The sequence below is a fragment of the Paenibacillus sp. 2TAB19 genome, from assembly GCF_052115185.1.
Lineage (GTDB): Bacteria > Bacillota > Bacilli > Paenibacillales > Paenibacillaceae > Pristimantibacillus.
The window spans coordinates 1-85271 of the sequence record NZ_JBFRGE010000025.1; the positions used below are offsets into that span (position 1 = coordinate 1).

The window sequence follows — 85271 nt, forward strand, 5'->3', positions numbered from 1 at the left end:
ACATTATTCTTATGCTTGCGAGAGAATGCTCTCGCAAGCATAAGAATAATGTCGCTGGAGCCTGTTCCGAATATAATCTGATTCGGGTTGACGCCTAAGTGTTTGGCAAGCGCTTCTGTTAGCTCTACACTGGCGCCGTCGGGATAAATACTCACTTGATCAAGCTCAGCGATAGCGGCTGCTTTCGCTTTCGGAGAAGCACCAAACGGATTTTCATTCGAAGCGAGCTTAATAACCTCTTGTAGACCAAGCTCTCTCTTCACGTCTTCGATCGGCTTGCCCGGTTGATAAACGGGAAGATGAAGAATATTGCTTTTTGGCTGCATGCGCCGTTCACCTCTTTAGATATGGACTATAGTCTATGTGCTGTCATCCATTGTCTCATAATTTGAGCAGCTTTTAAAGCATTTTTACTGACAAACATTTTAGCGTCGACGCTTTAAAGCGGCACAAGGTATAGCAGTGAAACGATATACTTTCCTATATTTCAAAGAAGAGGCTGCCCTTAAGTCGCCTTAAGTGACAGCCTCTCTTAATGAGGGATATTCAACAATCGCTTATTAAGCCTTGAGACTTGCTACGAAATCGCCGATGGAACGCAATCCTTCTGCTTTCTTGTCGGCATCCTTCAGAAGCGGTAACGCATTTTCGATCGTGCGAACAATGGCGCTGCCGACGATTACGCCGTCAACCTGCTTCTCGAAGCGCTCTACCTGATCGCGGCTGGAAATGCCGAAGCCTACGGCAATCGGTAAATCCGTTGCCTCGCGTACAGTAGAGAGGAAATCATCGATGCCGCTATGGAAGTCAGCTCTGACTCCAGTTACGCCAAGCGAGGAGACGCAATAAACGAAGCCTCTCGCTTTACGGGAGATGCGTACGACTCGATCTTTGGAAGTAGGCGCGACAAGCGGTATAAGATGAACGTTAGCCGCTTCCGCAAGCGCGCGCACCTCTTCGTCCTCTTCAATCGGCAGATCAGGAATAATAAGACCGCTGATGCCTTTGCTCTGAACAAGCTCGAAGAAACGATCGAGTCCATATTGCAGCACCGGATTGAAGTAGGTGAACAAGATGAAAGGCAGCTTCACTCCCGCTTCCCTCGCTTGCTCGGCAATGTTAATGCAATCCACCAGCGTAATTCGGTTCTGAAGCGCTCGCTCGGAGGCGCGTTGAATGACAGGTCCATCTGCGAGCGGATCGGAGTAAGGAACGCCGAGCTCCACCATATCCGCTCCCGCATCTTCTAATGTCTTCAATATCTCTACCGAGGTTTCCAAATTGGGATCGCCCATCGTAAGGAATGGAATCAGCGCGGTACGGCCTTCGCTTCTCAGCTTCGCAAATACGTTATCAATGAGATTCATTCGGCGTGCCTCCCAAGTAACCCATAATCGCTTCTACGTCCTTATCTCCACGGCCGGATAAGCTAACGACAATCACTTTATCTTTGCCTAGCGTCGGTGCAAGCTTCATTGTCTGTGCAATGGCATGCGATGATTCTAGAGCTGGAATAATACCTTCTGTTCTTGACAGCAATTGAAGCGCCTCTAACGCCTCAGCGTCAGTTATCGGTACATACTCCGCACGTCCGGAATCTTTTAAGTAAGCGTGCTCAGGACCGATACCCGGGTAATCAAGTCCTGCAGAGATGGAATGAGCCGGCTGTACTTGACCGTGCTCGTCCTGCAGCACATAGCTGAGCGAGCCTTGGAATACGCCATGACGGCCTTTCGTCATCGTAGCCGCATGTTCTTCTGTCTCAACGCCGCGTCCTGCCGCCTCAACGCCAAGCAGCTTCACGCCGTCATCGCCTACGAACGGATAGAAGATACCCATCGCATTACTGCCGCCGCCTACTGCCGCAACGACATAATCAGGTAAACGGCCTTCTTCTTTAAGAATTTGCTCACGTGCTTCGTCGCCGATAATCCGTTGGAAGTCGCGTACCATCATCGGGTAGGGATGAGGTCCGGTAACCGATCCGAGAATATAATACGTATCGTCTACATGGCTTACCCAATAGCGCAGCGTTTCGTTGCATGCGTCCTTAAGCGTACGAGTGCCGGAGAGAACAGGCACAACCTCGGAGCCTAGCAGCTGCATACGGAATACGTTAAGCTGTTGGCGCTTCATATCCTCTTCGCCCATGAATACTTTGCATTCCAGCCCGAGTAAGGCAGCTACGGTTGCAGAAGCGACACCATGCTGTCCCGCACCAGTCTCAGCAATAATCTTCGACTTGCCCATCCGCTTGGCTAGCAAGCCTTGTCCGATCGTGTTATTGATTTTATGAGCGCCCGTATGGTTAAGATCTTCGCGCTTCAAATAAATTTTCGCGCCGCCGAGATGCTCGCTTAGCCGCTCCGCATAATACAACGAAGTCGGTCTGCCTGAATACTTGTGCAGCAGGTAACGAACTTCTTCTTGGAATTGCGCATCCTTCGAATAGTGCAAGTAAGCTTCCTCTAGCTCCAACAGCGCGTTCATGAGCGTCTCTGGAACGTAGCGGCCGCCGAACTTGCCATATCGGCCGTTCTCGTCTGGTACTTGAATCATGACTCCATCACCCTTCTTACGAATAATCGAATTTTCTCAATATCCTTCTGTCCTTCTGTCTCGACACCGCTTGACACATCTATTCCATCAGGAGCGTACTCATTCAACAGCTCCTGTACATTATCCGCATGAAGCCCACCGGCAATATAAAGCGGCAACTCTATTAATCGTGCGGCCGCAAGGTATTCCTTGATCGTCACCCAATCGAAGGTATGTCCGGTTCCGCCCCCGGCGGAATCAATAAGTATAGCATCAACAGACCCATTGTAAGGCGTTATGCGCTCAATAGCCGTTTGCGATAACTCAGATATATTATCCGTTGACGAAGGCTTCATACCGAGCGCTTTCCATACTTGTACGCGAAAGCGCTCCTTAATCACGCGGCATAAATCAGCGGATTCGTCGCCGTGAAGCTGCACGATATCAAGCCGGGCAATCGAGAGTACGTTATCGAGCTCCTCAAGCGTTGGGTTAACGAACACGCCGGCTGATTTCGGCCGCTCGCCGCCTCTAGCCGTTAACCGGTTCGTCGATTCGATCAGCGCTGCCGCCGACTCCGGCGTCACCTGCCGCTTACTCTTCGCGAACACGAATCCGATCTCGTTAATAGGCAAGCCGTCCATCGCTTCAATCGTTGCGATATCCTTAAGTCCGCATATCTTGATATGCGGCAACTTTTTGCCGGTCATCGCACCGTCACCGCACCCATAAGATCGTGAACAGAGCCAGCGACATCATCGTGGCGCATGAAATGCTCGCCAATCAATACGCCATGCGCGCCGATGGACTGCAAGTAATCCATATCCGCCCTGCCGGCTATGCCGCTTTCGCTTATGACCGTAACATCCTTCGGCATCATGCCGATAAGCGCCTCCGTCGTACGAAGATCAGTAACGAATGATTTTAAATCACGATTATTAATGCCGATCAGCTTCGCTTTATCCAGCTCCAGCACAAGCTCCAGCTCTTCGCGGTTATGAACCTCTACCAATACATCTAGACCTATCGATTTTGCGATATCGTGCAGCTCGCCCAACGATTCCTTCGTTAGAATCGCTGCGATCAGCAAGATGGCATCCGCTCCAATAACGCGAGCTTCATATACTTGGCGATAATCGATAGTAAAGTCTTTGCGCAGCAAAGGCAGTCCGACAACCGAGCGGATCGCGCTCAAATATTCATTGGCGCCTTGAAAATAATCCCGATCGGTCAGTACCGATATGCAGTCAGCGCCTGTGGTTTCATAAGCCAAAGCCAGCTCAGTCGGATTAAAGTCTGAACGGATAAGTCCTTTCGAAGGCGATGCCTTCTTCACTTCGGCAATCAATCCCATTGAACGATTGCGCACGCCAGCGCTCAATGCGCGCTCGAATCCTTTGCAGCTTGGCAGCTCCTCAATCCGCTTCTCATATTCGGACAATGAGAACGCAGCGCCTAGCGCTTCAACCTCTACCTTTTTCGTAGCAACTATTTTATCAAGAAACATGAGCCAGCTCTCCTGTCGTTTGAATTAGCTGTTCGAGCTTACGCTCAGCTTTGCCTGAATCGATCACTTCGGCTGCGATGGACGCGCCTTCGCGCAACGACTCTGCAAGTCCGCCTACGTAGATGCACGCTCCTGCGTTCGCGAGTACGATATCGCGGTAGGCGCCGCGTTCATCACCATTGAATATGGAACGGATTATACCTGCATTGACAGCAGGCTCCCCGCCCAGCACATTCTCGATCGCCCACCGTTTAAGCCCGATTTCCTCCGGAGTTAGATCATAGGTGCGGACGCTGCCATCCTTCAATTCGGATATTTGCGTCGGTGAGGAAATACTGATTTCGTCCAGTCCATCATGACTGCTGACGACTAGCGCACGCTTAAGACCAAGATCCTTCATCACTTCAGCTACCGTCGATGTGCGCGAACGGTCGTATAGACCGAGCAGTTGACGATCTGCGCCTGCCGGATTCGTTAACGGACCCAACATATTGAAGATCGTCCGAATACCAAGCTCTCGGCGAGGGGCAGCGGCATGACGAAGCGATGGATGATAGTGCTGCGCGAACATGAAGCAGATTCCGATCTTCTCCAAGCAGGCTGCTGCCTGTTCTGGCGAAATCCCTATTTGAACGCCCAGCGCTTCCAACACATCAGCGCTTCCGGTCTTGCCGGACATCGCACGGTTGCCGTGTTTGGCAACGCGAATGCCGGACGCCGCCGCAATAATGGATGATGCCGTAGAAATATTGAATTTATGGATGCCTGAGCCGCCCGTACCGCATGTGTCGAGCAAGCCGTCCTGATCCGTCTGAACATGGCTCGAATGGGAACGCATAACCTCGGCGAATCCCGTAATTTCGTCCTTCGTTTCCCCCTTGATGCGCATTGCCGTTACGACGCCTGCGATCTGGGCAGCGGTGGCTTCCCCGTTCATAATGATGCTCATGACCGACCTTGCTTGCTCGCGAGTGAGGTCCGTCCCCTCAATCAATGATCGCAGCGCGTGCTGCATCGAGTACATTTCCGTTTGCTGCGTCATTACCGAGTCAACCCCTCTCTTGTTTCCACATCGTAATCCGTATTCACCGACTGATATAAACCCGCGTTGCCGCTTGGCTTCGCGAAGATCGCTTCCGCTGCGCGTATCGCCTTCAACATCGCTTTCGCTTTATTAACGGTCTCCATATATTCGCTCTCTGGAACCGAATCCCATACGATTCCCGCTCCGGCTTGAACGTACGCTTTGCCGTGCTTGAATATAATGGTCCGAATCGTAATACACGTATCCATCGTTCCACCGAAGCCCAAGTAACCGATCGCTCCCGCATATGCTCCCCGCGCTTCGTTCTCCAGCTCTGCAATAATTTCCATTGCTCTTAGCTTTGGCGCGCCCGACACCGTGCCTGCCGGCAAGCAAGAAAGAAAAGCGTCGAAGAAATCTTTATCCTTATGGAGCTTGCCGGATACGTTCGATACGATGTGCATGACATGCGAGTACCGCTCGATTTCCATAAACGAATCGCATTTGACCGTGCCGAACTCCGATACGCGTCCAATATCGTTCCGTCCAAGATCGACAAGCATAAGATGCTCGGCCCGTTCCTTCTCATCGGCTAGAAGCTCCCGCTCGTACGCCAAATCCTCTTCCGGCGTTTTGCCTCGCGGCCTTGTTCCGGCAATCGGCCTTGTCTCCAGCTTATCGCCGCTCACCTTCACCAACGCTTCTGGCGATGTGCCGACAATGACTTCCTCGCCCATCTTCAAGTAATACATGTAAGGCGATGGATTCATCGTCCGCAGGACGCGATACACGTGAAGCGGATCGATGTCCGTCTCAATGCTGAACCGCTGCGAAAGCACCACTTGGAATATGTCGCCCGCTCGAATATATTCTTTGGCCTTCTCGATATTGGCGATGAATTGCTCCTTCGTCACATTCGACTGAATATCGCCCAGCTCATGATCCGTGGAGATCGCCTGGCCCGTCGTAACCGGTGTAGCGGCAGGCTTCTTCAACCGCTCAATTGTCGCTTCAATCTTGGCAACAGCAGCCGCATAAGCTATCGCAATATCATCATCCGTAGCGCCTTCTCTGACGTGAACATTGCCTATCACTTGAAGCTGCTGCTTGAAGTGGTCGAAAGCAATAATTTGATCGCAGAACATGAATTGCATATCGTTCATTTGCAGATCATCTATCCGATGAGCTGGCAGCTTCTCGTAATACTGCAACAGATCATAGCCGAAAAATCCGATGGCTCCTCCCGTGAATGGAGGCAGATCCGCAATTGCCGGACTGCGGAAGGAGCGAAGCCGCGCTTTGAGCAGCTCGATCGGCTTGTCGCGGAGCGTTTGCTTCTCTCCGTTATGCTCGAGCACCATCTCCCCGTTTTTACCGTAAAGCATCATGAACGGATCGGTGCCGATAAACGAATGGCGCGCCCATTTCACGCCGCCTTCTACACTTTCCAGCAGAAACGAGTATTCTTCCTTCGCGAAATGCTGGAATAGTCTGATTGGCGTTTCCGTATCGGCCATCATATAGCGCACGATCGGAATCAGATTGAATTGGCTGGCGAGACGGGTCACTTGCTGCAGCTCGGTTGACATTGGAACGACCTCCATTGGGGATGAAATAGTTAATAAAAATAAAAAAGCTCCTGCCGCAGCAGGAGCGTTGAATGTAGATGATAGCGAAAGTGTGCAGTAATAAAGAAGCTACTCATTGTATAGGAAAATACAGCTCCGCCATGACGCTAAAGCCACTTGATCTGAACGAATCAGAACTGAGCTATGCGTATGCAAAACGATCGTAATTCCCTATGTCCCCTCGGGACGCTCTTCTCTAACCTGCTCTTAACTGGGCTCGACTCATCTAGGCTCAACTGTAAAACCTGCTCTGACTATTCTCACTTACGATCTTCAATATACAACAACTTACGACTTCCCGTCAACCGATGAATATGCCGTACATTAAAGTTTATTAGACGCTTCAGCAGCTCTTCTTTACGACTGCGATAGGTCAGGACGAAGCACGCTGGCTCCGCCTAAATAGACATGCTTAATGTCTGCTAGGCCTTTGTCCGTATTAATAAGGAGCATGAAGCGTATGCACTTCTCTAGACTTCCCTTTACCGGAACCTCAAGCGCGCACATCAGCGGCACAAGCTCCCACCCGCTCGTTTCGCGAATCGCTTTGGCAGGGAACGCTTCATCCAAATCATTCGTTACCGTTATGAAAATACTGCAAACATCGTCCGGAACGATACCATTCTCGGTTATCATAGTGTGAAGCAGCTCTAATGTTGCATCCAGCACCTGTTGTTTGTCGTTAATCTCGACCGTTATCGCACCTCGAATACCTCTTACGCTCATTGCAGCTCTGCCTCCTGTTTCAGTTGTTCAACGATCTCACGCACCCATGATACGGGAACGTCCTTCACGATATCGACTTTGCCAATGGCTGTCGGTACGACGAATACCATCGTACCTTCCTTGAACTTCTTGTCATGCATCATCGCATCCATAATCGCGTCAACGTCATAATGCTCCGGAAGTCGAACCGGCAGGCCGCAGGCGGACAACACACGCTTCGTCGTCGTGTACACTTCTTCGTCGGCACCATATTTCAGCCCAAGCTTGGCCGATCCGATCATGCCGATCGAGATCGCTTCGCCATGAAGCAGCTCTCCGTATCCTGCAACGGCTTCCAACGCGTGGCCGATCGTATGGCCAAGATTCAATATCGCCCGCAGATCGTTCTCGCGTTCATCCTGCGAGACGACCGCCGCTTTCACGCTGCTGCCTTTGTACAGCGCATAGCCAAGCGTATCGGGATCTAGGGCCAGCAGCTTCTCTGCATTCGCCTCGCACCATTCCACGAAACCGGCATCCCAGATGAATCCATGCTTAACGACTTCAGACAAGCCGGCGCTTACTTCTCTTGGAGGAAGCGTCTGCAGCGTTTGCAGATCGTAAAGGACAAGCTCCGGTTGATGGAAAGCTCCGATAATGTTTTTGGCAAGCGGATGATTAACCGCAACTTTGCCGCCTACGCTGCTGTCGTGTGCTAGAATCGTCGTTGGCACTTGTACAAACTTAACGCCTCGCATATATGATGCTGCTACGAAGCCAGCTAGATCGCCGACAACGCCGCCGCCGAGCGCTACGATCGCTGAATTGCGATCAAGACCCGCTTCAAGCGCTTTCCCGACCAGCATGCCGAGCATAGCCAGCGACTTAGAGCTCTCGCCTGCCTCAACGACCGCACTGACAACGCTGAAGCCCCCATCTTTCAAGGATTGCTCTAGAGCCGCAAGATGACGACTAGCGACATGCTCGTCGGTGATGATCATAAGCGGTGATTTCTTGCTGATGCCATGCTTGATGAAATAGGAGGAAGCTTCGCCAATCAGACCTTCTCCTATATAGATCGGATAAGAGCGTTCACCTAATTCAACCGTAAGTTCTCTCATATTAGTAACGCTCCAATTGCGCTTGATAGCTGTTAACGTTGGCGCGAATCTCTTCAATGGAATCGCCGCCGAATTTCTCTAGGAACGCCTTCGCGACTTCCCATGCGACGACATGCTCCATAACGACACTCGCCGCAGGCACGGCACAGCTGTCCGAACGCTCCACTTGCGCAGTGAACGGCTCTTTCGTATCAATGTCTACGCTGCGAAGCGGCTTGTATAAAGTAGGAATCGGCTTCATGACGCCGCGAACAACGATCTGTTCGCCATTGGTCATGCCGCCCTCGAATCCGCCCAGGCGGTTAGTTGCGCGATGATAGCCGCGCTCCTCGTTGTACATGATTTCATCATGTACCTGCGAGCCGCGAAGCTTAGCCGCTTCAAAGCCGATGCCGATCTCGCAGCCTTTGAATGCGTTGATCGATACGACTGCTTGCGCAATGCGACCGTCAAGCTTGCGGTCGTATTGCACATGGCTGCCAAGGCCGATAGGTACGCCTTCGATAATGCACTCGACGATACCGCCAATGGAATCGCCTTCCGCTTTTATCTGATCGATATAAGCAGTCATCTTCTCTTCCGTTTCCTTATCCACAACGCGTACGGACGATTCCTCCGTCAATCGGATCAGCTCGTCGACCGAGAGATCGTTAGCTGGCGCTTCAATCTCGCCGATGCGAATGACTTGTCCGGCAACCTTAATGCCGAATTCAGCCAACAGCTGACGAGCAACAGCGCCCACGGCAACCCGGGCCGCCGTCTCGCGAGCGCTTGAACGTTCCAGCACGTTGCGCAAATCCTTCAAGTTGTATTTCAATCCGCCGTTCAGGTCGGCATGACCTGGCCGCGGTCTATGTACACGGCGCTTCTCTTCATCGCTGCCTTCAATCGGCTCGATATTCATCACGCTCGTCCAGTGCTTCCAGTCGTTGTTCTCAACGACGAGCGCTACCGGCGCGCCAGTTGTCTTGCCGTGGCGTACGCCGCCCACAATGTTCGCAGTGTCCTTCTCGATCTGCATGCGGCGACCGCGCCCATGACCTTTCTGGCGGCGATGGAGTTGAAAGTTAAGTTCCTCAAAGTCGATTTTTAAATTGCTTGGAAGTCCTTCAATAATTGCGGTTAATTGCGGACCGTGGGTTTCTCCCGCTGTCAAATAACGTAAACTCAAGACCAAGCTCCTCCTTCAAAGCAAGCATTTTTGCACTTGCTCGTCTATAACTCTATCTCGCATGAGCCTCAACATCTTTGCTCATTATAGTACAGCCCATAAGGTTTGACAAGAAATCGACAGGCCTCAAAGGCAATATTTCAACAAAGATTTAAAGCGTCAACGCAGTATCGGACAAAAGCAACCGAAATAAAGAAAAATGGACACAAAAAAACTGGCAACATGCTTGTCTATCAAGCGTGTTGCCAGTTTTCTCTTCACTGCTGCTAAACGATCATGAGTTGATATTCATCTAATCATCTGCTTCGACCGCTGTAGCACAGCCTCAGGCATAAGCCGTGGGTCATCAACAAGCCGGACCATTTGGCCGCTGTCAACGCCGATGATTTGCGCGCACTCTTGAATCGATATCAAGCCTCGCCGATAAGCAGCGATTACTTTGCGCTTGTCCACTCTTCTCATCAACCTCCAAATCGCTCCGATTATGATTAGTATTGGAGAAGATGGAAAACGGTATACATGATCTCTAAAGTTAAACGCGCCGGTAGAAGAATGTATCCGCCGTTTCGAAGCCGTATTGCGCCGGGGAGAAGATTTGCTCCGTGCTGCCGACGAACAGCAGACCACCCGGTTTCAGTGCTTTTGCAAATTTATGATACAATAAGTGCTTGGCTTCCTCGGTAAAATAAATCATAACATTGCGGCATACAATGAGGTCGAACGAGCTGTCAAACGTATCATGCAGCAAATTTTGCTGCTTGAACTGAATGAATTGCTTAAGTTGATCCGAGATGAGATATGCTCCGTCCTGCTGCTTGAAGTATTTTTGCCTGCAAGCCGGCGGCACATCGCGCAGCGAACGCTCCAGGTAGCTGCCCTCCATCGCCTTCTTTAGAACATTGCTGTCCAGATCGGTAGCCAGCAGGCTTGTCTTGCCGATTGCCCCCAGCTCTGAGAGCATCATGGCTAGCGTGTAAGGCTCTTCACCCGTCGAGCATGCGGCACTCCATACCTTCAGCCTTGCATTGTTCTTAAGCATTTCAGGGAAAAATCGATTCTGGAGCACATCCCAGCGCGAAGGGTTGCGCCAAAACTCGGAGACGTTGATCGTCATCCGATCCAGAAACTCATTGAGCATGCTGCGATTCTGCTCGATTGCTTTCCAGTAGTCCTCGAAGGTCGCATATCCGTGCTTCATTCGCAGCGTCGTTAACCTGCGCTTCATTTGAGCTTCCTTGTATTGCGATAGATCAATATCGGTCTTTTGCTTAATCCGGGTAACAAACAACGTGAAATCTTGGTCGTCTGACATAAGTCCCTCCGGTGCAAGCGGCAACTAGGCTATTATCTACACCCACCGCTGAATGGTATGCTCGTAATCGACTAACTCATCTGGCTTAAAGAAGATTCCCATTTCACGTATGGCATTCTCGGCAGAGTCCGAGCCGTGAATGAGATTGAAGTTCGTATGTACGGCAAAATCGGAACGTATCGTTCCTGGCGCTGCGTCAAGCGCATCGGTCTTGCCAATAAGCGCGCGCGATAACGCGATGACATTATCACCTTGCCATACCATGGCGAATACAGGACCCGATGTTATGAATTCAAGCAGCGGCTCATAGAACACTTTGCCTTTGTGCTCGGCATAGTGAATCTCCGCCAGCTCGCGTGGGATAATCATAAATTTGGCTGCAGCTAGCTGTAGTCCTTTTCTCTCGAGTCTCGATACGATTTCACCGATCAAACCGCGTTGAACGCCATCTGGCTTAATCATCAGAAATGTTTTTTCCATGGCTAGTCAGTCCTTTCAGCACCGCTTTGGTTTAATAATTACGTTTGCCTACGAAATGAGCAATGTCGGCTAAGTTTTTCTTCGCCGCAATATTCGGCAATCCTTCTAAAGCAGCCAACGCTTTATTTATATATCGGCTCGCAAGCTGATCTGCTTGAGCGACACCGTCGCTATTGCGAATCATTTCAATTGCGCGGCTCGTATCCGATACGCTGCCGCTCTCTCGGATAAGTACAAGCTCGCGACTCAGCGCTTCTTGAATCCGCTTTTCATTCAAAGCTAGTATAACCGGCAGCGTAATATTTCCTTGCCTCATATCCGAGCCCGGCGGCTTGCCGATCTGCTTCTCCGTACCAAGAAGATCAAGAAGATCATCCCTAATTTGGTAAGCCATACCTACATTATACCCAAATCTGTACAATTTGTTCGCCGTTTCACGATCGGCCTTGGAGGCTACAGCGCCGAGTTGGCAGCTGATCGCGATCAACAGCGCTGTTTTTCTCCGTATACGCAGGAAATAGTCGCGAACCGACTGCTCCATGTTGAAGAAGTCGCGTATTTGCTCCATCTCGCCTACACACATCTGCACCATCGCTTTGGACAAGATTTGGTGGATGACCGGATTTGTCAGCTTAGTCGCAAGCGTCAGTGCTTTGCCATATATATAATCGCCGGTATACATCGCAATTCGGTTATCCCATTGGGATTTAACCGTTAGTCGACCTCGCCTGGTCTCCGCATCGTCGATAACATCGTCATGCACGAGGGAGGCCATATGAATGAGCTCCAACGGAACGGCGATATTCTTCATTACTTCCAAGCTGTAATTGCCGAACTTACCTGAAAGCAGTACGAAAATGGGGCGAATGCGCTTGCCGCCTGCCTTGAGCAGATGTACCGAAGCTTCGCTAAGCAGCGCATGGTCCGTCGTTACGGTGCGCTCCAGTTCTTGTTCGATTTGATTCAAATCGCCTTTCATCTTTGCATACAAGTCTAGTAGTTTCATTCTTTCACCTATTGGGCAGATTGGTCTTCAAAAAAAGTAAACTCGACGTCCCTCGCCAGCAGTCCAAGTTGCTTCGCATAGCGGAAATACAGGGCTAAACCTTCTTGCAGCTTGCTGCCAAAATCATATTGCAGAGAATGAAAATACATATCCCAATAAGCGGCGTCTCCGCCGAGCTGCTTGCAGGCTTGCCGAATTAACGGTTCTAGATGATTTTGGTTATGCTGCTTACACTTAAGAATAGCATCATATGCTGCTTGTACAGCTTCAGGGTTCGAGTGGATAACTTCCTTGCGCGCAGCGACGACCGCATACGTCATACCAAGTCCTGTCCACTCATTCCATAGACGGCCAAGATCAATCACATGCAGCCCTTGTTCGTTCCACGAAGCATGGATCGCAGGATCGCCGATCAATAACGCCGCATCAGCATCCCGAAGCATCTCCTCAAGTCTTGGCTCGGCCGTTACATACGAAGGCGAGCATTCGTAATACATTTCCATTAAAATTTTCAATAAATTAACGGACGTTGCCGATGTTGACGTGACGGCAATCGTAGACGGCCGCTTCAATTCGAGCGGCTCTTTAAGGAACAACAGGATCGAATGGACAGGTCCAGTCGATCCAACGGATAATTGCGGAAGCAGCATATAGCTCTCCGAATGCAAGCCATAGGAATAAGAGGATATGGCCGATATATCTAGCTCGCCCGCCTGCAGCAATCGATTCAGCTCTGCAGGATAGCGGGAAATGCTCTCATAATTCACATGGCCTGCGAACGACTCCAATTGATGAAAGAGCGGCCATGCATTCGCATAATCAATTGTGCCGATGGTAATTGGGCGATTATAGCCCATTGTACTCATCTCCCCATCTTCGATACAAATCATGATCAATATCTGCCTGATCGAGCACCTTTCCTACGAGGAAATCAATCATTTGCTCCATCGATTGCGGTTTATAGTAAAAAGCCGGCATAGCAGGTACGATACGCACCCCTAATTTGGCCAGTGTAAGCATATTTTCCAAATGAATCGCGTGGAGCGGCGTTTCTCTTGGCACAATCAGCAGTTTGCGGCCTTCCTTCAGCATAACATCAGCCGCTCTCGTCATCAAATCATCGGATATGCCGTGAGCGATCGAAGCAAGCGTCCCCATCGAGCAGGGCATGATCATCATGCCCTCTACTCGGAACGAGCCGCTTGCGATGCTGGCGCCAATGTCTGCATTCGGATGAAAAACAAGCCTTCCATCCGTCAGACTGGCTCCGAAGCAAGCTTCCAAAGCCGCTTGCCTGCGCGTCGTTTCCCAACCGAGCTCTTCCTTCAATACGCGCCAGCCCGCTTCCGTAATGACAAGATGCACGTCAAAGCCGCTGACGATCAGCTCTTGAATGAGCCGAATGCCATAAATCGAGCCGCTTGCACCCGTAATGCCGACAATCCATCTGCGCCTGCGGGGAGACGATTTATGACTTGAAGGCGTATCTAGCGCTACCATTGCTTAAGCACCAACAAATCGAAGATCGTGAAAGCAAATAATACGACGCTAAGCGTACCGTTCATACCGAAGAAAGCAGTCTGCACGCGTGACAGATCATTAGGCCGCACGAGCCAATGCTGGTAGAACAGCAGCGAGATAGACACAATCGTTCCAACCAAGTACGCCCAGCTTAATTCCGTCATCATGAATAGCATAATAAAGCCGATCGCGGTCACCATATGCAAAATACGGGCAAACCATAACGCGCCGGCAAGACCGAATCGCGCCGGTATGGAATGCAGGCCTGCTCCACGGTCATAATCGAAATCTTGTGTAGCGTACACAATATCGAACCCTGCAATCCACAGGGCGACAGTCGCATACAGCAGCCATGCCGCCGGATCGAAGTGCCCCGTTACGGCTACCCATGCGCCAAGCGGCGACAAACCGATTGTGAAACCAAGCACAAGGTGGCACAGCCAAGTAAATCGTTTCGTATACGAATACAAAACGAGCAGTGCAACCGCAATAGGCATAAGCTTCAGCGCAATCGGCTGCAAGTTAGCCGCAGCGATGAACATGAGTACGAGTGAAACAACAATAAAAATAATGACTTCTGCCGATTTCAATAATCCGGCTGGCAGCGCCCGTTTCTCGGTTCGCGGGTTGCGAAGATCGATCGCCTTGTCAATGACGCGGTTAAGCCCCATAGCGGCGCTTCGCGCGCCGAACATCGCAAGCGTAATCCAACCGATCTCTTCCCATGAAGGAAGACGCTGTTCCATTGCAACAGCGCCCAAGATTGCTCCCATAAAGGCGAACGGCAAAGCAAATATCGTATGCTCAAACTTAATCATTTCAAGAATAATGCCTATTTTGCGAATCATTGACGCTTCTTCTCCTTTGTCCCCATATGCAACGCTGCAACTCCGCCGGTCAGCGGATACGCGTTCACGCTTTGCAAGCCCGCCTTCTCGAACAGCTTAACGAGCTGCTTCGCATCTGGAAACACTTTAAGCGATTCCGGAAGCCACTTGTATTCATCGAATCGTTTCGCCACCAGCTTGCCCATTAACGGCAAAATTTGACCGAAGTACAAGTTGTACATCGCTTTGAACGGCTGCCAAGTCGGCTTGGAAACTTCCAAGCATACGACCATGCCTCCTGGCTTCACAACGCGTTCCATTTCCTTCAGCACTTGCAGGAAATCGGGACAATTGCGAAGTCCGAAGCCGATTGTTGCATAATCGAATTGATTGTCCTCGAACGGCAAGCTCATCGCATTGCCTTGTACCAGCTTAATCTGTTTGCTAAGTCCTTGCTTGTCCACTTTCGCAGCGCCTACATCGAGCATGTTTTGGCTGAAATCAAGACCAATAATTTCACCCGATACGCTTGCCTCAGCCAGCGCTATCGTCCAATCGCAGGTGCCGCAGCATAGATCGATTGCAGTCTGCCCCGGTTGCATGTTCATCTTCTTCATCGTAAACTTCCGCCAAGCCTTATGCCTGCGGAAGCTAATCAAGTCATTCATCATATCGTACTTCGGCGCAACACGCTCGAATACGCCATGAACATGACTCTTAGAGTTCGCATCCATTTTGTCTTTCACCTCGTCTCGTGAAGGGCCGGTGTTCTGCCCGCCGCTCTGTTCAGCATTTCTTCCAAGATCCGAATCGGCTCATTATTCATGAAATCCGGATCCAGCTTCGCAGTAATCGTACGTACCATCTCAGCAGCCAAGTTAAGCTTAGCCGTCAGCTTACCGTGAATATCGTATTTGTTAACGAGCTCGTATACCCGTTCCGAATCGATTAGCGATTCCGTCAACAGCGCGCGTTCTGACTCCGTGCCGTCTTGCAATACATGCCAGTAGGCCCAGCTATGCTCGAAATTCGAGGCGTCATTCAAACACTCAATCTCTTCTAGAATAACCTCACAACGCGTAAGTGCAACCAGCAGATCCTGCCATGCTCGCGACTGTTCGACATCCATCAACGCTGTGAACGACTGGAACAGCTCGCTGCGAATCTGAGTCATACCGCTCAAATAATCAGTTGCTGTAAGTTTCATTTGCTTCATTCTCATGTAAAGAATCGTCTTAAGACGATTCACTTCGCATACTGCTTCGCTTAGAATCGCAATCATTTCTATTTGCCCTGCTTGCGCGAGCAACTGGTAAAAAATACTGCTGAAGTAGTCGCCTGCAAGCACCTTAAGCTGCTTGGCACGCATGTCACTCTCTGCACGCTGCGTAGAATCAGCGTCGTTATTAATCCGATCATGGGTATCCATTCCGAGTTGAACAAGCGAAGCGACTAGCGTATACAGCTCGCTATGCTTCTCATACACTTGCCCGCGAATGAGGAAAGAATGAAGCAATTGCAGCCTTGGATGCGCAAGCGCAGGCAGATCCGTATGAATCTGGATCATGTCGTATTCGGTATATTTGCTTGCAATGGATGGTATTCGATACGATTTCATGGGGAAGCCTCCGAACAGAGAAGCGCAACAATCGCCGCTCAATAATCTAAACTATTATAGCACAACTTTTTTAAAGAGCATACGATTGCAACAAACGTAACCGACAATCGCTGTCGATTGGCGGTTACAACTTACCGTTTGACGGTCAATATGTACTTGAACAAAGCAGATTTAATAAGCCGTGTCTTTCGCACGCTCGACGGAATAACTCGAAACGCGGCCCAATCGTTCTTCCCACGCAGCTGTAAAGCTAACTCTCAGCCTCTTCCTCCATCGCTCATCATGAACAGGATCCGCGTAACGCAAGGCATCAAGCTCTGTATCCAGCCAGCTATCTGTCTTACGTACGTCTACGGCCGCTAACAGCCTAGGCTCCTGCGGGGTGTCTTCTACGATCCTGACTAGCACGCGCTTCACGTTCTCCAATTGCAGGAACGATACGCGCAGCAGCTTCTCCACATCGGAGAACCAAGAGGCCGGTCTCCCCTCTTCCGCGTTGACTTTAAGATCAATCGACAAGATCGCGTTATGCCAGTCGGCTTTTTTGATCCGTTCGTTCAATTGAGCGCTGATGAGCACATCAACCAAATTTTGATTGGACAGGCGTGCGACAGGTGCAGGGTGGAATACCGCGACTTCCCCTCGCTCCTTAGCGGTTTTCCATATATGATGCGGAAGCGCTGAGAATAACAGCGTAAGCGCAATAGTAGCTAAACATGCGGTTAACAGCGGTTTGCTGATTCGCATCGGACACCTCCCGTTATTGCTTGCATACATCATGTGTATGTATTCATTGTACGAGCAAGTCTGTCCGATTATTCAACCGCTATTGTTGTTCCGCATGAAAAAAAGCAGGCTATGCCTGCTCCGCGCATTGCTTATTGGTCTGTTTCTACCGTACCGTACTTCGTCATCACTATCGCTTTGCCGCGAATCTTGATTGCAGATGTATGATCGGTAAACTGACAAATCAATACTTCATTCCGATCCAGCTTTTCCGTATGATGAAATTTTGTATCTTGCCCTCGAGTCAGGCCGATGACATTCACGCCCTGCTCCTTAGCCTTGATTACAATATAATCTCCGCCTGTAGGTTCCATCGTCTTCCCTCCGCATCTATCAATTCCGTAATTCTTAATGCATACAAAGTTATGTAGACTTTCTTCAAGTGAATTATAGTTGATGAGACTCAAATGTGCAATGATACGGATTGTTTCAATTGTCTCTACGAACGAGAATACGCCTAGGCGAGACCGCCCAGGCGTATACGTAACGAATAAGTATCGGATAAGGAGGTAACAGGTACATCCTTAACTTATTTAATTGGATACAAGGTCTTTGAGAGATTTGCCCGGTTTGAAGGCAGGCATTTTGCTGGCAGCGATTTCGATCGGATCTCCCGTTTGCGGGTTGCGTCCTTTTCTCGCTTGGCGCTCGCGCACCTCAAAGTTTCCGAATCCTACCAGTTGCACTTTGTCTCCGCTTTGCAGCGCATCGGAAATCGCATCAAAAACGGCATCTACCGCTTTGGTTGCATCCTTCTTCGACAGGTCTGTCAATTCAGCGACTTTAGCAATCAAATCTGTTTTGTTCATGGTTTCACCTCCTTAAAGTTTTGCGAAGCAAAACTACTTCGAAAGCATACGCTTAGTTTTGCGAAGCAAAACTACTTCGAAAGCATACGCTTAGTTTTGCGAAGCAAAACTACTTCGAAAGCATACGCTTAGTTTGCGTAGCAAACTACTTCGTAAGCATCAAACATATCTTATCCCTCTTATTAACGGAAAACTTCAAAAATATACCTTTTGACCGAACAAACCTATAGTAATACAGCCGATTCGCAATTTCAAGTAGGTAAATGCATTTCTTCCATTCAAAATCGCAAGGCCGCTCCCCGACTTTCGGAAGCGGCCTCGCAAACGTATTTTGGATCGCCTTAGAGAATGATAGCAATTAATCCGCCAGAGCCCTCGTTGATGATACGGCCAAGCGTTTCTTGCAGCTTGTAGCGCGCGTTGTCAGGCATCATCGCGATTTTGCCCTGAATGCCTTCCCTTACGATCGAATGGAGTGACCGTCCGAAGATGTCGGACTCCCAAATCTTGATCGGGTCGTTCTCGAAATCTTGCATTAAGTAACGGACTAGCTCCTCGCTCTGCTTCTCAGTACCGATAATCGGAGCGAACTCAGACTCTACATCCACGCGAATCATATGAATCGACGGAGCAGTCGCTTTCAAGCGAACGCCGAAGCGAGAACCTTGCCTGATCAGCTCAGGCTCATCGAGCGCCATCTCAGCCAGCGTAGGAGCGGCGATGCCGTAACCCGTCGTCTTCACCATCTCCAGCGCTTCGGCGAAGCGGTCATACTCGCGCTTCGCATGCGAGAAGTCCTGCATGAGCTGGAGCAAGTGGTCCTTGCCGCGTATCTCGACGCCGACAACCTCCATTAAGATGCGGTCATACAGCTCGTCAGGAGCATACAGATCAATCTCCGCCACGCCTTGACCCATGTTCATGCCGCTTAAGCCCGCTCTGGCGATAAAATCATATTCCATGAACTGCGAAACGACACGATCGACATCGCGCAGACGGCGAATATCCTTCACCGTGTCACGAACCGAACTTTCGTAGTTGTTGCGCAGCCAGTGGTTATCATTCAGCACCATGACCCAGCTTGGAAGATTAACGTTAACCTCATGGACTGGGAATTCATAGAGCACTTCGCGCAGTACGGAGATAACCTCTTCCTCGCCCATTGTCGCAACGCTAAGCGTCATAACTGGAATATCGTATTTCGATTGCAGCTCATTGCGCAATTGAAGCGCCTCTTCGCCGCGAGGTCTAGTTGAGTTAATAATAAGCACGAAAGGCTTACCCACTTCTTTCAGCTCATTGATGACGCGCTCTTCGGCGACCACGTAGGAGCTGCGCGGTATTTCGGCGATTGAGCCGTCCGTCGTTACGACGACGCCAAGCGTCGAATGCTCCTGAATGACTTTGCGCGTGCCGATCTCCGCTGCTTCCTGGAACGGGATCGGTTCATCGAACCATGGAGTTGTAATCATCCGCGGACCGTTCTCGTCCTCGTAGCCCTTCGCACCTTCAACCGCGTAACCAACGCAATCGACCAATCTCACATTCACTTCGAGCCCGTCGGTTACTTTCAGTTGTACCGCTTGGTTCGGCACGAACTTCGGTTCCGTTGTCATAATCGTTTTACCCGCAGCGCTTTGAGGAAGTTCGTCCACGGCTCTGGCACGATCTGATTCGCTGGCGATGTTCGGCAGCACGACCGTCTCCATAAACCGTTTAATAAACGTTGATTTGCCCGTCCGGACTGCCCCAACCACACCGAGGTAAATATCCCCGCCAGTTCTCTCGGCTATGTCCTTGAAAATGTCCACTTTCTCCACTGAATATCCCCTCCCAATTGATTTTCCGGTTCGCCGCCATCCACCGGACAAGAGGGCAGGCCAGCGACGCAACTCGTACATACTTTTTGGACTAGTAACATCATATGTCCAACCTTACCTTTTATGACGATTCCTTCCCTGAAATCTTTTTTACCACCTCGTCGGTCAACATCCCTTCCAAGATTGAATTATATGAGCGGCCGAGTTTCACTAGTACATCGATATACAAAAAAAACCTCCGCAAGCCATTGATTGGCTGACAGAGGTCTTGCTCTGGATAGAACGATTAGGGCTTGGCCGCTTGCGGCTCGCCATTCACATAGTGGTAGATGGGCGACTTAACTGGAACATAGTCGGAATCGTCGACCAGCAAAGTGCGCAGGTCCAGCTTCTCATCGATGGACATGTCGCCGTTTTTCTGAATGAGCTGCATGATGTCAATGCCATAATCGGCGTACACAACACCGCCCTCGTCTACGAGTGCGTTAATGGATTGTCCTGAGAATACGCTTTGAATGACAGGCGCAGTCTTGTTCATCAATTTATAATCGATTTGATAGAAGCCTGGATACATTTGTTCGCCCTTAGGGAGCTCGCCGCCATTTTGCACATAAGCTTTAACCCACCCCTGAATATCGTTCACCTTCTGATAGGTGACCAGATCCATCAGCTTCACACGCGGGTTCGTCTCCTCGTCAATGACTAGAAAATAGAAGTTGCCGCCCTTCTCGAATGCCGCGCTAGGAAGATCGCTCAAGTAGCCCGTTCGCTGCAGCTTCGCAAAATCGATCAGAAACTTCTCGTAAACTGGGGTTTGTGCATCGCTGTTCTTGATTGGAAGCATGCCCGTCTCGTCCTTGTATTGGTCAATAGCCCCTTGTACGTTGCGGATGGCTTCCTTCGGCGCCGCTTGATTCTGCTTGCGCTGATCATCGGGGTACATACAGCCTGATAATGTTGCAGCAAATAAACTAACTGCTGTTACTATAGCTAATAAACGCATATATTGCGCAAATCTTCTGTTCGTAAATAAAGCCATTGTTAATCCTCCTGCAACAATTGTGTTACGCAACTTGTTAACTACCAGAGAGGCTCATCCTGCTCTGCCTGCCTAGCTAATTGGCGCGCAATAGCCGCCTTAAGCGGGTCAAGCGGCACCGTTACTTCTACTTTGCCGTCGACACGCGCTTGACAGCCGAGCCGGATGCCTTCGCCGTCAAGTCCCGCCAGCTTCCTGCGTTCATTGTCCGATATTGGCATCAGCTCACTGCCAGGAAGCACCGACAGCTTGCACATAAAGCATGCCGCCTTGCCTCCGCAACGCGTCTGAATGAGAACGTTGGCGCGTCTTGCCGCGTCAAGCAGCGTCGTTCCGCGCTTAACCGCAACTTTCTTGCCCGATGGCCAAAACGTAACTTCCGCGCTCAACGCCTTAACCCCGCTTTCGACTCGCTAATGAAGCTGTGCACATATTGCCTTGCTTGCTCCGAGAAGCGGTTAACCGCCTCAATGGCCCTCAGAGCGGGCCCGTCGGCCGAATGATTAAAGCTCTCTGCAATAAGCTGCACCCGATCCTCGCGGGCACGCAGCGCGTTGAACCATAATTCGTGCGCGAGAGGCACGACGTTCGCCTGCTTTGCTGTTCCATTCACTGTAAGCTTAGTACCGTAGGGGATCAGAAGCTTCTTCACATCCGTATGATAGAAGCTGTCAGCTGATGTCACTTCAAAACCGCCGACCAGCTCGACAGATACCCCTTCGATGTTAAAATGACACAAACGTGATCGATACATGTTCGTAATGCTCAAATCCGGTTCATCAACCGCATACCGACTTAACTTATTGTATATGCGCTCAACATCCTCGTCGTCGCAATAGAGATCAAGATCTCGAGGACTTGCTAGAAGCGGAAGCTTGCGCAGCAGCAATCCTGCGCTTCCGCCTACGATCCAATTCGGACAATCACTGCCGGTAACGTCAATTACGGAAGCCAGCGCTCTGTATATTTGCTTATTCTCATTCATCGCCGGCACTCCTTCTTCAGTCATTTAGAAATAAGGCTTATTGGCAGCAGCGATCGGGCCGGCATTCGGCTTCACTATCGCTTGGCAAGCAAGTCGATAGCCCTCCTCGAACTCCTCTGGCTCAAGCCGATCCCATTCATCATCGGTTACTTCCTCGAGTTGGTCGCCGCCCTCTGTTACGAGGCAGCGGCAACGCGCGCATGTACCTCTCGCACAAGAGAAGCTCCAATCCACATTGTGCTTGATTGCCAGATCAAGCAGCGACATGCCTTCTTCCGGTTCGACAACAGCTGTTTTCGTTTTTCCTTTTAGTTCAATCATTGCGTCTCCAGGTCTCCCTTTCGCAGCCCTTAATTATTATATATCGTATGTAAGCTTTCTCTATATGATGGAAAATAAGCCGTATACGAATCCGAGGACTAGCAGTATAAATGCGACTAGCGATAAAACAAATTTTACAACGCCCTTCGTTTTCAAACGGGCGAATGTGATTAAAGCCGCGGCGATAGCCATCAGGCCTATGCCGACAAAGGATACCCACATTTTTGTCATTGCATCCATTTCGAATCGATTCTCCTAATCTGTAACGGAATAAGTTCCCGACTATTATAACATTCGACAAGCCTGACTTGTACCTATCTCGGCACAAAAAAAAGGACAAAAGCCGGCAGGATGTGACGAACGAATGAAAACATTCGCTGTCCTGCCGAGCTCTTGCCGCTATGCGTTACTTCTTCATCATCATTTTCATGATCGTTTCCATGCCGCCGGCGGTCATGCCACTAGCCTTGACAGCTTTAACAATATCGTTAACCGTCGAGTCGGACACTTTCACCTTTGCCATATCCGATACTTGCTTGATGAGCTTGCGAAGCTCCGCTTCGTTTTGCATCGTTTCGGCTGTTACGCCTCCGGCAATTTTTTTCACCGCGCTCTCGGTAATGTTTTTGCCGGTTTTCTTATTAATCGCGCCTAATACGTCTTTGGACATATCCTTGGACAACGCTCTAACCTCCTCATAGGCTTGCGGGCGCAAACGTAAGGCTCGTCGGCATAACATAAAGTATGCCAACGCCTGCGCTCTGCAGCGCTCCTAGCATCATATGAGGAGGTGGACGTTTTGGTATAGGCGTACGTCCTTATCCGATTTCTTCGATTTCATGCGTCCGCAATCGACCCATCAAGTGCTCGACCGCGGTTCTCGGACTCTTGTTCGCGAACAATACCTCATACAGTTGGGCTGTAATCGGCATCTCCACATTGTATTGCTTCGCGAGTTCATAGGCAGCTCGCGTGGTCCTTACGCCTTCGACGACCATGCCCATCTTGTTAAGCACCTCTTCAAGCGGCGTCCCGTCTGCCAGCATGTAGCCCGCCCGCCAATTACGGCTGTGCTTGCTAGTGCAAGTGACCACTAGATCGCCTACACCGGCGAGTCCGGCGAACGTAAGCGCATTAGCCCCCATTGCCGTGCCTAATCTTCCGATCTCCGCTAAGCCGCGCGTTAGAAGCGCAGCCTTCGCATTATCTCCGAAGTTAAGGCCATCGGACAAACCCGCGCCAAGCGCAATAATGTTCTTAATCGCGCCGGCAACCTCAACGCCCGGCACGTCCGGATTCGTATAGACGCGGAAGTAGCCGTTCATTAGCGCATCCTGAGCCTGCTCTGCAGCCTTTAGCTTGGCAGATGCGACGACGACAGTGGTCGGCTGCTGGCGAATAACCTCTTCCGCATGGCTTGGACCTGAGAGAACAACTAATTGATCAGCAGATCGTCCGAGCTCCTCGGCTAGAACGGAAGTCATCCGCTTCAGCGTATCACTCTCGAATCCTTTGGTCGCATGGATGACAAGCGTCTCTGGCGACAAGTAAGCAGCAGCTTGTCTCGCCACGTCACGCATCGCTCCTGATGGAGCAACGAAGAGCGCAAGCTCGGCATGCTCCACCGCTTCCTTCATATCTGTCGTAGCTTCGATCAAGCTATCCAGCTTCACGCCAGGAAGGAATTTGCTATTCTCACGATTCGTATTAATATCGCTCGCTTGCTCGGCATTTCTCGTCCAGAGCTTGACCTTGTAGCCGTTAGTCGCTAGCACGGAAGCGAGCGCCGTTCCCCAACTGCCTGCCACGAGTACAGCCGCGATGCGGGCAGTTGATGTATGTTCGTTGGTCATAGCTGCATTCACGTCCCTTTCTTTGCACCAAGCTTGTTCTCAGTGCCTTGGAACAGCTTTACGATATTCGTGCGATGACGAACAAACGCAAATAGACATAACACGATGCTTGCTGTAAGCAAAGGCAAAGAATAATAAAAGGATGCAATTAATAATGGCGTTATGCTGGCGAACAATAACGATCCTAACGATACGTACCTTGTAACGACGATAGACAAGATGGCAATAACGCCGGCGCATATTGCAGGTACGAAGGCCAAGGTGGCAATGACGCCTACGGTCGTAGCAATGCCCTTACCACCCTTGAACTTGAACCATATCGGCCAGTTATGGCCGATAATAGCCGCTAACCCGGATAATACCGGTATCCATTCATTATCTCCGCCAAGTCCATGACCGATCCATACAGCTGCGATCCCTTTGGCGATGTCCAGCAGGAATACAAGTATGCCTGGGCCTTTGCCAAGCACCCGCAGCGTATTTGTCGCTCCGGCATTGCCGCTGCCATGCTGTCTGATGTCAATCCCCTTGACCCATTTGGCAATGACGATGCTGAATGAAACCGAGCCTAACAAATAGCTCAAAACAACCGCAATGACTCCGTATGCCAACCTTCTTCTCCCCTAATCCTCTTCGTTCTTCCGACGCGTGTAGATACGAACCGGCGTTCCTTCAAAATTGAAGGCAGCTCGAATTTTATTTTCCAAATAGCGTTCATACGAGAAATGCATAATCTCCGGTTCGTTAACGAACACGACGATCGTCGGCGGCTTCGTAGCGACTTGCGTCACATAATTAATGCGAAGTCGCTTGCCCTTGTCAGCCGGAGGCGGGTTAATCGCTACGGCATCGGAGACAACATCGTTAAGCAAATGCGTCTGAATACGCAGCGCATGCTGCTCCGACACATGATTGACAACTGGCAGAAGCTTCTGTAAGCGCTGTTTCGTCAATGCCGATAAATAAACGATCGGAGCATACGACATGAACAAGAAATGATCACGAATATTCGTCGTGAACTGCTGCATCGTCTTCTCGTCTTTCTCGACAACATCCCACTTATTCACGACAAAGATCGACGCCTTGCCTGCTTCATGGGCATAACCAGCAATATGCTTGTCCTGCTCGATGATGCCTTCTTCGCCATTGATCAGTACGAGCACGACATCCGCGCGCTCAATCGCTTTCATCGCACGCATTACGCTGTATTTCTCTGTCGACTCGTAGACTTTGCCTCTTTTGCGCATGCCCGCTGTGTCAATAAGTACATAACGTTGACCGTCACGCTCGAACGGCGTATCGATCGCATCGCGCGTCGTACCCGCGACATTGCTCACGATGACGCGTTCTTCGCCCAGCAAGGCGTTCACGAGCGATGACTTGCCCACATTCGGTCTGCCGATTAAAGCAACTCGAATGACATCTTCATCATAGCCATCTTCCTCAATCTCAGGAAGCAGCTCAACGGCAGCTTCAAGCAAGTCGCCAATGCCTATGCCATGCGATCCAGAGATCGCAATCGGCGTACCGAAGCCAAGTCCATAGAACTCGTACACTTCGTCCATGCGATTCATATTATCTACTTTATTCACAGCCACGACTACCGGCTTGCGCGAACGGAACAGCATTTGCGCCACTTCATCGTCGGCATGCGTAAGTCCAGTCTTCGCATCGACCATGAAAATAATGACGTCTGCTTCCTCGATCGCCAGCTCGGCCTGCATGCGTACCGACTTCATAATCTCATCTTCGCCATCAATTTCGATACCTCCGGTATCGATAATGCTAAAAGGCTTTCCAGCCCACTCGCCAATACCATACAGACGGTCACGCGTGACGCCTGGCTTATCTTCTACAATTGCTAGCCTGTCGCCGATGACACGGTTAAAAATAGTGGACTTGCCCACATTGGGTCGCCCGACGATGGCAATAACAGGTCTTGCCATAATTAGCTTTTCACTCCTTCAAAAATACTCACGCTAATCATCATAGCAAAAAACTACGGTCTTGGCTAACTTTTCATATTAATGATGATTGACTAGTATGTAGGTTCCATTCTTCAAATCATGCGCGCTTGCATCCAAAATTTTCTCCAGCAGGAAAGATGTATGCTCTAATGCCTTCTCATCATCGACAATAAAAATAGGCGCCCCGCCGTCTACTTGTTTACCATGCATCGTTACGATTGCGACAATCTTAGCCAAGCTCGCCCGCTCCCTTCTTATTGACGGCCGCCTCTGTCGGCATGCGAACCGCCGACTCCAGGATCGGCACGCGAAGAATGACTTCCTTCCCTTTGTCTTGATCCCGCTCTTGAGGCAATAAGAAGACCGCAAGTCTGCCGTCCTTCAAATCTAGCTTGGCCATCGGAATGAGGGCCGGCTCACCGTCATCGCGATATACGCCCATAATCGTCGCCAAATCGTATAGGATCGCTTGTCTTTGCCCGAGATTGCTCAATGTCACTTTGCTATTAGCATTGATCGGCTTCAAAATATAACCAATACCGCGTTCGGCAATAATTTGCTGATTGCTCTTAAGTCCGACATTCATAATATAAATATCATCTACGAGCAGATCAGGCCCGTCAATGATAACCGGTGCAGATACGACCTCTGCAATATGAGAGATCGATTTTCCCGATTTCAGCCATTCGACCAGCAATAAGGATACTCCTCCTGCTAGAATGCCGATCCATACATTGAACAATACCGCAAACAGGCTCGTAAGCAGAGCCGACATAATAACGAGATAGTTGCGTCCTTCGAACACCATCGCAATGCCTTCTATATAAGTCGAGCCGCGGCTTACTAGCTCCATGCTATCGATCTTTGTCAGCGTTTCGCGCTCCATCTTGCGAACGTCCCGGAATTGCTGTGCCGCCAAGCTTAAAAATGTAATCGCCGTATAGTCCTTATTGTACAGTGCGGGAACTGCAACCGCTCCAAGCGCAGCGGCAATTACGCCTAACGAGATATGAATAATCCGTCCATGGGGATATGTCGGATATTGCCGATAATCGGTTCGAAGCATCAGGAGACGAGCGATTATACCGAAAACAATCCCAAGCAAGACGCCGATAAGATGTTTGTTCTGATCCAAATATTGCAACATTAGGACGAGCGGCCTCCTCTGTAGTTCAGTAATAAATCGCTAATTTTCGACCCGGTCATACGAACGGCCCGGTGCGCAAGACTAGCTAGACTGGCTGCAACAAGTGAAACAAGAAAGCTATCCCACCAAGCCACAGAGCCGATGCTCGTCATTACAATTCCTTTGTATAACATCGCATATACGAATTCTCCGATTACGGCTCCCCAGATCATAATGCCGAACTGCTGCCTGCCGTTGGAAGTACATACGCCGCATAACGCGCCGCTTAAGATCGGAGTATCCCAGCTTGGTCCAAGCCAATAAAACACGGGATCGTAGCTGTACAGCTTCCTCACAATTCCCCACACCAGTCCGACAATCAAGCCGCATAACACCAAATATAGTTTGTTGTTCCACCCCTCATCGCCCCTGCCTGTAACCATTCCTGCAAGAAGCAGCAATATAATAGCAGCATGGATATGAATAACAGCCGTGACAGCCGCTTCTGATCTTAAGTGGATATCGACCCATAAAGGCATCATGAGCATAATGGCGCTAACCGATCCTACTACGATTAATGTTATTCTGCTAACCCCGGGAGCCAGATATTCTCGCCAGCCCGTTGCGAATAAGATCAATGCTGCAATAACGATCCAAACCGAAATAAATCCGGGATTCATCCCATCACCTCTTATCCGCATATTATGCTCCCAAGCATTAACGACTATGCCAATGAAGTGTATTCCTGCATCGCTCCGCACCAAAAAAAGGCTATCCCCGTGCGTTAGCACAGGAATAGCCTCTTCCATTCACTCATTATTTCAAATTTTTGAGTTTGTCGCCAAAACGCTCCGCAAGGGAGTAGCTCATGCTTTCATTGCTCAAGCTTACGTTCGGGTTGTCGATTTTTTCAACTTTAGGAGCACGAGGCGCTCTCTCGGCACGCGGGCTTTGAGCTGGCTTCTCAGGAGCTTCTTCCGTTTCTTTGATGCTTAGGCTAACGCGTTTCTCAGCAGGGTTGAAGTCCAAAACTTTCGCTTGTACTTCTTGACCTTCTTTAAGAACTTCGTTAGGCGTAGCGATATGCTGGTGCGAAATTTGGGAAATGTGTACAAGTCCTTCAACGCCCGGAGCGATCTCTACGAAAGCGCCGAATGCTACGATACGGCGAACCGTACCTGTAACAATGCTGCCGATAGCGAATTGACCTGCAGCCGTATCCCAAGGACCTGGTTGTGCAGCTTTAATGCTAAGGCTGATTTTGCCTGCAGCAGGATCAACTTTAAGTACTTTAACGCGTACCGATTGTCCTTCAGCTACAACATCCTTTGGATGTGCAACATGCTGCCAGGAAAGCTCGGATACGTGTACAAGTCCGTCAATGCCGCCGATATCAACGAAAGCACCGAATGGTGTCAGGCGTTGAACCGTACCGTCAAGCTCTTGACCTACTTGCAACGAAGCCATAACCTGTTGCTTGCTTTGCTCGAACTCAGCGTCCAATACTTCCTTCTGGGAAAGGATCACTTTGTTGTTCTCGCGATCGATTTCTTTCACTTTAACGCGAAGCGTACGGCCTTTGTAGCCGCTGAAATCTTCTACGAAGTGACGTTCAACCATCGATGCAGGAATGAAGCCGCGAACGCCTACGTCTACAACAAGGCCGCCTTTGACTACGTCTGCTACCGCTACTTCGAATACTTCGCCGCTCTCGAAATTAGCTTGAAGCACATCCCATGCTTTCTCCCCGTCAACTTGACGTTTCGAAAGGACAAGTTTTTCTTTTTCGTCGTCGATGCTGACAACTTTAAGCTCAACCTCTTGGCCAATTTGAACCGCTTCTGTTGCGTTCTCGATTTGAACAGCGGAAAGCTCACGAATTGGAATGACACCGTCATATTTATATCCAAGGCTTACGTAAGCTTGGTTATCTTCGATTTTGACGATCGTACCTTTGACGGAATCGCCTTTTTTCAAAGACACGAAATTGTCCATAGCATCTTGGCTTACTTCTTCTGCTACAGTTTCTTGAACATTAGTTTCTTCTGACATTGAAATAACCTCCTCAATTCATACCCCAACTTTATTTAAATCCGCTGACGATTGCCCTTTTCTCTCGAAATAGCTCCGCCAGCAGCATTTAAAACGCGCGCTTGCCTTAAGATTGTTGTGCTGCGATCTCGCGAATGCGAGCCATAATGGCATCTGTAACTTTTTCCAGCATATCCGGCGCACCTTCTTCAATAAAAGGCTTTAGATCGATCGGTTCCCCATAGCATACAATCATTTTGCGGAATGGCGAATATTTGCCAATGATCGCTACCGGAACAACGGTTGCCCCGCTTCTGATCGCTATCATTGATGCACCTTTCTTCGCTGCCGTGCCTTCTTGACTGTTACGCGTGCCTTCCGGGAAAATCCCGAGCATATTGCCTTCCTTAAGTAAGGATATCGCTGATTTGATCGCATCTTTGCTGACACCGCCGCGTTTGACGGGGAAAGCGCCGAAGGAACGAATCAACGGACCGAATACCGGAATTTTGAACAGCTCTTCTTTGGCCATAAAATGCACCTTACGGCGAATTTTTATGCCTACAGTCGGCGGATCAAGCAAGCTCAAATGATTCGAAGCGAGCACGACTGGACCGTCTGCAGGAATATTGTCCGTACCTCTTGCTTCCAAGCGGAATAGCAAGGTGTAAATGACCCGGAGCAAAAACCTAAAAATGCGATATAACATAGTTTACTTCGCCTCCGCCAATTTGGTTCGGCTTAAATTAACAATTGCCGCAATAACTTCGTCAATTGTCATTCCCGTGCTGTCCAGAACGACAGCATCGGAAGCACAAACCAGCGGCGAAATGGCGCGCTGCTCGTCCAAGCGATCGCGCTCGGCGATTTCGGATTCCAGCTGTCTCAGTGTAATGGACTGGCTGTCCGAAATTTCGCGATACCGCCTCGCTGCGCGTTCCTGTACAGAAGCTGTTAAGAATACCTTCAGCTCCGCATTCGGAAGCACATGAGACCCGATGTCTCGTCCATCCATAACGACGCCTTTGCGGGCTGCGAGCTGCCGTTGCAGCGCTCCCAACACATCACGAACCGATTCGATCGCTGCGTAATGGGATACTTGCAAGGTGACTTCCCGCGAACGTATGGATGAGGTAACGTCTTCCCCGTTCACATAAACCGATTGTCCATGTTCTCCGGGCCTTAGATCGATCTGAAGCGATCTTGTCAGCTCGGCCAGTCTTGCAGTCTGCTCAGGCAGAACGCCTGCACGCTGCGCAGTATACGTGACCGCTCGATACATCGCTCCCGTATCAATGTAGACATACCCAAGCTGTTCGGCGACCTTACGTGCTACCGTACTCTTGCCCGCGCCTGCCGGCCCGTCAATGGCAATATTCATACGGTCGCTGTCACCTCCGTGTTGCGTCACGCACAGTCAACCCCCTTTAGATCGAGAGACGGTTGGCCGAATTGATTAACGTATGCGACGCAAACCTCTCTAGCGTAAACGGTCGTTATGCATGCCGAAGCTGCAGGCGCGATCGTTTCGCGGGCGAAATATAAGAACGCAGCAATGCTACTATTCTACCTCTTATATTTCAAGAAAAAAGCAGGCTTTGCCTGCGACGTGAAAATTATACCACACTATACCCGCAGATGCAAAAGAACGGGAAGCTATTTGAGTCTTGTGCCTTCCCACCGATCCACACCCGTCAACCAATGTCTGATCGTGTCGTTTTGGAGCGCAGCCTGTGAACAGACAACCAGGATGAGCAGCGTTATGATCATTTTTTTGAGAAAAGCGCTAACTTCGTCAGACAGCTTAATCATCTGTTTTTTACTTTTTCTCTTCATAAACAGCTCGCGAAAAATAGGAATCGCTCCTCTTTAAATTCAGGTTCTTTCCCTATTTTTCGCCAACCTATTCCACTCTATTCATCGATTGCGATATTCAAGCTGCTTCTCGAAGCAGTATCTAATTATTTTCTGACGCTCGGAATCGCTGATGCTCGCGAACTTAATCATGATCTGATGACGACCGGACTCCATCTCTACGACGCGCACGATCTCCGCCTTGAATGATGCATGTTCGATCGTACCGTTCTTGAATGGGACGAGCAGCCAGCATTCCAGCATCTGCTCTGACTTGAGAGCCCACTTTCCATCGCATATAAAGGAAATGCCGCCGCCGCCTACATCATCCGTCTTGCAGACGAAGCGAACATGATCGGACAGCTTGACCGCGATCTCAAGCTCGGCCGGCACACGCAGGAAATTACGGCGTTGCACCTTCGTAATCCGATCGGGATCGGGCTTGCGAATCTTAATAAGTCGAATGACATCCTCGGCAAAGCCGATAACATGCGAATCGAAATAGTTCTTGATGCCCGCTTCCGTTATGAAGTTGACGGACAGCTCGTCCCCTAGAAACAGCCGTTTGAAACGACCTGTCTTCTCGCTGAGCGGATTTTCGATCAACAAACAGTCTTCTTGCTCATCGGCAATTCGAGACTTGTATTCGATCGCCGCTTCTTCTTCATCGGCAGAAGCGATATGGTAATACAGCATTTGATTTACTTTAGGCAACATTTGGCTCCCCCCATTTCATTGACATTATAGCACGTCGATTAGAGGGGAGCTATATCGTTATTTGTCAGCGGCTTTCGTATCGTTTCGCGTCATTTCCTCAATGGATTCCTCAATACCCGTCTCTGAATTAATGTAGACACGGTAGAGGCTGCCATTGATTTGTCCCGTATATTCATAGCAGAGTACTTCTTCGCCTAATTCATTGTCGATGAGAGCGAGCTGTTCGCTTCGGACCTTCATCTCCGGATTAAGCGCTTTGCTTGCCTGCGCTTTCGTGAGCACCGGCTTAGGCAGCTTCCGTTCATGCTGCTCGTATACATAATCGGCAGCTTGCAAGCCAACAATCTCGCCATTATCAAGCGCCACCTTCACGGTCAGCTTCTCCGGATAAATGAGTACGCCACCTTGATTATGTACGAAGGTCAACGTACCCGCCCGATCGAACATATCGTAGCTGATTGCATTCATTCCTTTGAAGCCATGCTTCTCCAAGAATGACTCCGCGTTGCTCTTTACTTTGTTCAAGCCAATCTGCTTTTCTCCTATTTCGCGCGGATTCATGAACGAGATGAGTTGGCCGCCCTTCTGCGTGTAATCCAGCTGCAGCTTCCTGTCCTTGCCCGATTCGACCGTAGCCGTATAAGAAGCAAATTCCGTGCCCTTGCCGTTCTCGGTTACTCGGATCGCACCGGCATTCTCGCCGGTGAACTTCGCAGCTTCCTTCTTCACATCTTCCGCATTAACAAACTTGCCGCCCAGCATCTTAATGGAGCGCTTCTGATACATGCTGCTAACGGATGGTCCCCAGTTGATTTCCGGGTACTCGCTAACCTTCTTGTCGACCGTCTTGAAGCCATCGATGATCGCATTGTCGTTATTGGATTTCTCAGACGCAATGGCAACCTCAACATCCATCCACCTCAAGCTGTTCGCTAATACATTGTTCTGAACGCCTAACAAATCTTTCGAAATTTCCTCGGATTTCTTATAGAGCGTCTTCATCGTTGCGAATTCGTCCGGTGTCAGCGGCTGCTTGCTTAAATCTCTTACAGCTGTCTTATAAGCAAAGTTAGCGATATGCGACAGGAAGTCCTCCGCTTCATTGAATGGGAGCAGCGTTAAAGGCAGTTGACTGATTTCATTTTGCGCTTCGCTTGTCAGCCGCCACACATTGACGAGCCCTTTGCGATGGTACGCTTGCGAGGTGGAATTAACCGCCAGCGTGTTGCCTAGCTGCTGATGCAGCTGCTCGACATGGTAAGTCAAGTTATGGAAGGCGCGCTGGTATTGGTTTTCCGCTTTTATGAGAATCGAGTTTTTCTCTTGATGCTCTTGATAGCCCCAGTAGATCGAGCCGAGAAACAAGATTGTCATTATGGGGAACAGGATCGAACTAAGTCGGCGGTACATATGCAAAAAACTCCTTTCTTGTGCAAACCTGGTGTTAGTTTGGTTTGCCAAAAGGAGCTTTATGCATCCATGCTATTCAGTTGACTAACAATCCATCGGTAAACCGCCCTAATAGGCGGTATGCTCTTCAATATCGAGGTCGTTGGTATTGTTGCAGATGCATTGTTTAAAGCCGGTGTCGATACCGCCTTTATCCCGTCGCCCCCGCAGCACGAACTTCTCCCCGCATACATTGCACCGAATGGTCACCTTCACTCGCGCTTCCATCGTTACCCCCTAAGCTTCTAGATGGTTCCTATAGTAGCATTATGGACGGATGAGCTATAATTTAACCTCATCCTCGCGCGACATGAATCGGAACGGCGATCTGGAGTTGGCGGAATTGATCTTACGCAAGCTCCATACCCACAGCACCGCCATGAACGGCACCATGAACCAAAGGTAATTAGAACCGATTGAAATAATAATCCAATCATAGATGGCATGCAGCGCGAATGGCAGCAGCATGGAGATGGCAAGAAGTCTCCTCGTCTTAATCGCGGGAGCAAACTTCGCCTTTCCGAAGTAATACCCCATCATAATGCCGAATAAAGCGTGACCGGATACAGGCAGCAGCGCACGTCCAAGCAAGGTTGCAAAGCTGGCTGGCGAGTAAATTGCATACAGCACATTTTCCATCGTCGCGAAACCAAGCGAAATCGATGCGGCGTATACAATACCGTCATATGGCTCGTCGAATTCAGTATGGTTGTAGATGACGTGAAGAAGAACGAACCACTTCACGAACTCTTCTACTCCAGCCGACTCGAGGAATATGAACACCCCCGTGTAATCGCCTAGCCATATCTCTAGACCGCGCTGAATAACCATAATCGGTATAACGATAAGCAGACCTAGCACGAACATGCGCGCAACCATGTGGATCGGCTCTGCATCGTATTTATCTCTTAAATATAAGTAAGTAAGCAGCGATATGCCTGGTGCAACCGCTGCTGTCAATATAGAAAAAATAAGCATCTAACACCTGCCTTCTTACACCCACCCCCGGAAGCGAACCGCTTCCGCTACTTTGCGAATGCCGGCCATATAAGCAGCGAGCCGCATATCGACTTTGCGGGTGCGGTGAATGTCATACACTTGTTCGAAGCCTCGTATCATCATCAAGCGAAGCTTGTCATCAACCTCTTGTTCATCCCAGTAATAGCCTTGATTGTTCTGTACCCACTCGAAATAAGATACGATAACGCCGCCCGAGCTTGCAAGCACGTCAGGCACAAGCAATATCCCTCGATCGGATAAAATCCGAGTCGCCTCGAGTGTCGTAGGACCGTTAGCCGCCTCAACGACGACCTTAGCCTTAATGTTCGGCGCATTGTGTTCGGTAATCTGATTCTCGATGGCTGCCGGGACAAGCACGTCGCAGTCAAGCTCAAGCAGTTGATCATTGGTGATCGTCTGCTGAAACAGATTTGTCACATTGCCGAAAGAATCGCGTCGATCCAGCAAATAAGGAATATCGAGTCCTTCTTCATTATACAACGCTCCGGACACATCGGAAATACCAATTACTCTCGCGCCTGCTTCATGCATGAATTTGGCAAGATAACTTCCAGCATTGCCGAAGCCTTGAATGACGATTCGCGCATTCGCCAGCTTGATGTCTTTCAGTCTTAGAGCTTCATGGATCATGATAACGACACCCCGCGCCGTAGCGGTCTCACGCCCCTTAGAGCCTCCGAGGACAAGAGGCTTGCCGGTGATGAAGCCCGGCGAATCAAATTCCCGAATGCGGCTGTATTCATCCAGCATCCAAGCCATGATCTGTGAATTTGTCATCACATCAGGGGCTGGGATGTCTTTCGTCGGACCAACGATTTGACTGACTGCTCGTACATATCCGCGGCTTAAACGCTCCAACTCGCGGATGGACATGCTGCGCGGGTCGCAGATAACGCCGCCTTTGCCTCCCCCGTAAGGGAGATCGGCAATGCCGCATTTAAGCGTCATCCATATCGATAATGCTTTTACTTCATTCTCATTCACTGCGGGGTGGAAGCGAACGCCTCCCTTAGTTGGCCCAACTGCGTCATTATGCTGTGAACGATACCCTGTGAACACTTTCGTCTTGCCGTCATCCATACGTACCGGAATTCGAACGGTCAGCACCCTCATTGGTTCTTTCATCAGCTCGATCATATCTTGCTCATAGCCTAGCCGCTGCAGCGCTTGTTCGATTACGATTTGAGTCGCTTGCAGCACATCGGTCTCATTTTTGTCATTCATATCCCAATCACCGCCCTTGTCTCTTTATAATATGAGCGCCATGCTCACAGCGTATTCCATAAGAGACGGAGTCATGCGTTAGGATAGCCTAGAATGCAAGAAGAGCATCTTGCAAACCGGTAAGGTCGCAGATGCTCTCAACGAGGGATGGTGCTTAAAAGTTAAAATGAAGACATATTTGACGAATGGCCGAATCTGGCATAATAACCTTACCGTATTCCTCAAGCATCGCATAAGTGACGGATGTCGCTTCCCCGTATTCTGCAAGCAGGGCAATTACGGCATTATGCTTCGACGAGTCGATCAGCGCAGGCTCTAGTGCAAGAATCCACTTCCCGTTGTACGAGTATAGCTTCCCGTCTTCGGTTAGGCCGGAAGATTGAAGCTGCTTGCACACGGCAATGACATCCTCAAAGTCGCGGAATGAGTACATGACAATATCGCTTTGTTCGAGCGTAACTTCCATCTCGTATATTTCATCGTCCGCATCATCTTCTTCCAACGTGTGGCCGCCATCATGAGCGTGTGCATTCATCTTGCCGCGTGTAACGATGACCACCATACCTTGAGCGGGAAGGGCGAACACTTCAACTGCCAATGGGCCGCTGGCATCGAAACCTAGTTCCGTATATGCCTGGTCCATCATTTCACTGAACAGCTCGTGCACTTTAGGAATTTCGCGCCACATGTCGTCCTTATGGATCCCCCGTTCCGACAAGTCGTCGAACGTCAGGAAAATCCGTATCTTGTCCTGACTCAGCCGTTCGATTTTCATGACAGGATCCTCCTCTGCAGCATCTGTTGTAACAGCGTATGAAATTTTTAGTAAGATGTGATCAATTTGATCAAATCATGCTATGTAACTACTTTATCATGTATAACCGTCGAATGCACTAATATTGGGCAAAAAAAGGAATCGCATAACGCTGGCTAATGCCAATCGTTGACTGCGATTCCGTGGATGCCGGGCTATGCTGTGGCAGCTAGTGGGCAAGGGCTGACGTTTCCGCTTTTATTTTGTCCGCTTCCTTCTTGATAGCCGGATCGCTGCTCACGATCGCCTCAATTTGTTCCCAAGCGGCTTCTGACCTTCCTGCGGAAGCGTCTGTATGCTTTGGGGCGACATTCGCCGCCTCGTGCATGAATCCGTTATTCATTATTTTGGATACCGACTTGCCCATCATATTCGAGGCAGCATTCGAGATCGCGCTCGAAGCCCATGCGAACGTCCCTGGGCGCTTCCGCGATACATACACCGTCGCTGCCGCACCGAGCAAACCGCCTACGATAAATCCGCTTAACTTCATCTGTAAGAACACCTCTTTCTTCGTCGTCTTTCGTATTCAGTTGTTAGTGTGACCGCCGCAGAGAGCCGTCATTCCCGATAAAATAAGGAAATAAGCCCGATTAGCGCACAGCTTGACTGTGGTATACTAATGCCAAATTACAGCAAAACTCGACATAACATTGACGGAGGTAATCTTTAACGATGATGAAACGACGCCTGCCGATTTTAAACGCTCTTCTGACCGCTTCACTATTCGTGACGTTATCCGCTTGCAGCTCCAGTACGAAGACGACAGAGACGGATCAAGCCTCTACAACTATACAGCAGCCCGCTTCCGCTACCACGAAACCGTCCGAAACTCCATCTGCACAGGCAAATGCTGTTCCTCACACCGAGACAATTGCTGCGCCAACCGAAGCCGCAAACTCAAAGCCGCTCTACCGGATGACTGACGCTTACCGCTTCGTACCGATCGATGAAGCTACGAGCGACAAAGCCGTACTTCTTACATTCGACGACGGACCAAATAATGAGACGATTATCGATAGTCTGCTCACTACGCTGGACAAACATAAAGCGAAGGCGATCTTCTTCGTTAACGGCTACAGGGTCAAGCAAAACCCTGAGCTGCTGAAGCTCATCCAAGGCCGTGGACAAACGATCGGCAATCACGCTTGGGATCATAACAATTTGAAAGAAGCCAACGATGATGCGGTGAAGCAGCAGATTGGAGATGTACAAGATGAGGTAAAGCGATTAACGGGAACCGCCCCCCTCTTCTTCCGACCGCCTTACGGCGCTGGCAACGACATCGTTAAGCAAACAGCAAAAGACCACGGCATGTTATACATGACGTGGTCTAACGGTTCGCTTGATTGGGAGAAACCGGCACGGGATAATCCCGCGGAGGTGATCCGCAATGTGATGGAGCAGCTTCATCCGGGCGCTAATATATTAATGCATGAATTGCAATGGACAGCCGATGCTTTGGATGAGCTGCTGACGAAGCTGGAGAAGGAAGGTTATACCTTCATTGATCCAGCGACTATTTCTCCTATTGGGTATACTTAATACCATAGTAGAACAAACCCGCCACCAGACCAAGAAACAAGACTACAATAAGATTATAATACCATTTCGTTACTTTCTGCGCGCTTGATGGATGTTTCTTGCGTCTTGGCGGCAATGCCGAGACGTCGGTGGATTCGAGACTGCTTGCGGACGGCTCAGCCGTCCCTTCTAGTTGATAATGTTCCTGTCTGCTCGAGCTTCCAGACCTGCTTCTCCTGCTCATGACTCCCTCCTGAATCGAATAATTAAACCCATAATCAAATCAATTACAAAATGCGCAATGATAGCGGACCAAATCGATCCGGTCTCCATATAAATCCAACCTAAGCCGTAGCTGATGGAGAAGACTAAGCCTGTCGGTATCCAATGTTTCAAATAACGCACATGGATGGTCGCGAATACGATACTTGTCCAATATGGACCGATCGCATGCTGAATGGCGCCGCGAAACAACAATTCCTCGCATATTGCTACAATAAACGAAATGAGAACAATATGCCACACCGGCCGCTTGCGAAAAATACGATCGTTAACGCCGCCGTCATCCGCGGCTTCCTCCGGCACGAACCTGGAAATGAGCAGGTCAACCACGATCACCGCCGCCGCTAGTCCAACTCCCCACCACAGGAAAGTAAGCTCTTTCGGAAATTTGAATAATGCAATTATGTTTTGACGCTGAAATAATACCCATATCAAGCCGATAATAAAAGTAAGCCCTTGCGTCGCATACAAGTTAATGAGCAGCATTCTGTCGTCCAGATCGTCAACGGAAACTTTACGTACACGAATATTGCGAATATCGAACTTTTTCATCGTTTCCCGCCCGCCAATCTGTTTCGTTCATATTTTCTTTTTCGGCCTTTTAACCTATACTGATTAGAACTTAGAGACCCACCACATTACATATACATAGAAGGAGTTTGTCATGGAAAAGAAACTATCAGCTAACGCAATGCTATACAGCATCGGATTCGTCTTCATGCTCGCATGCTCGGTTGGCGCATTTTTTTACGGTATTGAAGTTGGCGCAGACCGGACCGAATCGAGATACGAAGCGGAGAAGGCCAGCGCAGAAGCTAAAGAATCGGTCAGTCCCTATCAGCAGCAGGATTTAGTTTCTTTCTATCATACCGTATTTTTGCCTTATCGTGAATTTCAGAACGAGTGGTTCAACGCCGTTAACAAGCTTTCGCAGGGTGAGTCCATTGATGCTTCATCAGCTTTTAAAGAGTTATCTAATCTAGCAAAAAACAAAGCGGGCGAAGCAAGCTCCTTCAATATGCAGAACTCCCCCCTGCTCGGTGAGGCGCAAGTCGGTTACATACGCAGCTTGAAACTATTCGCAGACGCGGCAACCCATGCTGCATCAAGTTCCAAATCTGCAAAGGGCGATGAACTGCTGCAAGTAATCGCCAAGGAGAAAAACTATATTACCGCTACCGCCCAATCATTAACCGCACAGCAAGCCTATTATGATGCTATGCTGAAGTGGTCATCGAGCGTTAACGTCGATATTCCTAACGAATACAAGCTCTCAGCCAAGCTCGATCTCGCCAAGTGGGAGACGCTGCCGATTACGGTCAAGAATAAGCTCATGGCCGATTCCTTGCTCAGCCGCAAGCAGATCACGACTTTTTATCCTCATGATCTGACTAGCCGGGTCGATGAATTTATTATTTCCGGTCAAGCCGCGAAGATGAAACTCGGTACCGTGTCCCAAATCGTTGCGCTTCTGCTTGACACGGACGCTGTCCGTAGCGGAGACTTTGCTGACAGTCACGCGAAGCTTTACAAGAAAACGTTGCTTCCGCAGTTGCCTTTCTTCTCCGCGAATGCCGACTAACTAATATTAATCATACTGAAAGTTTCTTAACGAGGCTATAGCCGCCATTCCGCCTGTAACATTGCGGAGGTCGCTATAGCCTTGTTCTTCTAAATAACGGCATACGGCCTCGCTTCGAACGCCATGCGCGCATACGATATACAGCGTCTTGTTGGTTGGCAGTTCATCCAGTCTGCCGGGGATGGTGTTCATTGGAATTAAGGTTGTATGCTCTAAGTGGTAATAGTCCCATTCGTACGACTCGCGTACGTCAATGATTTGCGAAGCATCTGCTTCACCGCTTTCCAAAATTGCTATTAATTGCTCAGGAGCTACATCCTGCCATTTTGTCATTATCCTATACCTCCTGTGTCGTCATTTGTTGCTCACAATGGTTGAATCATATCGAAATTTTCACAAATCAGCAAGTTTGAGCATTGCAATTGTCCACTCGCTTGCTATAAAATAGAAAAGTCCGAGTCTACTTTTAGAATTCACTTTCGTTCCAGCGCGGCAACAGCCGTTATGGCTTGGAATACGCTCCACTTCGGTCACGACTTGATGATCCAACTCTCGTCCCGATGCTGCAAGTCGAAGCCGGGACGGGGGTTTTTCTGTTCATATTAGAAAGCAAGGCGCAATCGCCTTGCACCAATTTAGGAGGCATACTTCTCATGTTTAAAGTGTTAGTTTCCGATCCGATCAGCGATTTGGGCATCCAGCAGCTAGTTGATGCAAATGATGTCACAGTAGACAAAAAACCTGGCCTTAGCGAGGACGAGCTTGTTGCCATTATCGGCGAATACGACGCTCTTCTCGTTCGCAGCCAAACAAGAGTAACCGCTAAAATCATGGAAGCAGGCAAACAGCTTAAAGTCGTTGGCCGTGCTGGTGTCGGCGTCGACAACATCGACCTCGAAGCGGCTACGCAAAAAGGTATTATTGTCATTAACGCTCCAGACGGCAATACGATTACGACATGCGAGCATACTTTCGCTATGATGATGGCTGTTGCACGCCATATCCCGCAAGCCTATCTGAAGACCGTTGGCGGCGAATGGGATCGCAAATCGTTCCTTGGCGTAGAGCTTCGCAACAAAACGCTTGGCGTTCTCGGCATGGGCCGTATCGGCAGCGAAGTAGCAAAACGCGCTAAAGCTTTCGGAATGGACATTCTCGGCTATGACCCGTTCATGACGGAGGAGCGTGCAGAGAAAATCGGCGTCAAGCTCGCTTCGGTTGACGAGATTGTTCGCAACGCAGACTTTATGACGGTTCATACTCCGCTGACTCCCGAGACTCGCCACATGATCGGCAAAGCGCAATTCGAAGTCATGAAGCCAGGCATGCGCATCGTGAACTGCGCACGCGGCGGCATTATTGATGAGATTGCTCTCGTTGATGCAGTTAATAAAGGCGTTGTAGCGGGTGCTGCTTTCGACGTATTCGAGGTTGAGCCTCCTGCTGAAGATCATCCATTCCTGACGCATCCGAAAATCATCGTAACGCCGCATCTTGGCGCTTCTACTGTTGAAGCTCAAGAAAACGTTGCTATCGACGTTTCGGAGCAAGTGCTTCACATATTGCGTGACGAGCCGTTCATGAACGCGGTTAACATGCCTCCTATCCCGGCTAATCTGCAAAACATTTTGCAGCCGTACTACACGCTTGGCGAGAAGCTCGGAAGCTTTATCGCTCAATCGACGGAAGGCGCTGTTCAAGAAATCATCGTTAACTATGCTGGCGAGCTAGCTGAAGTTGACACGCAACCATTGACGCGCTACATCGTTCGCGGCGTTCTTGCGCATCACCTCGGTCTTGAGAACGTAAATGTGGTCAACTCGATGCATCTTGCAAAAACAAGAGACGTTAATATCGTGATCCGTAAATCGACAGCTTCCAAAGACTTCACGAACCTCGTGTCCGTGTCGCTTCGCACGAAGAAGGAAGAACATGTCGTATCGGGTACTTTGCTAACTGGCTACGGCCCTCGCATCGTACAGATCGATAAGTTCCCAGTTGACGTTACGCCTGAAGGCAACCTGATTCTGATCTCGCACAACGACAGACCGGGTATCATCGGCCGCGTCGGCACATTGCTTGGCAACAACGATGTGAACATTGCGACGATGCAAGTAGGACGCCAGCTTGAAGGCGGATCGGCTATCATGGTCCTACGTGTTGACAAAGCCGCTCCGAAAGAAGTGCTTCAACAGTTGACAAGCCTTCCTGAGCTGAACACAGCTAAGGAAATCAAGCTTTACTAATAGAAGCGCTGCTTTGAACAAGAACCTCATCTCCCATATGCGGATGATGAGGTTCTTTTATTTTACTTATTGTATAGATACTTACCCCATTGTTTCACGAACAACAAGATTAAACGATGGTTCTCAACAAAAAAAGCGCTCCGCAAGGGAACGCTTTGACAACTATTGATGATAATCGACAGGAAGCAACAGGGTGAACGATGTGCCAACGCCAACAGCGCTTTCGACCACAATACGGCCTTTATGAAGATCGATCAGGTTTTTCACGATCGCAAGACCAAGGCCGGTACCGCTGGAAGAACCGCGTTTGCGGGCTTTATCCGCCTTATAGAACCGTTCGAATACGTACGGAACATCCTCCATCGGAATTCCTTGCCCTTCGTCACGAACCATAATTTGAATGAAGGCTTCTCCATTCACATCCGCCTGATGCCCTGCTATAGTGATAGACTTCCCAGCCGGCGTATGCCTAAGCGCGTTATCAAGCAGATTCGTTAATACCTGCTCTAGACGATCCTCATCGGCCTCCAGCATCGTAAGCGGCTCATTCGGAATATCGATCTGAAGCCGCACTTCTCTCTCCTTCGCATACACTTGGAACTTACGGTGGACGCGCTTCAGAACATGGCACAGATCGATCTCGTGGAAGTTCATCTCCACATGCCCTGCTTCCATCCGAGCGATGTCAAGGAAGTCATTGACGAGCCTGCCCATACGAAGCGACTCGTCATGGATAACCTGCACAAGCTCCTTGCCTTCTTCAGGCGATGCGACAATATCGTCAAGCAATGCTTCGCTATAGCCTTGCAGCATCGATAACGGCGTGCGAATCTCATGCGATATGTTCGCTACGAAGTCTCTGCGCAGCTTCTCAAGCTTATGCTCCTCGGTTACATTCCGTATTACGGCTACTGCACCCCGTACAACGCCGTTCGATTGAAGCGGCGCCATAACGACCGACCATACGTTAGTATGAACATGTACCTTCTCGCTTAAGTCATGCCCCTTCTCCATTACGGATTGGTACAATTCTCGCAGCGGCATCGGTACGCTCTCGTAGTGAATGTCGTTATTCGCCAAGTCGTCATCATGCCATTCATGCTTGAGCCCAGACCACTGATTGATGAGCAGATGGCCGCTAGGATTTGTCAATATCACTTGTCCTGCCGCATCGAACGTAATAACCGAATCGCCCATGCTCCGCAGGATGCTGGTCAAATGATTTTTCTCATGATTCAAGTCGTGAATCAGCTTATCAAGCTGCTCGGTCATATGATTGAACGTCTTCGCGAGCTCGCCGATTTCATCCGTCGAACGAATATCGACCCTTGTACTGTAATTGCCTTGCGACACGGAATCTGCCGCGTTTTTAAGCTGCAATAACGGCTGTTGGATCTTTGCCGACAGGAAGAAAGCGAAGAACGTAGACAGCAGGAAACCAATAATGGCAACGACGATGAACAGGATCTTAATATCATGGGCATCCTCATTAAACCAAATATCAATATATTGCAGCAAAAATACGCCTAATATGATGAGTACAACCGCTACAAGCAGCATGATGGTAGCCCAAAGCTTGCCGACCACACTGTTCCACAGCATACGTGTCAATCGTTGAATCAACTTCATTTACTTCGGTACCTCAAGCTTATAGCCGACGCCCCATACGGTCGTTATCATTGCGGCCGCGTCAGGGGACACTTTGTTCAGTTTCTCGCGAAGCCGCTTCACATGCGTATCCACTGTCCGCAAGTCACCGAAAAACTCGTAGTTCCAAACATCCTTAAGCAGCTCCTCGCGCGAGAATACTTTATCCGGCGAGACGGCCAAGTAGTGCAGCAGCTCATATTCCTTAGGCGTTAAGCTTACTTCTTGACCTCCGGCTGTTACGCGGTGCGCGTCATGCTCAATGATCAAGTTAGGAAACACGATGTTGTTGCTGGAGTTAATCTCCTTGGTCAAGAACGCAGTAGCAGACGAACGACGAAGTATCGCTTTCACGCGGTAGATCACTTCACGCGGGCTGAATGGCTTAACAACATAGTCGTCAGCACCGACCTCGAATCCCTGTACGCGGTTCATCTCCTCGCCTTTTGCGGTCAGCATAATGACCGGCGTCGCCTTAATCTGACGAAGTCGCGAGCATACCTCGACGCCATCAATTCCCGGCAGCATTACATCGAGCAATATCAATGCGTAATCCGTATTTGATGCAAGCCGAAGCGCTGTTTCTCCGTCCTCAGCTTCATCAATCGTATAGCCTTCCTTCTCTAAATACATTTTGAGCAGGCGGCGAATTCGTTCCTCATCGTCAACGACTAAAATACGGTTTGAGTAATCGGTCATACGGCATTACTCCTCTCCATTCTTGTGTTAAGTCCCTGAGTAAGAATGCAAACCGGCGATAATCAAGTTGACGCCGATCAATGTAAACAATACAATAACAAATCCGATAACCGCTAGCCAAGCCGAACGCAGTCCTTGCCAGCCTCGCGATAGACGGAAATGCAAGTAGGCGCTGTAGTAGAGCCAAGTAATAAGTGCCCATACTTCCTTCGGATCCCAGCCCCAGAAGCGGCCCCAAGCTTTCTCCGCCCATATCATGGCGAAGATGAGTGCGCCCAGTGTAAAGACCGGGAAACCGATCGCAATCGCACGATAGCTGATTTCATCCAGATCTTCAGGATCGATGCCTTCCATCGCCGGGTGAATCACTGCACCCAGACGCTTGCGGAAGGCAAGGCGGAGCAATCCGTATAAAATGCTGCCCGCAATAACCGACCATACAACGGTGTTAAGCTTACGGCCTGCGTTAACGCCGTTCATCCAATAAGGTGCTTCGAACAGCGGCTTCTCCAAGCCAAGGAAGCTGTCCATCTCGACGACCTGGCTATTGTACGGCTTCACGATCGGCGGAAGCGCATAAGCAACCTTCTCCGTTGTCGTTTGCTCAATGCCCTTGCTGTCGATTTCCGATATCTCTTGAGTAAAGTGCGCTTCATAACCAGCGCCGCGGAAGCCGAATACGGCAATAATAAATCCAACGATTAAGATAAGCGAGTATAGGCTGAATTCAACCCAAAATTGATCTCTGCGAGCTTCCTTCGTCGTCTGTTTGAAATCGACAACGCGCAACAGATACATCAGACCTGCGGCAAAACCGACTGCGAAGAATGCCTCGCCAAGCGCAGCCGTCGTCACGTGAATCTTAAGCCAGTTCGACGTAAGGGCCGGTATCAACGGCTGTACGTCGCTCGGGAATACAGCCGCATATGCAACGATAATAACCGTTAACGGCAAGGCGAACATGCCGAGCAAAGGTTTGCGATAAATCGCATGAATGATCGTGTACGCAATCATAATGGCCATACCGAGGAAGGTCATGAACTCATACATGTTGCTCGTAGGAATTTGTCCGCTGCCTGCCCAGCGCGTGAAGAAGAACGCTAAGTGAGCCGCAAGTCCAAGACTGGATGTAATAAATGCGATCTTGCCCCAGCGTCGTTCATGATCGGCTGGCTTGCGATTGCTCCATTTCTTGCCGGCAACCGCAATGACATAGAACATAAAGGCAAAGCAGTAAAGAAAGAATGCGACTAAAAAAACGTCGCTGCTAAATTCGACTAAACTCACGCGTTGTTCCCTCCGTTATCGAGCGCCTTCGGATCGACGGTAATCCCGATTTTTTTGAGCGCACCGGCTACATCCGAGCGCATGCCGTACCAGTTCTTATTCGTATGAGCGCCGAGCGACAGCTCGCCGTCATCTATGCGCAGCCATATTCTGCGGTGCTGCCAATAAGAGCCCATAAGCAGGCCGAGCATCGAGAATACTGCGCCGATCCATACGTAAGGAAGCGCTCTGTCCATCCTTACGTTCAAATAAGTGGATGCTTCCGAGAACTCGACGTTCTCCATTCCATCAACCTTGATTTCAATCTTCTCAGCCAATGCGCCATTAATGACATCCTGGGCAAACTTTACTTTGTCCTTCTGCATCGGGAAGTACATATAAGGCTCTCCCTCGGCTGCAAGTCCAGGACCTTTGACTGTAAAGATGAATGCAGGCGCAATCGGATCTCGCGAAAGCGTTGTCGGTTTGCCGTTGCTATCGAGCGCGAATTCCATGAAATTCGCATATAGTTCAAGCGTATAAGGACCAAGCTCATGTTTAAGTGCCGAGTCTTTCATCGGCAAGTCGAACGGTCCGTACGATTCACCTGTCTGCTTGTTGATAAGCACCGGGTGAACAGCATTAAGGCGCGGCGTCATATCGAAGTCGAACTGATACAGCTTAAGACCTTTGTACTTAAGCGGATCATTGACGATAATATCATGGCGCTTCACTTCCGTAAGCTCCGGCTGCTTCAGCGGATCGTCGCAATTGCTTGAACATGTGTACAATACCGCTTGCGTCTTGAACAGCTTCGCACGCGCTGTCCCTTTCAGCGTCTCAGGCAGCTCATCATCATTATAAAATTCAATGATGAACTTCTCGTTCTTAACGTAATAGTTCGTTCCGCTAATTTGAACCGTATCACCATCTGGTATCGTAATATACGAATCCATTTGGAAGCCTGGAAGGCTGCGAGCTAATATTGCAAGCAAGAACAGGATCAAGCCGATGTGATTGATATAAGGACCCCAGCGGCTGAAACGGTTTTTCTCCGCAAGCAATGAGCTCCCGTCGCGATGGATGCGATACCCTTTGCGCTTCAGCTGCGCGCCGAATTGCTCCGCCCATTGCTCTGGATCGCCTTCAATGGTCTGCTTGTACACCGTCTTCTGACGGTTAATGAATAGCAGATGCTTGCGAATCTGTTGCTTGTTAAGCGCCCGATAAAGCGGCAGCACGCGGTCAAGACTGCAAATGACGAGCGACGTTCCAATCATGACAAGCAAGCCGATAAACCACCACGATTCGTATGTATGGGACAAGCCGAGCAAATAATAAATTTTGCCGGTTAGGCCATACGTCTCCTCATAATAATCGGCAGGCTCGAAGTTATTAATGAATGTATTCTCCTGCGGGTAGATCGTTCCCAACATTGCCGTTACGAATGTAATAATAATTAAGTAAATCGCGATTTTGACAGAAGAGAAGAAGTTCCACACCCGGTCAATGACATTCGGATTGCTCTTCTGCGAACGGCGCGCGACGCCGTCATAACGCATCTCAAGCGGCGTTTCGGTATCTTCGGCTTCGGATGGCAAAAGCGGCTTGCCGCAGCTTTCGCATAATACCGTGCCTACCGAGTTTTGATGGCCGCATTCGCATTTTGTGTTCTCTACGACTAACACAGCTTATCCTCCTAGAGCTGAAGCAAACGTTCAATCCGATCGTCAATCTCTTGCTCCGTCATGCCGCCTACTTTAATCTCCATTATTTTACCGTCCGGTCCGATGAAGAAGGTCGTCGGGTAGGAGCGCAGCCCGTAGCTGCGTTCCGTCTTGCGGCTAACGTCGCGCAGAATTGGATAGTTCAAATCGAATTGGCGAACAAAGTTGTTCACGGTCAAAGTGTCTTCGCTTAAATTAATGGCCAGAATAACGAGGCCTTGGTCTTTCCACTTGGCGTATTGCCGCTCGAACTCTGGCATTTCTTTCACGCATGGCGGACAGAAAGTGCCCCAAAAGTTAACGACAACCGCTTTTCCCTTATAATCCGACAATGCTGTCGTACCGCCGTCCAGATTGGCCAACGTGAATGAAGGCGGCTCGCTGCCTGCCTTTAGCGGACCTTCCGAATCTGACGCGAACAACGTCGATCCGATCGCATAACCGCCTATAATAAGTACGGCAGCCAATATGATGATTTGGACCGTTTTGCGAGATTTTCCCATTAGCTTGCCTCACCACCTGCTTCTATCTCTGCTGAATGAATGACTACTTTAGTACCATTATAACGAAAAGTCGACGGCAATAACTGCCGCCGTCGTTTACTTTTTATGAACTTTATGTGTCTTGCGAGCCTCAGCGAGCAGGCTGTCAATCTCTTTGGGAGTTAGATGTCTGTATTTGCCTCGGCCAAGATCCTGCAGATAAAGATCGCCGAATTTAATACGTTTCAGACGGACGACTTTATGGCCGATTGCCTCGAACATTCTGCGAACCTGACGGTTGCGGCCCTCGTATATCGTAATCGATATTTTGGCTTCATTATTTTCCGTATCGACGTCATGATATTCAACCTCAGCGGGCGCCGTCATCCCGTCCTCTAGCATAATGCCCTTCTGAAGCTTCTCAAGTGCGCTGCCATGCGGTACGCCTTTGACCGTCGCGTGATACGTCTTCGGGACGTGATGGCTCGGATGCGTCAGCATATTGGCGAACTCACCGTCGTTCGTAAGCAGAAGCAGTCCTTCTGTATCGTAGTCCAAACGTCCGACAGGGTATACCCTCTCTTTAATACCGGGCAGGAAGTCACCGACGACCTTGCGGCCTTGCGGATCCTTGGCGCTCGATATGACGCCCTTCGACTTATTAAGCATGACGTAAATTTTCTTCTCGCCTTTGATCGGCTTGCCGTTCACCGTGATGGCATCAACGGCTGGATCGGCTTTGACGCCAAGCGTCGTTACTTTCTCGCCGTTCACCTCAACCATGCCGGCCATTATCATTTCCTCGCATTTGCGACGGGATGCGACACCCGCTTGCGCTAATATTTTCTGTAAACGTTCCAATGCTTTCACCTCATCCTCCATCATACCGATTAGAAGAACAAAGTACAAGCTGTGTTAGCCGAATATGTATAAGCAAATGAATATCGCCGCCAAAAAGCCGACCAAATCGGAGAAAAGACCTACTTTTAACGCATATTTCGTTCTGCGGATGCCGATAGCTCCGAAGTAGACGGTCAGCACATAAAGAGTCGTATCGGTGCTGCCTTGAATCGTTGAAGCAATTCTTCCGATCATCGAATCAGGTCCATAGGTCTGAATAAGGTCAGCGGTGAACGCAAGCGATCCTGCGCCCGTAAGTGGACGCAAGATGCCTAGCGGAAGCACCTCGCTTGGGATACCGAGCCAGTCGAATAGCGGCCTTACGGCAGACAACATCAGCTCCATCGCGCCCGATGCGCGGAACATGCTGATCGCAACCATCATTCCGACGAGATGCGGAATAATATTAATCGCTGTGCCGAACCCGTCCTTTGCCCCTTCGACGAACGTTTCATAGACGGGCACCTTGCGTCTTAACGCCGCATAGAGAGGGATGAATACGATGATGGCAGGAATCATCCATGCGGATAGATTGGTGAATAATTCATACAAGCGTCTCACCCCCGCCAGCAGAAGGTTTTGACAATGATTGCTGTTGATTTTGCGGCTGCTTGTTCAAGTTTAACTGTGGCGGGGTCATAGGAGGGGACTTTCTTCTATACCATCGGTCGGCAACAATTGCCGCTGACGTGGCAACGAATGTTGCAGCTAACGTCGTGCCGATAATTTCAGCAGGATTAGCCGAACCATAATTCATTCGAATCGCAATAAGTGTCGTAGGCACGATTGTAATGCTGGACGTATTAAGCGCAAGCAACGTACACATCGCAGGCGTTGCCGTTGACGGATCGGGATTCAGCTTCTGAAGCTCCTGCATAGCCTTTATCCCCATTGGCGTTGCCGCATTGCCAAGACCGAATAAATTCGCGCTTAGATTGCTCATTATGTATCCAATTGCCGGATGGTTATGAGGAATGTCCGGAAATAGCTTGCGAACGAGAGGTCCAAGCATTCGAGCCATTGTCTTAAGCAAGCCCGCATCCTCTGCTATACGCATCATCCCAAGCCAGAATACCATAATGCTTATGAGGCCGAAGCTTACGGTCACGCCCGACTTCGCCCCTTCGAAAGCTGCTTGCGTTACTGCGTCCATGTTGCCGTTTATCGCGGCTACCGCTACGCTAGCCGCGATAAAAAACAACCATATCCAATTCACCATATAAACCGTCTCCCCTCGGTTTTATGCTTTATATGAAACAATTACTTATTAACGCTATCCCTTAATCGATTGCTTCCCGCATCATAAACAGGGGTCGAACCGATCTTCTCTCCTTTCAGAAACCATTGAAGCGACCCGCGTTCGCCAAGTGCATAACTCGTTGAGTTTGGCGGAATTAGAACCAGACTTGTATGAATGGAATCCTGCTCGTCCAGCTCAAGCGGATAACTGAATCCTTGGCCAAGCGCATAGGGATAACCGGCGATCGTTTGCCCCTTGCTGGCAAGCTTCTGAAGCGGATAGTTAGCGAAGCCCCAGTCAAGCATTTGTTTGTGGTCATTCCAGTCATCGCTGTCATTAATGGTTACTGCGGCAAGCTGCTGGCCATTCCTAGTAGCTGAGCTAACGAGGCAGCGAAGCGACTTTTTGGTATAGCCTGTTTTAACGCCGTCCGCACCTTCGTACATGGCTAGCATTTTATTTTTGTTCGGCCAGGTGTAGTCCCATTTCTCGTGCGGATTGGGTACTTTTTTTTCTCTCGTGCCAACGATTCGGGCAAATGTTTTATTTTTGAGCGCATAAGCAGTCAATACGGCAAGATCATTAGCTGAAGAAAAATGCCCCTCTTCATCAAGACCGTGCGGATTTTTGAATTGCGAATGTTTCAGATTAAGAAAACGCGCCTTCTCGTTCATCAGGTGGACAAAGCCCTCCTCTGAACCTCCTACATGCTCGGCGATCGCGGTTGCCGCATCATTGCCGGAGCGAAGCATAAGACCATACAGCATGTTTTCAAGCGTCATTTCTTCGCCTAATTGGAGGTAGATCGATGATCCCTCCTTGCCAACCGCCCTCTTTGGTGTCTTCACCTTATCGTCGAGCTTACCATGGTCGATGGCCACGATTGCAGTCATGATCTTCGTCAAGCTTGCAATTCTCATCGATTGATCGCCATTGGTGCTATATAGGACTCTGCCAGAGCTGACATCAATTAACGCGGCCGCTTTTGCATTCGTACCGATCGGCTTTGGTTTCGCATCTGCTGTCTGTTGAATCGCCAGCGTCATTACTCCTAATAAGAGCATGGAAGCTATAGCGATTCTATACCGCTTAAACCCATTCATTCCAATGATGCTCCTCTCGCTGCAATAGTCTGTCGTTCATTATATGCCTGTACATATTCGTGTAGACGAGCTTGTCGCAACTAAAATGAAAAAATGAAAAACTGCCCTTGCGGGCAGCTTTACATGTTGGATTGCCACTCTCGAGCGATTAACTTACAAGAGGTGATCATTTGCGTCCAGACTGCCCGTAATAACGGTAGACACTGGATCGACATAATTGGATTGCTGCATAGGCTGCTTAATCATCGACTGCACTTTATCGAATACATGAGGCGCAGCGTCAATGACACGCTCCAATAGATGCGTTTGATTATCCAGCGGCACGATCTTCACGCCATGGGTACCTACAACAAGGAAGGCAATAGGCGTAATCGACACGCCACCGCCGCTGCCGCCGCCGAACGGAAGCGACACGGATGCATGATGCGCATCGTTTTGCGATCCGCTCGCATGGTCGGATCCATCGAGCCGGATGTCGCTGCCGCCTGCAACGAAACCGAAGCCAACTTTGGAGATCGGCATAATAATGCTGCCGTCCGGGGTTTGTACAGGATCGCCGACGATCGTGTTGACGTCGACCATTTCCTTGATGTTTTCCATTGCGGTTTGCATTAATCCTTGAATAGGATGCTCAGCCATTGTAACTCCTCCTCAAAAGTTTTGTGAAAAGACGCTTCATTGCAGAGTCATCACAGCAAAACTTGCTCCGAAAGCATACTTTCATTGCGATATGAATAAGAACTTGCCTACGCTTCTTGTATTGTGCGCAGTACAGGTCTGGACTATGTATGAGCTGAGCCTCCGGCAAAGATGTTCTAAACTACACTTTGAACAGCTGTTTTTGCCACGTCCAAGAACTCCCGCCGCTGCCATCTTTTCGTCTTCTCTTCCGCATTCGGAATAACAACTTCATCCCAGCCAGTAACGCGTTGCCAAAGCTCATCTTGGCGCTGCACGACCAATCCGTCGAAAAGTAAGGTCGCTGATATATCGGCGTCACGGTCATCTGCGGGTCGGCTTGGAGCTTGACCATCTGAGAGAGAACACCGATCAGACTCGTTTTAACCGACCATACGAAACCCGTCGTCATCGCTGTCCACATCGCATCGCCGGTTCCAACGGAAGTGTTCCATGTCCATTCAGTCATCTTTACCTTCGTCAGCGTCTGCCTCGCCCAGCCGGTCAAGTTTCGTGTCATCTCCAGGATGTCCTTGAAACGATCCATCGAACGAGCAACATCGTCGGCATTGATCTCTTCATTGAATTGCTTCCAAGTGTTAATCCCCGTATTTGTTGATGACACCTGCTCCTTTAATTGGACAGAAGCGCCCAAATACTTAATAACCGGCACCTTCAAGCGGTAACGATATAAGCCGAACAACGCTTTGATTGCAATTTCGGCGTCGTCATTATTTCCCGATTTCGCAAAATGTCCGCTAACTTTAACGGGAGATGCGATAACAATCGAAAAAATGAACAAAAAAAAGAGACCGGCCGCCGTCATCCAACCAAAAGGATAAAGGGGCATTATGCTTCCTCCATTTCCCTACTTATGGTTGAATATAGTATGACCCGGCGGTCAAATCTCATTCTTTTATTTCATCAAACGTCATTTGTCTGCCGTCTAGGCGCTCGAACAGCAACTGCGTCGTTTCCTCAAGCGCATCGTCGACACTGACATGGCCTGGTTCAGGCAATTCCTTGATTGACGGCAAGCCGAAGTATTCTAAAAATAATTTCGTCGTTCCGTATAATATAGGTCTTCCAATCGCTTCGGCTCTTCCTACCTCTTCGATCAAATCCTTTGATACAAGGGAGCTGATCGCCCGATCGGTCTTCACACCGCGAATCTCCTCGATATCGATTCTTGTAATCGGCTGGCGGTAAGCGACGATCGATAACGTCTCCAAAGCAGCTTGCGATAATTGCGAACGTGATGGCGAATAAGCCATTCGCTCAAAGTAAGGCGCATGCTCAGGATGCGTAGTCAGTCGGTAAGAACTGGCTACTTCAGCTATCTGAACGCCTCGCATCTCGCGTTCCAAATCCCGCTGCAAGTCGTAGACCAGATCGGAAGACAAATCCGAGTCGATCTCCAAAATGTCGGCGAGTTGCTTCTTCGTTAAGCCTTCATCTCCGGCCATGAACAGAAGGCCCTCAATAATCGACTTCAATTTCGGATAATCCATCTTGCGAAGATTCTCCTCTCCAATGTATGACGATGTCGTCGAACAGCTGATGCTGGAAACAGCGAATATGCTTCATCTTCATTAGCTCCAGTATCGCTAGAAAGGTGACAACTACTTCGTGCTTGTCCATATTCTCGCGTATAAGCTTCGAGAATCGGACCGTTTCGTATTGCTTCAGCACCTCGACAATATCTCGAATCCGATCCTTAACCGATATTTCATCGCGCTGGATCGTTGAGATGACGTTCCTTCTTGCTGCCCTGCGCAGCGCTTTCTGGAAGGCGGCAACAAGATCGGACACATGCAAGCCTTCGACGGGATTGACCTTCTCTTCTTTCATATAAGGGGTCAAGTCATCCGGCTCACGAGAATAGACGAGGCTGCGTTCGAATTCCTTCTCCCGCAGCTGCTCGGCTATTTGCTTAAACTTACGATATTCAACGAGCTTCTGAATGAGCTCATCACGAGGATCAAGGCCGTCATCCTGCCACTCGTCATATTCCTCCTCGAACACCGGAGGCTTAGGCAGCAGTTGCTTGCTTTTTATCGCCAGAAGGGTTGCAGCCATGACCAGAAACTCGCTCGTAACCTCAAGCTCCAGTTCCTTCATCGCATGCAGATACTCCATATATTGATCCGTAATCTCGCTGATCGACACTTCATGGATATCAATCTCTGCTTTGTCGATCAAATGGAGCAACAGGTCAAGAGGCCCTTCAAAAGAATCCAGCTTGTAAAGCACCGACACTCGTATTTCCTCCCGCGTTCAGCTCTCGGGGTATTATCCCTGCAGCTGTTTCGTCAAATTAGCCATTTCGATCGCGCTGGCAGCCGCTTCATAACCTTTGTTGCCGGCTTTCGTGCCTGCACGCTCAATCGCTTGCTCGATCGAATCGACCGTCAGCACGCCGAAGATCGTTGGCACGCCTGTTTTGAGCGCGATTGCCGCAACGCCTTTGGCTGCTTCATTGCATACAAAGTCAAAGTGAGGCGTTGATCCGCGGATAACGGCGCCAAGCGTAATTACCGCATCATACTTGCCGCTTTCAGCCATCTTCTGAGCGATCAGCGGAATTTCGAATGCGCCAGGCACCCATGCGATTTCAACATCGTCTTCCGCTGCGCCGTGGCGTTTGAATGCATCAAGCGCGCCGCCAAGCAGTTTGCTGGAAATAAATTCGTTGAACCGTCCGACAACAACCCCATATTTTAAACCTTCCGATACTAAATGTCCTTCATATATACGTGCCATTTTACCATCTTCCTCTCATCCTGAGTAGTTATTATATTTTTTTGGCTGCTAACTGCTATTACGACTGCTGCGGCTCCTGCTCTTCGAACTTGAGCATATGGCCTAGCTTCGTTTTCTTCGTTCGCAAATATTTGCTGTTGCTTTGATTAGCTTCCATCTGAATGGGAACGCGTTCGACGACCTCGATGTCGTAGCCTTCGAGCCCTTTGATCTTACGCGGATTGTTCGTCAGCAGCTTCAGCTTGGAGATGCCAAGATCCTTCAATATTTGCGCGCCTATACCATAATCTCGCAAATCGGCAGGAAAGCCAAGCTTTATATTCGCATCGACCGTATCGAGCCCTTCTTCTTGAAGCGCATAAGCCTTCAGTTTATTAATGAGGCCGATGCCTCTGCCCTCTTGGCGCATATAGAGCAGCACGCCGCTTCCGGCCTCGTCGATCTGACGAAGCGCCGCATCAAGCTGAGGTCCGCAATCGCAGCGGTGGGAGTGGAACACGTCGCCGGTCAAGCACTCGGAATGCACCCGCACCAGAATGGGCTGAGTTGTATCGAGCTCGCCTTTCACAAGCGCAACATGCTCCTTGCTATCCATGATGTTCGTATAGGCGATAGCGCGGAAGATACCGAAGTCGGTTGGCATTTGCACGTCAACGATTCGCTCAACAAGCTTCTCCTTCTCATTCCGATATCGAATAAGCTCTTGAATCGTAATGAGCTTAAGCCCATGTTTCTCTTTGAAGATCTTCAAGTCCGGCAACCGCGCCATCGTACCGTCTTCATTGATGACCTCGCAGATGACGCCGGCAGGCTTCGAACCGCACAGAACCGCCAAATCAATGGCTGCCTCGGTATGACCGGCTCTGCGCAGCACGCCGCCTGGCTTCGCGATGAGCGGGAAAATATGTCCGGGACGGCGGAAGTCCGCCGCCTTCGCCGTCGGATCGATAAGCGCTCTGACAGAGAGCGAACGTTCATATGCCGAGATGCCCGTCGTCGTCGAAGCGTGGTCGACAGACACCGTGAAAGCCGTTCCGTGGTAATCGGTGTTATGCGTTACCATCGGCGGCAGCTCCAACTCCTCAGCCCGCTCCGGCGTAATCGGAACGCACACCAAGCCGCGAGCTTCCGTAATCATGAAGTTAATGACTTCCGGCGTCGCCATATCGGCCAAGGCGATTAAGTCGCCTTCATTCTCACGATCCTCGTCATCAACAACGATGATTGCTTTGCCCAGCTTCAAATCTTCCAGTGCTGCTTCTATTGTATCGAACGTATTCGAATTTGCATTACTGTTTGTCATCCTGCTTCCCTCCCCGGTGGTATCCAATCTATAAGAACAATCTTATTTTGTATAATTCATCTTTTACAGAAAACCGTTCTCCATAAGAAAAGCCGTCGATAGCTTTGACTTCGGCGCCTCGCTCTCCGGCTGCTTAAAGTGCAACAGGTGATCGACGTATTTGCCAATGACATCACATTCGATATTAACCGATTCACCCGGCTTCTTGTTCAGCAGTGCCGTTTCGCCAAGCGTATGCGGAATGATCGATACCGCGAATGTCTGGGCCGATGTGTCTACGACCGTTAAGCTAATGCCGTCAATCGTAATCGAGCCTTTCGGAATCACGTATCGCAGCGATGACGGATCATCCAGTTTAATTCGAAATACGACCGCATTCGCATCTGTTTCACGCCCTATGATTTGGCCAGTGCCATCAATATGACCTTGCACAATATGACCGCCGAAGCGCGCGCCGGCTTGCATCGCCCGCTCTAGGTTTACAGCCTCTCCGGAACGCAGCGCATGCAGCGTAGAGCGTCTGAATGTCTCGGGCATAACATCGGCAGCGAAAGAGCCGCCGTCGTAATCGGTAACGGTCAAGCAAACGCCGTTAACCGAAATGCTGTCTCCAATCCGTACACCTTCTAGAACGCGTGCAGCACCAATGGATAACCGCATCGCTTCGCCTTGCTTCTTAACACCTTTCAGCTTGCCTACCTCTTCTATGAGTCCAGTGAACATCGTAGCCCTCCCCTCTATTCCACCTGAGCTGAGCGTTCGTTAACCCAATGAACTTGGATATACAGGATAGCCGGATACACAGATGTCCTCTCCCGCCATCTCTACGGATACGCGTTCCAGTTCAATCGCATCCGACATTTTCTCGAAGCCGTCGAACGTGAACGTTCCAGGCGAAGCATCTCCGCCAATAATCTTAGCCGCATAATACAAAATAATTTTATCGATGAGACCCGCTTCCAGCATTGCGCCGTTCAGTGCACCGCCGCCCTCCAGCAGGATCGAACCAATCTCCAGCTCGCCGAGCTTCTTCAACGCCTCGCGAAGGTCGACTTTACTGCCTTCGCCGCAAGCAACGACCTCGACGCCTGCAGCCGCTAGCGCTTGTCGCTTGTCAGCATCCGCTTGCTCCGTAGTCAGGACGATCGTTCGCACCGATCGATCCGTAACAACTTTCGCTTCAAGCGGAAGACGCAAGGAAGAATCGACGATAATGCGGGTTGGGTGAATCGCAGGTACGGAAGCACGTGTCGTCAATGAAGGATCGTCGGCCAATACCGTTCCGATACCGACCATGATCGCTTCATGCTGATGGCGGAGCGTATGTACCTGCTCGCGTGCAACAGCTCCCGTTACCCAACGGCTATCGCCCGTCTTCGAGGCGATCTTGCCATCCAGCGTGCTCGCCGTCTTAAGAGTGACGAACGGCAGCTTCGATGTAATGTATTTATTAAACTTCTCATTCATAAGCTTTGATTCAGCCTCAAGCAAACCCACCGTTACTTCAATTCCCGCTTCGCGAAGCCGAGAGATGCCTCTGCCTGCAACCTGCGGGTTCGGATCTCCGCTTGCAACAACGACTCTTGCCGCCTTCGCATCGATAATACGTTCGCAGCATGGCGGCGTCTTGCCGAAGTGGCTGCATGGCTCCAGCGTTACGTAAACCGTAGCGCCTTCCGCTTCTTCGCCAGCCATTTGGAGAGCGTGTACTTCCGCATGGCCCGTACCCCGCTTCAGATGCGTGCCGATACCGATAATACGTCCTTCCTTGACGACGACACAGCCGACAACCGGATTAATACCCGTCTGACCTGATGCTTTGGCCGCCAATGTAAGCGCGAGCTGCATATAATATTCATCATTCAATACGTCCATGAACGCAAAAACACCCCCATCGGCATACTTAACGCCCCGGGGGTGATGATAGATGAATGAAGATAGCCATTGCGACAAATACCGTCTCACGAGCCAGAAGATACAAACATGCGAATTACAATCACCGTCGATTAACGATGGAATGTAATAAGCTTGCAGAAATCCCGTTCGAAATAAACCGCTTTTTCAGCGGTTCACGGTCATTACTAACGCTAATAAAACAAACCTACTTAGCTTGTGAAAGATAGCACAAACTAATAAGCATGAATGACGTAGCTGTCGCAAGCATCTCCTTCTCCCATCCAGACTATACTGTCGGTCCCGGATTCACACCAGGTCCACCGCTTCGTATCGAATGCTAATGCGTTATCGCGTTAACCATTCGATCCGAACCGGGTCACGGACTAACGAGCTGCGACAGGCCTGCGGTTGTCCGCTCCTGCCTTCGCCGCTCGATCACCGCCGGTTGGGAATTTCACCCTGCCCCGAAGGAAAGCTGCATAAAATAATTTATGATTAGTGAATAGTGAAGTCCTTTATACACTGAAGAAATATTACCACTAGCTTAATAAAAAAGCAAGATATCCGTCTAATTTGCTTGGAAATAAAACCGCCGTACCTCTCATTCAATGAGAAATACGGCGGAACTTCTAACAAGCGATTATTAAGAAGCCGTTACTTCGACCTTCTCCATTTTGTCTCCGCCTTTAAGCGCGTCAACAAACTCCATGCCTTTCGTTACTTTGCCGAATACCGTGTGACCGCCGTCAAGATGCGGCTGCGGCTGGTAGCAGATATAGAACTGGCTGCCGCCTGTGTTACGGCCGGCATGGGCCATAGCGAGCGTACCGCGCTCATGCTTGTTCGGGTTGATTTCACAGTTGATAGTGTAGCCTGGGCCGCCTGCGCCAGTACCGTTAGGGCATCCGCCTTGTGCGACGAAGCCAGGTATTACGCGGTGGAATGTAAGACCGTTATAGAACCCGTCGTTTGCAAGCTTCTCGAAGTTTGCTACTGTATTGGGAGCATCTTGGTCGAACAAATCCAAGTGGACTTCTCCGCCGCTTGCTAGTGTGATTTTTGCTTGTTTAGCCATTGCTGCATCTACCTCTCTTTTTCAACAGAATACTATAACGTTACCAATTTCAAGCTTATTTCGCAAGCGCTGATTTTTGCAGTCTTGCCGGAATCACGTCATTGCATACAATATTTTCGAGAGATTCGCGCTTAACGGCAAGGTCAGCCTCGCCGTCTTTCACGAATACGACTGCCGGACGACGGATACGGTTGTAGTTGCTTGCCATTGCATAGTTATATGCGCCTGTGCAGAATACAGCAAGCAGATCGCCGCTCTCTGCCTTTGGAAGCTCTAGATCCCAAATCAGCATGTCGCCGCTCTCGCAGCATTTGCCTGCAATCGAAACCGTCTCTTCTTTCGCATCGTTAGCGCGGTTCGCCAAGATCGCTTCGTATTGCGATTGGTACAGCGCCGGGCGAGGGTTGTCCGTCATACCGCCGTCTACAGCGATATATTTGCGAACGCCAGGAATATGCTTGCTCGTGCCTACCGTATAAAGCGTAGTGCCTGCATCGCCAACCATACTGCGACCCGGCTCAACCCAGATCTCAGGCAGCGGGAATTCCGCTTCGGTGAACTTAGCTTTGATAGCGCCTGTAATCGCGCCTACGTATTCGCTGATCGGAAGCGGTGTATCGCCTTCCACGTAGCGGATGCCGAAGCCGCCGCCAAGGTTGATAACTTTGAACGTAAGGCCAAGCTCGGAACGAATCGCTACAGCAAAGTCTGCTACTTTGTCTACCGCCATGCGGAAGCCTTCAACTTCGAAGATCTGCGAACCGATGTGGGAATGAACGCCCAGCACCTCAAGGTTCGGCAATGCGATCGCTTGCTCAATCGCTTGCTTCGCAGCGCCGTTGCCAAGGTCGAAACCGAACTTCGAATCTTGTTGACCTGTCGAGATGTAGTCATGCGTATGTGCTTCAACGCCCGGCGTAATGCGAAGCAAAATGTTTACGGTTTTGCCTTTGTCCGCAGCCAGTGCGTTCAGAGTGTGCAATTCGATAAAGTTGTCGACAACGAAGCAACCGATGCCAGCGTCAAGCGCCATGTTGATCTCTTCATGCGTCTTGTTGTTGCCGTGGAAGTGAATGCGCTCCACCGGGAAGCCTGCTTGCAGAGCCGTATACAGCTCGCCGTCAGATACAACGTCAAGCGACAATCCTTCTTGTTCAGCGATAGCGCACATCGCCATTACACTGAACGCTTTGCTCGCATAAGCGACTTGAAACTTCAAGCCGGAAGCTTTGAACGCTTCAACATATTCCTTAGCGCGTTGACGAACGAGTGCTTCGTCCACGATATAAAGCGGTGTGCCGAATTTATTAGCAAGATCGGTTACGTCGCAACCGCCAATTTCTAGATGACCATTCGTGTTAATATTGCTAGTTCCATGCAAGTACATAGTTTCCCCTCGACTTTCTCTATCTGCACGCAGATAGACGGTTAATTTGCATCTATAGCAACAGTATATCGCAAACTAACCGCCGCCGAAATGGATAATTTCACATTTCATTTGCATTCTTTGTGAACCTACTTCGTCTTTGGCATTCTGTCTATTTGTTGCGGGTGCAATAGATTCGGGCGCGTCCGGTTATAGAGTACAGGCTGGCGAACGATGATGCTCCATAGCGCCTTCAGATCAAATGGTATAAACGGCCACATGTATGGGCGATTGAACGAACGCTCCAGCGTCAGCATAACAATAATCGCCGTAGTCGCAATGACGAAGCCCGGTACGCTGAATGCGGCAACCGCTATGATCAACACCAGCCTTACAATCCGATTGGCAAGTCCAAGCTCATAGCTCGGCGTCGCGAACATGCCGATGGCAGCAACCGCCATATAGAGGATAACCTCGTTGACGAATAAGCCGGTCTGTACCGCAATGTCGCCGATGAGAATAGCCGCGACTAATGACATAGCTGTTGCAAGCGAGGTCGGCGTATGGACAGATGCCATTCGCATGAGATCGACGCCGATCTCTGCCAACAAGAACTGGACGATGAGCGGAAGCTGGCCTGTTTTGTTCGGACCGATAAATTCTAGCGCAGCTGGCTTCATTTCAGGGTGCATAACGAACAGCAGCCACATCGGCAACAGGAACAACGAGGCGATGATTCCGATGAAACGAACCCACCGCAAGTAGGTACCGATAAACGGTGTCTGACGATTTTCCTCCGCATGCTGCATAAGGTCGAAGTAAGTCGTAGGCAGCGTCATCACGCTTGGCGATGTGTCGACGAAGACGGCGACAGCACCTTCCAATAAGTGAACCGATACCGTATCAGGCCGCTCCGAGTAACGAACGAGCGGGAACGGATTCCAGCCGCGCTTCACGGTTGCCTCCTCCAACTGCTTGTCCGCCAGCGGCAGACCGTCCAGCTTCACCATCGAAAACTTATCTTTGATCGACTTCACGAGCTTCGGATCGGCCAAATCGGCAATATAGGCAATACACACATCCGTTTTCGTCCGCTCGCCAAGCTGTAAAATCTCATATCGCAATTGAGGGTCTCGCAATCTTCTGCGAACGAGCGATACATTCGTCATGAGTGTTTCGACAAAACCGTCTCTCGATCCACGAACTACCTTCTCCAGCGACGGCTCCTCCGGGCCGCGTGACGGGAAGCTCTTCGCATCGATAATTAACGCCGCAGGCTCATCATCGATGAACAGCGCAGTTGCGCCCGACATCACACAGGTTAACATCTCGTTCCAATCCTTCTGCTTGACGACCTGCGCGGCAGGCACATACAAATTCAGAAAGGCGTAGAGTGCATCGCCGGACAAGTCATCGGGATGCAAATAGGTCAGTCTCTTCAGCACTTCAGTCAACAGCGTGTCCTTAACGAGTCCATTCATGAACAGAATCGCCGTTTTGCGTTCACCGAACGTCATCTCGCGCACGACGACGTCGAAGCTTGTTTTGTAACCAATCTCATTCTCAAGACGCGACAGAATATCATTCAGCTTATGCGGTATGGGATTTTCCTTCTTCTTATCATCCGAACCCGCTGAAACCTCATGGATTCGATTGCCCATTTGCGAATTAACGGATTGCTCTTCAGATTCGCCTGCCTGATGTGACTCCTCTTGCTTCTGCTCATCGGGCATTGACGCAATATGCTGCTCCACGCCTACTCCCTCTTGCTCGCTTCCTGGATGTTCGGAACGCGTATCCGACATGCTTCCTCACCTCTTCAAGATTATGTTAGAATTACCACTGAAATATAAGCCAATCGAACAATGAGCCTAAGGTCTTGCCAAGCACCATAGCCATGACGAGAGCGACCATATAGTCCGATAAGTTCATTCTTTTGGCTAGAATGGGCAGAACATTCATCACCTCTGTCAATGCCGCGGCGAGCATGCCGACGAACAGCCCGTCGAATAAGCCGGCGCCGCTTTGCAAGAGCAGCGGATGCCAGCCAAGCTCCCAATCCATGAAGTCTGCGAACGTCCAGTACATCGAACCGCTAATAACCGCAGTCTCGAACAGAATAGACAGTCGATATGCGTTCGCAAGCTGCGCAAGACGAGGAATGAGATCAATGACGATCAACAAAGCGACGAGTCCGCTGCCGACCGCCAGCCCGCCAGCCAGCCCCAGCAGCGCGATAAACACATTCGCCAGGACATCAGCCATCGCTTCCGCCCCGCGTCTGATCATAATCTGACTTCTTGCGCATCTCATCGGCAATGACGTAGGCGTTCACATTTTCCTGATACATATAGAGCTCGACTTCCAGCGGATTCGGTTCCTCATTGAACCTCTTGCGGAATAAATGGTTGAAGAAGAGAACCATCCCCAGCCCAATACCGAGCGAGTACGGAATTTGGAACCAAAGCGGATGCTCGATTTGCTTGCCGCTGATCAGCTCGACAATGCGAGTATGTACCTCCTTCATGCTGACATCCGTGTGGAAATTCATAATGGCAAGTCCTGCACCGAAGAAGAGCAGCAGCCAAGAGAGGATGAGCACGAAGATTCGCGGCTTCACCGGTTTCTCGGCGATCATCACGAGCACCTGAGGATCGCCATAGGCTTCCACCGACAACCCGGGGGCTGCTTCTCGGATTGCCTTGACGATCTGGAGAAGGTCGATGACGACCCGATTGCCGTCCGCCTTCTTATGCTCATACAGGATGAGCTGCTTAAGCGACTGTTCCGTCTCTGCGTCCGCCGCCAGCAGCCGAGCCGCTTGACCTAGCGTGACATGCTGCTCCGGGCGCATATAAATTCGTTTCTTGAGACGCAGATAGAGGAGCGAAGGCTTATTAGCTTCCATCTGTCATCTTCCCTTCTGTTAATTCCATGGTTTATGTTTCAAATATAGTATGAGAAAAGGCTGTTTCGGATACTCATGCTTAAACAGGTAATAAACGGAAAAAGACCAGTCCGCCCTATTGGGCGATCTGGTCTCGAATGGACTGCAATATTTTTTTCTCCAGGCGCGATACTTGCACTTGCGATATGCCTAGCCGGCTCGCTACCTCGGATTGCGTCTTGTCACGGTAATAGCGCAAGTATACGATGAGCCGCTCACGCTCGCTAAGTCCTTCAATCGCCTCGACGAGCGCCAGCTTATCGAACCATCGCTCCTGCGATTCGTCAGCGATCTGATCCATAAGCGTAATCGGGTCGCCGTCATTCTCGAACACCGTTTCATGTATCGAGGTGGGAGGCTTATTCGCCTCTTGGGCGAACACAACCTCCTCTGGCGTGATGCCGAGCCGTTCCGCCACTTCACTGATCGTTGGCAGACGGCCAAGCGTCTTAGACAGCTCATCCTTCATCTTCCGTACTTTGTTCGCTGTTTCCTTAAGCGATCTGCTCACCTTGAGCGTTCCGTCATCCCGCAGAAACCGCTGAATCTCGCCGATAATCATCGGCACGGCATAAGTAGAGAACTTAACATCATAGGACAAATCGAACTTATCTACCGACTTCAGCAAGCCGATGCAGCCGATCTGGAACAGATCCTCAGGTTCATATCCCCGATTAATAAACCGCTGCACAACCGACCACACAAGCCTTATATTGCAGTTAACCAGCGTATCTCTTGCAACTGTATCGCCCGACTGGCTTAATGCGATGAGCCGTTTAACCTCTGCATCATCCAAGTATGGCTGGGCCGTATGTTTCAAATCAGCTTCCATGAGGTTCAACCCCTATGCCCTAGTTGTAGAGCGCTTTTTTCGATTCGATTCGCTTCAGCATCGCAACGCGGGTTCCGCCGCCTGCCGTACTTGCAACCTCGAAGCGATCCATAAAGTTTTCCATAATAGTGAATCCCATACCTGAGCGCTCAAGCTCCGGCTTGGATGTATACAACGGCTGTCTTGCCAGCTCCAAATCTTCTATTCCACGGCCGTTATCCGTTACGGTAATCGATACGGAGTCGCCTTCGATCGTTGCCTCGATCGTTACCTGACAGGACGGATCGCTCTCATATCCGTGAATAATCGCATTGGTTACCGCTTCAGAGACAGCTGTCTTCAAATCGTTCAGTTCATCGAGTGTCGGGTCGAGCTGTGATACGAATGCTGCAACCGCGATCCGCGCGAAAGCTTCATTCTCCGACTTCGCACTAAAGGAAAGCGTCATTTCATTTGTTCCGGTCATGACACCACCTCCAAACTCGTAATGGCGGTACGTTCATTGTCGTGCATCGTTATTATTTTGAATATGCCCGACAACTCGAACAGCCGCTGCACATTCGGGTTGACGTCGCATACGACCATCTTGCCGCCTCGGCTCTTCACTTGCTTGTACCTGCCTAAGATGACGCCAAGACCAGAGCTGTCCATGAATTGCAGCTCCTTCAAGCTCAGAATAACGTGATCCGTCGTCCCGCGGGCAATCGCTTCCTCCATCTTAAATCTCACGACGTCAGCCGTATGATGGTCAAGCTCGCCTCGAAGACGTACGATCAGCATATTTCGGTAATGCTCCAACTCTGCTTGCAGACTCATTAAGCTGCTCATCTCCTTCATTTCGAGATAGAACAAGCAATTCTCCAAGAAGGCGGCCTTCTCCTGCATGCCGACAAAACTAGAAGCATACCGCTATGAGCTGACAAAAACCGCATAACTATTAAGTGTGAAACTTATACTTTCCTATATTTGAACGCTAGTCCGTTCGCTAACCGAACAACCCGTTGAACGAACGTCTGAACATTTTCCAGAAGCCTGCCTTGCCAACATCCTCCGGCGACTGGATCGGGAACTCCTTAAGCACCTGATCGCCCTGATACACAACAAGCTTGCCAATCGACTGGCCTTTCTGAATCGGGGCTTTAAGCGGTCCGTTCACGATCAGCTCGGAGCGAATATCGTTCGTGGCTGCGCCTTTCTTCAGCAAAACGCTGTAAGGGTGGGTTGCGACAAGCGGCAGCTCCTTCTGAGCGCCTTTCTCGATACGTACATTCCCGATGCTGTCGCCCTCTTTGACGAGATTGTGATTCATATATTGCGCGAAGCCGTAATCGAACATTTGCGATACTTCGGCATTTCTTGTTTTCGTAGTTGGTTCACCCATTACAACTGCAATGATTCGCAAATTATCGCGCTTAGCCGTTGCCGACAGGCAATATTTCGCTTCGCTCGTAAAGCCGGTCTTTAGCCCGTCAGCTCCGCTATAGAAGCGGACAAGCTTATTCGTGTTGACTAGCCAGAAAGGCTTCTCTGACGACTTGCGCAAGTAATCTTGATAGAGTCCTGTATACTTCGTAACCTCGGAATGCTTAAGGAGCTCCATCGACATGATCGCTATATCATGCGCAGACGAATAGTGATTCGCCACCGGAAGACCATTCGGATTAGCGAACATCGTATCCTTGAGTCCGAGCTGCTGCGCTCTCTCATTCATCATGGCGACGAATTGCTGCTCGGTTCCTGCCAGCTTCTCAGCCATCGCTACCGATGCATCGTTGCCTGAGGCAAGAGCGATGCCTTTAATCATCTCTTCAACCGACATTTCTTCGCCAGGCTCGAGGAAAATTTGCGATCCGCCCATAGAAGCCGCATATTCGCTCGTTTGCACTTTGTCGGTTAACTTAATTTTCCCGCTATCAAGCGCCTCCATAATGAGCAGCATCGTCATAATCTTCGTAATACTGGCCGGCGGAAGCTTGTCGTGACTATTTTTCTCGAAAATAACAGTGCCGCTCTCCGCATCCATCATAATCGCCGAGCGTGCTGATGGCGCTAGATCTACCTGCGGAGCTTGCCCAGCGGATTCCGATGCGGCAACCTGCTCAGGCGCAGGAGCCGGCTCCTCGGCAAATACAGCCCCCGGCAACGCGAGCGAAATGACAAGAACGAATATGAGCAATTTACTAGCTTTGTTTTTCAACGCTTATTCCTCCTAAATAGTTGACAGCGATTGCGGCCATTTTCGGCTATATTTTCCTCTACATTGTTGACCTAATCTTTGCAAATTATTCCAATCTATCCGTCGTTTGCCCCATAAAAAATAGAGCTGCACCTGAAAGTCTTCTCGACCTTCCGATACAGCTCCAGCTTAATTGATTAATTATACATAACGCTCGACTCCTGTAGACGTTACGACCGATAACAATAATTTACGTTGTTCAGGCTGCTTATCCGTAATCGAATAAGCATCTCGGACTCTAGCCGCAACTTCGTTCGCAGCATCATTATTCTCGCGAACATGAAGAACCGCAAGCGTATCTCCAGCTTGCACAGGATCGCCGACCTTCAGACGAAGCGTCAATCCAACCGCATAATCGATCTCCGCTTCCTTCGTCGCTCTGCCGGCGCCAAGCAGCATTGCCGCAAGACCCAGCTGTTCGGCTTCAATCGCGCTGATATAACCGGCAGCTCCGGCTTTCACTTCGACACGATGCGGAGCACTAGGCAGGCGCGAGAGATCGTCAGCTATGGTTTCGTCCCCGCCCTGCGCAGCTACGAACTGCTTAAACTTGGCTAACGCAGCTCCATTATGCAACTGAGCGCGAAGCATCTCCTTGGCCGATTCGACATCGCCCGCCTTACCGCCAAGAACGACCATATGAGCGCCTAATGTCAGACATAGCTCAGTCAAGTCGGCTGGTCCACGGCCTTTCAACGTTTCGATCGACTCCGCTACTTCTAGCGCATTGCCAATCGCGTATCCGAGAGGCTGGTCCATATCGCTTATAATAGCTGCCGTATGACGGCCAACCTCCGTCCCGATCTCCACCATCGCTTGCGCGAGCTGCTCCGAATGCTCTAAAGTTTTCATGAATGCCCCGCTGCCTGTCTTCACGTCCAGCACGATCGCATCGGCGCCCGCCGCAATCTTCTTGCTCATAACCGAGCTGGCAATGAGCGGAATGGATTCGACAGTGCCTGTAACGTCTCTCAGCGCATACAGCTTCTTATCGGCAGGAGCCAAGTTGCCGCTCTGCCCAATGACCGACAGTCCGATATCATTGACTTGTGTCATGAACCTCTCGCGCGAAAGCTCCGTACGGAATCCATCGATTGACTCCAGCTTATCGATCGTACCGCCAGTATGCCCAAGACCTTTGCCGGACATCTTCGCGACCGGAATGCCAACTGAAGCGACAAGCGGCGCAATTATTAAGGTCGTCTTATCGCCGACGCCTCCTGTACTATGCTTGTCAACCTTCACGCCGCTAATAGGGCCGAGATCAACCTGATCGCCCGAATTCGCCATCGCCAGCGTAAGAGAAGCCGTCTCGCGCGGCGTCATTCCTCTAAAGAAAACAGCCATCGCCCAAGCGGACATTTGATAATCTGGAACATCCCCTCGGCAATAGCCGTCAATCAAATAAGTTAGTTCAGAAGCGGTAAGCTCTCCGCCGTCCCGCTTCTTATGGATAATATCTACTGCGCGCATAATTGCCTCCTCGTTCTCTGCGCATTAATTCGCTCTCGAAAGCGCGGCTTGCTCCCTCTGCACACGAATGATCATTTCGTCCAACCGCTGACTGAGCGTTATGACTTCACGGTGCAGGAAGGATTGCCTTAATAGCGCAGTTTCCACCATTTTGCTCCGCAATTGCTCCATTTGTAAGAGTAATTGCCTATTCTTATCCATCTCGTTCTCACTCCATCATTCAATGTTCATGGACATTATACGACGATTAAGCGAGCGAACACTGTCATATTAAGTCGATGTAAATGTGACAGTTGTGTTACATTTTTATTTCGTATTTATTACATTTTCCCGATAAGCGCTGTTACAAGTCCCAAAAACTGGTTCTTCACACGTTCCGTCGTTTCCATAACTTCCTCGTGCGACAACGGCTGGTCCAATATTCCGGCAGCCATGTTACTGATACAGGAAATACCGACTGTTTCGATGCCAGAATGGCGGGCAGCTATCACCTCGGCAACTGTCGACATTCCGACAGCATCTGCACCAATGATGCGCAGCATACGAATTTCGGCAGGCGTTTCGTACGTAGGACCAAGCAAGCCGGCATATACGCCTTCACGCAACGTCATCCCTTGCTCTGCCGCAATGTCTCTCGCGATTGCGCGCAGCCGTTTGCTGTACGCTTCAGACATATCTGGAAAACGAACGCCTAGCTCATTGTCGTTTGGACCGATGAGCGGGTTTTTGCCCGTTAAATTAATATGATCGGAGATCAGCATGAGATTGCCTGGATCGTAAGCCAAGTTCACGCCGCCGGCAGCATTCGTTACGAGCAATGATTTGACACCAAGCGCCTTCATGACTCGAACCGGGAATGCCGTTAACTCCGGACCGTAACCCTCATACATATGGAAGCGGCCGCGCATAAGGAGAACCGTTCTGCCTGACAGCGTTCCAATCAACAGCTCGCCTGCATGTCCTTCAACCGTCGAGATCGGAAAATGGGGAATATCGTGATAATCAATCGTCACCGGGTTTTCCAAATGATCGCCAAGCACACCTAATCCTGATCCCATGATAAGACCGATTTCCGGCTTAAGTGTCGTTCTGCTTTCAATAAATTCCGCTGCTTCTTTAATGTGCGCCGACGTCAATGCGTTCATCGTCTGTTCTCCCCATTCTATTGGTTTGTATATGCTTTTATTTCGTATAGATAGAATTAGCCGCTTATTTTCTTTACAGCAGATGCAAGAAACTCTCTCCGTTAGGCGGTGCTTCAACACCGAAATTATCGGCGATCGTCGCGCCAAGATCGGAGAAGGTTGTTCTAGTCTCTAACCTTGCCGTCTTAGCGAATGACGGACTATACAGCATAATCGGTACGTATTCGCGCGTGTGATCGGTTCCCGCATGAACAGGATCATTGCCATGATCGGCAGTTACAATTAGTAAATCGCGCTCGCCTAGCTGCTTTACGAGCTCAGGAACGGCAAGATCGAATTCCTCAAGCGCCTTCCCATAACCAAGCGGATCACGACGGTGTCCGTATAACGAATCGAAATCAACCAAATTCGTGAATAACAAGCCTTTGAACGGCTTGCCGAGCTGTTCAATCGTCTTCGCAATGCCGTCTGCATTGCTTTTTGTTGGCGATGTGGCCGTAATGCCTTCCCCGTCGAAAATATCGTTGATTTTGCCGATTGCAATCGTGTCGTAACCGCCAGCCTTAAGCGTGTCCAATACCGTTGCGTGAGGAGGCTTGACCGCATAGTCATGCCGGTTCGGCGTGCGCGCGAACGCTCCCGGCTTCCCGATGTACGGCCTTGCAATCACTCGGCCAACGGAATGTCGCTCGTCCATCGTCAGCTCTCTTGCGATCTCGCATGCCCGGTACAGCTCCTCCAGCGGAATCACTTCTTCATGAGCGGCAATCTGAAACACGCTGTCTGCCGATGTATAGACGATCCAAGAGCCGCTTCTCATCTGCTCCTCGCCTAGCTCGTCCAAGATTTCAGTGCCGCTTGCCGGCTTGTTGCCGATAACCTTGCGGCCGGTGCGCTGCTCGAAGCTCTCGATCAGCTCGGGCGGGAATCCTTCAGGAAACGTCTGAAACGGGACCTCAATCTTAAGCCCCATTAACTCCCAATGCCCTGTCATCGTATCTTTGCCTACGGAAACTTCCGCCATTTTGCCGTAATAGGCAGCAGGAGGTTCTTTCGACTCCGACCACGCACCGATCGGCGCAATTCGATCGAGGCCCCATCTGCGCATATTGGGCAACTGTAATTCCGGCGATTGCTCCACGATATGCCCTAGGGTATGTGCGCCGGAATCTCCGAAGGCTGGCGCATCCGGGAGCTCGCCGATTCCGACGCTATCTAATACAATCACTGCAATACGATCAAATCTCATCGATGTTGTCCTCCTATGTAGTCTACGCTCTTGGGTGCGCGCTCTTATAGACGTCCTTGATTCGCGTTGTTGGCTGCTTCACATATTTAAGCGTTGTCGCCAGATCGGCATGGCCCAGCAGCTCTTGCACGGAACGTATGTCCGCGCCATGCTCGAGCAGATGCGCAGCGACGGAATGGCGAAGCGTATGAGGCGTAATATCGTCTGATATGCCCGCTTCCTTCGCATATTTCTTGATCGTTTTCCAGAAGCCCTGCCTCGTCATTCTCGTGCCCAAATGGTTCAGAAATAATGCAGACTCATTCTCGTTATGTCTCATAAGCGACTTCCTGCCGTCCCCCAAGTAAGCGATCAACGCTTCTGCTGCCATGCGCCCAAAAGGGACAATACGTTCCTTCCCTCCAGCATCTATACATCGAACGGCTGAAAGCTGCATATGCAAGTGCTCGGCATCAAGGGCAACGAGTTCAGAAACGCGAATGCCAGTCGCATAAAGAAGCTCCAGCATCGCTTTGTCCCGCTTCCCGGCAGGCTTATCCGACTGAGGCGAATCGAGCAACACGGCTGTCATCGATTCGGACAATAATTTCGGAGCCTTCTTTTCTTGCTTTGGCGCCTCCAGATAGATCGAAGGATTATGAATAATGACGCCTTCCTTGGTCAAATAATGAAAAAAAGCTTTCAACGATACGATATGTCTCGTAATCGTTGCCGCCTTCCTTCCCTGCTCCTTAAGATGGAGCATATAACGTGCAAAGTGATGCCTCTGCAACTGAGACGGCTCGCCAATACCCTGTTCCTCGGCATAAGCGGCGAACGCAAGCAAATCTCTCTCATAGGACGAGAGAGTATTAGAGGACAATCTACGTTCGACTTCCAGGTGCTCCAAGTACGTGTTCAGATAAGCCTTCATTCCAATTCCTTTCCATGCTGCTTCTCACCTACAATTATTCCACATTCGCAACGGCAAATCCTGCTTCCGCTATATTTCTGTGCAGCGTGCACAATGCCATGCACGGTTCGCCTTATTCGCCATACCAATAAAACCAACGTAATCTGTCCGCCAAATGACCGCCCTCGGGCGACTCCGGATCGGTCAAAAATACCTTCAGCGCCTCTCCCTTCGGTTCCCTATAGGGATGAACAGGAGATATCGCATCGACCAAAAATCGATAGCCTCCCGTGACTACTAATAATGCCGCAGTAAAAACGACAATAAAGAACAGCTTGCTTGCCCACTTCCTTATCGATAAAACCATCATCATCAGCCTCCGCTTCAAGTGCTTCACGGTTGTCCGCTCGCTACACCTTATGAGGAGGCTGATGTGATTATTCGTTTACGACTCCAGGTTTTCATAAGCAACGCTGTTCAGCCATTTGTCCAGTGCGGTATAAGGCATGCCGGTCGCTGCCGCAACCGGCTCATACGTTACATTGCCCGCATGCGTATTGACGCCCTTCTGCAGCGGTACGCTTCGGCGAATCGCGTCCAGTCCTTTATTGGCCAAATCAAGCGCATAAGAGATCGTGGCGTTCGTCAGCGCGAAGGTCGAAGTGCGCGGCACGGCTCCCGGTATATTCGCAACTGCATAATGAACGACGCCATGCTTCATATAAATCGGATCTTTATGCGTTGTCGGACGATCGACGGTCTCAATGGATCCGCCTTGATCTACGGCTACATCGACGATAACTGAACCCTTCCGCATCATTTGGACCATCTGATCCGTTACTAATTGCGGGGCTTTCGCCCCGGGAATAAGAACAGCACCGATAAGCAGATCGGCATGGTTCACTGCTTCCGCGATATTAAGCGGGCTTGACATCAACGTTCGGAGCCGACCGCCGAATACATCGTCCAAGTAACGCATGCGATCTGCACTCTTCTCCAATATAACGACATTCGCTCCCATCCCCAGCGCAATCTTCGCAGCATTAGTGCCCACAATTCCGCCCCCGATAATAACGACCTCCGCAGGGGGCACTCCCGGAACCCCACCAAGAAGTACGCCGCGTCCGCCATTGAACGCTTCCAGAAACTGCGCTCCTACCTGCACGGACATACGACCCGCAACCTCACTCATCGGCGTTAGAAGCGGCAGACTGCCGTTTTGAAGTTGGATCGTCTCATAAGCAATTGCCGTTACTCCGCGCTCGACTAGCGCTTTAGTCAAATCCGCCGCAGCGGCCAAGTGCAAATAAGTAAATAAGAGCAGCCCTTCACGGAAATAGCCGAACTCCTCTGCAAGCGGCTCCTTTACCTTCATAATCATATCAGCTTTACCCCAAACCTCAGCAGCAGTTGAAGCTATATTCGCACCCTCACGCATATAGTCGCTATCCTCGAAACCGCTGCCGCTGCCAGCACCTTCCTCAATCAGCACCTCGTGGCCAGCCGCCTTCAACATCGTAACGCCAGCCGGTGTCAACGCAACCCGATATTCACTCTGCTTAATCTCCTTCGGCACGCCGATTAACATGATTACCCCTCCCGAGACCATCTAAAACGCTCTTATTATGATGTATGAACGAACAAGCCAACTTGATCGTCCATACGCGATACGTTTTCCAGCAAAGCCTAAAAATATGTGCCCTATCGACAGTCACCCATACGTAAACCGCTCGTTCCCCATACACTGAACTAGCTTAAAGCTGACTAGGGAGGCTCAATTTCATTGCCAAAGCTGGAATCCATGATCAGACGCTGTGCCGCCATCAAGCCTTCGAAACGAACGGCGCGACAAATTATTACTTTACGGTCAAGAAAATCATATAATCGCTGCCTGAAAATGATGAAAGAGAGCGGCATTACTCCATTTAAGGCTGTATCAAGAAGCTTATTGATTGGCTTCCATGTCCTGAAAGGAGCTTCGCCGTCTTCCATATCCAGCCATCCGGAAGTTAGGAAAGTCGAGAAGGATCTTAAAATCAAAATACATGCTGCTGTTCCTTACAAGGCGCCTTTCAAAGTTCCGTACAAAGCTCCATCCAAGCCTAACAAGTACAGGTCTTTCAAACGTTCGCTTCCACTAATGATGACAACAACAAAGCCGACAGCAAAAGCTTCCTTAATAACCTGGAACATAAGTCGCGTAAAAGCGCCCCAAGCATGGGCTACCTCAAAAGGCAGCCCGATGAAGGTCGCTGTCATTGATACCGGCATTGCGAATCATCCGGATCTCCGGATTGCCGGCGGGGTTAATACGATTAACGGCGGCTCGTATAGTGACGATAACGGTCATGGGACCCATGTTGCCGGCATTATAGCCGCGTTAGGAACTAATGACAATATCATTGGCGTTGCTCCGGAGGTTGAATTATATGCGGTCAAAGCGCTGGACGCGAACGGAGAAGGATACGTCTCGGACATTGTCGAGGGTATTGATTGGTGTATCAGCAGGCAAATGAATGTGATTAACATGAGTCTCGGTATTACGGGTTCGGAGAGCAGCGGCGTTCTGCATGACGCGGTACGGAGAGCAGCGAGGCAAGGCATCGTAATCGTAGCGTCTGCGGGAAATTCGGGAGAATCAAGCAAACAAATTGATGAACCTGCTGCTTATGAGGAAGTAATCGCGGTTGCCGCTTCAACGAAAGCCAATCAGATAGCAAGCTTCAGCAGCAGAGGACCAAGCATTGCCATTACTGCGCCGGGGCAGCAAATATTATCGACATGGCCGGGCAACTCCTACAAGAAGTTGTCGGGCACAAGCATGTCTTCCCCCCATGTCGCGGGAGGCGCTGCCTTATTGCTTAGCCGCAGAACTTCTCTAAGTCCGGCAGCCGCATCTACTCAATTGCGCAGGAAAGCGATCAAACTGGACAATTACAGTGTCCTTGCACAAGGCTCTGGTTTAATGCAATTGGATCAAATCTTCGATACCAATTCTTCCGTCAATGTCATAAAGAAAAGATAGGTGCTCCATAGAAATGCCAAAACGGCTTTGCCGTCCAGTTATGCTGGGCAGCCAAGCCGTTTATGATTGAGTTGGGTTGTCGTTTTTTGCTTTGCAGCGGTGGCACACGCCTTGAAAGTCAAGACGATGATCAATGACAAAAAAACCGTATTCCGCTTCCAGCTTCTCTTCGAGAGGCAAAAGCCAGTCTTCTTTAATTTCATCCATTGATCCGCACTGCACACAAATGAGGTGATGGTGATGATGCTTGCTGCTATCGGTCCGAAGATCGTATCTAGCAACGCCGTCGCCAAAGTTCAACTTCTCGACGACATGCATCTCACTTAGAAGCTCGAGCGTCCGATAAACGGTTGCTAATCCGATTTCCGGTGCTTTATCCTTTACGAGCATAAACACATCTTCCGCGCTTAAATGATCATCTTCATTCTCAAGCAATACGCGGACGGTTGCTTCCCGTTGCGGGGTTAATTTGTAGCCCTGGGACTGCAACTGTTGTTTGATTTTCTCAATCCGGGCTTCCATGATTTCCCCCCTACCACATGTCTGCGCCTATATCAGGAAACTTTCCTTTCATTATAGGGGCTAACATGCAATAAAGTCAAACATTTTGCTGTCGTATGATGGCAGCTTAAGACGATAGCAAAGGAGAAGCCCATCCGATAATTGTCGGCGAAACGTATGCTTCGAAGAGCGACGCTCCCGCTAAGACGATGACCATAAGCAGCGTTGTAGAAGTGAAGCCGGCAAGTTCAGGAGCCAGCGTCCCTTTTTGCTGGAGCAGCCTGTTTTTCACCACATAAATGGAGAACGTCAGAGCGGCGACACTTGTAACGATCATCGCCGGTATCGCAATAATATTTTGCGGCGCAATCGATACGAGCGAGAACCAAACCCCTTTCCAAGCATACTGGTTAATAAGCGTGCCGATCGAGAAGCCGACTAACGCACCTTTCAAAAAATTGAGCGCAAGCACACCAGGTATCCCGACAACGGTTATGCCTAGCAGCCAGAGCAGAAGCATCCATTTGCCATGGAAAAAGAACCTCTCCCAGAACGAATCCGTTTCGTCGACACCGATTCCCGCTCCCATCAATCTCACGTATTGATCTACATCTTGAGCCAAATCCTGCTGCTGCTCGAATGTCAGCGCATTAACCATAAGCGCCCCGAATATAGCCCCTACAACAAACAGTACCGCCACGAACACATACAGCGACAAATTGTTCTTCACCATCGGTTACATTCACCACCAAACTCAAACTATACCGCACATTAGCAGATAAGCGTGTCCATTTTTAGTTTATGAGTGATCTTCCGATGGTATGACGAGCTCTAGATGCGTCCAGTTAATTGATATAGCTTCCATGCGTATATGGCAAGTATCGTTTTGGCATCGCTTATGCGTCCCTCGGCTATGTAGGCATCAGCTTGCTCCATCGTGATAGCCTCGACATTCAAATCCTCATCCTCGTCCGGGCTTTGAACGCCTTCCTCCACCTGTTCAGCGAAGTAAATATACAACTTCTCATCCGCAAAGCCTGGAGACGTATAGAAGGCGCTCAGCAGCTTAAGCTCCTTTGCTCTATATCCTGTTTCCTCCTCCAGCTCTCTTGCTGCCGCGGTCAATGGATCTTCTCCCGGATCCAGCTTGCCTGCAGGAATTTCGATTTGAAATTTTTCAAGCGGTTTTCTGAACTGATCTACGACAAGCAGCTTGCCGTCCAGCAACGCCATAACAGCGGCAGCACCAGGATGCTTCACAATTTCTCTTGTAGCTGTTCGTCCCTCGGGCAATGCTACCGTATCCACTTGCAGCGAAATCATTTTCCCTTGAAAAATGGATTCCGTACTAATCGTCTCCTCGCGCCAAAGCTCGCTTGATTGTTTCTTATCCATATGTACAGCAGCTCCTTCTACGGGTTATTCACTAGATGGCATAGGTTGTCCATCTGTCGCATACCTATCATTATATCAAATTACGAGAGGTGCGATATCCATGAAACAATATGTCGCTTCGAATCAGCTTCGTTTAGTCGGCAAGGCTTGGGAAATTCGTCACCAGCTGCGCAAGCTCAGCGCTGCCGCAGGGGCGGATGCCAATTACAAGCTGCTGTCCGACTTCACTGGAGGAACGGCCAATCGTCGCCCTCCTATCGATCTGAAGGTAGTTTCAGATCAATAATCGCTCTGCTAATTACTAAATAAAACAATAAGCCCTCCTGCGGTAACAGCTGCTTAAGCTGATAACCTTCAGGAGGGCTACTTCATCGTATCGATTATCTGCTAACAGCAGCTTGTTTCATAATTTCGACGACCAGCTCGGTAACTTTGACAAGATCATCCGCTTTAATTTGTTCCTTCGTCGTATGAATATGCTCGTAACCCACAGCAAGATTGACAGTCGGAACACCTAATCCATTGAAAATGTTCGCGTCGCTGCCTCCTCCCGAGTGGAAAGTGCGAGGCGTGCAGCCGATTGCGACAATCGCTTGCTTCGCTAGTTGAACGACAGGATCCTCATCATCGTATTGATAAGCGGGGTAGATAATTTCACTTACGAGTTCGCCTCGTGCGCCATACTCAGTTGCGGCGCTTTCCACTGCCTTGCGCATCGCTTCGATCTGCGCATCCAGCTTATGCTGTACGATGCTGCGCGCCTCGGCATCAATCTTCACGTAGTCGCAGACAATATTTGTTGCGCCTCCCCCTTCTAACCTGCCGATATTCGCCGTCGTTTCGTTATCGATACGGCCGAGCGGCATTCTAGCAATTGCTTTGGCTGCAACTTGAATCGCGCTAATGCCGTCTTCGGGATTAACGCCGGCATGGGCCGATTTACCGTACATCTTAATACTCACCTTCGCTTGAGTAGGAGCAGCTACGGCAATATCGCCAACCTTTCCATTCGAATCAAGCGCGTAACCGTATTTCGCGTCCAGCTTCGATGCATCAAGCGCGCGAGCGCCTAGAAGTCCCGATTCTTCGCCGACCGTAATAACGAATTGGATCGGACCGTGGGGAATCGACTGTTCCTGCAACACGCGTATGGCTTCGAATAACGCAGCAATTCCCGCCTTGTCATCGCTTCCGAGTATCGTAGTCCCGTCACTGCGGATATAGCCGTCATCGTCCAATTGAGGCTTAATGCCATTGCCAGGCGTTACCGTATCCATATGACAAGTGAAAAATATGGGCGGAGCGTCCGTTAACCCATCCGTTGCCGCAAGCTTGGCAAACAGATTGTTCGCACCATGGCCAGTCTTCGCAGCAGCGTCGTCTTCATCAATGGACAAGCCTAATGATGTAAACTTCTGCTTTAACACTTTGCTTATCTCCTGCTCGTGCTTCGTCTCGCTATCGATCTGCACCAGCTCCATAAATTCACTCACTAATCGATCTTTTGCAATCATTTACGTTTCCTCCATTCATCAAATTCGTATACAATAGAGACAGAGACAGGCAATACGCAATTTCAAACCTATTATTCCAGAAAGGGGCTGCATGCGCATGGGCAACCGTAAAGTCATTCGTATCGTCGCCATAATTCTTGTATCCGCCATGCTTTTATCGACGTTAATCGCTGGACTCGGCTCTTTGCTGTACTAATTCCGGCACGTCGAACTTAAATTGCTTTGCGAAGAATGGCAGCAACTCTGCAGCTGCTTCCTCCACCGACAGGTCGCGTCCGGTCAGATCATTAAACGATGTGACGCCGTACTCGCCAATGCCGCATGGGACGATGCCGTTGAAGCCTTCGAACGCAATGCCTTCCTTGATATTAAGCGCAAAGCCGTGACTCGTTACGAAACCGCGGCGATTGCGCGCTTTGTTGAACTTCACTCCGATGGCGGCGATCTTCTCGTCGCCAACCCATACCCCTGTATATTCCGGTTTTCTGCCCGCTTCTATACCGTACACGCCAAGCCAATCGATTATCGCCTGCTCCAAGCTACGCAAATACGCATGCAGATCCAATCCTACCGCATCGAGATAAAGAAGCGGATAGCCGACGAGCTGTCCTGGACCATGGTAGGTAATATCTCCGCCGCGGTCGATCTCGTATAAGGAAATACCACGCTCCTTGAGCTCTGATTCATTCAGAAGCAAGTGCTCAGGATTGCGGTCCGATCCAATCGTATAGGTCGGTGGATGCTGAAGAAGGAGCAGCGTCTCTTGACGCTCCTCCCGGTCGATTTGTTTGACGTATGCTTTCTGAAGCTCCCACGCTTCCGCGTAGTCCAGCATAGGTATATAGTGGGCTTCCAACCTTTCTGAGCGTTCTTCGTTGTCCGCAGCAGCCATGTTGGTATTCCCCTTTTCTTAATACAATTTGCTATCTAATGTGAAGCTTTCGAGATTGTCTTTCACCCGCTGCAGGAAACGTCCGCAAATAACGCCGTCCAAGATCCGATGATCAAGCGACAAACACAGGTTAGCCATGGAACGTACCGCAATCATGTCATTAATAACGACAGGGCGCTTCACGATCGATTCGAACGTTAGAATTGCAGCCTGCGGATAGTTAATAATCGGATATGACAATATGGAGCCGAATGAACCTGTGTTGTTCACCGTGAACGTTCCGCCCTGCATATCAGAAAGCGTTAGCTTCCCTTCGCGCGTTTTGCGGGCGAGCTCTTCGATCTCCTTCGCAAGTCCTGCGACATTCTTATGATCGGCATTCTTAATGACCGGGGTCATAACCGAATCTTCCGTGCCGACGGCAAGCGAGATGTTAATATCGCGCTTCACGATGATTTTGTCCACAGCCCAGACGGAGTTCATGATCGGGAAGTCTTTGATCGCATTTACGACCGCTTTAAGCAGGAATGCAAGATAAGTCAGGTTCACGCCTTCGCGCTTCATGAACTCATCCTTCAGCTTGTTGCGGAGCAGCACAAGATTCGTAACGTCTACTTCGATCATAGTCCATGCATGCGGAATCTCACTAACGCTTTGGCGCATATTCCGTGCGATCGTACTGCGAATCGGCGTGACGTCGATGAAGGTCTCGCCGCGACTTGGCGAATTCGAGCCCTCAACCTCAATCTTCGGCAATCTTGGCGATTCGGACAAATGAATACCTGACGACCGAACCTGGGCTTTCGGATCCATGCTTGCGGAAGAGACCGGAGTCGCGTGCCCTCCCCCGCCTGCTTTACCTGCAGCGCCAGATGCGACGTAGGCAAGCACGTCCTTGCGTGTAATTCTTCCGCCTAGACCAGTGCCCGGCACATCAGACAATCGGATGTTGTGCTCGGCAGCCAACTGCTGCACAGCCGGAGAGAACCTGCCTCTCATCGGAGCGTCAGCATCTACGATAGGCGCTCCAGACGTCACTGACAACGCAGCGCTGCCATTAACGGTTGCCGCATTGTTCGTCGATGCTCCGCTAGAAGCTGAAGCATCTGCATCACCAGCTTCGCCTTCAACCTCCATTAGAGCGATCGGCGTCCCGACAGGAACGGTCTCACCGTTCCCAACTAATATTTTCATAAGCGTGCCTGATACTGTGGAAGGCAGCTCGGCGTTCACTTTATCCGTCAAAATCTCGCAGATCGGCTCATAAACATCTACCCAATCGCCAGGCTGCTTCAACCATTTGTCGATTGTGGCCGATACGAGTGATTCCGCAAGCTGCGGCACGACGACTTCGATCATCGTTTTCAATCTTCTCATCCCCTAACTGACAAGCACATGCGTGCCATGCAATTAATACAACGCCAAGTTACGCATAGCTTCTTTCACTTTATCCTTATTAAGCATGAAGAACTTCTCACCCGGCGGATTGATCGGCATAGCCGGCACATCCGGTCCGCATAGACGCATGATCGGCGCGTCTAGCTCGAATAGTAGCTCTTCCGCAATGATAGCCGACACTTCTGCGCCAACGCCGCCTGTTTTGTTGTCCTCATGTACGATCAGCACCTTGCCGGTCTTGCGAACCGCCTCCAGCACCGCTTCCTTATCAAGCGGTTGGATCGTTCGAAGATCGAGTATATGAGTGCTAATACCTTCGTCGGCAAGTTCGGCTGCTGCCTGCTCGATGAAGTGAAGCGGCATGCTGTAGGAAATAACCGTAATATCATCGCCTTCGCGTAATACGTTAGCTTTGCCGATAGGTACAATATAATCGGTGTCAGGCACTTCACCCGTGACAAGCTTATAACACTTCTTATGCTCGAAGAACAGAACCGGATCCGGGTCGCGAACGGCAGCTTTCAGTAAGCCCTTCGCATCATAAGCGCGATATGGCGCTACAATCTTAAGTCCCGGCGTTCCGAAAAATACCGACTCCGGACATTGTGAATGATATAATCCGCCGAAGATGCCTCCGCCGATCGGAGCGCGTATCACGAGCGGACAGCTCCAGTCATTATTTGAGCGATAACGGATTTTGGCCGCCTCGCTTATGATTTGGTTGGTAGCAGGGAACATGAAATCCGAGTATTGCATCTCGGCAATCGGCTTCATGCCATACATAGCAGCTCCGATTGCAACTCCGGCAATGGCTGACTCGGCCAGCGGAGTATCGAGCGCCCGCAGCTCGCCGAACTGTTCCATAAGCCCTTTGGTTGTCGTGAAGACGCCGCCTTTAAGACCAACGTCTTCGCCTAATACGAATACGTCATCGTCGCGCTCCATTTCTTCTTTCATGGCAAGCCTGATCGCATCGATATATTCAATAACAGCCATTATGGAGTCCCTCCTTGCTCTGCATCGCCAGCATAGACGTGAAGCAATGTCGATTCAGGAGTTGGGAATGGCGCTTTGTCGCCGTAAGCCGTCGCTTCATCCAGCACTTTGCGTATACGAAGCTGCAGCTCCTCGTCTTGCTCCTCCGACCAAATGCCGCTATCGATCAAATATTGCTTATATTTCGGAATGCCGTCTTTTGCACGGTTCATGTCAACCTCTTCCTTCGTCCGATAGGCCAGATCGTTGTCCGACGTCGAATGCGGGGAGAGGCGATACATTAATGCTTCTATAAGAGTCGGCCCTTCGCCTGTAACAGCGCGTTCACGCGCTTCCTTCACGACGCGGAACACCTCAAGCGCGTCATTGCCATCCACCTGCAAACCTTTGAAGCCATAACCGATGGCACGATCCGCTACCTTGCCTGCAAGCTGCTTGTGAAGTGGTACGGAAATCGCATATTGGTTATTCTCGCACATGAGGATGACAGGCAGCTTATGTACGCCTGCGAAGTTGCAGCCTTCATGGAAATCGCCTTGATTGCTTGAACCTTCTCCGAAGGTAACGAAGCTGACAAACGGTTTCTTCTTCATCTTAGCCGCGAGCGCAATGCCTACTGCATGGGGAACCTGCGTCGTTACCGGACTGGAACCTGTCACAATACGCAGCTTCTTCGACCCGAAATGCCCCGGCATCTGACGACCGCCGCTGTTAGGATCCTCCGCCTTTGCGAATACCGACAATAACAGCTCTCTTAGCGTCATGCCAACAGCTAGAACGAAGCCATAATCACGATAGTAAGGCAAGTAATAATCATTATCTCGGTCCAGCGCATAAGCCGCAGCAACTTGCGCAACCTCTTGGCCGATACCAGAGACGTGGAAATTGATTTTTCCTGCCCGCTGAAGCAGCAGCATTCGTTCATCGAACTTGCGTGCAGTCAGCATTGTTGAATACATTTCAATTGCTTGCTCATTGCTGAGCCCTAACTCCAAATGACGTGCATTTTGCCCTGTAGAAGCGAATTGGGTCATGAGGGTATTCCTCCCTTTACCAACTATTAAAACCTGGTCCTAAGACTTGATATTATTTATTATAACCGTATTTCCATCAAAAAGAAAACCGTTATTGCATGAGCTTCTCTGATGCAAAGCTGGATTAATACGCAATAGCCCGCCCATCAACGGCTAACATCGCTTCGCCAAGCGCTTCGGCTAATGTCGGATGCGGGTGGATCATCTGTCCGACTTCCCAAGGTGTCGCGTTCAGCAAGCCCGCTAACGAGGCTTCGGAAATCAGATCCGTCGCATGAGGACCAATCATGTGAACACCGAGAATATCATTTGTTTTATTATCGGCAATGACCTTCACGAATCCTTCCGCTTCTCCTAGAACCAATGCTTTACCTATCGCTTGGAACGGAATTTTGCCCGTCTTGATCTCATGTCCCAGCGCCCGAGCCCGATCTTCCGTATATCCGTACGAAGCGATCTCGGGACGCGAGTAGATGCATCTCGGAATGAGATGATGATCGAGCGCCTCGGGTTTGCCGCCATTAATATGTTCAGCCGCGATTAACCCCTCATGTGCTGCGGCATGCGCTAACTGCACGCCGCCGATTACGTCACCGATTGCGTAAATATGCGGCTCGCTTGTTTGTCCGAATGCATTCACGGCAATCGCACCGTTTTTGGTTTGAATATCCGTATTCTCAAGTCCTATACCTTCGATATTCGGCTGCCTGCCAACCGATAAGAGCAGCTTCTCAGCCGTTAACAATACGTTGCCATCCTCGGTAGCGGCAGAGATCGAAACCTCGCCGTCCTTCTGTTCATACGTATCGGTATTTAATTGAATGCCGGTAAGCACTCGTACACCGCGACGACGCAATATCTTGGTCAACTCTGCGGATACATCAACATCTTCGCCTGGTACTAGACGCGCACCCGCTTCCGCAAGCGTTACTTGCACACCGAAGTCTTGCAGCATGGACGCCCATTCGACGCCGATCACGCCTCCGCCGACAATAATAATCGACTTAGGCAGCTTGTCCATAACGAGTGCTTCGTCGCTTGTTAGTATGTATTCGCCGTCTGGCTCTAATCCCGGCAAGGTACGCGGCCTTGAGCCTGTTGCAATAATCAGATTTGTAGAGACGACCGACTCCATCTCACCGTCAGGAAGCTCTACTGCGAGCGACCCGCTTCTAGGCGAAAATATCGAAGGACCGATAACGCGTCCTTTTCCCTCAATGATCTGAATGCCATGTTTTTTCATCAGGCTTCGAAGACCTTTGTGGAGTTGTTCCACCGTCTGCTCTTTGCGGAGCTGAACATTGCCGAAGTTAAGACCTATTGCTCCTTCGGCTACGTCTACACCGTATTTATCCGCCTCTAGAAGCGTCGCATATACCTCTGCGCTGCGCAGCAGCGACTTGCTTGGGATACATCCTTTATGAAGACAGGTGCCTCCAAGCTTATCCATCTCAACGATTGCTACGGATTTGCCTAATTGCGCGGCACGAATCGCAGCAGTATATCCTCCGGGTCCACCGCCTAAAACGGCTACATCCACTTGTATTGCCATTTCGTTCCCTCCATTACTCCTATAAATAATATATGCATGTCCTAACCTGAAATTCGTTGTCGGTCTATCTCACATGAAATCTAACGCAAACCATTCACTTCTATTGTACCTGTTTTCAAAACCTTTTACATCGCCCAATTATGAATTAGACAGCAACTTGCGAAAAAGGTATGATAGTAACAACTGTTTATTATGATCTTCAAGGAGATTCTACGCAATGAAATTATTAATTTCCCGCATTATTGCCATTGTCTTGCTCGTTATACCAGGCTTGCTGGCCTGCTTCGGATTTCTTCGTATGAAAAACGAATTATTCGATTATTTCTCCCAATTCGGCAACGATGCCATTACACCTGACTTCCACTGGCTTTCTTTCCTGCTTGGATTCGTCATGTTCGGTATCGGTGTCGGCTTCATCGGCGGCTGGACCTTTTTCCGAGATCGCAAGCGAAATTATGTCGCAACCCGCTTCAAACCGAAGCGTCCGCGCCCGCCTAAGCCGTCTGCCAACAAATAATGATATTTTCTTTGAACGACGCAGCAGGCTGCAGGAAGAGTAATCTTTCCTGCAGCCTGCTGCTTTTTTTGTAGACAATTAATGAATGATTATCAGCAAAAGTTTACACCCTTCTAACGAATTGGTGCAAATCTTACAATTTCGATCATCTTTTTTTATCTTTATATAATAGTTGAGTTCTATACTGGTCACATAACTTGCGAAAGAGGTGATCCTTATGATGAAAATTGTATTCGATGTAGCAGTAGACGGCAAAGTAAAAGAAACGATTCAGCCTAACGACCTGCGACTCAAAGATATTCATAATTTTGTTCAGGCGCAGTCAACGGCCCTTATTGAGAAATACGGCAGCAATGTGTATTTAAACCGCAGAGTCATCTACTAATTCGAACATGTCCAATAATGAATTCGCATGTTCACTCCTACTTCAAACGCTGCTCCACCCAATATCCTCAGTCACAAATTCATATCGCCCTCATCTCCAACTACTTAAACCATCAATCATTGAAGCGAAAACGAATGAGAAGACTTAGACGAAGCATTGACGAGCGCTGCTCCGCAAGGAAAGCACAAGTCATTCCTAGCTCGTATAAGTCTTCTTTTTTCTTTCCGGCAAATAAAAAAACACTGCTTCTCTACTGGCTGCAAAGAACCAATAGAGAAACTGTGCTTGTAAGATAAACCTTTTGCTTACGATTAAGATACCTTGTGCTCGATTCGCAGCTTGTCCGCAACCATAGCGATGAACTCCGAGTTCGTCGGCTTCGACTTGCTGATATTAATGGTGTAGCCAAACAGATGGCTGATGCTGTCAATGTTGCCGCGCGTCCATGCAACCTCGATCGCATGACGAATTGCGCGTTCGACGCGGGATGGCGTCGTCTTAAACTTTTCAGCGATTGCCGGATACAGCGTTTTCGTAATTGCGCCAAGGATCTCGATGTTGTTGTACACCATCGTAATCGCTTCACGCAAGTATTGATATCCTTTGATGTGCGCAGGAACGCCAATCTCATGAATGATGCTCGTAATGTTAGCATCGAGATTTTTGCCTTTGGCAATTGGAACTACATTCGATTTGATCGATGATGAGCTTGTTGCATAGCTGCCGTTCGTTGTGAACGTCGGATTACCGACAAGCTGACGAATGCGGTTAGCCAGCACATCCATATCGAATGGCTTCAAAATATAATACGAGGCACCAAGCTGAACCGCTTTTTGAGTAATGTTTTCTTGTCCAAAAGCCGTCAGCATAATTATTTTTGGCATTGGGGACAGGTTCATTTCTTTCAAACGCTCTAGTACGCCAAGACCGTCCAAATGCGGCATAATAATATCCAGTATGAGCACATCGGGAATCTTTCTCGTTTCTTCGAGATGTCTCAATACTTCTTCTCCGTTATAAGCAACTCCGCTCACACTCATATCACTTTGTTCGGATATGTATTCCGATAACAAGTTAGTAAATTCTCGGTTGTCATCTGCCAATAATATTTCGATCTTATGCAAGGTCTGGTCCTCCCTTAAATGATATTCATGATTACCTTCCCAAGTTGTCTGCTTTAAAGTTTTCGACATATGGAGGTGAATTCCTTCTGTCGAAAATTATTTTTCTTTATTT

At 49.8% G+C, this 85271-nt stretch carries 101 protein-coding genes, 1 pseudogene and 1 riboswitch; of the genes and pseudogenes, 8 read left to right on the forward strand and 94 right to left on the reverse strand.

Annotation, left to right across the window (positions count from 1 at the left end; translation table 11 throughout):
• The 46 genes from AB4Z33_RS13335 to AB4Z33_RS13560 form a co-directional block, all read right to left on the reverse strand.
• Positions 1–326: aminotransferase class I/II-fold pyridoxal phosphate-dependent enzyme (locus tag AB4Z33_RS13335; protein ID WP_442050381.1), on the reverse strand; the 326-nt coding region annotated here is incomplete at its 3' end.
• Positions 327–560: 234 nt separating this feature from the next.
• Positions 561–1367 (reverse strand): tryptophan synthase subunit alpha, encoded by an 807-nt coding sequence (trpA, locus tag AB4Z33_RS13340; RefSeq protein ID WP_337103458.1) that lies wholly within the window; start codon positions 1365–1367, stop codon positions 561–563.
• Positions 1354–2559, reverse strand: a complete 1206-nt coding sequence (trpB, locus tag AB4Z33_RS13345; RefSeq protein ID WP_442050382.1) for a tryptophan synthase subunit beta — start codon at positions 2557–2559, stop codon at positions 1354–1356. The genes trpA and trpB overlap by 14 nt, the downstream gene beginning before the upstream one ends.
• Positions 2556–3248 (reverse strand): phosphoribosylanthranilate isomerase, encoded by a 693-nt coding sequence (locus AB4Z33_RS13350; RefSeq protein WP_442050383.1) that lies wholly within the window; start codon positions 3246–3248, stop codon positions 2556–2558. The genes trpB and AB4Z33_RS13350 overlap by 4 nt, the downstream gene beginning before the upstream one ends.
• Positions 3245–4045 (reverse strand): indole-3-glycerol phosphate synthase TrpC, encoded by an 801-nt coding sequence (gene trpC / locus AB4Z33_RS13355; RefSeq protein WP_442050384.1) that lies wholly within the window; start codon positions 4043–4045, stop codon positions 3245–3247. Before trpC ends, AB4Z33_RS13350 begins: the two co-directional genes overlap by 4 nt.
• Entirely contained in the window at positions 4035–5087 is a 1053-nt protein-coding gene (gene trpD / locus AB4Z33_RS13360; RefSeq protein ID WP_442050385.1) for an anthranilate phosphoribosyltransferase, read from the reverse strand. Before trpD ends, trpC begins: the two co-directional genes overlap by 11 nt.
• Positions 5087–6658 carry an anthranilate synthase component I gene (trpE, locus tag AB4Z33_RS13365; protein WP_442050386.1) on the reverse strand — a complete coding sequence of 524 codons (1572 nt, stop codon included), beginning with the start codon at positions 6656–6658 and terminating at the stop codon, positions 5087–5089. The genes trpD and trpE overlap by 1 nt, the downstream gene beginning before the upstream one ends.
• 396 nt (positions 6659–7054) lie before the next feature.
• On the reverse strand, positions 7055–7423 hold the full coding sequence (gene aroH, locus AB4Z33_RS13370) for a chorismate mutase (RefSeq protein WP_442050387.1): 369 nt from the start codon (positions 7421–7423) through the stop codon (positions 7055–7057).
• Positions 7420–8523 carry a 3-dehydroquinate synthase gene (gene aroB / locus AB4Z33_RS13375; protein ID WP_442050388.1) on the reverse strand — a complete coding sequence of 368 codons (1104 nt, stop codon included), beginning with the start codon at positions 8521–8523 and terminating at the stop codon, positions 7420–7422. Before aroB ends, aroH begins: the two co-directional genes overlap by 4 nt.
• A gap of 1 nt (position 8524) precedes the next feature.
• Positions 8525–9694 (reverse strand): chorismate synthase, encoded by a 1170-nt coding sequence (aroC, locus tag AB4Z33_RS13380; RefSeq protein WP_442050389.1) that lies wholly within the window; start codon positions 9692–9694, stop codon positions 8525–8527.
• A 288-nt stretch (positions 9695–9982) separates the two neighbouring features.
• Complete coding sequence (locus AB4Z33_RS13385) at positions 9983–10159, reverse strand: hypothetical protein (RefSeq protein WP_442050465.1); 177 nt, start codon at positions 10157–10159, stop codon at positions 9983–9985.
• A 67-nt stretch (positions 10160–10226) separates the two neighbouring features.
• Positions 10227–11006, reverse strand: coding sequence for a CheR family methyltransferase (locus tag AB4Z33_RS13390; protein ID WP_442050390.1), 780 nt, complete (start codon positions 11004–11006; stop codon positions 10227–10229).
• Between the two features lie 36 nt (positions 11007–11042).
• Positions 11043–11486 (reverse strand): nucleoside-diphosphate kinase, encoded by a 444-nt coding sequence (ndk, locus tag AB4Z33_RS13395; protein ID WP_442050391.1) that lies wholly within the window; start codon positions 11484–11486, stop codon positions 11043–11045.
• A gap of 31 nt (positions 11487–11517) precedes the next feature.
• Positions 11518–12492 carry a heptaprenyl diphosphate synthase component II gene (gene hepT / locus AB4Z33_RS13400; RefSeq protein WP_442050392.1) on the reverse strand — a complete coding sequence of 325 codons (975 nt, stop codon included), beginning with the start codon at positions 12490–12492 and terminating at the stop codon, positions 11518–11520.
• An 8-nt stretch (positions 12493–12500) separates the two neighbouring features.
• Positions 12501–13349: a menaquinone biosynthesis protein gene (locus AB4Z33_RS13405; protein WP_442050393.1), complete on the reverse strand. Its 849-nt coding sequence runs from the start codon at positions 13347–13349 to the stop codon at positions 12501–12503.
• A complete protein-coding gene (locus AB4Z33_RS13410; protein ID WP_442050394.1) occupies positions 13339–13992 on the reverse strand; it encodes a UbiX family flavin prenyltransferase in 654 nt (217 codons plus the stop codon). The genes AB4Z33_RS13405 and AB4Z33_RS13410 overlap by 11 nt, the downstream gene beginning before the upstream one ends.
• Positions 13986–14861 (reverse strand): UbiA-like polyprenyltransferase, encoded by an 876-nt coding sequence (locus AB4Z33_RS13415; protein ID WP_442050395.1) that lies wholly within the window; start codon positions 14859–14861, stop codon positions 13986–13988. Before AB4Z33_RS13415 ends, AB4Z33_RS13410 begins: the two co-directional genes overlap by 7 nt.
• A complete protein-coding gene (locus AB4Z33_RS13420) occupies positions 14858–15574 on the reverse strand; it encodes a demethylmenaquinone methyltransferase (RefSeq protein ID WP_442050396.1) in 717 nt (238 codons plus the stop codon). Before AB4Z33_RS13420 ends, AB4Z33_RS13415 begins: the two co-directional genes overlap by 4 nt.
• An 8-nt stretch (positions 15575–15582) precedes the next feature.
• Entirely contained in the window at positions 15583–16458 is an 876-nt protein-coding gene (locus AB4Z33_RS13425; RefSeq protein ID WP_442050397.1) for a heptaprenyl diphosphate synthase component 1, read from the reverse strand.
• Between the two features lie 171 nt (positions 16459–16629).
• Positions 16630–17205: a hypothetical protein gene (locus tag AB4Z33_RS13430; RefSeq protein WP_442050398.1), complete on the reverse strand. Its 576-nt coding sequence runs from the start codon at positions 17203–17205 to the stop codon at positions 16630–16632.
• Positions 17206–17336: 131 nt separating this feature from the next.
• A complete protein-coding gene (gene mtrB, locus AB4Z33_RS13435; RefSeq protein ID WP_442050399.1) occupies positions 17337–17558 on the reverse strand; it encodes a trp RNA-binding attenuation protein MtrB in 222 nt (73 codons plus the stop codon).
• A gap of 219 nt (positions 17559–17777) precedes the next feature.
• The gene (locus AB4Z33_RS13440) at positions 17778–18053 is read right to left on the reverse strand and encodes an HU family DNA-binding protein (protein WP_307201611.1); all 276 of its coding nucleotides are present in this window, start codon (positions 18051–18053) and stop codon (positions 17778–17780) included.
• 341 nt (positions 18054–18394) lie between these two features.
• Positions 18395–19873: a stage IV sporulation protein A gene (gene spoIVA / locus AB4Z33_RS13445; RefSeq protein ID WP_337103478.1), complete on the reverse strand. Its 1479-nt coding sequence runs from the start codon at positions 19871–19873 to the stop codon at positions 18395–18397.
• A 286-nt stretch (positions 19874–20159) separates the two neighbouring features.
• A complete protein-coding gene (locus AB4Z33_RS13450; RefSeq protein WP_442050400.1) occupies positions 20160–20912 on the reverse strand; it encodes a hypothetical protein in 753 nt (250 codons plus the stop codon).
• A gap of 41 nt (positions 20913–20953) precedes the next feature.
• Positions 20954–21301 (reverse strand): 2Fe-2S iron-sulfur cluster-binding protein, encoded by a 348-nt coding sequence (locus AB4Z33_RS13455; RefSeq protein ID WP_442050401.1) that lies wholly within the window; start codon positions 21299–21301, stop codon positions 20954–20956.
• Positions 21298–21897, reverse strand: coding sequence for a hypothetical protein (locus tag AB4Z33_RS13460; RefSeq protein ID WP_442050402.1), 600 nt, complete (start codon positions 21895–21897; stop codon positions 21298–21300). The genes AB4Z33_RS13455 and AB4Z33_RS13460 overlap by 4 nt, the downstream gene beginning before the upstream one ends.
• Before the next feature lie 24 nt (positions 21898–21921).
• Positions 21922–22218: a 2Fe-2S iron-sulfur cluster-binding protein gene (locus tag AB4Z33_RS13465; RefSeq protein WP_337103482.1), complete on the reverse strand. Its 297-nt coding sequence runs from the start codon at positions 22216–22218 to the stop codon at positions 21922–21924.
• A gap of 60 nt (positions 22219–22278) precedes the next feature.
• Positions 22279–22458: a DUF2768 family protein gene (locus tag AB4Z33_RS13470; RefSeq protein ID WP_337103483.1), complete on the reverse strand. Its 180-nt coding sequence runs from the start codon at positions 22456–22458 to the stop codon at positions 22279–22281.
• A 166-nt stretch (positions 22459–22624) separates the two neighbouring features.
• Positions 22625–22900 carry a stage VI sporulation protein F gene (locus AB4Z33_RS13475; RefSeq protein ID WP_307202332.1) on the reverse strand — a complete coding sequence of 92 codons (276 nt, stop codon included), beginning with the start codon at positions 22898–22900 and terminating at the stop codon, positions 22625–22627.
• Positions 22901–23036: 136 nt separating this feature from the next.
• Entirely contained in the window at positions 23037–24071 is a 1035-nt protein-coding gene (locus AB4Z33_RS13480; protein ID WP_442050403.1) for an NAD(P)H-dependent glycerol-3-phosphate dehydrogenase, read from the reverse strand.
• A gap of 8 nt (positions 24072–24079) precedes the next feature.
• Positions 24080–24682, reverse strand: coding sequence for a glycerol-3-phosphate 1-O-acyltransferase PlsY (gene plsY / locus AB4Z33_RS13485; RefSeq protein WP_337103485.1), 603 nt, complete (start codon positions 24680–24682; stop codon positions 24080–24082).
• 12 nt (positions 24683–24694) lie between these two features.
• A complete protein-coding gene (gene der, locus AB4Z33_RS13490; protein WP_337103486.1) occupies positions 24695–26017 on the reverse strand; it encodes a ribosome biogenesis GTPase Der in 1323 nt (440 codons plus the stop codon).
• Between the two features lie 78 nt (positions 26018–26095).
• Positions 26096–26275, reverse strand: a complete 180-nt coding sequence (locus tag AB4Z33_RS13495) for a capping complex subunit for YIEGIA (protein ID WP_442050404.1) — start codon at positions 26273–26275, stop codon at positions 26096–26098.
• Positions 26268–27185 (reverse strand): YIEGIA family protein, encoded by a 918-nt coding sequence (locus tag AB4Z33_RS13500; RefSeq protein ID WP_442050405.1) that lies wholly within the window; start codon positions 27183–27185, stop codon positions 26268–26270. The genes AB4Z33_RS13495 and AB4Z33_RS13500 overlap by 8 nt, the downstream gene beginning before the upstream one ends.
• Positions 27185–27844 (reverse strand): YphA family membrane protein, encoded by a 660-nt coding sequence (locus tag AB4Z33_RS13505; RefSeq protein ID WP_442050406.1) that lies wholly within the window; start codon positions 27842–27844, stop codon positions 27185–27187. Before AB4Z33_RS13505 ends, AB4Z33_RS13500 begins: the two co-directional genes overlap by 1 nt.
• 136 nt (positions 27845–27980) lie before the next feature.
• A complete protein-coding gene (rpsA, locus tag AB4Z33_RS13510) occupies positions 27981–29216 on the reverse strand; it encodes a 30S ribosomal protein S1 (RefSeq protein WP_442050407.1) in 1236 nt (411 codons plus the stop codon).
• Positions 29217–29322: 106 nt separating this feature from the next.
• Complete coding sequence (locus tag AB4Z33_RS13515; protein ID WP_442050408.1) at positions 29323–29847, reverse strand: lysophospholipid acyltransferase family protein; 525 nt, start codon at positions 29845–29847, stop codon at positions 29323–29325.
• A 60-nt stretch (positions 29848–29907) separates the two neighbouring features.
• Complete coding sequence (gene cmk / locus AB4Z33_RS13520) at positions 29908–30576, reverse strand: (d)CMP kinase (protein WP_442050462.1); 669 nt, start codon at positions 30574–30576, stop codon at positions 29908–29910.
• A 275-nt stretch (positions 30577–30851) separates the two neighbouring features.
• Positions 30852–31031 (reverse strand): hypothetical protein, encoded by a 180-nt coding sequence (locus AB4Z33_RS13525; RefSeq protein ID WP_442050409.1) that lies wholly within the window; start codon positions 31029–31031, stop codon positions 30852–30854.
• Positions 31032–31112: 81 nt separating this feature from the next.
• A complete protein-coding gene (locus tag AB4Z33_RS13530; protein ID WP_442050410.1) occupies positions 31113–31766 on the reverse strand; it encodes a flagellar brake protein in 654 nt (217 codons plus the stop codon).
• Positions 31767–31823: 57 nt separating this feature from the next.
• Entirely contained in the window at positions 31824–33176 is a 1353-nt protein-coding gene (ypeB, locus tag AB4Z33_RS13535) for a germination protein YpeB (RefSeq protein ID WP_442050411.1), read from the reverse strand.
• 108 nt (positions 33177–33284) lie between these two features.
• Positions 33285–33443: a hypothetical protein gene (locus AB4Z33_RS13540; protein ID WP_442050412.1), complete on the reverse strand. Its 159-nt coding sequence runs from the start codon at positions 33441–33443 to the stop codon at positions 33285–33287.
• Between the two features lie 54 nt (positions 33444–33497).
• Positions 33498–34193: a glutamic-type intramembrane protease PrsW gene (gene prsW / locus AB4Z33_RS13545; protein ID WP_442050413.1), complete on the reverse strand. Its 696-nt coding sequence runs from the start codon at positions 34191–34193 to the stop codon at positions 33498–33500.
• 15 nt (positions 34194–34208) lie between these two features.
• A complete protein-coding gene (locus AB4Z33_RS13550) occupies positions 34209–35459 on the reverse strand; it encodes a Glu/Leu/Phe/Val family dehydrogenase (protein ID WP_442050414.1) in 1251 nt (416 codons plus the stop codon).
• 154 nt (positions 35460–35613) lie between these two features.
• A complete protein-coding gene (locus tag AB4Z33_RS13555; RefSeq protein ID WP_442050415.1) occupies positions 35614–36234 on the reverse strand; it encodes a genetic competence negative regulator in 621 nt (206 codons plus the stop codon).
• A gap of 208 nt (positions 36235–36442) precedes the next feature.
• The gene (locus AB4Z33_RS13560; protein WP_442050416.1) at positions 36443–36766 is read right to left on the reverse strand and encodes a hypothetical protein; all 324 of its coding nucleotides are present in this window, start codon (positions 36764–36766) and stop codon (positions 36443–36445) included.
• 182 nt (positions 36767–36948) lie between these two features.
• On the opposite strand from AB4Z33_RS13560, the gene AB4Z33_RS13565 reads away from it, so the two are divergent.
• Entirely contained in the window at positions 36949–37818 is an 870-nt protein-coding gene (locus tag AB4Z33_RS13565) for a polysaccharide deacetylase family protein (protein ID WP_442050417.1), read from the forward strand.
• Here AB4Z33_RS13565 and AB4Z33_RS13570 read toward each other — a convergent pair.
• Positions 37802–38041, reverse strand: coding sequence for a hypothetical protein (locus AB4Z33_RS13570; protein WP_442050418.1), 240 nt, complete (start codon positions 38039–38041; stop codon positions 37802–37804). The two genes, AB4Z33_RS13565 and AB4Z33_RS13570, sit on opposite strands and share 17 nt — an antisense overlap.
• Positions 38038–38631, reverse strand: coding sequence for a CPBP family intramembrane glutamic endopeptidase (locus AB4Z33_RS13575; protein ID WP_442050419.1), 594 nt, complete (start codon positions 38629–38631; stop codon positions 38038–38040). The genes AB4Z33_RS13570 and AB4Z33_RS13575 overlap by 4 nt, the downstream gene beginning before the upstream one ends.
• 112 nt (positions 38632–38743) lie before the next feature.
• On the opposite strand from AB4Z33_RS13575, the gene AB4Z33_RS13580 reads away from it, so the two are divergent.
• Positions 38744–39661 carry a hypothetical protein gene (locus tag AB4Z33_RS13580; RefSeq protein ID WP_442050420.1) on the forward strand — a complete coding sequence of 306 codons (918 nt, stop codon included), beginning with the start codon at positions 38744–38746 and terminating at the stop codon, positions 39659–39661.
• A 6-nt stretch (positions 39662–39667) separates the two neighbouring features.
• Here the strand turns inward: AB4Z33_RS13580 and AB4Z33_RS13585 are convergent, their stop codons facing one another.
• Positions 39668–39994, reverse strand: a complete 327-nt coding sequence (locus AB4Z33_RS13585; RefSeq protein ID WP_442050421.1) for a rhodanese-like domain-containing protein — start codon at positions 39992–39994, stop codon at positions 39668–39670.
• A gap of 320 nt (positions 39995–40314) precedes the next feature.
• Between AB4Z33_RS13585 and serA the strand changes: the two genes are divergently transcribed.
• On the forward strand, positions 40315–41907 hold the full coding sequence (gene serA, locus AB4Z33_RS13590) for a phosphoglycerate dehydrogenase (protein WP_442050422.1): 1593 nt from the start codon (positions 40315–40317) through the stop codon (positions 41905–41907).
• A gap of 162 nt (positions 41908–42069) precedes the next feature.
• On the opposite strand, the gene AB4Z33_RS13595 is transcribed toward serA, so the two are convergent.
• The 35 genes from AB4Z33_RS13595 to AB4Z33_RS13765 form a co-directional block, all read right to left on the reverse strand.
• The gene (locus tag AB4Z33_RS13595; RefSeq protein WP_442050423.1) at positions 42070–43509 is read right to left on the reverse strand and encodes an ATP-binding protein; all 1440 of its coding nucleotides are present in this window, start codon (positions 43507–43509) and stop codon (positions 42070–42072) included.
• Between the two features lie 27 nt (positions 43510–43536).
• Positions 43537–44253, reverse strand: a complete 717-nt coding sequence (locus AB4Z33_RS13600; protein WP_307201672.1) for a response regulator transcription factor — start codon at positions 44251–44253, stop codon at positions 43537–43539.
• A 27-nt stretch (positions 44254–44280) separates the two neighbouring features.
• The gene (gene ccsA / locus AB4Z33_RS13605; protein WP_442050424.1) at positions 44281–45540 is read right to left on the reverse strand and encodes a cytochrome c biogenesis protein CcsA; all 1260 of its coding nucleotides are present in this window, start codon (positions 45538–45540) and stop codon (positions 44281–44283) included.
• Entirely contained in the window at positions 45537–47207 is a 1671-nt protein-coding gene (gene resB / locus AB4Z33_RS13610; protein WP_442050425.1) for a cytochrome c biogenesis protein ResB, read from the reverse strand. Before resB ends, ccsA begins: the two co-directional genes overlap by 4 nt.
• 11 nt (positions 47208–47218) lie before the next feature.
• A complete protein-coding gene (locus AB4Z33_RS13615) occupies positions 47219–47749 on the reverse strand; it encodes a redoxin domain-containing protein (RefSeq protein WP_442050426.1) in 531 nt (176 codons plus the stop codon).
• 96 nt (positions 47750–47845) lie between these two features.
• Complete coding sequence (locus tag AB4Z33_RS13620; protein WP_442050427.1) at positions 47846–48589, reverse strand: pseudouridine synthase; 744 nt, start codon at positions 48587–48589, stop codon at positions 47846–47848.
• Between the two features lie 54 nt (positions 48590–48643).
• The gene (locus AB4Z33_RS13625) at positions 48644–49147 is read right to left on the reverse strand and encodes a spore maturation protein (RefSeq protein ID WP_442050463.1); all 504 of its coding nucleotides are present in this window, start codon (positions 49145–49147) and stop codon (positions 48644–48646) included.
• 25 nt (positions 49148–49172) lie between these two features.
• Entirely contained in the window at positions 49173–49847 is a 675-nt protein-coding gene (locus tag AB4Z33_RS13630) for a nucleoside recognition domain-containing protein (RefSeq protein ID WP_442050428.1), read from the reverse strand.
• A 41-nt stretch (positions 49848–49888) separates the two neighbouring features.
• The gene (locus AB4Z33_RS13635) at positions 49889–50971 is read right to left on the reverse strand and encodes a D-alanyl-D-alanine carboxypeptidase family protein (protein ID WP_442050429.1); all 1083 of its coding nucleotides are present in this window, start codon (positions 50969–50971) and stop codon (positions 49889–49891) included.
• 153 nt (positions 50972–51124) lie between these two features.
• Positions 51125–51610: a GerW family sporulation protein gene (ytfJ, locus tag AB4Z33_RS13640; RefSeq protein ID WP_442050430.1), complete on the reverse strand. Its 486-nt coding sequence runs from the start codon at positions 51608–51610 to the stop codon at positions 51125–51127.
• A 181-nt stretch (positions 51611–51791) separates the two neighbouring features.
• Complete coding sequence (locus tag AB4Z33_RS13645) at positions 51792–52499, reverse strand: DUF2953 domain-containing protein (RefSeq protein ID WP_442050431.1); 708 nt, start codon at positions 52497–52499, stop codon at positions 51792–51794.
• Between the two features lie 58 nt (positions 52500–52557).
• Positions 52558–53160, reverse strand: coding sequence for an SMC-Scp complex subunit ScpB (gene scpB, locus AB4Z33_RS13650; RefSeq protein ID WP_442050432.1), 603 nt, complete (start codon positions 53158–53160; stop codon positions 52558–52560).
• Complete coding sequence (locus AB4Z33_RS13655) at positions 53129–53908, reverse strand: segregation and condensation protein A (RefSeq protein WP_337101735.1); 780 nt, start codon at positions 53906–53908, stop codon at positions 53129–53131. The genes scpB and AB4Z33_RS13655 overlap by 32 nt, the downstream gene beginning before the upstream one ends.
• 33 nt (positions 53909–53941) lie before the next feature.
• A complete protein-coding gene (gene ribH, locus AB4Z33_RS13660; RefSeq protein WP_337101733.1) occupies positions 53942–54412 on the reverse strand; it encodes a 6,7-dimethyl-8-ribityllumazine synthase in 471 nt (156 codons plus the stop codon).
• A gap of 58 nt (positions 54413–54470) precedes the next feature.
• Entirely contained in the window at positions 54471–55715 is a 1245-nt protein-coding gene (locus AB4Z33_RS13665) for a bifunctional 3,4-dihydroxy-2-butanone-4-phosphate synthase/GTP cyclohydrolase II (protein WP_442050433.1), read from the reverse strand.
• A 63-nt stretch (positions 55716–55778) separates the two neighbouring features.
• On the reverse strand, positions 55779–56438 hold the full coding sequence (gene ribE / locus AB4Z33_RS13670) for a riboflavin synthase (RefSeq protein WP_442050434.1): 660 nt from the start codon (positions 56436–56438) through the stop codon (positions 55779–55781).
• Positions 56439–56477: 39 nt separating this feature from the next.
• Positions 56478–57590, reverse strand: coding sequence for a bifunctional diaminohydroxyphosphoribosylaminopyrimidine deaminase/5-amino-6-(5-phosphoribosylamino)uracil reductase RibD (ribD, locus tag AB4Z33_RS13675; protein WP_442050435.1), 1113 nt, complete (start codon positions 57588–57590; stop codon positions 56478–56480).
• A 286-nt stretch (positions 57591–57876) separates the two neighbouring features.
• Positions 57877–58087, reverse strand: a riboswitch (FMN riboswitch).
• Positions 58088–58254: 167 nt separating this feature from the next.
• The gene (locus AB4Z33_RS13680) at positions 58255–58686 is read right to left on the reverse strand and encodes a peptidylprolyl isomerase (RefSeq protein WP_442050436.1); all 432 of its coding nucleotides are present in this window, start codon (positions 58684–58686) and stop codon (positions 58255–58257) included.
• Positions 58687–58741: 55 nt separating this feature from the next.
• Positions 58742–60073: a diaminopimelate decarboxylase gene (lysA, locus tag AB4Z33_RS13685; protein WP_442050437.1), complete on the reverse strand. Its 1332-nt coding sequence runs from the start codon at positions 60071–60073 to the stop codon at positions 58742–58744.
• Positions 60074–60201: 128 nt separating this feature from the next.
• A complete protein-coding gene (locus AB4Z33_RS13690; RefSeq protein ID WP_442050438.1) occupies positions 60202–61857 on the reverse strand; it encodes a spore germination protein in 1656 nt (551 codons plus the stop codon).
• Positions 61858–61888: 31 nt separating this feature from the next.
• Entirely contained in the window at positions 61889–62317 is a 429-nt protein-coding gene (locus AB4Z33_RS13695; protein ID WP_337101726.1) for a stage V sporulation protein AB, read from the reverse strand.
• A complete protein-coding gene (locus AB4Z33_RS13700) occupies positions 62310–62960 on the reverse strand; it encodes a stage V sporulation protein AA (RefSeq protein WP_442050439.1) in 651 nt (216 codons plus the stop codon). Before AB4Z33_RS13700 ends, AB4Z33_RS13695 begins: the two co-directional genes overlap by 8 nt.
• 115 nt (positions 62961–63075) lie before the next feature.
• Positions 63076–63831, reverse strand: a complete 756-nt coding sequence (sigF, locus tag AB4Z33_RS13705) for an RNA polymerase sporulation sigma factor SigF (protein ID WP_337101724.1) — start codon at positions 63829–63831, stop codon at positions 63076–63078.
• Positions 63832–63850: 19 nt separating this feature from the next.
• Positions 63851–64297 carry an anti-sigma F factor gene (spoIIAB, locus tag AB4Z33_RS13710; protein ID WP_442050440.1) on the reverse strand — a complete coding sequence of 149 codons (447 nt, stop codon included), beginning with the start codon at positions 64295–64297 and terminating at the stop codon, positions 63851–63853.
• A complete protein-coding gene (spoIIAA, locus tag AB4Z33_RS13715) occupies positions 64294–64647 on the reverse strand; it encodes an anti-sigma F factor antagonist (RefSeq protein WP_442050464.1) in 354 nt (117 codons plus the stop codon). Before spoIIAA ends, spoIIAB begins: the two co-directional genes overlap by 4 nt.
• Before the next feature lie 169 nt (positions 64648–64816).
• Positions 64817–66028, reverse strand: coding sequence for a D-alanyl-D-alanine carboxypeptidase family protein (locus tag AB4Z33_RS13720; RefSeq protein WP_442050441.1), 1212 nt, complete (start codon positions 66026–66028; stop codon positions 64817–64819).
• A gap of 180 nt (positions 66029–66208) precedes the next feature.
• Complete coding sequence (locus tag AB4Z33_RS13725) at positions 66209–67540, reverse strand: pyrimidine-nucleoside phosphorylase (RefSeq protein ID WP_442050442.1); 1332 nt, start codon at positions 67538–67540, stop codon at positions 66209–66211.
• 24 nt (positions 67541–67564) lie between these two features.
• Positions 67565–67711 carry an aspartyl-phosphate phosphatase Spo0E family protein gene (locus tag AB4Z33_RS13730; RefSeq protein WP_442050443.1) on the reverse strand — a complete coding sequence of 49 codons (147 nt, stop codon included), beginning with the start codon at positions 67709–67711 and terminating at the stop codon, positions 67565–67567.
• A gap of 149 nt (positions 67712–67860) precedes the next feature.
• A complete protein-coding gene (locus AB4Z33_RS13735) occupies positions 67861–68685 on the reverse strand; it encodes a purine-nucleoside phosphorylase (protein WP_442050444.1) in 825 nt (274 codons plus the stop codon).
• Between the two features lie 73 nt (positions 68686–68758).
• Positions 68759–69934, reverse strand: a complete 1176-nt coding sequence (gene deoB / locus AB4Z33_RS13740; protein ID WP_442050445.1) for a phosphopentomutase — start codon at positions 69932–69934, stop codon at positions 68759–68761.
• A 22-nt stretch (positions 69935–69956) separates the two neighbouring features.
• Entirely contained in the window at positions 69957–70847 is an 891-nt protein-coding gene (xerD, locus tag AB4Z33_RS13745; RefSeq protein ID WP_442050446.1) for a site-specific tyrosine recombinase XerD, read from the reverse strand.
• 112 nt (positions 70848–70959) lie between these two features.
• Entirely contained in the window at positions 70960–71199 is a 240-nt protein-coding gene (locus tag AB4Z33_RS13750; protein ID WP_442050447.1) for a DUF4227 family protein, read from the reverse strand.
• A gap of 72 nt (positions 71200–71271) precedes the next feature.
• On the reverse strand, positions 71272–72414 hold the full coding sequence (gene ald / locus AB4Z33_RS13755) for an alanine dehydrogenase (protein ID WP_442050448.1): 1143 nt from the start codon (positions 72412–72414) through the stop codon (positions 71272–71274).
• A gap of 176 nt (positions 72415–72590) precedes the next feature.
• A complete protein-coding gene (locus tag AB4Z33_RS13760; RefSeq protein ID WP_442050449.1) occupies positions 72591–72818 on the reverse strand; it encodes a hypothetical protein in 228 nt (75 codons plus the stop codon).
• Positions 72819–72884: 66 nt separating this feature from the next.
• Positions 72885–73085, reverse strand: coding sequence for a hypothetical protein (locus AB4Z33_RS13765; protein ID WP_442050450.1), 201 nt, complete (start codon positions 73083–73085; stop codon positions 72885–72887).
• Between AB4Z33_RS13765 and AB4Z33_RS13770 the strand changes: the two genes are divergently transcribed.
• Positions 73069–73851, forward strand: a complete 783-nt coding sequence (locus AB4Z33_RS13770) for a S8 family peptidase (protein WP_442050451.1) — start codon at positions 73069–73071, stop codon at positions 73849–73851. The genes AB4Z33_RS13765 and AB4Z33_RS13770 overlap by 17 nt on opposite strands.
• 60 nt (positions 73852–73911) lie before the next feature.
• Here the strand turns inward: AB4Z33_RS13770 and fur are convergent, their stop codons facing one another.
• The 3 genes from fur to AB4Z33_RS13785 form a co-directional block, all read right to left on the reverse strand.
• Positions 73912–74373, reverse strand: coding sequence for a ferric iron uptake transcriptional regulator (gene fur, locus AB4Z33_RS13775; RefSeq protein ID WP_442050452.1), 462 nt, complete (start codon positions 74371–74373; stop codon positions 73912–73914).
• 106 nt (positions 74374–74479) lie between these two features.
• A complete protein-coding gene (gene spoIIM, locus AB4Z33_RS13780) occupies positions 74480–75085 on the reverse strand; it encodes a stage II sporulation protein M (RefSeq protein WP_442050453.1) in 606 nt (201 codons plus the stop codon).
• Positions 75086–75183: 98 nt separating this feature from the next.
• Positions 75184–75747, reverse strand: coding sequence for an NUDIX hydrolase (locus AB4Z33_RS13785; RefSeq protein WP_442050454.1), 564 nt, complete (start codon positions 75745–75747; stop codon positions 75184–75186).
• 100 nt (positions 75748–75847) lie between these two features.
• On the opposite strand from AB4Z33_RS13785, the pseudogene mciZ reads away from it, so the two are divergent.
• A pseudogene (gene mciZ, locus AB4Z33_RS13790) lies at positions 75848–75928 on the forward strand (Z-ring formation inhibitor MciZ); the annotation flags it as partial.
• Between the two features lie 199 nt (positions 75929–76127).
• Here the strand turns inward: mciZ and AB4Z33_RS13795 are convergent.
• Positions 76128–77261, reverse strand: coding sequence for a M20/M25/M40 family metallo-hydrolase (locus tag AB4Z33_RS13795; RefSeq protein WP_442050455.1), 1134 nt, complete (start codon positions 77259–77261; stop codon positions 76128–76130).
• Positions 77262–77358: 97 nt separating this feature from the next.
• Here AB4Z33_RS13795 and prli42 point away from each other — a divergent pair, with 97 nt between their 5' ends.
• On the forward strand, positions 77359–77457 hold the full coding sequence (gene prli42 / locus AB4Z33_RS13800; RefSeq protein ID WP_442050456.1) for a stressosome-associated protein Prli42: 99 nt from the start codon (positions 77359–77361) through the stop codon (positions 77455–77457).
• On the opposite strand, the gene lipB is transcribed toward prli42, so the two are convergent.
• The 5 genes from lipB to lpdA all read right to left on the reverse strand — a co-directional run bounded on the left by lipB (position 77425) and on the right by lpdA (position 83133).
• On the reverse strand, positions 77425–78153 hold the full coding sequence (lipB, locus tag AB4Z33_RS13805; protein ID WP_442050457.1) for a lipoyl(octanoyl) transferase LipB: 729 nt from the start codon (positions 78151–78153) through the stop codon (positions 77425–77427). The genes prli42 and lipB overlap by 33 nt on opposite strands.
• Positions 78154–78171: 18 nt before the next feature.
• The gene (locus tag AB4Z33_RS13810) at positions 78172–79530 is read right to left on the reverse strand and encodes a dihydrolipoamide acetyltransferase family protein (RefSeq protein ID WP_442050458.1); all 1359 of its coding nucleotides are present in this window, start codon (positions 79528–79530) and stop codon (positions 78172–78174) included.
• Between the two features lie 33 nt (positions 79531–79563).
• Positions 79564–80547, reverse strand: coding sequence for an alpha-ketoacid dehydrogenase subunit beta (locus tag AB4Z33_RS13815; protein WP_337101703.1), 984 nt, complete (start codon positions 80545–80547; stop codon positions 79564–79566).
• Positions 80547–81581 carry a thiamine pyrophosphate-dependent dehydrogenase E1 component subunit alpha gene (locus AB4Z33_RS13820; RefSeq protein ID WP_337101702.1) on the reverse strand — a complete coding sequence of 345 codons (1035 nt, stop codon included), beginning with the start codon at positions 81579–81581 and terminating at the stop codon, positions 80547–80549. Before AB4Z33_RS13820 ends, AB4Z33_RS13815 begins: the two co-directional genes overlap by 1 nt.
• Before the next feature lie 124 nt (positions 81582–81705).
• Entirely contained in the window at positions 81706–83133 is a 1428-nt protein-coding gene (gene lpdA, locus AB4Z33_RS13825; protein ID WP_442050459.1) for a dihydrolipoyl dehydrogenase, read from the reverse strand.
• A gap of 217 nt (positions 83134–83350) precedes the next feature.
• On the opposite strand from lpdA, the gene AB4Z33_RS13830 reads away from it, so the two are divergent.
• A complete protein-coding gene (locus AB4Z33_RS13830; RefSeq protein WP_337101700.1) occupies positions 83351–83650 on the forward strand; it encodes a DUF2627 family protein in 300 nt (99 codons plus the stop codon).
• 217 nt (positions 83651–83867) lie between these two features.
• The gene (locus tag AB4Z33_RS13835) at positions 83868–84035 is read left to right on the forward strand and encodes a mechanosensitive ion channel protein MscL (RefSeq protein WP_442050460.1); all 168 of its coding nucleotides are present in this window, start codon (positions 83868–83870) and stop codon (positions 84033–84035) included.
• Positions 84036–84346: 311 nt separating this feature from the next.
• On the opposite strand, the gene spo0A is transcribed toward AB4Z33_RS13835, so the two are convergent.
• A complete protein-coding gene (spo0A, locus tag AB4Z33_RS13840; RefSeq protein WP_442050461.1) occupies positions 84347–85159 on the reverse strand; it encodes a sporulation transcription factor Spo0A in 813 nt (270 codons plus the stop codon).
• Between the last annotated feature and the right edge of the window lie 112 nt (positions 85160–85271).

Excerpts from the sequence above, each read along its gene's own strand:
- AB4Z33_RS13785 (WP_442050454.1), bottom strand. The coding sequence starts at position 75,747 with ATGGATAAGAAACAATCAAGCGAGCTTTGGCGCGAGGAGACGATTAGT.
- AB4Z33_RS13550 (WP_442050414.1), bottom strand. The coding sequence starts at position 35,459 with ATGAATGACAAAAATGAGACCGATGTGCTGCAAGCGACTCAAATCGTA.
- AB4Z33_RS13470 (WP_337103483.1), bottom strand. The coding sequence starts at position 22,458 with ATGGATGCAATGACAAAAATGTGGGTATCCTTTGTCGGCATAGGCCTG.
- AB4Z33_RS13815 (WP_337101703.1), bottom strand. The coding sequence starts at position 80,547 with ATGGCTGTTATTGAATATATCGATGCGATCAGGCTTGCCATGAAAGAA.
- AB4Z33_RS13765 (WP_442050450.1), bottom strand. The coding sequence starts at position 73,085 with ATGACAGCGACCTTCATCGGGCTGCCTTTTGAGGTAGCCCATGCTTGG.
- ribE (WP_442050434.1), bottom strand. The coding sequence starts at position 56,438 with ATGTTCACTGGACTCATAGAAGAGGTAGGCAAGCTGAAAGGTGTTAAG.
- trpB (WP_442050382.1), bottom strand. The coding sequence starts at position 2,559 with ATGATTCAAGTACCAGACGAGAACGGCCGATATGGCAAGTTCGGCGGC.
- AB4Z33_RS13810 (WP_442050458.1), bottom strand. The coding sequence starts at position 79,530 with ATGAGAAGATTGAAAACGATGATCGAAGTCGTCGTGCCGCAGCTTGCG.
- prsW (WP_442050413.1), bottom strand. The coding sequence starts at position 34,193 with ATGCTTATTTTTTCTATATTGACAGCAGCGGTTGCACCAGGCATATCG.
- AB4Z33_RS13700 (WP_442050439.1), bottom strand. The coding sequence starts at position 62,960 with ATGGAAGCTAATAAGCCTTCGCTCCTCTATCTGCGTCTCAAGAAACGA.
- AB4Z33_RS13480 (WP_442050403.1), bottom strand. The coding sequence starts at position 24,071 with ATGACCAACGAACATACATCAACTGCCCGCATCGCGGCTGTACTCGTG.
- trpE (WP_442050386.1), bottom strand. The coding sequence starts at position 6,658 with ATGTCAACCGAGCTGCAGCAAGTGACCCGTCTCGCCAGCCAATTCAAT.
- AB4Z33_RS13585 (WP_442050421.1), bottom strand. The coding sequence starts at position 39,994 with ATGACAAAATGGCAGGATGTAGCTCCTGAGCAATTAATAGCAATTTTG.
- AB4Z33_RS13750 (WP_442050447.1), bottom strand. The coding sequence starts at position 71,199 with ATGATGATGGTTTTATCGATAAGGAAGTGGGCAAGCAAGCTGTTCTTT.
- AB4Z33_RS13390 (WP_442050390.1), bottom strand. The coding sequence starts at position 11,006 with ATGTCAGACGACCAAGATTTCACGTTGTTTGTTACCCGGATTAAGCAA.
- der (WP_337103486.1), bottom strand. The coding sequence starts at position 26,017 with ATGGCAAGACCTGTTATTGCCATCGTCGGGCGACCCAATGTGGGCAAG.
- AB4Z33_RS13555 (WP_442050415.1), bottom strand. The coding sequence starts at position 36,234 with ATGAAAATCGAACGGCTGAGTCAGGACAAGATACGGATTTTCCTGACG.
- AB4Z33_RS13635 (WP_442050429.1), bottom strand. The coding sequence starts at position 50,971 with ATGAATGGGTTTAAGCGGTATAGAATCGCTATAGCTTCCATGCTCTTA.
- AB4Z33_RS13580 (WP_442050420.1), top strand. The coding sequence starts at position 38,744 with ATGGAAAAGAAACTATCAGCTAACGCAATGCTATACAGCATCGGATTC.
- AB4Z33_RS13725 (WP_442050442.1), bottom strand. The coding sequence starts at position 67,540 with ATGCGCGCAGTAGATATTATCCATAAGAAGCGGGACGGCGGAGAGCTT.
- trpA (WP_337103458.1), bottom strand. The coding sequence starts at position 1,367 with ATGAATCTCATTGATAACGTATTTGCGAAGCTGAGAAGCGAAGGCCGT.
- ribH (WP_337101733.1), bottom strand. The coding sequence starts at position 54,412 with ATGGCACGTATATATGAAGGACATTTAGTATCGGAAGGTTTAAAATAT.
- ndk (WP_442050391.1), bottom strand. The coding sequence starts at position 11,486 with ATGGAAAAAACATTTCTGATGATTAAGCCAGATGGCGTTCAACGCGGT.
- AB4Z33_RS13795 (WP_442050455.1), bottom strand. The coding sequence starts at position 77,261 with ATGATTGCAAAAGATCGATTAGTGAGTGAATTTATGGAGCTGGTGCAG.
- AB4Z33_RS13680 (WP_442050436.1), bottom strand. The coding sequence starts at position 58,686 with ATGGCTAAACAAGCAAAAATCACACTAGCAAGCGGCGGAGAAGTCCAC.
- AB4Z33_RS13465 (WP_337103482.1), bottom strand. The coding sequence starts at position 22,218 with ATGATTGAACTAAAAGGAAAAACGAAAACAGCTGTTGTCGAACCGGAA.
- AB4Z33_RS13770 (WP_442050451.1), top strand. The coding sequence starts at position 73,069 with ATGAAGGTCGCTGTCATTGATACCGGCATTGCGAATCATCCGGATCTC.
- aroH (WP_442050387.1), bottom strand. The coding sequence starts at position 7,423 with ATGAGCGTAAGAGGTATTCGAGGTGCGATAACGGTCGAGATTAACGAC.
- sigF (WP_337101724.1), bottom strand. The coding sequence starts at position 63,831 with ATGGAAGCTGATTTGAAACATACGGCCCAGCCATACTTGGATGATGCA.
- AB4Z33_RS13500 (WP_442050405.1), bottom strand. The coding sequence starts at position 27,185 with ATGTTGCAATATTTGGATCAGAACAAACATCTTATCGGCGTCTTGCTT.
- ald (WP_442050448.1), bottom strand. The coding sequence starts at position 72,414 with ATGTTAATCGGCGTGCCGAAGGAGATTAAGCAGAGTGAATATCGGGTT.
- AB4Z33_RS13560 (WP_442050416.1), bottom strand. The coding sequence starts at position 36,766 with ATGAAGTTAAGCGGATTTATCGTAGGCGGTTTGCTCGGTGCGGCAGCG.
- AB4Z33_RS13440 (WP_307201611.1), bottom strand. The coding sequence starts at position 18,053 with ATGAACAAAACAGATTTGATTGCTAAAGTCGCTGAATTGACAGACCTG.
- ytfJ (WP_442050430.1), bottom strand. The coding sequence starts at position 51,610 with ATGGCTGAGCATCCTATTCAAGGATTAATGCAAACCGCAATGGAAAAC.
- AB4Z33_RS13695 (WP_337101726.1), bottom strand. The coding sequence starts at position 62,317 with ATGGCTGATGTCCTGGCGAATGTGTTTATCGCGCTGCTGGGGCTGGCT.
- mtrB (WP_442050399.1), bottom strand. The coding sequence starts at position 17,558 with ATGGAACCTACAGGCGGAGATTATATTGTAATCAAGGCTAAGGAGCAG.
- AB4Z33_RS13410 (WP_442050394.1), bottom strand. The coding sequence starts at position 13,992 with ATGGTAGCGCTAGATACGCCTTCAAGTCATAAATCGTCTCCCCGCAGG.
- deoB (WP_442050445.1), bottom strand. The coding sequence starts at position 69,934 with ATGAGATTTGATCGTATTGCAGTGATTGTATTAGATAGCGTCGGAATC.
- prli42 (WP_442050456.1), top strand. The coding sequence starts at position 77,359 with ATGGGCAACCGTAAAGTCATTCGTATCGTCGCCATAATTCTTGTATCC.
- AB4Z33_RS13570 (WP_442050418.1), bottom strand. The coding sequence starts at position 38,041 with ATGAGCAGGAGAAGCAGGTCTGGAAGCTCGAGCAGACAGGAACATTAT.
- AB4Z33_RS13530 (WP_442050410.1), bottom strand. The coding sequence starts at position 31,766 with ATGTTGCCTAAAGTAAATCAAATGCTGTATTACCATATCGCTTCTGCC.
- AB4Z33_RS13350 (WP_442050383.1), bottom strand. The coding sequence starts at position 3,248 with ATGACCGGCAAAAAGTTGCCGCATATCAAGATATGCGGACTTAAGGAT.
- trpD (WP_442050385.1), bottom strand. The coding sequence starts at position 5,087 with ATGACGCAGCAAACGGAAATGTACTCGATGCAGCACGCGCTGCGATCA.
- spoIIM (WP_442050453.1), bottom strand. The coding sequence starts at position 75,085 with ATGGTGAAGAACAATTTGTCGCTGTATGTGTTCGTGGCGGTACTGTTT.
- AB4Z33_RS13665 (WP_442050433.1), bottom strand. The coding sequence starts at position 55,715 with ATGACAAACAGTAATGCAAATTCGAATACGTTCGATACAATAGAAGCA.
- AB4Z33_RS13415 (WP_442050395.1), bottom strand. The coding sequence starts at position 14,861 with ATGATTCGCAAAATAGGCATTATTCTTGAAATGATTAAGTTTGAGCAT.
- serA (WP_442050422.1), top strand. The coding sequence starts at position 40,315 with ATGTTTAAAGTGTTAGTTTCCGATCCGATCAGCGATTTGGGCATCCAG.
- xerD (WP_442050446.1), bottom strand. The coding sequence starts at position 70,847 with ATGAAGGCTTATCTGAACACGTACTTGGAGCACCTGGAAGTCGAACGT.
- rpsA (WP_442050407.1), bottom strand. The coding sequence starts at position 29,216 with ATGTCAGAAGAAACTAATGTTCAAGAAACTGTAGCAGAAGAAGTAAGC.
- AB4Z33_RS13420 (WP_442050396.1), bottom strand. The coding sequence starts at position 15,574 with ATGGATGCGAACTCTAAGAGTCATGTTCATGGCGTATTCGAGCGTGTT.
- AB4Z33_RS13600 (WP_307201672.1), bottom strand. The coding sequence starts at position 44,253 with ATGACCGATTACTCAAACCGTATTTTAGTCGTTGACGATGAGGAACGA.
- AB4Z33_RS13835 (WP_442050460.1), top strand. The coding sequence starts at position 83,868 with ATGATGAAAATTGTATTCGATGTAGCAGTAGACGGCAAAGTAAAAGAA.
- AB4Z33_RS13540 (WP_442050412.1), bottom strand. The coding sequence starts at position 33,443 with ATGGAAGCGCGAGTGAAGGTGACCATTCGGTGCAATGTATGCGGGGAG.
- AB4Z33_RS13460 (WP_442050402.1), bottom strand. The coding sequence starts at position 21,897 with ATGAATGAGAATAAGCAAATATACAGAGCGCTGGCTTCCGTAATTGAC.
- AB4Z33_RS13830 (WP_337101700.1), top strand. The coding sequence starts at position 83,351 with ATGAAATTATTAATTTCCCGCATTATTGCCATTGTCTTGCTCGTTATA.
- lpdA (WP_442050459.1), bottom strand. The coding sequence starts at position 83,133 with ATGGCAATACAAGTGGATGTAGCCGTTTTAGGCGGTGGACCCGGAGGA.
- AB4Z33_RS13820 (WP_337101702.1), bottom strand. The coding sequence starts at position 81,581 with ATGACCCAATTCGCTTCTACAGGGCAAAATGCACGTCATTTGGAGTTA.
- AB4Z33_RS13730 (WP_442050443.1), bottom strand. The coding sequence starts at position 67,711 with ATGGAGCAATTGCGGAGCAAAATGGTGGAAACTGCGCTATTAAGGCAA.
- AB4Z33_RS13615 (WP_442050426.1), bottom strand. The coding sequence starts at position 47,749 with ATGGGAAAATCTCGCAAAACGGTCCAAATCATCATATTGGCTGCCGTA.
- fur (WP_442050452.1), bottom strand. The coding sequence starts at position 74,373 with ATGGAAGCCCGGATTGAGAAAATCAAACAACAGTTGCAGTCCCAGGGC.
- AB4Z33_RS13645 (WP_442050431.1), bottom strand. The coding sequence starts at position 52,499 with ATGCCCCTTTATCCTTTTGGTTGGATGACGGCGGCCGGTCTCTTTTTT.
- trpC (WP_442050384.1), bottom strand. The coding sequence starts at position 4,045 with ATGTTTCTTGATAAAATAGTTGCTACGAAAAAGGTAGAGGTTGAAGCG.
- AB4Z33_RS13760 (WP_442050449.1), bottom strand. The coding sequence starts at position 72,818 with ATGGAAGACGGCGAAGCTCCTTTCAGGACATGGAAGCCAATCAATAAG.
- AB4Z33_RS13450 (WP_442050400.1), bottom strand. The coding sequence starts at position 20,912 with ATGGCTTTATTTACGAACAGAAGATTTGCGCAATATATGCGTTTATTA.
- AB4Z33_RS13625 (WP_442050463.1), bottom strand. The coding sequence starts at position 49,147 with ATGATTCCTGCCATCATCGTATTCATCCCTCTCTATGCGGCGTTAAGA.
- AB4Z33_RS13405 (WP_442050393.1), bottom strand. The coding sequence starts at position 13,349 with ATGGGCTATAATCGCCCAATTACCATCGGCACAATTGATTATGCGAAT.
- spoIIAB (WP_442050440.1), bottom strand. The coding sequence starts at position 64,297 with ATGACCGGAACAAATGAAATGACGCTTTCCTTTAGTGCGAAGTCGGAG.
- lipB (WP_442050457.1), bottom strand. The coding sequence starts at position 78,153 with ATGGCTGCTGCGGACAACGAAGAACGCTCAGAAAGGTTGGAAGCCCAC.
- AB4Z33_RS13425 (WP_442050397.1), bottom strand. The coding sequence starts at position 16,458 with ATGAAATCGTATCGAATACCATCCATTGCAAGCAAATATACCGAATAC.
- ypeB (WP_442050411.1), bottom strand. The coding sequence starts at position 33,176 with ATGTACCGCCGACTTAGTTCGATCCTGTTCCCCATAATGACAATCTTG.
- cmk (WP_442050462.1), bottom strand. The coding sequence starts at position 30,576 with ATGAATATTGCCATTGACGGGCCGGCAGGCGCGGGCAAGAGTACGGTA.
- AB4Z33_RS13690 (WP_442050438.1), bottom strand. The coding sequence starts at position 61,857 with ATGTCGGATACGCGTTCCGAACATCCAGGAAGCGAGCAAGAGGGAGTA.
- AB4Z33_RS13575 (WP_442050419.1), bottom strand. The coding sequence starts at position 38,631 with ATGAAAAAGTTCGATATTCGCAATATTCGTGTACGTAAAGTTTCCGTT.
- scpB (WP_442050432.1), bottom strand. The coding sequence starts at position 53,160 with ATGGATTATCCGAAATTGAAGTCGATTATTGAGGGCCTTCTGTTCATG.
- lysA (WP_442050437.1), bottom strand. The coding sequence starts at position 60,073 with ATGTACTTGCATGGAACTAGCAATATTAACACGAATGGTCATCTAGAA.
- aroB (WP_442050388.1), bottom strand. The coding sequence starts at position 8,523 with ATGAGAGAACTTACGGTTGAATTAGGTGAACGCTCTTATCCGATCTAT.
- AB4Z33_RS13430 (WP_442050398.1), bottom strand. The coding sequence starts at position 17,205 with ATGCGAATCAGCAAACCGCTGTTAACCGCATGTTTAGCTACTATTGCG.
- AB4Z33_RS13630 (WP_442050428.1), bottom strand. The coding sequence starts at position 49,847 with ATGGTGAATTGGATATGGTTGTTTTTTATCGCGGCTAGCGTAGCGGTA.
- ribD (WP_442050435.1), bottom strand. The coding sequence starts at position 57,590 with ATGGACGTATTGAATGATGAATATTATATGCAGCTCGCGCTTACATTG.
- AB4Z33_RS13565 (WP_442050417.1), top strand. The coding sequence starts at position 36,949 with ATGATGAAACGACGCCTGCCGATTTTAAACGCTCTTCTGACCGCTTCA.
- AB4Z33_RS13505 (WP_442050406.1), bottom strand. The coding sequence starts at position 27,844 with ATGAATCCCGGATTTATTTCGGTTTGGATCGTTATTGCAGCATTGATC.
- AB4Z33_RS13595 (WP_442050423.1), bottom strand. The coding sequence starts at position 43,509 with ATGCTGTGGAACAGTGTGGTCGGCAAGCTTTGGGCTACCATCATGCTG.
- spoIIAA (WP_442050464.1), bottom strand. The coding sequence starts at position 64,647 with ATGAGTCTGCAAGCAGAGTTGGAGCATTACCGAAATATGCTGATCGTA.
- hepT (WP_442050392.1), bottom strand. The coding sequence starts at position 12,492 with ATGAAACTACTAGACTTGTATGCAAAGATGAAAGGCGATTTGAATCAA.
- AB4Z33_RS13525 (WP_442050409.1), bottom strand. The coding sequence starts at position 31,031 with ATGAAGAGAAAAAGTAAAAAACAGATGATTAAGCTGTCTGACGAAGTT.
- AB4Z33_RS13735 (WP_442050444.1), bottom strand. The coding sequence starts at position 68,685 with ATGAACGCATTGACGTCGGCGCACATTAAAGAAGCAGCGGAATTTATT.